Annotated in this window: 108 protein-coding genes and 2 pseudogenes (2 of these 110 running past the window's edge); 63 read left to right on the top strand and 47 right to left on the bottom strand. The window is 64.5% G+C overall.

Features of this window, described 5'->3' with window-relative positions; translation table 11 throughout:
• From FJ956_RS10235 to FJ956_RS10205, 7 genes are all read left to right on the top strand, one after another.
• Positions 1-456, top strand: the final stretch of a protein-coding gene (locus tag FJ956_RS10235) for a CaiB/BaiF CoA-transferase family protein (RefSeq protein ID WP_140684749.1). Its footprint begins 705 nt before the window's first position; the window shows 456 of its 1,161 coding nt (coding positions 706-1,161); its start codon lies beyond the left edge, outside the window; it ends in the stop codon at positions 454-456.
• A 20-nt stretch (positions 457-476) separates the two neighbouring features.
• Complete coding sequence (locus tag FJ956_RS10230; RefSeq protein ID WP_181170408.1) at positions 477-1,604, top strand: extracellular solute-binding protein; 1,128 nt, start codon at positions 477-479, stop codon at positions 1,602-1,604.
• A 26-nt stretch (positions 1,605-1,630) separates the two neighbouring features.
• Positions 1,631-2,815 carry a substrate-binding domain-containing protein gene (locus FJ956_RS10225; protein ID WP_140684751.1) on the top strand — a complete coding sequence of 395 codons (1,185 nt, stop codon included), beginning with the start codon at positions 1,631-1,633 and terminating at the stop codon, positions 2,813-2,815.
• Between the two features lie 79 nt (positions 2,816-2,894).
• Entirely contained in the window at positions 2,895-3,632 is a 738-nt protein-coding gene (locus FJ956_RS10220) for an ATP-binding cassette domain-containing protein (protein WP_140684752.1), read from the top strand.
• The gene (locus FJ956_RS10215) at positions 3,625-4,362 is read left to right on the top strand and encodes an ATP-binding cassette domain-containing protein (protein WP_140684753.1); all 738 of its coding nucleotides are present in this window, start codon (positions 3,625-3,627) and stop codon (positions 4,360-4,362) included. Before FJ956_RS10220 ends, FJ956_RS10215 begins: the two co-directional genes overlap by 8 nt.
• Complete coding sequence (locus FJ956_RS10210) at positions 4,359-5,300, top strand: ABC transporter permease (RefSeq protein WP_140684754.1); 942 nt, start codon at positions 4,359-4,361, stop codon at positions 5,298-5,300. Before FJ956_RS10215 ends, FJ956_RS10210 begins: the two co-directional genes overlap by 4 nt.
• Positions 5,301-5,304: 4 nt before the next feature.
• Positions 5,305-6,270: an ABC transporter permease gene (locus tag FJ956_RS10205; RefSeq protein WP_140684755.1), complete on the top strand. Its 966-nt coding sequence runs from the start codon at positions 5,305-5,307 to the stop codon at positions 6,268-6,270.
• 3 nt (positions 6,271-6,273) lie between these two features.
• On the opposite strand, the gene FJ956_RS10200 is transcribed toward FJ956_RS10205, so the two are convergent.
• Positions 6,274-7,110, bottom strand: coding sequence for an amidohydrolase (locus FJ956_RS10200; RefSeq protein WP_140684756.1), 837 nt, complete (start codon positions 7,108-7,110; stop codon positions 6,274-6,276).
• A 169-nt stretch (positions 7,111-7,279) separates the two neighbouring features.
• Positions 7,280-8,068 carry an IclR family transcriptional regulator gene (locus tag FJ956_RS10195; protein ID WP_140684757.1) on the bottom strand — a complete coding sequence of 263 codons (789 nt, stop codon included), beginning with the start codon at positions 8,066-8,068 and terminating at the stop codon, positions 7,280-7,282.
• Between the two features lie 165 nt (positions 8,069-8,233).
• Here FJ956_RS10195 and FJ956_RS10190 point away from each other — a divergent pair, with 165 nt between their 5' ends.
• The 11 genes from FJ956_RS10190 (at position 8,234) to FJ956_RS10140 (ending at position 18,316) form a co-directional block, all read left to right on the top strand.
• The gene (locus FJ956_RS10190; protein ID WP_140684758.1) at positions 8,234-9,550 is read left to right on the top strand and encodes a sugar ABC transporter substrate-binding protein; all 1,317 of its coding nucleotides are present in this window, start codon (positions 8,234-8,236) and stop codon (positions 9,548-9,550) included.
• 120 nt (positions 9,551-9,670) lie between these two features.
• On the top strand, positions 9,671-10,567 hold the full coding sequence (locus tag FJ956_RS10185; protein ID WP_140684759.1) for a sugar ABC transporter permease: 897 nt from the start codon (positions 9,671-9,673) through the stop codon (positions 10,565-10,567).
• Positions 10,568-10,569: 2 nt separating this feature from the next.
• Positions 10,570-11,436: a carbohydrate ABC transporter permease gene (locus tag FJ956_RS10180; protein WP_140684760.1), complete on the top strand. Its 867-nt coding sequence runs from the start codon at positions 10,570-10,572 to the stop codon at positions 11,434-11,436.
• A 4-nt stretch (positions 11,437-11,440) separates the two neighbouring features.
• Positions 11,441-12,538: a sn-glycerol-3-phosphate ABC transporter ATP-binding protein UgpC gene (gene ugpC, locus FJ956_RS10175; protein WP_140684761.1), complete on the top strand. Its 1,098-nt coding sequence runs from the start codon at positions 11,441-11,443 to the stop codon at positions 12,536-12,538.
• Position 12,539: 1 nt separating this feature from the next.
• Positions 12,540-13,652, top strand: coding sequence for a mandelate racemase/muconate lactonizing enzyme family protein (locus FJ956_RS10170; protein ID WP_140781961.1), 1,113 nt, complete (start codon positions 12,540-12,542; stop codon positions 13,650-13,652).
• Between the two features lie 10 nt (positions 13,653-13,662).
• Positions 13,663-13,992 carry an L-rhamnose mutarotase gene (locus tag FJ956_RS10165; RefSeq protein WP_140680826.1) on the top strand — a complete coding sequence of 110 codons (330 nt, stop codon included), beginning with the start codon at positions 13,663-13,665 and terminating at the stop codon, positions 13,990-13,992.
• Complete coding sequence (locus tag FJ956_RS10160; RefSeq protein WP_140680709.1) at positions 13,985-15,058, top strand: Gfo/Idh/MocA family oxidoreductase; 1,074 nt, start codon at positions 13,985-13,987, stop codon at positions 15,056-15,058. Before FJ956_RS10165 ends, FJ956_RS10160 begins: the two co-directional genes overlap by 8 nt.
• An 8-nt stretch (positions 15,059-15,066) precedes the next feature.
• Positions 15,067-15,513, top strand: a complete 447-nt coding sequence (locus FJ956_RS10155; RefSeq protein ID WP_140680711.1) for a MaoC/PaaZ C-terminal domain-containing protein — start codon at positions 15,067-15,069, stop codon at positions 15,511-15,513.
• A gap of 19 nt (positions 15,514-15,532) precedes the next feature.
• Positions 15,533-16,264, top strand: a complete 732-nt coding sequence (locus FJ956_RS10150; protein WP_140680713.1) for an SDR family oxidoreductase — start codon at positions 15,533-15,535, stop codon at positions 16,262-16,264.
• Positions 16,265-16,312: 48 nt separating this feature from the next.
• Complete coding sequence (locus tag FJ956_RS10145) at positions 16,313-17,590, top strand: L-fuconate dehydratase (RefSeq protein ID WP_140680715.1); 1,278 nt, start codon at positions 16,313-16,315, stop codon at positions 17,588-17,590.
• 66 nt (positions 17,591-17,656) lie between these two features.
• On the top strand, positions 17,657-18,316 hold the full coding sequence (locus FJ956_RS10140; protein WP_140680717.1) for a DUF2161 family putative PD-(D/E)XK-type phosphodiesterase: 660 nt from the start codon (positions 17,657-17,659) through the stop codon (positions 18,314-18,316).
• Between the two features lie 28 nt (positions 18,317-18,344).
• Here FJ956_RS10140 and dgoD read toward each other — a convergent pair whose 3' ends face one another.
• Positions 18,345-19,493, bottom strand: a complete 1,149-nt coding sequence (gene dgoD, locus FJ956_RS10135; RefSeq protein WP_140680719.1) for a galactonate dehydratase — start codon at positions 19,491-19,493, stop codon at positions 18,345-18,347.
• Positions 19,494-19,507: 14 nt separating this feature from the next.
• Positions 19,508-20,197, bottom strand: coding sequence for a FadR/GntR family transcriptional regulator (locus tag FJ956_RS10130; protein ID WP_140680828.1), 690 nt, complete (start codon positions 20,195-20,197; stop codon positions 19,508-19,510).
• Between the two features lie 271 nt (positions 20,198-20,468).
• Between FJ956_RS10130 and FJ956_RS10125 the strand changes: the two genes are divergently transcribed.
• From FJ956_RS10125 to FJ956_RS10090, 8 genes are all read left to right on the top strand, one after another.
• A complete protein-coding gene (locus FJ956_RS10125) occupies positions 20,469-21,461 on the top strand; it encodes an arabinose ABC transporter substrate-binding protein (RefSeq protein ID WP_140680721.1) in 993 nt (330 codons plus the stop codon).
• A gap of 83 nt (positions 21,462-21,544) precedes the next feature.
• Entirely contained in the window at positions 21,545-23,056 is a 1,512-nt protein-coding gene (gene araG / locus FJ956_RS10120) for an L-arabinose ABC transporter ATP-binding protein AraG (RefSeq protein ID WP_140680723.1), read from the top strand.
• 12 nt (positions 23,057-23,068) lie between these two features.
• Positions 23,069-24,019 (top strand): L-arabinose ABC transporter permease AraH, encoded by a 951-nt coding sequence (araH, locus tag FJ956_RS10115; RefSeq protein ID WP_140680725.1) that lies wholly within the window; start codon positions 23,069-23,071, stop codon positions 24,017-24,019.
• Positions 24,016-24,780 carry an SDR family oxidoreductase gene (locus tag FJ956_RS10110; protein ID WP_140680830.1) on the top strand — a complete coding sequence of 255 codons (765 nt, stop codon included), beginning with the start codon at positions 24,016-24,018 and terminating at the stop codon, positions 24,778-24,780. Before araH ends, FJ956_RS10110 begins: the two co-directional genes overlap by 4 nt.
• 25 nt (positions 24,781-24,805) lie before the next feature.
• Positions 24,806-26,113, top strand: coding sequence for an ABC transporter substrate-binding protein (locus FJ956_RS10105; RefSeq protein ID WP_140680727.1), 1,308 nt, complete (start codon positions 24,806-24,808; stop codon positions 26,111-26,113).
• Between the two features lie 71 nt (positions 26,114-26,184).
• Positions 26,185-27,042 carry a sugar ABC transporter permease gene (locus FJ956_RS10100; protein WP_181170283.1) on the top strand — a complete coding sequence of 286 codons (858 nt, stop codon included), beginning with the start codon at positions 26,185-26,187 and terminating at the stop codon, positions 27,040-27,042.
• Complete coding sequence (locus FJ956_RS10095; protein WP_140680731.1) at positions 27,042-27,896, top strand: carbohydrate ABC transporter permease; 855 nt, start codon at positions 27,042-27,044, stop codon at positions 27,894-27,896. Before FJ956_RS10100 ends, FJ956_RS10095 begins: the two co-directional genes overlap by 1 nt.
• A gap of 2 nt (positions 27,897-27,898) precedes the next feature.
• Positions 27,899-28,798, top strand: a complete 900-nt coding sequence (locus FJ956_RS10090; protein WP_140680733.1) for an aldose 1-epimerase — start codon at positions 27,899-27,901, stop codon at positions 28,796-28,798.
• A gap of 34 nt (positions 28,799-28,832) precedes the next feature.
• Here the strand turns inward: FJ956_RS10090 and FJ956_RS10085 are convergent, their stop codons facing one another.
• Positions 28,833-29,780 (bottom strand): GlxA family transcriptional regulator, encoded by a 948-nt coding sequence (locus FJ956_RS10085; protein ID WP_140680735.1) that lies wholly within the window; start codon positions 29,778-29,780, stop codon positions 28,833-28,835.
• 101 nt (positions 29,781-29,881) lie between these two features.
• Between FJ956_RS10085 and FJ956_RS10080 the strand changes: the two genes are divergently transcribed.
• The 10 genes from FJ956_RS10080 to FJ956_RS10030 all read left to right on the top strand — a co-directional run bounded on the left by FJ956_RS10080 (position 29,882) and on the right by FJ956_RS10030 (position 39,918).
• Complete coding sequence (locus tag FJ956_RS10080; protein WP_140680737.1) at positions 29,882-30,589, top strand: DJ-1/PfpI family protein; 708 nt, start codon at positions 29,882-29,884, stop codon at positions 30,587-30,589.
• A 121-nt stretch (positions 30,590-30,710) separates the two neighbouring features.
• Positions 30,711-31,442 (top strand): FadR/GntR family transcriptional regulator, encoded by a 732-nt coding sequence (locus FJ956_RS10075; protein WP_181170284.1) that lies wholly within the window; start codon positions 30,711-30,713, stop codon positions 31,440-31,442.
• Positions 31,439-32,641 (top strand): PLP-dependent transferase, encoded by a 1,203-nt coding sequence (locus FJ956_RS10070; RefSeq protein WP_140680739.1) that lies wholly within the window; start codon positions 31,439-31,441, stop codon positions 32,639-32,641. Before FJ956_RS10075 ends, FJ956_RS10070 begins: the two co-directional genes overlap by 4 nt.
• A 26-nt stretch (positions 32,642-32,667) precedes the next feature.
• The gene (locus FJ956_RS10065) at positions 32,668-33,945 is read left to right on the top strand and encodes a sugar ABC transporter substrate-binding protein (protein WP_140680741.1); all 1,278 of its coding nucleotides are present in this window, start codon (positions 32,668-32,670) and stop codon (positions 33,943-33,945) included.
• A gap of 180 nt (positions 33,946-34,125) precedes the next feature.
• Positions 34,126-35,049, top strand: coding sequence for a sugar ABC transporter permease (locus tag FJ956_RS10060; RefSeq protein WP_140680743.1), 924 nt, complete (start codon positions 34,126-34,128; stop codon positions 35,047-35,049).
• Positions 35,049-35,897 (top strand): carbohydrate ABC transporter permease, encoded by an 849-nt coding sequence (locus FJ956_RS10055; protein WP_140680745.1) that lies wholly within the window; start codon positions 35,049-35,051, stop codon positions 35,895-35,897. Before FJ956_RS10060 ends, FJ956_RS10055 begins: the two co-directional genes overlap by 1 nt.
• 3 nt (positions 35,898-35,900) lie before the next feature.
• Entirely contained in the window at positions 35,901-36,968 is a 1,068-nt protein-coding gene (ugpC, locus tag FJ956_RS10050) for a sn-glycerol-3-phosphate ABC transporter ATP-binding protein UgpC (RefSeq protein ID WP_140680747.1), read from the top strand.
• 213 nt (positions 36,969-37,181) lie between these two features.
• Positions 37,182-37,667 (top strand): hypothetical protein, encoded by a 486-nt coding sequence (locus FJ956_RS10040; protein ID WP_140680749.1) that lies wholly within the window; start codon positions 37,182-37,184, stop codon positions 37,665-37,667.
• Between the two features lie 220 nt (positions 37,668-37,887).
• Positions 37,888-39,327 (top strand): aldehyde dehydrogenase family protein, encoded by a 1,440-nt coding sequence (locus tag FJ956_RS10035; protein ID WP_140680751.1) that lies wholly within the window; start codon positions 37,888-37,890, stop codon positions 39,325-39,327.
• Positions 39,328-39,336: 9 nt separating this feature from the next.
• Entirely contained in the window at positions 39,337-39,918 is a 582-nt protein-coding gene (locus FJ956_RS10030; RefSeq protein ID WP_140680753.1) for a DUF1349 domain-containing protein, read from the top strand.
• A 168-nt stretch (positions 39,919-40,086) separates the two neighbouring features.
• On the opposite strand, the pseudogene FJ956_RS10025 reads toward FJ956_RS10030, so the two are convergent.
• From FJ956_RS10025 to FJ956_RS10005, 5 genes and pseudogenes are all read right to left on the bottom strand, one after another.
• Positions 40,087-40,229, bottom strand: a pseudogene (locus FJ956_RS10025) (helix-turn-helix transcriptional regulator); the annotation flags it as partial.
• Between the two features lie 88 nt (positions 40,230-40,317).
• Positions 40,318-41,601, bottom strand: coding sequence for an O-antigen ligase (locus FJ956_RS10020; RefSeq protein ID WP_140680755.1), 1,284 nt, complete (start codon positions 41,599-41,601; stop codon positions 40,318-40,320).
• 24 nt (positions 41,602-41,625) lie between these two features.
• On the bottom strand, positions 41,626-42,717 hold the full coding sequence (locus FJ956_RS10015; protein ID WP_140680757.1) for an acyltransferase: 1,092 nt from the start codon (positions 42,715-42,717) through the stop codon (positions 41,626-41,628).
• Positions 42,718-42,926: 209 nt separating this feature from the next.
• Entirely contained in the window at positions 42,927-44,165 is a 1,239-nt protein-coding gene (locus tag FJ956_RS10010; RefSeq protein ID WP_140680834.1) for a polysaccharide biosynthesis/export family protein, read from the bottom strand.
• Positions 44,166-44,294: 129 nt separating this feature from the next.
• Complete coding sequence (locus FJ956_RS10005) at positions 44,295-44,972, bottom strand: sugar transferase (RefSeq protein WP_140680759.1); 678 nt, start codon at positions 44,970-44,972, stop codon at positions 44,295-44,297.
• 607 nt (positions 44,973-45,579) lie between these two features.
• On the opposite strand from FJ956_RS10005, the gene FJ956_RS10000 reads away from it, so the two are divergent.
• A complete protein-coding gene (locus FJ956_RS10000; protein ID WP_140680761.1) occupies positions 45,580-45,852 on the top strand; it encodes an exopolysaccharide production repressor exox in 273 nt (90 codons plus the stop codon).
• Here FJ956_RS10000 and FJ956_RS09995 read toward each other — a convergent pair.
• The 6 genes from FJ956_RS09995 to FJ956_RS09970 all read right to left on the bottom strand — a co-directional run bounded on the left by FJ956_RS09995 (position 45,826) and on the right by FJ956_RS09970 (position 51,628).
• On the bottom strand, positions 45,826-47,721 hold the full coding sequence (locus tag FJ956_RS09995; protein WP_140680762.1) for an ABC transporter ATP-binding protein: 1,896 nt from the start codon (positions 47,719-47,721) through the stop codon (positions 45,826-45,828). The two genes, FJ956_RS10000 and FJ956_RS09995, sit on opposite strands and share 27 nt — an antisense overlap.
• Positions 47,722-47,729: 8 nt before the next feature.
• Positions 47,730-48,710 (bottom strand): serine kinase, encoded by a 981-nt coding sequence (locus FJ956_RS09990; protein WP_246672151.1) that lies wholly within the window; start codon positions 48,708-48,710, stop codon positions 47,730-47,732.
• A complete protein-coding gene (locus FJ956_RS09985) occupies positions 48,707-50,617 on the bottom strand; it encodes a lasso peptide isopeptide bond-forming cyclase (protein ID WP_140680764.1) in 1,911 nt (636 codons plus the stop codon). The genes FJ956_RS09990 and FJ956_RS09985 overlap by 4 nt, the downstream gene beginning before the upstream one ends.
• Before the next feature lie 3 nt (positions 50,618-50,620).
• Positions 50,621-51,037: a lasso peptide biosynthesis B2 protein gene (locus tag FJ956_RS09980; protein ID WP_246672152.1), complete on the bottom strand. Its 417-nt coding sequence runs from the start codon at positions 51,035-51,037 to the stop codon at positions 50,621-50,623.
• Complete coding sequence (locus FJ956_RS09975) at positions 51,021-51,320, bottom strand: PqqD family protein (protein ID WP_140680766.1); 300 nt, start codon at positions 51,318-51,320, stop codon at positions 51,021-51,023. The genes FJ956_RS09980 and FJ956_RS09975 overlap by 17 nt, the downstream gene beginning before the upstream one ends.
• A 155-nt stretch (positions 51,321-51,475) precedes the next feature.
• Entirely contained in the window at positions 51,476-51,628 is a 153-nt protein-coding gene (locus FJ956_RS09970) for a lasso RiPP family leader peptide-containing protein (RefSeq protein WP_095769314.1), read from the bottom strand.
• A gap of 500 nt (positions 51,629-52,128) precedes the next feature.
• Between FJ956_RS09970 and FJ956_RS09965 the strand changes: the two genes are divergently transcribed.
• The 9 genes from FJ956_RS09965 (at position 52,129) to FJ956_RS09925 (ending at position 61,810) form a co-directional block, all read left to right on the top strand.
• Positions 52,129-53,349: a nucleotidyltransferase family protein gene (locus FJ956_RS09965; protein WP_140680768.1), complete on the top strand. Its 1,221-nt coding sequence runs from the start codon at positions 52,129-52,131 to the stop codon at positions 53,347-53,349.
• 4 nt (positions 53,350-53,353) lie between these two features.
• Positions 53,354-54,394, top strand: a complete 1,041-nt coding sequence (locus FJ956_RS09960) for a glycosyltransferase family 2 protein (RefSeq protein ID WP_246672153.1) — start codon at positions 53,354-53,356, stop codon at positions 54,392-54,394.
• A 124-nt stretch (positions 54,395-54,518) separates the two neighbouring features.
• A complete protein-coding gene (locus FJ956_RS09955) occupies positions 54,519-54,896 on the top strand; it encodes a hypothetical protein (protein ID WP_140680770.1) in 378 nt (125 codons plus the stop codon).
• Positions 54,897-55,026: 130 nt separating this feature from the next.
• Positions 55,027-55,911, top strand: a complete 885-nt coding sequence (locus FJ956_RS09950) for a glycoside hydrolase family 16 protein (RefSeq protein WP_140680772.1) — start codon at positions 55,027-55,029, stop codon at positions 55,909-55,911.
• Positions 55,912-56,046: 135 nt separating this feature from the next.
• Positions 56,047-57,378 carry a UDP-glucose/GDP-mannose dehydrogenase family protein gene (locus FJ956_RS09945; RefSeq protein ID WP_140680774.1) on the top strand — a complete coding sequence of 444 codons (1,332 nt, stop codon included), beginning with the start codon at positions 56,047-56,049 and terminating at the stop codon, positions 57,376-57,378.
• 90 nt (positions 57,379-57,468) lie between these two features.
• The gene (locus tag FJ956_RS09940; RefSeq protein ID WP_140680776.1) at positions 57,469-58,917 is read left to right on the top strand and encodes a GMC family oxidoreductase; all 1,449 of its coding nucleotides are present in this window, start codon (positions 57,469-57,471) and stop codon (positions 58,915-58,917) included.
• An 11-nt stretch (positions 58,918-58,928) separates the two neighbouring features.
• Positions 58,929-59,372, top strand: a complete 444-nt coding sequence (locus tag FJ956_RS09935) for a hypothetical protein (protein ID WP_140680778.1) — start codon at positions 58,929-58,931, stop codon at positions 59,370-59,372.
• A gap of 93 nt (positions 59,373-59,465) precedes the next feature.
• Complete coding sequence (locus tag FJ956_RS09930; RefSeq protein WP_181170285.1) at positions 59,466-60,686, top strand: glycosyltransferase family A protein; 1,221 nt, start codon at positions 59,466-59,468, stop codon at positions 60,684-60,686.
• Between the two features lie 44 nt (positions 60,687-60,730).
• Positions 60,731-61,810: a glycosyltransferase gene (locus FJ956_RS09925; RefSeq protein ID WP_140680842.1), complete on the top strand. Its 1,080-nt coding sequence runs from the start codon at positions 60,731-60,733 to the stop codon at positions 61,808-61,810.
• A gap of 5 nt (positions 61,811-61,815) precedes the next feature.
• Here the strand turns inward: FJ956_RS09925 and FJ956_RS09920 are convergent, their stop codons facing one another.
• Positions 61,816-62,838, bottom strand: a complete 1,023-nt coding sequence (locus FJ956_RS09920) for a phosphoribosyltransferase (protein ID WP_140680782.1) — start codon at positions 62,836-62,838, stop codon at positions 61,816-61,818.
• A 46-nt stretch (positions 62,839-62,884) separates the two neighbouring features.
• On the bottom strand, positions 62,885-64,381 hold the full coding sequence (locus FJ956_RS09915; RefSeq protein ID WP_140680784.1) for a lipopolysaccharide biosynthesis protein: 1,497 nt from the start codon (positions 64,379-64,381) through the stop codon (positions 62,885-62,887).
• Positions 64,382-64,577: 196 nt separating this feature from the next.
• On the opposite strand from FJ956_RS09915, the gene FJ956_RS09910 reads away from it, so the two are divergent.
• The 6 genes and pseudogenes from FJ956_RS09910 (at position 64,578) to FJ956_RS09885 (ending at position 72,154) form a co-directional block, all read left to right on the top strand.
• The gene (locus FJ956_RS09910; protein WP_140680786.1) at positions 64,578-65,753 is read left to right on the top strand and encodes a glycosyltransferase family 4 protein; all 1,176 of its coding nucleotides are present in this window, start codon (positions 64,578-64,580) and stop codon (positions 65,751-65,753) included.
• Positions 65,754-65,776: 23 nt separating this feature from the next.
• Positions 65,777-66,766 carry a glycosyltransferase family 2 protein gene (locus tag FJ956_RS09905; protein WP_140680844.1) on the top strand — a complete coding sequence of 330 codons (990 nt, stop codon included), beginning with the start codon at positions 65,777-65,779 and terminating at the stop codon, positions 66,764-66,766.
• Positions 66,766-67,704, top strand: a complete 939-nt coding sequence (locus tag FJ956_RS09900) for a glycosyltransferase (RefSeq protein ID WP_140680788.1) — start codon at positions 66,766-66,768, stop codon at positions 67,702-67,704. Before FJ956_RS09905 ends, FJ956_RS09900 begins: the two co-directional genes overlap by 1 nt.
• Positions 67,694-68,666, top strand: a pseudogene (locus FJ956_RS09895) (glycosyltransferase family 2 protein). Before FJ956_RS09900 ends, FJ956_RS09895 begins: the two are co-directional and overlap by 11 nt.
• Positions 68,667-68,708: 42 nt before the next feature.
• Positions 68,709-69,605: a UTP--glucose-1-phosphate uridylyltransferase GalU gene (gene galU, locus FJ956_RS09890; protein WP_140680792.1), complete on the top strand. Its 897-nt coding sequence runs from the start codon at positions 68,709-68,711 to the stop codon at positions 69,603-69,605.
• 167 nt (positions 69,606-69,772) lie between these two features.
• On the top strand, positions 69,773-72,154 hold the full coding sequence (locus tag FJ956_RS09885; protein ID WP_140680794.1) for a polysaccharide biosynthesis tyrosine autokinase: 2,382 nt from the start codon (positions 69,773-69,775) through the stop codon (positions 72,152-72,154).
• 61 nt (positions 72,155-72,215) lie between these two features.
• Here the strand turns inward: FJ956_RS09885 and FJ956_RS09880 are convergent, their stop codons facing one another.
• The 3 genes from FJ956_RS09880 to FJ956_RS09870 form a co-directional block, all read right to left on the bottom strand.
• Positions 72,216-72,929: a metallophosphoesterase gene (locus tag FJ956_RS09880; protein ID WP_246672155.1), complete on the bottom strand. Its 714-nt coding sequence runs from the start codon at positions 72,927-72,929 to the stop codon at positions 72,216-72,218.
• Positions 72,930-73,076: 147 nt separating this feature from the next.
• A complete protein-coding gene (locus FJ956_RS09875) occupies positions 73,077-74,156 on the bottom strand; it encodes an acyltransferase (RefSeq protein ID WP_140680798.1) in 1,080 nt (359 codons plus the stop codon).
• A gap of 106 nt (positions 74,157-74,262) precedes the next feature.
• Positions 74,263-76,170, bottom strand: a complete 1,908-nt coding sequence (locus FJ956_RS09870; RefSeq protein WP_140680800.1) for a propionyl-CoA synthetase — start codon at positions 76,168-76,170, stop codon at positions 74,263-74,265.
• A gap of 455 nt (positions 76,171-76,625) precedes the next feature.
• Here FJ956_RS09870 and FJ956_RS09865 point away from each other — a divergent pair, with 455 nt between their 5' ends.
• The 3 genes from FJ956_RS09865 to FJ956_RS09855 are packed head-to-tail and all read left to right on the top strand — an operon-like array spanning position 76,626 to position 78,321.
• Positions 76,626-76,913 carry a PqqD family protein gene (locus tag FJ956_RS09865; RefSeq protein WP_140680802.1) on the top strand — a complete coding sequence of 96 codons (288 nt, stop codon included), beginning with the start codon at positions 76,626-76,628 and terminating at the stop codon, positions 76,911-76,913.
• A complete protein-coding gene (locus FJ956_RS09860) occupies positions 76,913-77,344 on the top strand; it encodes a lasso peptide biosynthesis B2 protein (protein WP_140680804.1) in 432 nt (143 codons plus the stop codon). The genes FJ956_RS09865 and FJ956_RS09860 overlap by 1 nt, the downstream gene beginning before the upstream one ends.
• The gene (locus FJ956_RS09855; RefSeq protein WP_140680806.1) at positions 77,341-78,321 is read left to right on the top strand and encodes a serine kinase; all 981 of its coding nucleotides are present in this window, start codon (positions 77,341-77,343) and stop codon (positions 78,319-78,321) included. The genes FJ956_RS09860 and FJ956_RS09855 overlap by 4 nt, the downstream gene beginning before the upstream one ends.
• A 14-nt stretch (positions 78,322-78,335) precedes the next feature.
• Here the strand turns inward: FJ956_RS09855 and FJ956_RS09850 are convergent, their stop codons facing one another.
• From FJ956_RS09850 to FJ956_RS09780, 15 genes are all read right to left on the bottom strand, one after another.
• Positions 78,336-79,361, bottom strand: a complete 1,026-nt coding sequence (locus FJ956_RS09850; RefSeq protein ID WP_140680808.1) for a nucleotidyltransferase family protein — start codon at positions 79,359-79,361, stop codon at positions 78,336-78,338.
• Between the two features lie 267 nt (positions 79,362-79,628).
• Complete coding sequence (gene dhaK / locus FJ956_RS09845; RefSeq protein ID WP_140680810.1) at positions 79,629-80,615, bottom strand: dihydroxyacetone kinase subunit DhaK; 987 nt, start codon at positions 80,613-80,615, stop codon at positions 79,629-79,631.
• Positions 80,616-80,694: 79 nt separating this feature from the next.
• Complete coding sequence (locus FJ956_RS09840) at positions 80,695-81,126, bottom strand: hypothetical protein (protein ID WP_140680812.1); 432 nt, start codon at positions 81,124-81,126, stop codon at positions 80,695-80,697.
• A gap of 7 nt (positions 81,127-81,133) precedes the next feature.
• Positions 81,134-82,708: a phosphoenolpyruvate--protein phosphotransferase gene (ptsP, locus tag FJ956_RS09835; RefSeq protein ID WP_140680814.1), complete on the bottom strand. Its 1,575-nt coding sequence runs from the start codon at positions 82,706-82,708 to the stop codon at positions 81,134-81,136.
• Between the two features lie 41 nt (positions 82,709-82,749).
• Positions 82,750-83,052, bottom strand: coding sequence for an HPr family phosphocarrier protein (locus tag FJ956_RS09830; protein ID WP_040988690.1), 303 nt, complete (start codon positions 83,050-83,052; stop codon positions 82,750-82,752).
• 20 nt (positions 83,053-83,072) lie between these two features.
• Positions 83,073-83,462 carry a dihydroxyacetone kinase phosphoryl donor subunit DhaM gene (gene dhaM / locus FJ956_RS09825; protein WP_140644831.1) on the bottom strand — a complete coding sequence of 130 codons (390 nt, stop codon included), beginning with the start codon at positions 83,460-83,462 and terminating at the stop codon, positions 83,073-83,075.
• Entirely contained in the window at positions 83,462-84,061 is a 600-nt protein-coding gene (gene dhaL / locus FJ956_RS09820) for a dihydroxyacetone kinase subunit DhaL (protein ID WP_140680846.1), read from the bottom strand. The genes dhaM and dhaL overlap by 1 nt, the downstream gene beginning before the upstream one ends.
• Before the next feature lie 10 nt (positions 84,062-84,071).
• On the bottom strand, positions 84,072-85,712 hold the full coding sequence (locus FJ956_RS09815) for a dihydroxyacetone kinase subunit DhaK (RefSeq protein ID WP_140680816.1): 1,641 nt from the start codon (positions 85,710-85,712) through the stop codon (positions 84,072-84,074).
• Positions 85,713-85,774: 62 nt separating this feature from the next.
• The gene (locus tag FJ956_RS09810) at positions 85,775-86,788 is read right to left on the bottom strand and encodes an ABC transporter ATP-binding protein (RefSeq protein WP_140680818.1); all 1,014 of its coding nucleotides are present in this window, start codon (positions 86,786-86,788) and stop codon (positions 85,775-85,777) included.
• On the bottom strand, positions 86,781-87,887 hold the full coding sequence (locus FJ956_RS09805) for an ABC transporter ATP-binding protein (RefSeq protein WP_140680820.1): 1,107 nt from the start codon (positions 87,885-87,887) through the stop codon (positions 86,781-86,783). Before FJ956_RS09805 ends, FJ956_RS09810 begins: the two co-directional genes overlap by 8 nt.
• A 2-nt stretch (positions 87,888-87,889) precedes the next feature.
• On the bottom strand, positions 87,890-88,096 hold the full coding sequence (locus tag FJ956_RS09800; RefSeq protein WP_140680822.1) for a hypothetical protein: 207 nt from the start codon (positions 88,094-88,096) through the stop codon (positions 87,890-87,892).
• A complete protein-coding gene (locus FJ956_RS09795; RefSeq protein ID WP_041001244.1) occupies positions 88,093-89,043 on the bottom strand; it encodes a carbohydrate ABC transporter permease in 951 nt (316 codons plus the stop codon). Before FJ956_RS09795 ends, FJ956_RS09800 begins: the two co-directional genes overlap by 4 nt.
• The gene (locus FJ956_RS09790; RefSeq protein ID WP_041008375.1) at positions 89,040-89,987 is read right to left on the bottom strand and encodes a sugar ABC transporter permease; all 948 of its coding nucleotides are present in this window, start codon (positions 89,985-89,987) and stop codon (positions 89,040-89,042) included. The genes FJ956_RS09795 and FJ956_RS09790 overlap by 4 nt, the downstream gene beginning before the upstream one ends.
• Before the next feature lie 124 nt (positions 89,988-90,111).
• On the bottom strand, positions 90,112-91,443 hold the full coding sequence (locus tag FJ956_RS09785) for an ABC transporter substrate-binding protein (RefSeq protein WP_140781959.1): 1,332 nt from the start codon (positions 91,441-91,443) through the stop codon (positions 90,112-90,114).
• Positions 91,444-91,676: 233 nt separating this feature from the next.
• Positions 91,677-92,375 carry a PIG-L deacetylase family protein gene (locus FJ956_RS09780; RefSeq protein WP_140682939.1) on the bottom strand — a complete coding sequence of 233 codons (699 nt, stop codon included), beginning with the start codon at positions 92,373-92,375 and terminating at the stop codon, positions 91,677-91,679.
• 27 nt (positions 92,376-92,402) lie between these two features.
• Between FJ956_RS09780 and FJ956_RS09775 the strand changes: the two genes are divergently transcribed.
• The 5 genes from FJ956_RS09775 to nhaA all read left to right on the top strand — a co-directional run bounded on the left by FJ956_RS09775 (position 92,403) and on the right by nhaA (position 99,771).
• A complete protein-coding gene (locus FJ956_RS09775) occupies positions 92,403-93,293 on the top strand; it encodes a DMT family transporter (protein ID WP_140682937.1) in 891 nt (296 codons plus the stop codon).
• A 56-nt stretch (positions 93,294-93,349) separates the two neighbouring features.
• Positions 93,350-95,812: an ATP-dependent helicase HrpB gene (gene hrpB / locus FJ956_RS09770; RefSeq protein WP_140682936.1), complete on the top strand. Its 2,463-nt coding sequence runs from the start codon at positions 93,350-93,352 to the stop codon at positions 95,810-95,812.
• Between the two features lie 370 nt (positions 95,813-96,182).
• Positions 96,183-97,508 carry an ActS/PrrB/RegB family redox-sensitive histidine kinase gene (locus FJ956_RS09765; protein WP_140682934.1) on the top strand — a complete coding sequence of 442 codons (1,326 nt, stop codon included), beginning with the start codon at positions 96,183-96,185 and terminating at the stop codon, positions 97,506-97,508.
• 208 nt (positions 97,509-97,716) lie between these two features.
• Positions 97,717-98,280 carry an ActR/PrrA/RegA family redox response regulator transcription factor gene (locus tag FJ956_RS09760; protein WP_140682932.1) on the top strand — a complete coding sequence of 188 codons (564 nt, stop codon included), beginning with the start codon at positions 97,717-97,719 and terminating at the stop codon, positions 98,278-98,280.
• A 300-nt stretch (positions 98,281-98,580) separates the two neighbouring features.
• Positions 98,581-99,771: a Na+/H+ antiporter NhaA gene (gene nhaA, locus FJ956_RS09755; RefSeq protein WP_140682930.1), complete on the top strand. Its 1,191-nt coding sequence runs from the start codon at positions 98,581-98,583 to the stop codon at positions 99,769-99,771.
• Here nhaA and FJ956_RS09750 read toward each other — a convergent pair.
• From FJ956_RS09750 to FJ956_RS09740, 3 genes are all read right to left on the bottom strand, one after another.
• Positions 99,768-100,811, bottom strand: a complete 1,044-nt coding sequence (locus tag FJ956_RS09750) for an RNA polymerase subunit sigma-70 (RefSeq protein WP_140682928.1) — start codon at positions 100,809-100,811, stop codon at positions 99,768-99,770. The two genes, nhaA and FJ956_RS09750, sit on opposite strands and share 4 nt — an antisense overlap.
• Positions 100,812-100,853: 42 nt before the next feature.
• Positions 100,854-101,600 carry an SDR family NAD(P)-dependent oxidoreductase gene (locus FJ956_RS09745; protein ID WP_140682927.1) on the bottom strand — a complete coding sequence of 249 codons (747 nt, stop codon included), beginning with the start codon at positions 101,598-101,600 and terminating at the stop codon, positions 100,854-100,856.
• Between the two features lie 135 nt (positions 101,601-101,735).
• A complete protein-coding gene (locus tag FJ956_RS09740) occupies positions 101,736-102,236 on the bottom strand; it encodes an MmcB family DNA repair protein (protein WP_164772367.1) in 501 nt (166 codons plus the stop codon).
• 10 nt (positions 102,237-102,246) lie between these two features.
• On the opposite strand from FJ956_RS09740, the gene FJ956_RS09735 reads away from it, so the two are divergent.
• Complete coding sequence (locus FJ956_RS09735) at positions 102,247-102,582, top strand: hypothetical protein (protein ID WP_140682925.1); 336 nt, start codon at positions 102,247-102,249, stop codon at positions 102,580-102,582.
• Between the two features lie 46 nt (positions 102,583-102,628).
• Here FJ956_RS09735 and FJ956_RS09730 read toward each other — a convergent pair whose 3' ends face one another.
• Complete coding sequence (locus FJ956_RS09730) at positions 102,629-102,850, bottom strand: hypothetical protein (protein WP_140682923.1); 222 nt, start codon at positions 102,848-102,850, stop codon at positions 102,629-102,631.
• 154 nt (positions 102,851-103,004) lie between these two features.
• Here FJ956_RS09730 and FJ956_RS09725 point away from each other — a divergent pair, with 154 nt between their 5' ends.
• A complete protein-coding gene (locus tag FJ956_RS09725; RefSeq protein WP_181170353.1) occupies positions 103,005-103,475 on the top strand; it encodes a nucleoside deaminase in 471 nt (156 codons plus the stop codon).
• Positions 103,476-103,488: 13 nt separating this feature from the next.
• Here the strand turns inward: FJ956_RS09725 and cueR are convergent, their stop codons facing one another.
• Positions 103,489-103,878, bottom strand: coding sequence for a Cu(I)-responsive transcriptional regulator (gene cueR, locus FJ956_RS09720; RefSeq protein ID WP_140682921.1), 390 nt, complete (start codon positions 103,876-103,878; stop codon positions 103,489-103,491).
• A gap of 227 nt (positions 103,879-104,105) precedes the next feature.
• On the opposite strand from cueR, the gene FJ956_RS09715 reads away from it, so the two are divergent.
• Positions 104,106-104,723 carry a L,D-transpeptidase gene (locus FJ956_RS09715; RefSeq protein ID WP_140682918.1) on the top strand — a complete coding sequence of 206 codons (618 nt, stop codon included), beginning with the start codon at positions 104,106-104,108 and terminating at the stop codon, positions 104,721-104,723.
• Positions 104,724-104,995: 272 nt separating this feature from the next.
• On the opposite strand, the gene FJ956_RS09710 is transcribed toward FJ956_RS09715, so the two are convergent.
• The 6 genes from FJ956_RS09710 to FJ956_RS09685 form a co-directional block, all read right to left on the bottom strand.
• Entirely contained in the window at positions 104,996-105,565 is a 570-nt protein-coding gene (locus FJ956_RS09710; protein WP_140546707.1) for a NifU family protein, read from the bottom strand.
• 147 nt (positions 105,566-105,712) lie between these two features.
• The gene (locus FJ956_RS09705) at positions 105,713-108,034 is read right to left on the bottom strand and encodes an amylo-alpha-1,6-glucosidase (protein WP_181170352.1); all 2,322 of its coding nucleotides are present in this window, start codon (positions 108,032-108,034) and stop codon (positions 105,713-105,715) included.
• A gap of 151 nt (positions 108,035-108,185) precedes the next feature.
• The gene (locus FJ956_RS09700; protein ID WP_140647347.1) at positions 108,186-108,677 is read right to left on the bottom strand and encodes a universal stress protein; all 492 of its coding nucleotides are present in this window, start codon (positions 108,675-108,677) and stop codon (positions 108,186-108,188) included.
• A 99-nt stretch (positions 108,678-108,776) separates the two neighbouring features.
• Positions 108,777-109,844 carry a tryptophan--tRNA ligase gene (gene trpS, locus FJ956_RS09695; protein WP_140682912.1) on the bottom strand — a complete coding sequence of 356 codons (1,068 nt, stop codon included), beginning with the start codon at positions 109,842-109,844 and terminating at the stop codon, positions 108,777-108,779.
• Between the two features lie 187 nt (positions 109,845-110,031).
• The gene (gene murJ / locus FJ956_RS09690; RefSeq protein WP_140682910.1) at positions 110,032-111,636 is read right to left on the bottom strand and encodes a murein biosynthesis integral membrane protein MurJ; all 1,605 of its coding nucleotides are present in this window, start codon (positions 111,634-111,636) and stop codon (positions 110,032-110,034) included.
• Between the two features lie 307 nt (positions 111,637-111,943).
• On the bottom strand, positions 111,944-112,030 hold the 3' portion of the coding sequence (locus FJ956_RS09685; RefSeq protein ID WP_140682907.1) for a [protein-PII] uridylyltransferase. Its footprint extends 2,715 nt past the window's final position; 87 of the gene's 2,802 nt are visible here — the last part of the coding sequence; the start codon falls outside the window, past its right edge — the gene reads right to left on this strand; the stop codon is at positions 111,944-111,946.

Raw genomic sequence — 112,030 nt, 5'->3', positions numbered from 1 at the left:
AGCGCCCACGCCTATCTGTCGGCGCCCTACGGCGTCTATCCGGCCAAGGACGGCTATCTGGCGATTGCGATGACGCCGATCCCGAAGATTGCCGACCTGCTCGAACTGCCCGAGCTCGACCCGTTCCGCGACAAACCGGCGACCTGGTTCACCGCCCGCGACGAGATCAAGGCGATCGTCGCCAGGCGCATCGGGCAAAAGACCATCGACGAATGGCTGGCCATCCTCGAGCCCGCCGATGTCTGGTGCGCCAAGGTGCTGACCTGGCCGGAACTGATGGAAAGCGACGGCTTCAAGACGCTCGACATGCTGCAGACCGTGACACGCGAGGACAATGTCTCGGTCCTCACCACCCGCACGCCGCTGCGTGTCGACGGCGCCCGTGCCAGAGTGGATCGAGCCGCCCCTCGTATCGGCGAGCACAGCGAGAAAATCCGCGCGGAGTTCGGCCTGTGAGCGGTGTTTCTTTGAAAGGCATGACCTGGAGCCATCCGCGCGGCTACGACCCGATGGTGGCGTGCTCGGCGCTCTGGAAGGAAAAGACCGGCGTCTCGATCGAATGGGAAAAACGCTCGCTGCAGGATTTCGAGTCCTTCCCGGTGGAAGAGCTCGCCCGCGCCTATGATCTGATCGTCATCGACCACCCGCATGTCGGCCAGATCACCGCCGAGAAATGCCTGGCACCGCTCGATGTGCTTGGACGCGAGGCGGACCGTGAAGCGCTCGCACGGGCAAGCGTCGGCCGATCCTATCCGAGCTACACCTGGCAGGGCCGGCAATGGGCATTCCCGATCGATGCCGCGAGCCAGGTTCAGGCCTGGCGGCCGGATCTGATCGAAGTCGCGCCGGCGATCTGGACCGAGGTGCTGGCGCTTGCCGAGCAGGGCCGGGTGCTCTTGCCGCTCCGGCCGCCGCATTCGCTGATGTGCTTCTACACATTGGCCGCCGATCTTGGCTTGCCCTGCGTGGTCGACGGCTCGGCCGACCTTGTCGACGACGAGACCGGCGAAACCGCCTTTGAGATTCTGCGCGAGATCGCGGCGCTCGTCGATCCCGCATGCCTGACCATGGACCCGATAGCGGTGTTTGAAAGGATGGCGGAAGCCAATTCCCGCATCGCCTGCGCGCCACTGATCTACGGTTATGTTCCCTATGGGGTGGCGGGTTTCCGACCGCGCCGTCTTGCCTTCGCCGACATGCCGGTCGCCGGCGGCAACGGCCCGATCGGCTCGGCGCTTGGCGGAACCGGTATCGCCGTCTCGGCCTTTTCCGCCGCGCGCGAGGCGGCGATCGACTTCGCCTACTGGATCGCCAGCGGCGACGTGCAGCGCGGGCCTTACGCAGCCGCCGGCGGCCAGCCCGGCCATGCCGCGGCTTGGGAGGACGATGCCGTCAACGCCGCGACCGGCGACTTCTATCGCGACACGAGGGCGACGCTCGAAGGCGCCTGGGTCCGCCCGCGCCACGACGGCTACATGGCGTTCCAACAGCGGGCTTCGGACCGCATCAATGAAGGCCTTGCCGGCAGGCAGGACGCCGGCCATGTCGTCGCCGACATCAATCGCCTGTTCAGGGAAAGTTTCGTGCCGGCCGCCGCCGGCTAGTTTCTGGTGCACCAAGGGAGGAAAAAATGACCAGCCTGATACGCGGCCTGCTCGCCGCAACCGCCATAGTCTCGATTCCGTTCGCCGCCCATGCCGCCGACGTGAAGTCGGTGATCGACGGCCTGCCTGTCGATCTCAAGGCGCAGTACGACGGCGCGCCGCAGAAAGTGCTGCCCTCGGCCTGGGATAATTTCACGCCGCCGGCCAAGCCGTGGAAGTGGTGCCACTCGGAAAGCTACCAGGGCAACCCGTGGCGCGTGTCGGTCACCAAGGAGCTGAAGCGGCTGGTCGAGGGCCTGATCGCCGACGGCACGGTGTCGAGCTTCGAAGTGTCGGATTCGAACAACGACCCGAGCCAGCAGATCAACCAGATCCGCGCCTTCATCGACAAGAAATGCTCGATCATCACCTCGATCCCGGGCTCGGCGACAGCGCTCGACGATGCGGTTGACGCCGCAGCCAAAGCGGGCATCCCCTTCATCACCGCGGCGGGCTCCATCACCAGCCCCAATGCCATCAATGTCGATTCCAACTATGCCCGCTGGGGCTATGACATGATGACTGCGATCGGCAAGTCAAAGCCCGACGCCAGCGTGCTGGTCGTCGAAGGCATCGCCGGCCATCCGATCGTGGTCCAGGAAAAGCAGGGCGCCGACAAGGCGCTTGGCGAGAACAAGGGTCTCAAGGTCGCGCGCAGCGTCAACGGCAACTGGACGGCCAACGTCACCAAGACCGTGGTGTTGCAGGCTATCGCCACCAATCCCGCGCCGATCGACGCGGTCTGGACGACCGGCAGCGAAAGCCGCGTCGTCGCCGAAGCCTTCGCCGAAGCCGGCCGGCCCGCGCCGCTGATCACCGGCTCGATCACCGGCGACGCGCTCGGTTACTGGAAGGCCAATCCCGACAAGTACCGCTTCGAGGGCCATGCCGTGCTGCCGGGCTGGACGGCGCAGACGCTGTTTCGCGTCGGCGAGCGCATGCTCGACGGCCAGAAGCCGAAGCTCAACACGCTGCTGATCCCGATCCCGCCGGTGCACGCCGCCGAGCTCGACAAATGGTACAAGGACTGCATGACGCCGGATGCCGTTTCGGTCTTCCCGGTGCCGCCGACCGACCCGATGCCGGAGGACGTGCTCGACGCCTATTTCGCCAATCCCGCGCCGACCAAGGGCTGGGATTATTCCAAGGTGCCGGACGCCTGCGCCAAGTGATGTCAAGCGAAACCGGCCCTCGCTGAGGCGTGTCTCAACACACCTTAAAGGGCCGGCTTCTTGGTTTTTGGAAAGACACATGCTCGAAGTCCAAGGCGTTTCCAAACGCTATGGCGAAACCGTCGCGCTGGCCGAGGCGTCGATCGCCTTCCGTCCCGGCACGATCCATACGATCCTGGGCGAGAACGGCTCGGGCAAGAGCACGCTGGTGAAGCTGTTGTCCGGCATCGTCCAGCCGGATGGCGGCGCGATCCTGCTCGACGGCAAGGCGTTTTCCGGCACGCAGCCGGCCGCCTTCCAGGCCGCCGGTTTCGCCACCGTCTTCCAGGAGGTGCTGGTCGCGCCCGATCGTTCGGTGACCGACAACATCCTGCTCGGCCTTGACGGCCTTTGGCGACGCGGCGTGCCGCGTGGCGAGCGACGCGCCAGGGCGCAGGCCGCACTCGGCCGCTTCGCGGTGACGCCGATCGATCTCGACCGGCCATGCGGCGAGCTGCCGCTTGCCGCGCGACAGCTTGTCGTGCTTGCCCGCGCCGTCATTCGCAACCCGCGTGTCCTGATCCTCGACGAGGTGACGGCGGCGCTCGATTTCGCCGACCGCGAGTCGGTCTTCGCGCTGATGCGCGCGATGGCCGCGGCGGGCACGCTGATCCTGTTCATCACCCACCGCATGGACGAGGTGATGGCTTTGTCCGACCGCATATCGATCCTGCGCGCCGGCCGCGTGGTGAAGACCGGGGAGCGCGGCGCCTCGAGCCCGGCCGAGCTTCTGGCCGCGATGGCGCCGCAGACTGCCGCGGAGCTGGCGCATGGCTGACGCAAAGGCTCTTCGTGTGCGCGACCTTGTCATCGCTCCCGGTGTCGATCCGATCAGCCTGACGATCGCGCCAGGCGAGATCGTCGGTCTTGCCGGGCTCGACGGCCATGGCCAGGAACGCTTCCTGCGTGCGCTGGCCGGGCTCGAGCGGCCGGTCGCCGGCGAGATCGCCGTCGACGGCAAGGCAGGGTCGATCGCCAGCTTCCGCAAGGCCGTCGCCGGCGGCATCGCCTACCTGCCGCGCGACCGCCGTTCGACCGGCATTTTCCCGACGCAGTCGGTGCTCGACAATTTCGCCATCTCCACCGTGTCGAACGACCGCCGCTTCGGCTTCTTGAGCTTCGCGGCACGCCATCGTCGCTATGAAGCCTACAGGCAGAAACTCGGCATCGTCGCGCCGCGTCCGGATGCGGCCATAACGACGCTGTCCGGCGGCAACCAGCAGAAGGTGCTGCTCGCCCGGGCGCTGGCGCTGGAGCCCAGCTTCCTTCTGCTCAACGATCCGACGCGCGGCGTCGACGTGGCGACCCGTCATGTGCTTTACGACGTCTTCCGTGGCCTCGCCACCGAGGGCATGGCCCTGATGATCCTGTCCAGCGAGATCGAGGAGATATTGCTTCTTTGCCACCGCGTGCTGGTGTTCCGCGAGCAGCGCGTGTCGGCCGAGTTCTCGGGCGCGGAGATGACCACCGATACCGTGATCGCCGCCATGTTCGGACGCGCGGCATGAACCCGGTCCTTCGCAAGCTGCGTGGCGTCGGCTTCGCCGCTGTGATGCTCGTCGTCCTGCTCATGCTCAACGTCGCGCTCAATCCGGCGCGCTTTCAGCCGTCGTCCTGGGGCACGCTGCTCGGGCTGGCCGCACCGCTGATCGGCGCGGCCGTCGCCTCGGCGCCCGTCATCCTGGCGGGACGCGGCGGCATCGACATCTCCGTCGGTCCGCTAATGGGCTTCGTCAATGCTTTGGTCATCCAGGTACTGTTCCTCAATCTCGGCGTCTCGTCGCCGTGGATCATTGTTCCGGCAGCCCTGCTGGTTGGCGCGGCGGTCGGCGCAGCGAACGGTGTGCTCGCCACGATCCTGCGCATTCAACCGATCGTGGCGACGCTCGGCACCTATCTCATCCTCACCGGCGTCACGCTCACCATCCTGCCGGCGCCCATCGGTCCGGCGCCGGACTGGCTGAAGGCGATGGCCGGGCCGCTCTCGGTCGTGCCGCTGGCGCTGATCGGCCTGTGCTGGCTGCTCATCCGCCGCACGCCCTATCATGACCTGCTGATGGCCGTCGGCAGCGATGACCGCGCCGCCTATACCGCCGGCGTGCCGGTGACCCGGGTACGGCTCATCGCCTATGTCCTGACCGGGATCTTCGCCGCTTCCGCCGGACTGATGCTCACCTCGCTGATCGGCTCGGCCGACCCCAATATCGGCCCGACCTACACGCTGATTGCGATCGCCGCCGTGGCGCTCGGCGGCGTCAGCCTCGCCGGCGGGCGCGGCGGGCTAGGTGGCGCCGCGATCGGCGCCATCGACATTTTCCTGCTGCAGAGCCTGCTCACCACCTTCAACGTCTCGACCTATGTGCTGCAGATTGCCTATGGCCTGATCCTCGTTATCGCCGTGGTGCTGACGGCGGTGCAGGAACGGCTGTCGAGGCGGAAAGGCTGACCGGATGACAAGCAACTGGTTGCAGTCCACCAACGCCCGCATCGCCGGCGCGTTCCTGATGGCGCTGCTGTTGCAGATCGTCGGCACGCTGCTCATCCCCGGCTACTCGGCGCCCTTCGCGATCCGCGCGCTGCTGGTCATCGCCTCGCTGCTGGCGGTCGCTTCGATCGGCCAGACGCTGGTGGTCATCCTCGGCGGTATCGATCTTTCCATTCCCTTCGTCATCGGCTTCGCCAATGTCGTGGCGGCGCAGCTTTACGGCCAGGGCTGGAACTTCACGCTTGTCTGCGTACTTGTCGGGATACTTGCCATCGCGATCGGCGCGCTGAACGGGCTGATCTCGCGCGGGCTCAACATCCATCCGCTCATCGTCACGCTCGGCATCGGCATGATCGTCCAGGGCGCCGTGCTGCTGTGGACCGGCGGTTTTCCATCCGGCTCGGCGCCGCAGGCCGTGTCCAGCTTCGTCTCGATCGGCGGCTCGGTCGGCCCCTTGCCCGTGCCCTTGCTGGTGCCTTGCCTCGTCGTTCTGACGGCGCTGATCGTGCTGGTGCTTGCCCGCACGCCCTACGGGCGCCGGCTCTACGCGGTCGGCAGCAACCCGGAGGCAGCGCCGTTGGCGCTGATCGATCCGCTGCGCATGTGGGTCGTCACCTATGCGGCCAGCGCCTTCTTCGCGGCGGTCGCCGGCGTGTTGCTGCTCGGCTTCACCGGCTCGGCCTATGGCGATGTCGGCCAGCCCTATCTCTTCCAGACGATCGCCGCCGTCGTGGTCGGCGGCGCAGCACTTGTCGGCGGTCGCGGCAGCTATCTCGGCACCATCGCCGGCGTCCTGGTGTTGACCGAAATAAACACGCTGCTGATCGGTCTCGGCTTCCGGCCGTCGACGGTGCAGGCCGCGCTCGGCCTAGTCATCCTGCTTCTGGTCTCGCTCTACGGCCGCGAGCGCCACGTTCGCACGACGATCTGATTTCTATAGCCGCCACAACCGGCGCGCATTGCCCGAAAACAGGCGCGACCGCTCCGACTCGCTCGTGCCGGCCAGCAGTGCATGCGTGGCTGCAACCCAGGTTGTCAGTCCGCCGCCCAGCGTGCAGACCGGCCAGTCGCTGCCCCAGATCACCCGATCCCAGCCGAAGCAGCGGATCGTGTGCTCGACATAGGGCCGGAGCGTCTCGACGGTCCAGGTCGCCGGGTCGGCATAGGCGACGACACCGGAGATCTTGGCTGTGACGTTCGGATGCTTGGCGATTGCTTCCATATGCTCGCGCCACGGATGCTCGGCATTGCCCTTGATATCGGGCACGCCGCAATGGTCGAGAACGAACTGGACGTCGGGCGCGAGGTCGGCAAGCGCCATCGCCTTCGGGATCTGATGCGGCAGCACCACAAGATCGAAGGTCAAGCCGGTTCCGGCCAGCCGCTTGATGTTCTGGCGAAACAGCGCGCCTTCGGAGAGATCGTCCGGAACGACGTGCAGCACGCGGCGGAAACCCTTGACGAACGGCTCGGCCTTGACCGTTTCCAGATAGGCTTCGAAACCGGCCTCCTCGGGCCTACAGGAGGCGATCGCTCCGCGAAGCAGGCTGCCCGCCTGGCCGGCGATCGACTTCACATGCGCCGTCTCGGCGGCGATGTCAGCCGGGTCGACATCGACCTCCATATGCAACACGGCTTCGATGCCGCAGCGCCGCGCGTCGGCGGCATATTCGGCATAGGAGAAATCGCGGTTCAACGCCGGCACGCCGGCCAGCCACGGATAGCGAAGCGCGCCCTGGTCGATGAGGTGCAGATGCGTGTCGATGATCATGGCGGCGTATCCTCCGTGGCCCGGAGAATGATCCCGAAAAGTTGCAGACTTTTCGGATAAGACCATGCTCCAAAAAACAAAGCGTTAGAGCGGGATGACCGGCTGCCTTTGAGTTTCATCCCGCCCTAAGACACTATCTCGCCGAAAAATCCATTATTCAAATAAGAAATTAGGACGATTGCGGCACATCGGATCCGGCGAGCTGCGAGAGCCTGCCGGCGGCGCCTTGCAGATGCCGGATCGTCAGCGTGATGTCCGGCGCCATGGGTGCGTTGACTAGCGTGATATAGGGAATGGTCAGCGCCGCGATGGCCCTGCCGTCCGGCCCCAGAACCGGCGTCGAAAGATTGTAGACGCCGGCGGTCTGCAGCGACGCCATCATCTCGTAGCCGCGGTCGCGCACCTGGTCGAGGCGGGCGAAGAATTCCGGCGTCAGGTTGAGATGCTCGGTGCTCTGCAGATGCTCGGCGATCATCATCTTGCGCTCCTCAGGCGAGCGGAAGGCAAGCAGCACATGGCCGGAACCGGTGTCGAACAGGCTGATATGCGAGCCGACGCGGATCGAAATGCCCCAATAGCGCGGCGCTTCCTGCTGCGCGATGACCACGGCCGCGCCGCGGTCGAACACCACCAATTGATTGGCCTGCCATGATGTTTCGGCCAGTTCCCGCATGATCGGCGTCGCATAGGACACCAGCCGCCGCACCGGGGCATGCAACTGCGCCAGCCCGAACAGCTTGAGCGTCAGCGAATAGCGGTCGCCGTCGATCTTGGTGACATAGCCGCGCCGCACCAGCCGGTCGAGCATCCGGTAGAACTCGTTCGGGCTGCGGTCGAGCCGCTTGGCGATCTCCGCCTGCGTCAGCCCTCCGTCCACGCTCGACAACAGCTCGAGAATATCCAGCCCCTTGTCGAGCGCCGGCGCGCGGTAGCGGTCCCCGTCTTCTTCCTCTGCCACCTACCCCTCCAGTGAATTTAGATCTGCATATATGCATGAACTTCATTCGGCGGGAAGCATAATCGGCTTGACCCGGGAATGAAAATGCTATTTGCATATGAATGAAGCTTGAACGATCGGCTGCGCATCCGGCGGGCCTTCGCCGCAGGCTGTTGGGAGGAGAACATGACGAGACTGGTTCTAGGCATTTCCGCCGGCCTGGCCGGCCTGCTGCTGAGCGGCACGGCGTTTTCGGCCGATCTGCCCGGCAAATTTCCGGGCGTGACGATCGACGCCAAGCTGATCGGCGGCCAGCAATATGAGAAGCTCTACGAGCGCATTCCCGAGTGGGAGAAGCTGACCGGCGCCAAGGTCAACATCCTGTCGAAGAAGAACCACTTCGATCTCGACAAGGAGATCAAGTCGGATATCGCCTCCAACTCGATCACCTGGTGCGTCGGCTCCAACCACACCTCGTTCGCGCCGCAATATCCTGGCATCTACACCGATCTCGCCAAGCTGTTGCCGAAGGAAGAGATCGATGCCTTCGTCCCGGCCAACGTTGCCGCCGGCACGCTGGACGGCAAGCTGGTGATGCTGCCGCGCGCCCAGTTCGACGTCTCGGCGCTCTACTACCAGAAGAGCCTTTACCAGGACGAAGCCAAGAAGAAGGCCTACAAGGACAAGTATGGCGAGGAGCTGGCACCGCCGGACACCTTCGACGAGATGGCGCAGCAGGCGGAATTCTTCGCCAGCCCGCCCGATTTCTACGGCACGCAATATGCCGGCAAGGAAGAGGCGATCAACGGCCGTTTCTACGAGATGGTGATCGCCGACGGCGGCGAATATCTCGACAAGGACGGCAAGCCCGCCTTCAACTCCGAGGCCGGCGTCAAGGCGCTCGACTGGTTCGTCAACCTCTACAAGGCCAAGGCCGTGCCGGCCGGCACCACCAACTACCTGTGGGACGATCTCGGCCAGGGCTTCGCTTCGGGCACGGTGGCGATCAACCTCGATTGGCCGGGCTGGGCAGGCTTCTTCAACGACCCGAAGTCGTCCAAGATCGCCGGCAATGTCGGCGTCAAGGTCCAGCCCAAGGGTTCGTCCGGCAAGCGTTCCGGCTGGTCCGGCGCTCATGGCTTCTCGGTGACCGAGAACTGCGCCAACAAGGAAGCCGCCGCTTCGCTGGTCTGGTGGCTGACCAACGAGGACAGCCAGAAGCTGGAAGCCGCGGCCGGCCCGCTGCCCACCCGCACCAAGGTGTGGGAATGGGACCTCGAGCAGGCGAAGTCCGATCCATACAAGACCGAAGTGCTGCAGGCCTTCCAGGAAGCCGCCAAGAACGCCTTCCCGGTACCGCAGACGCCGGAATGGATCGAGATATCCAACGCCGTCTATCCTGAGCTGCAGGCCGCCATCCTCGGCGACAAGACGTCGAAGCAGGCGCTCGATGAGGCTGCCGCCAAGGCAACGCAGATACTCCAGGACGCCGGCAAGCTCTAAGCTTCCGCGCCTTCGCAACCGCCTCCCCTGTCAACCGGGGAGGCGGCCGCGTGGGCCGGTGCAAATCCCAACCTCGGCCTGGCCGGGGCTGGATCATCTCACTTCGCTCGCAGGGTACCGATGAAGGGCTTCAAGCCATCCGCGCCGATACTGCTTCTGCTGCCGGCCTTCGTCGTGTTGGCGGCGGTGGTGCTCGTGCCGCTGCTTTTGTCGCTCTATTCCAGCTTCACGCCGTTTCGCCTGACCCGGCCCGAGACCTTCTTCGTGCTGATCGGCTTCAGGAACTACGTCTCGATCCTGAGCAATCTGGACTTCTGGTACGCCTTCGGCAGGACGGTGCTTCTGCTCACCGTCGCGCTCAACCTCGAAATGCTGCTTGGCCTCGGCCTGGCGATGCTGGTCGAGAAGGCGACGCGCGGCCAGCGCATCCTGCGTACGCTGATGATGTTTCCGATGATGTTCTCGCCGATCCTGGTCGGCTTCCAGTTCAAATTCATGTTCAACGACAATATCGGCCTGGTGAACAACGCGCTGCAGTCGTTGGGCATCACGCAGGACGCCATACCGTGGCTGATCGAAAGCCATCTCGCCTTCATCGCCATCTCGATCGCCGAGATATGGTCGTCGACCTCGATCTTCGCCATCCTGATCCTTGCTGGGCTACTCGCCATGCCCAAGGAGCCGATCGAGGCGGCGCGCGTTGATGGCTGCACGCCCTGGCAAACCTTCCGCTATGTGACCTGGCCGTTCGTCATGCCCTTTGCCTACATCGCCATGACGATCCGCTCGCTCGACGTGGCGCGCGCCTATGACATCGTCAAGATCATGACCGACGGCGGCCCGGCCGGCCGCACCGAGCTGCTGTGGACGCTGATCGGGCGCACCGCCTACAGTGATGCGCGCATGGGCCTCGCCAACGCCATGGCCTATTTCTCGATCCTGCTGTCGATCGCCTTCACCGTCTATTTCTACAACAAGCTCGCCGCGGCGCGCGCGCAGATCGGCGCGGAGTGGTGACGATGGACGAGAACGCCTCCGCCCGCCTGATGCGCCGCGCGCTGACCGTCGCGCACCGCGTCGGCCTGTTCCTCGCCATGCTCCTGATCTGCATGCCGGGCATCTGGATCGTGCTGTCGTCGCTGAGGCCAACGGTCGAGATCATGGCCAAGCCGCCGGTCTGGATCCCGCAGCAGCTCTCCTTCGACGCCTATGTCGCGATGTTTAGCGGCATCGGCAAGGGCGGCATCCCGGTGCTCGACTATTTCCGCAACTCGCTGATCATCTCGGTCACCTCGACGGTGATCGCGGTGGCCATCGGCATGGCCGGCGGCTATGCCTTCGCGCGCTACCGCTTCCGCGGCAAGTCCGGCATGTTCCTCGGCCTGATGCTGACGCGCACCGTGCCCGGCATAGCCATGTCGCTGCCGCTGTTCTTCGTCTATGCGCGGCTCGGCATCATCGACACGCATTTCGGCATGATCCTCGCCTATGTGGCGTTGAACATCCCTTTCACCATCTGGCTGATCGACGGCTTCTTCCGCCAGGTGCCGAAGGACCTCGCCGAGGCCGCGCAGATCGACGGCTGCACACGCTGGCAGGCCTTCTGGCAGGTCGAATTCCCGCTGGCCCGGCCCGGCATCGCGTCGGCCGGCATCTTTGCCTTTCTCACCTGCTGGAACGAGTTCGCTCTGGCCTCACAGCTCACCCGTTCCGTCAATTCCAAGACGCTGCCCGTCGGGCTGCTCGACTACACGGCCGAGTTCACCATCGACTGGCGCGGCATGTGCGCGCTGGCCGTGGTGATGATCATCCCGGCGCTGACCCTTACCTACATCGTCCAGAAACACCTCGTCGGCGGCCTCACCTCCGGCGCGGTGAAAGGTTGACTTCATGGCGACGGTTTCGTTGAAAAAGCTCACCAAGCGCTACGGCAACATGGAGATCGTGCACGGCATCGATCTCGACATCGCCGACCGCGAATTCATCGCGCTGGTTGGTCCATCCGGCTGTGGCAAGTCGACGACCTTGCGCATGATCGCCGGCCTCGAGGACATCAGCGGCGGCACGATCGACATCGGCGGCCGCGTGGTCAACGACCTGCCGCCGCGCTCGCGCAACATCTCCATGGTGTTCCAGTCCTATGCGCTCTACCCGCATATGACGGTGCGCGAGAATCTCGGCTTCTCCTTGAAGATCGCGGGTGCGGCCAAGGACGACATGGACCGGCGCGTTGCCGAAGCCTCCGCCATTCTCGGCCTCGACGAACTGCTCGAGCGCCGTCCCTCGCAGCTCTCCGGCGGCCAGCGCCAGCGCGTCGCCATGGGCCGTGCCATCGTGCGAGATCCCGATGTCTTCCTGTTCGACGAGCCGCTCTCCAACCTCGATGCCAAGCTGCGCACGCAGATGCGCACCGAGATCAAGAAGCTGCACGCCAAGGTCAAGTCGACGGTCATCTACGTCACCCACGACCAGGTCGAGGCGATGACGCTCGCCGACCGCATCGTCATCATGCGCTCCGGCTATATCGAGCAGGTCGGCACACCGGACGAGGTGTTCAGCCGGCCCGCGACCCACTTCGTCGCCGGCTTCATCGGCTCGCCGCCGATGAACCTGCACGAGGCGACGGTGAGCGACGGCAAGCTTGTTTTCAGCGGCGGCGACAGCCTACCTCTGCCCGGCCAGTTCAAGTCGAACACGGCGGCCGGCGACAAGGTCGTGTTCGGTATCCGTCCCGACGATTTCTATCCGACCGGCCACGGCCTGAGCTCCGGCGGCGAAACCGAAGTCCACCGCGTCGAGCTGCCGGTCAGCATCACCGAACCGCTCGGCAACGAAACGCTGGTCTTCGCCGAGTTCAACGGCGCCGACTGGGTGTCGCGCATGCTCAATCCCAAGCCGCTGAAAGCCGGCGACCGGATCGGCATGAGCTTCGATCTGAGCCGCGCGCATCTGTTCTCCGCCGAAACCGGCAAGTCGCTGAGGAACTGACATGGCGAAAATCGAGAAAATCGAACTGCGCATGGTCGACCTCGTGCCGAAGGTGAGGCGCACGGACGCGATCCAGAGTTTCGTCAGCCAGGAGACGCCGATCGTCACCATCACCGATTCCGATGGCGCGTCTGGCACCGGCTACAGTTATACGATCGGCACCGGTGGCTCCTCGGTGATGCGGCTTCTCGCCGACCATCTCGCACCGCGCCTGATCGGCCGCGACGCCGACCAGATCGAAGCGATCTGGCACGATCTCGAATTCGCCACCCACGCCACCACCATTGGCGCCATCACCGCGATCGCGCTGGCTGCGATCGACACGGCGCTTTGGGATCTGCGGGCGAGAAAACAGAACCTGCCGCTCTGGAAGCTTGCCGGCGGCGCCAAGGACCGCTGCCCGCTCTACACCACCGAAGGCGGCTGGCTCCATATCGAGACGCAGGCATTGGTGGACGATGCGCTGGCTGCGAAGGCACAAGGCTTCACCGGCTCGAAGGTCAAGATCGGCAAGCCGCACGGCTCCGAGGACGTCGCGCGGCTCTCGGCGGTGCGCAAGGCGGTCGGCGACGGCTACGAGATCATGACCGACTGCAATCAGGGCTTTTCCGTCGACGAGGCGATCCGCCGCGCCGAACGGCTGCGCGAGCTCGACCTCGCCTGGATCGAGGAGCCGCTGCCGGCCGACGACATCGACGGCCATGTGCGGCTGTCGAATTCGACGCCGACGCCGATCGCTGTCGGCGAGTCGCTCTATTCCATCAGGCACTTTCGCGAGTATATGCAGAAAGGCGGCTGCAACATCATCCAGGTCGATGTCGGTCGCATTGGCGGCATCACGCCCTGGCTGAAAGTGGCCCATGCGGCGGAGGCCTTCGATATGCCGGTCTGCCCGCATTTCCTGATGGAGTTGCATGTCAGTCTGGTCTGCGCCATCCAGAACGGCAAATATGTCGAGTATATTCCGCAGCTCGATGAGTTAACGGGCGCCAAGATGCGCATCGAGGATGGCCATGCGCTGGCGCCCAATGAGCCCGGCATCGGTATCGACTGGGACTGGGACGCCGTGAAGGCAAGAAGCATCGCCGAATTCACCACGGCGATCATGAAATAGGAGGCGGATGATGCAGCGCATGGGAATGGTGCTGGGCTTAAAACCCGAGAAGGTCGAGGAATATGTCCGCCTGCACGCTGCTGTCTGGCCTGACGTTCTCGCCATGATCTCGGCCTGCAACATCAAGAACTATTCGATCTACCTGAAGCGGCCGGAGAACTTGCTTTTCTCCTATTTCGAATATCACGGCATCGACTACGCCGCCGATATGGCCAAGATGGCTGCCGACCCGAAGACGCAGGAATGGTGGTCGGTCTGCATGCCTTGCCAGGAGCCGCTGCCGACCCGCAAGGAAGGCGAGTGGTGGGCGTCGATGGACGAGGTCTTCCATCATGACTGATGCCTTCGATCCGGCATCGCTGGCGCAGTCCTGGCCGAAACCCTCGAAGCCGCGTCCGATCGTCACCTTCGGTGCCGGCTCGATCGTCGGCGACGCGCATTTTCCCGCCTACCGCAAGGGCGGCTTCCCGATTTCCGGCCTCTACGATCCGGACCAGGCCAAGGCGCGGAAGCTCGCCGAGACATGGGGCGTCACGGCGTTCCGTTCGGTCGAGGAAGCGGCCGCCGTGAAGGACGCGATCTTCGACCTCGCGACGCCGCCGGGCCGGCACGCCGAGGTGCTCAAGGCCCTGCCGGACGGCGCGGTGGCGCTGATCCAGAAGCCGATGGGCAACTATCTCGGCGAGGCGACCGAGATCCTCGAAATCTGCCGCGCCAAGCACCTGAAGGCCGCGGTCAATTTCCAGCTCCGTTTCGCGCCAATGATGCTGGCGCTGAAGGACGCCATCGCCAAGGGCTGGCTGGGCGAGGTCGTTGATTTCGACGCGCTTCTGGCGCTCGATACGCCCTGGCAGCTGTGGGAATTCCTGCTGAAGGCGCCGCGCGTCGAGATCGCCATGCATTCGATCCATTATCTCGACCTGATCCGCCAGCTTCTCGGCAATCCGCTGGGCGTGCATGCCAAGACGCTTGGCCATCCCAACCACAAGGTCGCGCAGACCCGCACCAGCGCCATACTCGACTATGGCGACACCGTGCGTTGCGGGCTGTCGATCAATCACGACCACAAATTCGGCCGCCGCTACCAGGCCTGCGAATTCCGCATCTGCGGCACGGAAGGCGCGGCTTACGTCAAGCTCGGCCTCAATCTCGACTACCCGCGCGGCGAGCCCGATATTCTGGAAATCCATCCCAAGGGCGGGTCGGACTGGGTCAGCGTGCCGCTCGCCGGCGAATGGTTCCCCGATGCCTTTGTCGGCCGCATGGCCAATGTCCAGCGTTTTGCTTCCGGCGAGGACGCCGAGCTTGTCAGCTCCGTCGAGGACGCCTGGCACACCATGGCGCTGGTCGAGGCCGCCTATAAATCGAGTGCCGCGCCGGCGACGCCGCTTGCCGAAAAGCCGTAAGGCCGGACATGGAACAGACCATCTATTTCGAGGACTACGAGATCGGCTCCTCGCGCCTCACCAGCGGCCGAACCATCACCGAGACCGATTTCGTTGTCCATGCCGGTCACACCGGCGATTTCTTCCCGCATCACATGGACGCCGAGTTCATGAAGACGACGCCCTTCGGCCAGCGCATCGCGCATGGCACGCTGGTCTTCTCGGTCGGCGTCGGCCTGACGGCGAGCGTCATCAACCCCGTCGCCTTCTCCTACGGCTACGACCGGCTGCGCTTCATCAAGCCGGTTTTCATCGGCGACACCATCCGCACGCGCACCACCATCGCCGCCAAGGAGGACGACCCGAAACGGCCAAACGCGGGACGCGTCATCGAGCGTGTCGAGGTCTTGAACCAGCGCGACGAGGTCGTGCTGGCGGCGGATCACATCTACATCGTCGAGCGACGGCCGGGCTGAAAGACGGAGACAAAAGAACATGGCTGATATCACAGGCAAGGTCGTGGTCGTCACGGCGGCCGCGCAAGGCATAGGACGGGCAAGCGCTCAGGCTTTCGCCAAGGCCGGCGCCATCGTCCACGCCACCGACATCAACGAGGCGGCCCTGGCCGAGCTTAGCAAGACGCCCGGCATTGCGGCGCGAAAACTCGATGTGCTGAACGACGAGGCGGTGAAGGCCGTTTTCGCCGAGATCGGCCGCGTCGACGTGCTGTTCAACTGCGCCGGCTTCGTCCATGCCGGCTCGATCCTCGAGATGAAGGACGAGGATCTCGACTTCGCCCTCAATCTCAACGTGCGGGCCATGATCCGCACCATCCGCGCCGTGCTGCCCGGCATGCTGGAGCGCGGCGATGGCTCGATCATCAACATGGCGTCGGTGGCGGGCGCGCCCAAGGGTGTGCCGAACCGCTTCGCCTACGGCGTGACCAAGGCGGCGGTCATCGGTCTGACCAAGTCGATCGCCGCCGATTATGTCGCGAGAGGAATCCGCTGCAACGCCATCTGCCCGGGCACCGTCGAGAGCCCTTCGCTCCAGGGTCGCATGCAGGCGCAAGGCGACTATGAGGCGGCCCGCGCCGCCTTCATCGCCCGCCAGCCGATGGGCAGGATCGGCACGCCGGAAGAGATCGCCGACCTCGCCGTCTATCTCGCCGGCGCGACATATACGACCGGGCAGGCCTATAACATCGACGGCGGCTGGTCGATCTGAGGCCGTTCCGGCAGGCAGGGTGGGCGGCAAATCAGTCACGAGGCAGCAATGACGAAAATCACGGACCTCAGAACCTTCGACCTGCGCTTTCCGACCTCGCAGAGCCTCGACGGCTCCGATGCGATGAACCCCGACCCGGACTATTCGGCCGCCTACGTCATTCTCGACACCGATGTCCCGTCGCTGAAAGGCCATGGTCTCACCTTCACCATCGGCCGCGGCAATGAGATCTGCTGCGCGGCGATTGAGGCGCTGCGCCACCGCGTCGTCGGGCTCGACCTCGACTGGGTCAAGCAGGACCCCGGCCGTTTCTGGCATCACGTGACCGGCGACAGCCAGTTGCGCTGGATCGGGCCGGACAAGGGCGCCATGCATCTCGCCGTCGGCGCGGTGGTCAATGCGGTCTGGGACATGTGGGCCAAGGAAGCCGGCAAGCCGGTCTGGCGCCTGGTCGCCGAGATGAGCCCGGAAGAGATCGTGCGCATCGTCGACTTCCGCTACCTCACCGACGCGATCACCCCGGCCGAAGCGCTGGAGATTTTGAAGAAGGCCGAGGCCGGCAAGGCGGGGCGCATTGCCGCGCTCGAGCGCGAGGGCTATGCCTGCTACACCACCTCGGCCGGCTGGCTCGGCTATCCCGACGACAAGCTCAGGCGTCTTTGCCAGGAAGCGGTCGACGATGGGTTCAATCACATCAAGCTCAAGGTCGGCCGCGACCGCGCCGACGACATCCGCCGTCTCAGGATCGCCCGCGAGGTCATCGGCCCTGACCGCTATCTGATGATCGACGCCAACCAGGTCTGGGAGGTCGACCAGGCGATCGACTGGCTCAAGGACCTTGCCTTCGCCAAGCCCTTCTTCATCGAGGAGCCGACCAGTCCGGACGACGTCGCCGGCCACGCGAAAATCCGCAAGGCGGTGGCGCCGATCAAGGTCGCGACCGGCGAGATGTGCCAGAACCGCATCATGTTCAAGCAGTTCATCGCCGGCGGTGCGATCGACGTCGTGCAGATCGATTCCTGCCGCATGGGCGGGTTGAACGAGGTTCTGGCGGTGCTTCTGATCGCGGCCAAATTCGGCCTGCCGGTCTGGCCGCATGCCGGTGGCGTGGGCTTATGCGAATATGTCCAGCATCTGTCGATGATCGACTATGTCGCCGTGTCAGGCAGCAAGGACGGACGGGTGATCGAATATGTCGACCATCTGCACGAGCACTTTCTGGAACCCTGTGTGATCCGCGACGCCGCCTATATGCCGCCAGGCGCACCCGGCTTCTCTATCGAGATGAAAGCTCGGTCGATCGAGAATTACCTGCATCGCGCCTGAAGAATCGGCGCTGCAAGCTGTCATACGCCCGCGACCGGACAGCCGCGAATCGGCTATGCCTGTCGCATGCAGGAAACGTCCCTCTACGAGCCGGTGAAGCGGTTCCTCGAGAGCATGGATTTCGCCGTCAAGGGCGAGATCGGCGGCTGCGACGTGGTCGGCGTCCGCGCCGGCGAGCCGCCGGTTGTCGTCATTTGCGAATTGAAGCTGCAATTCAACCTCGAGCTCGTCTTGCAAGCCGTCGACCGCGCGGCGGCCTGCGACGAGGTCTGGCTGGCTGCTTTGATGTCGGCGCGCGGCAAGGGCCGCGAGCACGACCGCCGCTTCCGCGCGCTGTGCCGCCGTCTCGGCTTCGGTCTGTTGGGCGTCGGCAAGAAGGGCGAGGTGGAGCTGCTGCTCAGCCCGGCCGCCTTGCCGCCGCGCCGCGACCCGCGCCGGCGCTCACGGCTGGTCGAGGAGCACCATCGCCGCAAGGGCGATCCGTCCATCGGCGGCAGCACGCGCAGGAAACCGATCATGACCGCTTATCGCCAGGAGGCGCTCGCCTGCGCCGCCGCCATGGCCGACGGTCCGAAGCGGCCGCGCGATCTCAAAACCCTCTCGCCGCGCGCGGCGAGCATCCTTTTGCACAATTACTATGGCTGGTTCGCCAGGGCAGAGCGCGGCGTCTACGCGCTGACCGAAGCCGGCTTCGCCGCCATTGGGCCTTTGCCGGCGACGTTGTAGGTAATTGCGCGCGAAATCATTTGCCGGCTTACCACTCGGCGAACGAACCGTCCTTGTGACGCCAGACCGGGTTGCGCCAGCGGTGACCTTCCTTGGCGCGCTCCTTCACATAATCCTCGTCAATCTCGACGCCCAGGCCGGGTCCGTCCGGGATGGCGACATAGCCATCCTCATAGCGAAAGACGTCCTTGTTGGCGGCGTAGTCGAGAAGGTCGTTGCCGGCATTGTAGTGGATGCCCAGGCTCTGCTCCTGGATGAAGCAATTGTAGCTCACGGCGTCGAGCTGCAGGCACGCGGCAAGCGCGATCGGTCCGAGCGGACAGTGCGGCGCCACCGCCACGTCATAGGCCTCAGCCATTGCCGCGATCTTGCGGCATTCGGTGATGCCTCCGGCATGCGACAGGTCCGGCTGGATGATGTCGACGACCGCCTCCTCGAACACCGATTTGAAATCCCAGCGGCTGTAGAGCCGTTCGCCGAGCGCGATCGGCGTCGAGCCGAGCGCGGCGATCTCCTTCAGCGCCTCGCGGTTTTCGCTCAGCACCGGCTCCTCGATGAACATCAGCCGGTATGGCTCCAGCTCCTTGACCAGGATGCGCGCCATCGGCCGGTGCACGCGGCCATGGAAATCGACGGCGATGCCGATATTGGGGCCGACCGCCGCGCGCACCGTGGCAACCCGCTCGACCACGGCATCGATCCTGTCATGGCTGTCGACGATCTGCAGTTCCTCGGTGCCGTTCATCTTGAGCGCCTGGAAGCCGCGTGCCACGACATCCCTGGCGCTGGCCGCCACTTCCGCCGGCCGGTCGCCGCCGATCCACGAATAGACCTTGATTGTCTCGCGCAGCTTGCCGCCGAGCAGTTCATGCACCGGCACGCCGAGCGCCTTGCCCTTGATGTCCCACAGCGCCTGGTCGATGCCGGCGATGGCGCTCATCAGGATCGGCCCGCCGCGATAGAAGCCGCCGCGATACATCACCGTCCAGTGATCCTCGATCAAACGCGGGTCCTTGCCGATGAGGTAGTCGGCCAGTTCCTTGACCGCCGCTTCGACCGTCAGCGCCTTGCCTTCGACGACGGGCTCGCCCCAGCCGCTGATGCCGGCATCGGTCTCGATCTTGAGGAAGAGCCAGCGCGGCGGAACGACATAGGTGGTCAGAGCGGTGATCTTCATGCGGTCTGCCGGTCTCAGTTGTTTTTCAGTTTCTTGGCGCTGACGAGGTCGCGTGCGGCGAGATCGAGTATCTTGTCGGCCGCGTTTCGCGCGGCGACGGCGTCGCGCATGCGCAGCGCCTCGACGACGTCGCCATGCGCCGCCGCCGCTTCCCTGCGCCGGACCGGCGAGATCGTCGCCGTGGCTTCCAGCGAAAACAGCAGCGCCGTATCGATCAGCTTGCCGATCTGGCGGAAGATCGGGTTGTGGCTCGCGCCGTAGACGATCTGGTGGAAGACGATGTCGGAGCGCGAGAACTGCGTCAGGTCCTCGCCGGCGCCGGCCATGCCTTGCCAGGCCGCCTCGAGGTCGGCGATCTCCTGCAGCGTCGCGCGTGTTGCCGCGAGTTCCGCGACCAGCGGCTCGATGGCGCGGCGGGTTTCCAGGATCGCGTCGAACAGCTTGTCGTCCAGCGCATGCGGCGCATGCCAGGCCAGCACCTGCGGATCGATGATGTTCCAGTTGTCCTGATCGCAGACGACGGTGCCGACGCGCGGCCGGGACAGCACCAGGCCCTTGGCTGCCAGCACTTTCAGCGCTTCGCGGATGACGGTGCGGCTGACGCCGTATTCGATGCCGAGATCGTTCTCGGTCGGCAGCGACGATCCGGCCGGATAACGGCCGGAAAAAATGTCGGAGGCGATCGCCTTGGTCACATCGGGCATGACGCGCGGACGGCGCGTTGTCTCGCGCTCTTCCTTGTCCTCGTCAGCTTTCTTCGGTGTTTCGGTCACCTCAGCCCCTCCTCCAAGGCAGCGAACCCTTCGGTTTGCGCGCAATTGGTCCGGCCTTAGCGGATACGAGTGATTTGCGCCAGCGACTACTTATCGGACTACCTATCTCATTTATCATACCAGATCAATTGACGGGTATGATAAAATTGACTACACACAACCAATCCGGGCTGAGCGCCCGGCCGTTTGCTGGGAGGTAATCATGCGACTTTTGAAAACCGCGCTCGTCGCGGGTGCTCTCGCCGTCTTGTCGGTCACCACGATCGCGTCGGCCTACGCTCAGGACACCAAGATCGGCTTCATCGTCAAACAGCCGGAGGAGCCCTGGTTCCAGGACGAATGGAAATTCGCCGACCAGGCCGCCAAGGAAAAGGGCTTCACGCTCGTCAAGATCGGCGCCGAGGACGGCGAGAAGCTGATGTCGGCGATCGACAATCTGGGTGCCCAGGGCGCGCAAGGGTTCGTCGTCTGCACGCCGGATGTGAAGCTCGGCCCCGGCATCGTCGCCAAGGCGGCCGCCAACAATCTCAAGCTGATGACCGTCGACGACCGCCTTGTCGGCGCCGACGGCAAGCCGCTGGAAGACGTGCCGCATATGGGCATCTCCGCCACCAAGATCGGCGAGGCCGTTGGTCAGGCCATTATCGACGAGATGAAGGCGCGCGGCTGGAAGATGGACGAGGTCGGCGCGATCCGCGTTTCTTATGACCAGCTGCCGACCGCGGTCGACCGCGTCGAGGGTGCGATCTCGGTGCTGAAGGCCGCCGGATTCAAGGCCGAGAACATCTTCGACGCCCCGCAGGCCAAGACCGACACGGAAGCCGCGCTCAATGCCGCCACCGTTGTGCTCAACGCCCATGCCGACATCAAGAAGTGGATTGCCTTCGGCCTCAATGACGAGGCGGTGCTGGGCGCCGTACGCGCTTCCGAAAGTGTCGGCATTCCGGCCGACGGCATGATCGGCGTCGGCATCGGCGGCGCGGAATCGGCGATCAACGAGTTCAAGAAGCCCGCCGCCACCGGCTTCGTCGGCACGGTGATCATCTCGCCGAAGCGCCACGGCTACGAGACCGCGCTCAACATGTATGACTGGATCGCCAACAACAAGGAACCGGCGAAGCTGACGCTGACCGCCGGTGCGCTGGCCAAGCGCGACGACTACCAGAAGGTGCGCAAGGACCTCGGCATCGAATAGCCTTCCCTGTACAAACAGGCGGCGGCCCGCGTCGCCGCCTGTTTGGTTCGACCCGGCAAGGGCAGCGCAGAGGGATCTAGGCCGTGTCCTTTCTCGAATTCTCCAACATCAGCAAGACCTATCCGGGCGTCAGGGCTCTGTCCGGCGTGTCGTTCGGCGTCGAAAAGGGCGCCGTGCATGGGCTGATGGGCGAGAACGGCGCCGGCAAATCAACGCTCATCAAGATCCTGTCCGGCGACCAGCATGCCGATGCCGGGGAGATAAGCATCGACGGCAAGGTCCAGGCCTATGCCTCCACCAGGGACGCTTTCGACAATGGCGTCATCGTCATCCATCAGGAATTGCAGCTCGTTCCCGAGCTGACCGTCGCGGAGAATCTCAGCCTGGGCCGTTTTCCGGCCAGCGCCGGCGTCATCGCCCGCCGCCGCATGCTCGACGATGTCGGCGACAAGCTGAAATCGGCCGGCATCGACATCGACATGCGCCGCAAGATCAAGACGCTCTCGATCGGCGAGCGCCAGATGGTCGAGATCGCCAAGGCTGTCATGCTCGATGCTCGCGTGATTGCGCTCGACGAGCCGACCTCGTCGCTGTCCTCGCGCGAAAGCGAGGTCCTATTTAAGCTGATCGACCGGCTGCGCGGCGAAGGCAAGGTCATCATCTATGTCTCGCACCGCCTCGACGAAGTGTTCCGGCTCTGCGACAGCCTGACGGTGCTGCGCGACGGCAAGCTTGCCGCGCATCATACCTCGCTGAAGGATGTCACGCGCGACAAGGTCGTGGCCGAAATGGTCGGCCGCGAGATTTCCGACATCTGGGGTTTTCGCCCACGAAAAGCCGGGGATGTCCGGCTGAAGGTCGACGGCCTGAGCGGCGCCAGGCTGCGCGCGCCGGCAAGCTTCGAGGCGCGCGCCGGCGAGATCGTCGGCTTCTTCGGCTTGATCGGCGCCGGCCGCTCGGAGCTGATGCGGCTGGTCTTCGGCGCCGACCCGCGCTCGGGCGGCACGATCGCGGTCGACGGCAAGGCGGTTGCCGCCGCCAGCCCGCATGACGCGATCCGGGCCGGCGTCGTGCTCTGCTCGGAAGATCGCAAGCATGACGGCATCATCCAGGGCCGCTCGATCGAAGAGAACATCAACATCTCGTCCAGGCGCCATCACACGCGCTTCGGCGTGCTCAGCCGCGTCAGCGAGATCGCGACCGCGGAAACCTTTATCAAGAAGCTCAAGGTGCGCACGCCCTCGCGCAGGCAGGACATCATCAACCTGTCCGGCGGCAACCAGCAGAAGGTCATCCTTGGCCGCTGGCTGTCCGAGCAGGGCATCCGCGTTTTGATCGTCGACGAGCCGACGCGCGGCATCGATGTCGGCGCCAAGTCGGAGATCTACGAGCTGCTCTACCAGCTCGCCGAGGACGGCATGGCGATCGTCGTCGTCTCCTCCGAGCTGCCGGAAGTGATGGGCATCTGCGACCGCATCCTGGTGATGTGCGGCGGACGCATCAGCGCCGAGTTCGCGCGCGACCAGTTCGCCGAAAGAGCGATCCTGGCCGCGGCCCTTCCAGACAAGAAAACCCCCGACGCGATCGCATCCTGAGGACACCCCGCCATGACCGACCGGTTGAAGAAGATACTGCTCGGCGAACAGGGCCTCGTCGTCATCTTCATCGTCGCCTTCGCGCTGGTGTCGCTGCTCGTGCCGAACTTCCTCACCGACCGCAACATGCTCGGCCTGCTGCAGTCCGTGGTCACTGTGGGCATCGTCGCTTGCACCATGATGTTCTGTCTCGCCGCGCGCGACTTCGACCTGTCGGTCGGCTCCATCGTCGCCTTTGCCGGCATGGTCGCGGTGATGGCGTCGAACACTACCGGCTCGATCCTGCTCGGCCTTGTCGCGGCGATTGCCTGCGGCGCCGTCGTCGGCTGGGTCAACGGCGTCGTCATCGCCAAATTCCGCATCAACGCCCTGATCACCACCTTGGCCACCATGCAGATCGTGCGCGGCATGGCGCTGATTTCGTCGGACGGCCGCGCCGTCGGCATCAACAGCCCGGATTTCTACCAGCTCGCTCTGTCGAAGCTGCTCGGCATCCCGACGCCGATCTGGGTGCTCGCGGTGCTCTTCGCTATTTTCGGCTTCGTGCTCAACAGCACCGTCTTCGGCAAGAACACGCTGGCCATTGGCGGCAATCCGGAGGCCTCGCGCCTTGCCGGCGTCAATGTCGACCGGACGCGCATCTGGATCTTCACGCTGCAGGGCGTGGTCTGCGGCATCGCCGGCATCCTGCTTGCCTCGCGCATCACCTCGGGCCAGCCCAACGCCGCGGTCGGGCTCGAATTGTCGGTGATCTCGGCTTGCGTGCTCGGCGGCGTGTCGCTTGCCGGTGGCCGCGCGACGATGTCGGGCGTCATCGTCGGCGTGCTGATCATGGGCATCGCCGAGAACGCGATGAACCTGCTGAACATCCCGGCCTTCTACCAATACATCGTCAGGGGCGTTATCCTGCTGCTGGCGGTCCTGCTCGACAATCTGCGTTCCTCCGCCCTGGGGAGGCGCTGATGGGACGTCTTTCCGGTAAACGCATCTTCCTGACAGGCGCGGCGCAGGGTATCGGCTACGCGATCGCCGAGGCGTGCCTGCGCGAGAAGGCCGAACTGTTCCTGGTCGACCGCGACGCGAACCTGCTAGCTGACAGCGCCGCCCATCTGGGTGCGGTCGCGCATGCGGCGGCTGACATCGCCGACGCCAAGGCAATCGACGCCGCGATAGCAGCAGCGGCGAAGGCCATCGGCCCGATCAACGCCGTCATCAACAATGCCGGCATGAACGTCTTTTCGACGCCGCTCGACGCCACCGAGGATGATTGGACGCGCAATCTCGACGTCAACGTGAAGGGCGCCTGGCACTGCGCCAAAGCGGCGCTGCCCGGCATGATCGGGCAAGGCGGCGGCGTGATCCTCAACATCGCCTCGACGCACGCCTTCACCATCATCCCGCACACCTTCCCCTATCCCGTCGCCAAGCACGCGCTGCTTGGCCTGACCAGGTCGCTGGCCATCGAATATGCCGGCAACAATGTGCGTGTGAATGCGCTGGCGCCGGGCTACGTCGCCACGCAGAAGGTCACCGACTACTGGAACAGTTTCGACGATCCGGAGGCCGCGCGCGCCAAGACGCTGGCGCTGCATCCGGGCGGGCGGATCGCCACGCCGGAAGAGATCGCCATGGCGGCGGTCTTTCTCGTCTCCGACGAATGTCCCTTCATCAACGCCGCCTGCCTCGTCGCGGATGGCGGTTTAAGCGTGCTTCACCACCCCTGACAACAAGCCATAATCGGAGGATAAAATGGCAAATGATGTCTTCGCAAAATCCCTGCTGACGCGTCGCCAGGCGCTTGCGCTCGGCGCAAGTGCAGCACTAGCGGGCGCACTGCCGCGCGGCGCCCTCGCCGCCGACGAGAAGGTCACGCTCTGGCACGGCTGGACCGGCGCCGACAACACGACCGCGCTCAACGGCGTCATCGATACCTTCAACAAGGGAGGTAAGGGCGTCACCGTCGAGCCGACCGGTTACGACTGGGACACGCTGTTCTCCAAATGGGTGGTCTCCTCGGCGGGCGGACGCGCACCGGACCTAGTGCTCTTCCACATCACCGAGCTGCCGGAATTCGCCACCCGCAAGGTCATCCGCCCGATCGACGATGTCGTCGCCTCGTCCGGCCTCGACCTGTCGCAAGTGCCGGATGCCGGCCGCACCGGCGTGACCTTCGACGGCAAGGTCTATGCCGCGCCGCTCGACGTCCATCCGCTCGGCTTCTACTACAATGTCGACATGGTGCAGGAGGCGGGCCTCGATCCGGCCAAGCCGCCGAAGACGGGCGAGGAGTTCCTCGAATGGGCAAAGAAGCTCACGGTCAAGGACGCCAGCGGAAAGGTCACCCGCTATGGCTTCGAGCTGCCGAACACCTGGGCGACGGCGCGCTGGATCTGGTTCAGCCTGATGTACCAGAATGGCGGCACCTTCCTTGACGACAAGGGCCTGGCCGCGGTCGACAGCGAGGCCTCGCAGAAGGCGCTGCAATACCTCGTCGACCTGATCAACGTGCATGGCGTGACCAATCCTGAGGTCGGCGGCAACAAGGGCGAGGACGCCTTCGCCTCGAAGCAGGTCGCCATGAAGTTCATCGGCCCCTGGGAGGTCAATCTGCGCATGGCGCAGAAGATGAATTTCATGACCGCGCAGCTCCCCGTTTTCGGCGCCAAGCCGGCGGTTTGGGCCAACTCGCATTGCATGGCGGTGTCGAAGCAGCCGAACGAGGACAAGCTCGCCGCCGACGGCACCTTCATGAAATGGTTCTTCGACAATTTCGCCGCGCCCGCCACCACTGTCGGCATCATCCCGCAGAGCAAGGCGGTGCGCGAGAACGCGGCCTTCACAGGCACCGAGCAGTACAAATACTTCAAGTCCTTCGTCGACGATCTGCCCAACATCGTCTACGAGCCGCTGATCCCGCAGTATCTCTCGGTCTTCTCCTTCGACAAGCCGACCCCGCTGGTCACCAATCTGCAGGCAGCGCTCAGCGGCTCGAAGCCGGTGCCCGATGCCTTGAAGGCAATGAAGGAAGGTCTCGACGCGCAGCTGAAGAAGGGCTGATGACATCTGTTGCATCACAACCGGCGGGCCGTTCCAAGGCCCGCCGCGCATCTGCGCAGGAGGGAGGGGCGGTGCGCAGCGGCATGACGCTTGCCGCTTATCTCTTCCTGTCGCCCTATCTGGCGCTGTTCATCGCCTTCATGCTGTTGCCGACGTTGGCCGCCGTCGGCATCAGCTTCATGCGCTGGGATATCCTCGGCACGCCTGAATTCATCGGGCTCGACAATTACCGGCAGATCTTCGCCGATCCGCTGTTCCTGACCGCGATCAAGAACACCTTCTATTTCGTCTTCCTGACCGCGATCCCGATGGTCGTTCTCGGACTGGCTTTAGCCATGCTGCTCGACCAGAAGCTCAAGGGCACCGCCTTCGTGCGCACGGTGGTGTTTCTGCCTTATGTGGTCATGGTCTCGACCGTCGGTATCCTGTGGGGCTGGCTGTTCGACAAGGGCACGGGCCTCGTCAATTACTACCTGACCGCGATCGGCATCGAACCCATCGCCTGGCTCAAGGACCCGCACTGGTCGATGCCGGCCTTGGCCATCACCACCGTCTGGTGGACCGTCAACACCAACATGATCATCTTCCTGGCAGCGCTGCAGGACATTTCCGAGGAACTGCACGACGCCGCCACGCTCGACGGCGCCGGCCCCTGGCAGCGCTTCGTCTACATCACGCTGCCCTTGCTGCGGCCGGCCATGGCGCTGGTCACCGCGCTCACCATCATCAATGGCTGGCGCGTCTTCGGCCAGGCCTATGTGATGACGCAAGGCGGGCCGGAGGCGAGCACCTTCGTCATCGTGCAGTACATCTACCTTACCGCCTTTCAGAATTTCGAGATGGGGCCGGCCGCCGCCGCGGGCGTGGTGCTGCTCTTGATCACGCTGGTGTTCTCGCTTGCCCAGATGAAGCTGATGAAGGCGATCTGATGCAGGACCAGCGATCCAATCGCGCCGGGAAATCACTCAGCGGACGGGCGCTCGCTTATACGCTGATGGTTGTCGTGACGGCGCTGTGGGGCGCGCCGATCCTGTGGATGCTGGTCACCTCGATCAAGCCCGAAAGCGAGATCTATGCTTACCCGCCAGCCTGGATCCCGGACGCGCCGACGCTCGAAGCCTACGGTGCGCTGTTCCAGCGCTTCCCGATGCTGACCTGGTTCCGCAACTCGGCGGTGGTCGGAATTTTGACGACCGTGCTGACCCTGGCTGTGGATGCGCTCGCCGCCTATCCGCTGGCGCGCATGCAGTTCCCCGGCCGCCGCGTCATCATGGGCGTGATCTTCGCGACCTTCCTGCTGCCCTATGAACTCCTCTTCGTGCCGCTGTTTCTCGGCCTGAACAGCTATGGCCTGGTCGACAGCATCTTCAGCCTGACCGTGCCGGCATCGGCCAACGCCTTCGGCGTCTTCCTGCTCACCCAGTTCTTCCAGGCCGTGCCAAGAGAACTCGAAGATGCCGCCATCATGGATGGCTGCGGCCGTTTCGGCTTCTTCTGGCGCATCCTCCTTCCGCTCACCAAGCCGGGACTTGCCACCGTCGCGATCTTCACCTTCGTCGCAAGCTGGAACAACTTCTTCTGGCCGCTGATCGCCACCAACTCAGACGAGACCCGCACGCTTCCCGTCGGGTTGGCAACGCTGGTGGGCGGCGCCGGCATGTCGATGAAGCAGAGCGTGCTGATGGCGTCTGCCGTCGTGGCGACGCTGCCGACGGCGATCTTCTTCCTCGCCTTGCAGCGGCACTTCGTGCGCGGCATCGCCGCAACCGGCATCAAGGGCTGACGATGGCCGACATCGAGATCGCCAGCGAGAGCCTTCGCTGCGTGCTCTCGACGCAAGGCGGGACTATCTGGCGGCTCGAGGCCGATCTCGGCGACGGCTGGCAACCGCTGCTGCGCCCGCCGCCTGAAGGTCCGGATCGAGATCCGCTAAAGGCCGGTTGTTTTCCCCTCGTGCCTTTCGGCAACAGGGTGGAAGGCAATCGCTTTCTGTTCGATCGGACCGAGTATCACCTGAAGCCCAACACGCCTTGGGACAAGCACTACCTGCACGGCGATGGCTGGCTTGGCGACTGGACCATTGATGATCGCGGCGACGCCGAGGCATCGCTGTCCTTCGAATTTGAGGGCGAGCTTTACCGCTATCGCGCCACGCAACGCTTCCAATGCGAAGGGCCGAGTTTTAGGGCGATCCTTGGCGTGACGAATCTTGGCGAGCGGCCGATGCCGTTCGGGCTCGGCTGGCATCCCTATTTTCCGCTGACGCCGGCAACCACGCTCGCGGCGCCGGCGACGGCCTGTTGGACCGAAAAAGCGGGCTGGCTCCCGGACACTCGCACCCCGGTGCCCGAGGCGCTTGATTTCAAGCACCCGAGAATGCTGCCGCGTCGGTGGGTCAACAACGGTTTTGAAGGTTGGGACGGTGCGGCCTCCGTCGTCTGGCCTGAACAGCATATGCGGCTCGAGATCGAAACCGCCCCGGCGCTTTCGCGCTATTTCCTTTTCGTCTCCGACAGAGAATTCGATCCGGACTACCGCGAGGATTTCTTCTGCTTCGAGCCGATGAGCCACTCGGCCAACGGTCACAACCTGCCGGATTTCGGTGGCCTGACGGTGCTCGCACCCGGGCAGGGCATGGCCGTCTCGATGACATTGTCGTGCGGCGTCACGAAAGATCCGCGGTAACGGAGATCACGAAACGCACGTCCGATTATCGCGATCAGAAACGCTCGCGGTAGTCGCGCGGGTTGGTGCCGAGGACGCGTAGAAAGCCGCGCCGCATCGTTTCCTCGGAGCCGAAGCCGCAGCGCCGCGCCGTCTGGCTGACCGTCTGCCCCCGCTCCAGCATCCGCCGCGCCGCCTCGATCCGGATCTCCTCGATGGCGCGGGCGGGCGTCCGCCCGGTCGCTTCCTGATAATGCCGAGAGAAACTGCGCCGGCTCATATTGGCGTGCTCGGCCAACTGCTCCAGCGACAGGTCGCCGTTCAGATTGTCCAGGATCCAGCCATGCAGCCGGTCGAAGCGCCCGTCGCCTTCCTGCAGCTTGAGGGTCTGGCTGAACTGAGCCTGGCCGCCGGGGCGTTTCAGGAAAACGACCAGCTCGCGTGCCACCGCCAGCGCCATGCGACGGCCAAGGTCGGCCTCGACGAAGGAAAGCGCAAGGTCGATGCCAGCCGTCACGCCTGCGGAGGTCCAGACATTGCCGTCGCGAACGAAGATCGGGTCGGGTTCGAGCCGAACCGCCGGAAAGCGCCGGGCGAACTCCGCGCAGCGGCCCCAATGGGTAACCGCGCGACGGCCGTCGAGCAGGCCTGCCTGAGCCAGCAGCATGGCGCCGCTGCAGACGGAAGCTGTTCGCACGGCATCGCGCGAGCGGCCGATGATCCACTGCACCAACTCAAGGTCTTCGCAGGCCGCGTTGACGCCCCACCCGCCTGGCACGATCAGCGTGTCGATCTCGAGCCCGTGCGCGGGGAGCGCCGCGGCCTCCAGCACGAGACCGGACGATGTCCTGATCCTCGGCGACGTGGCGACGACGACGACGTCATAGGCGGCCGCTTCGCCGGCCTGCGTCCTGAAGTCGTTGGCGCTGGCGAAAACCTGAAGCGGCCCGCTGACATCGAGGAGCTGTATGTCGGGATAGCCGAGGATTTCGATGCGGCGCATGGGTTTGGCCTGAAACGAGGGATGAATGGCGATCGTGCCAAAGCATGATGCCTTAGATTGCCCCAAGTCAACTTGCCTCGAGTCAACTCACGGAGATTTCCATGTCCCTTCGTTTCGGCATTCTCGTATTCCCCAACGTCCAGCAGCTCGACCTCACCGGGCCTTATGAGGTCATGGCAACGGTCAAGGGCGCGGAGGTGGAATTGATCTGGAAGGATCGCAATCCGGTGACGTCGTCGACGCGGCTTTCCCTCACCCCGACAGCGACCTTCGACGATTGCCCGCCCCTCGACGTGCTGTGCATTCCAGGCGGTGGCGGCGTCAACGCGCTGCTGGAAGACCAGGCGGTTCTCGATTTCGTCCGGGAGCGGGCCGCGCAGGCGCGCTACATCACCTCGGTATGCAGCGGCGCCCTGGTGCTCGGCGCGGCCGGGCTGCTCAAGGGCAAGCGGGCCACGACGCACTGGTATGCGCATGATTTCCTTGAAGAGTTCGGCGCGATCCCTGTCGATGCGCGGATCGTCGAGGACGGCAAGCTGATCACCGCCGGCGGTGTCACCTCGGGCATCGATTTCGGACTGACACTGGTCGCAAGGCTGCTCGGACAGGTCGAAGCGGAGATCGTGCAGCTCTCGCTCGAATATGCGCCGGCGCCTCCCTTTCGCTCCGGCACGCCCGCCGAAGCTTCGCCTTCTGTCCTGGCGGAAGCAAAGGAGCGGCTTTCGGGTTCGAGGCGCGTTCGCGAGGAAATGTTCGCTCGCTGGCGCGAAGAGCGCTCGGCGGCCACGCCGGCGCGTATCCGCGCCTGAAAACGCCGGGCTGGATGGCGCATATCCGCGCTGTTCAGCCCAGCCTATTTCGACTGTTGACTCATCTTTCCACCTGTGCAGAAATTGGTTGGACCATTGAACCACTTTAGGCTCAGCCGGCGTGACCGATTTCCTGCCTCCCATCCAGACCATGGCTCGCGACGACGCGGTTCTGAAGGCGTTGGTGGGCTTCGTGCGGCAGGAGGCTCTTGGCCCGGGCGAAAAACTGCCGACAGAGCGCATCCTGGCTGAACGCCTCAAGGTCAGCCGCAACACGGTGCGCGAGGCGCTGACACGATGGGAGGGTCTCGGCCTTGTCGAACGGCGGCAGGGCTCGGGCACCTATCTCAAGGCCGCCGTCTCGCCCGACATGCTGCACATGCCGCTGACATTGGCCGGCGGCAATGATTTCGCCGGCCTGATGCGCACGCTGGAGATCCGCCGGGCGCTGGAGGCCGAGGCGGCGGCGCTTTGCGCCATCCGCGCCGGCAAGGCCGAGATCGCCGAGATCGAGCGCAAGCTCGGCATCATGGAAGATGCTTTCCGCACCCGCGCCGGCATGTCCTCGGAAGAGGATTGGGAATTCCACCAGGCTGTCTACCGCGCCTCGGGCAATCCGCTGTTCGAGCAGATCATCAGTGCCATGCACGAGCTGTTCCACCGCTTCTGGGAGCATCCGCTCGGCGTGCGCGACTTCGGCCATGCCAGCTTCCCCTATCACCGCACCATCTTCGACCGCATCGCCGCGCATGATCCCGAGGGCGCCCGCGCCGAGGCGCTGAAGCTCATCGCCACCGTCGAGGACGATCTGAAACGCGGTGCCGCCAACCTCAAACTTTCGGACCGCAGATGAACGAGCAGCCCAACACCTTCGATACGGCCTCGATGGCCAGCGACTATCTCGGCGAGGCGGCGACGCTTCTGGCGCATGACGAGCCGTTCCCCGGCGGCGCGGTGGTGCCGCCGATCTACCAGACGTCGCTGTTCACCTTCGCCAGTTACGCCGACATGGCCGACACCTTTGCCGGCCGGAGAAAGCAGCCGATCTACTCGCGCGGCGACAATCCGACGGTGATGGAGTTCGAGGCCCGTGTCGCCGCCTTGGAAGGCGCCGAGGCCGCGCGCGGCTTTTCCAGCGGCATGGCGGCGATCAGCGCCACGCTGCTCGCCTTTGTCGGCGCCGGCGAGCGCATCGTTGCCGTGCGCAACTGCTATGGCGACGCCTACCGGCTGTTCGAGCGGCTGTTCCCGCGCCTCAACATCAAGGTCGACTATGTCGACGGCGCCGACCCCGACGCGGTTGCCGCGGCACTTCCCGGCGCCAAGCTGCTCTATCTCGAAAGCCCGACCTCGATGCTGTTCGAGCTGCAGGACCTGGAGCATCTGACGCGGCTGGCGAAGGAGCTGGGCATCGTCACCACCATTGACAATTCCTGGGCGACGCCTGTCTTCCAGAAGCCGATTTCGCATGGCGTCGACCTGGTGCTGCATTCGGCCTCGAAATATCTGAGCGGCCACAGCGACACCGTCGCCGGCGTGGTGGCCGGCTCCGCCGCCCATATCAAGCACATCAACGAACAGACCTATTCGCAGCTTGGCGGCAAGCTGTCGCCCTTCGAAGGCTGGCTGCTGCTGCGCGGGCTGCGCACGCTGCCGCTGCGCTTGCCGCATCACATGAAGAGCGGACTTACGATTGCCGAGCGGCTGAAGGCGCACGGCAAGGTCGAGCGAGTCAACCATCCTGCCTATTCGAACCACCCCGGCAAGAAGACGCTTGCCGGCTATGCCGGGCTGTTCTCCTTCGAGGTCACCGAGGATGTCGATATCCCTGCTTTCGTCGATGCGCTGAAGCTCTTCCGCATCGGCGTCAGCTGGGGCGGCCATGAAAGCCTGGTCGTGCCGGCCAAGGCCTCGCTCGAGCAGACGCCGGGCATCAATTCGATGGCGCGCTTCGGCGTCAGCCCCCGAACCATCCGCTTCAATGTCGGATTGGAAAATGTCGAGGACCTCTGGGCCGACATCGCCCAGGCTTTCGACAGGTCAAAAAAATAACTGGTCAAAAAATGGGAGTCCTGAACATGAAAAGACTGACCTTCATGCTTGCCGCCGTCGCCGGCCTGGCGATTTCCGCCAGCGGCGCGCTGGCCGACACCACCATCAAGCTGGTCGAGGTCATCACCAGCCCGCCGCGCACCGAATTCCTGAAGAAGCAGATCGCCGAATTCGAGACCGCCAATCCGGGCATCAAGGTCGAGGTGGTCTCGCTGCCCTGGGGCCAGGCCTTCGAGAAGTTCCTCACCATGGTGCAGGCCGGCGATACGCCCGACGTCGTCGAGATGCCGGAACGCTGGATGGGCCTCTATGCCAACAATGCCCAGCTCGAGGATCTCGGCCCTTACATGGCCAAGTGGGACGACGCCAAGACGCTCGGCGACCGCGCCAAGCAGTTCGGCTCGACCGTCAACAACACGCAGTTCATGATCCCCTACGGCTACTATGTGAACGCGCTGTTCTGGAACAAGAAGCTGTTCAAGGAAGCCGGTCTCGACGGCCCGCCGGCGACGCTCGATGAGTTCGTCGCCGATTCCAAGAAGATATCGGCCATCCCCGGCAAATATGGCTACTGCCTGCGCGGTGGTCCCGGCGCCTTCAACGGCATGCACATGTTCATGAACATCGCCGACGGCAAGGGCGGCTACTTCACCGACGACGGTGTCTCGACCATCAACGATGAAGGCTCGGTCAAGGGCCTGCAGATGCTGGCCGACATGTACAAGAACGGCCTGGCGCCGAAGGACGCGGTGAGCTGGGGCTTCAACGAAACGGTGACCGGATTCTATTCCGGCACTTGCGCCATGCTCAACCAGGACCCGGACGCGCTGCTCGGCATCGCCGACAAGATGAGCGCCGACGACTTCGCGGTTGCGCCGTTGCCGGTCGGGCCGAGCGGCAAATCCTATCCGACGCTTGGCTATGCCGGCTGGGCGATGTTCGCCAACTCCCAGCACAAGGACGAAGCCTGGAAGCTGATGGCGACGCTTTTGTCGCCCAAGGACAATCTGGAATGGGCCAAGGAAGTCGGCGTCGTGCCGATCCACAACGGTGCCGACCAGGACGCGCATTTCAAGACCGAGCAGTTCAAGGGCTGGTTCACTGAGCTCAGCGACAGCTCGAAGTACGAAATGGTGACGCCGCCGACACATCTGGAAAATCTCGGCAACTTCGTCGACCAGGTGGCGATCAAGAATTTTCAGGAAGTGCTGCTCGGCCAGAAGCCGGCCAAGGATGTGGCCGACGAATGGGCCAAGTTCCTGACCAAGGAACAGCAGGACTGGCTGGCGAAAAACAAGAAGTAGCCTCCTTCTCCCCGTTCACGGGGAGAAGATGCCGGCAGGCAGATGAGGGGCAGCGCGAACCAACGAAAGTGTGGCGCCGCCCCTCATCCGTCACTTCGTGACACCTCCTCCCCGTGAACGGGGAGAAGGAGGCCGTCGCCGTAGCTGGCTCATCCCATCCAACAGAACGAAGCTATCCGTATGACCTACGCCGTCTCCGAAATCCGATCCGCCGCCCCGCCGCGCAGGAAGCGGCTGAGCAAGGCCGCGATCGAGCCCTGGCTTTATCTTTCGCCGGCTATCGTCCTGCTGGTCCTGGTGCTGCTGGTGCCGCTGATCATCGGCATCTCCTACTCGTTCCGCAAGTTCTCGGCCTTCAAGTCGCAATATGTCGGCCTTGCCCAATACCAGGCGATGCTCTCCGACCAGGTGCTCGGTCAGGCGCTGATCAACACGCTGTGGTGGACGGTCGCCAGCCTGTTCTTCCAGTTCTTTCTGGGGTTGGGTCTCGCATTGCTGCTCGACAAGCCGTTCTACGGCCGCAAGGTCGTGCAGGCCGTTGTCTTCCTGCCCTGGGCCGTGCCGTCCTTCCTCTCCGGCCTCACCTGGGCCTGGCTGTTCAACCCGATCATCGGGCCGTTGCCGCATTGGCTGTTCGCGCTTGGCCTCAAGGCCGAGCCGACCAATGTGCTATCGGATCCGGCCACCGCCATGTGGGGGCCGATCGTCGCCAACATCTGGTTCGGCATCCCGTTCTTCGCCATAACGCTGCTTGCCGCGCTGAAGTCGATCCCCTCCGAATTGCATGAGGCGGCCGCCATCGACGGCGCCTCGCCATGGCAGCGCTTCACCAAGGTGACGCTGCCTTTCCTGGCGCCGACCATCGTCATCACGGTCATGCTGCGCACCATCTGGATCGCCACCTTCGCCGACCTGATCTTCGTCATGACCGAGGGTGGACCGGCCGGCTCGACCAGCACGGTGCCGGTCTACATCTATGTCAGCGCCTTCAAGTCGCTCGACAAGGGCTATGCATCGGCGGTTGCCGTGCTGCTTCTGGTGCTGCTCATTGTCTACGCCATCGGGCTGATCGCCATCCGCCGCACGCTGGTGAGGCACGTCTGATGATCGCCGGTCGCTCCACCTCCTCGCGCATCGTCGGCGGCATCGGGCTCTACGCTGCGGTCGCGGCTTACGTGATCTTCGCGCTGTTCCCGATCTTCTGGACGCTGAAGATCTCGGTGACGCCGGAGCGCCTGCTCTATTCGGAAGGCATCACCTTTTGGCCGTCGCAGACGACCTTCCAGAACTTCGTCACCGTGCTCGAAGCCTCCGACTTCCCGCGCTATTTCCTCAACAGCGTCATCGTCTCGGTGTCGACGGCCGCCTTTGTCACCGTCATCGCCACGCTCGCCGGCTACGCCATGTCGCGCTTCACCTTCCGAGGCAAGGCGACTTTGGCGATCCTGCTATTGCTGACCCAGACCTTCCCGCTGGTCATGGTCATCCCGCCGATCTACCGGATCATGGGCGATCTCGGCCTGACCAACAGCCTGATCGGACTGATCATCATCTACACCGCCTTCAACACCGCCTTCGCCACTTTCCTCATGCAGTCCTTCTTCGACGGCATCCCGAGGGATCTTGAGGAGGCCGCGATGATCGACGGCTGTACGCGCGCCCAGGCGATGCGCCGGGTGATCGTGCCGCTCACTTTGCCCGGCATGGGCGCCACGCTGGGCTTCGTCTTCACCGCCGCCTGGAGCGAATTGCTGTTCGCGCTGATGCTGATCTCCAGCGACGAGCAGAAGACTTTTGCCGTCGGCCTGCTCACCTTCATCGGCAAGTTCGCCGTCGACTGGGGGCAGATGATGGCGGCCTCCATCCTGGCGCTGATCCCGGTCTGCATCTTCTTTGCCTTCCTGCAACGCTATCTCGTCACCGGTCTCACCGCCGGCGCGGTCAAAGGATAAAAGATGGCTTCCGTCACGCTGCAAAACGTCGAGAAGGATTATGGCGCGCTGCGCATCCTGCATGGCGTCGACCTCGAGATCGCCGATGGCGAGTTCGTCGTGCTGGTCGGCCCGTCCGGCTGCGGCAAGTCCACGCTGCTGCGCATGATCGCAGGCCTCGAAGAGGTCACCGGCGGTGAGATCCATATCGGCGAGCGGCTGGTCAACGACGTCGCGCCCAAGGACCGCGACATCGCCATGGTGTTCCAGTCCTACGCGCTCTATCCCCATATGGACGTCTCCTCCAACATGGGCTTCAGCCTGCTGCTGAAGAAGGCCGAGAAGACGACGATCGACGGCAGGGTCGGTGCCGCCGCCAAGCGGCTCGGCCTCGACGTCTATCTCGGCCGCCTGCCGCGCCAGCTCTCCGGCGGCCAGCGTCAGCGCGTCGCCATGGGCCGCGCCATCGTGCGCGATCCGAAAGTTTTTCTGTTCGATGAGCCGCTCTCCAACCTCGACGCCAAATTGCGTGTCCATATGCGTGCCGAGATCAAGGCGCTGCACCAGCAGCTCAAGACCACCTCGGTCTACGTCACCCACGACCAGGTCGAGGCGATGACCATGGCCGACCGCATCGTCGTCATGCATGACGGCTATGTTCAGCAGGTCGGCCGTCCGCTCGAGCTTTACGACCGGCCCGCCAACACTTTCGTCGCCGGCTTCATTGGCTCCCCCGGCATGAATTTCCTGCCGGCTAAGGTCGCCAGGGGCGGCAAGGTCGATGCCGTGCTCGCCGACGGCCAGAAGCTCAGATTGCCGGACGGTCTGCCACTGCAGGACGGCGATGCGCTGACCATCGGTCTGCGGCCCGAGCACATCAGGCTGGCCGATGACGGCGCGCTGAAGGCCGAGGTCGAGGTGGTCGAGCCGCTCGGCCTGTCGACGCAGTTTTATGTCCGGCTGGCCAACCAGCAGGTCTGCGTCTTCGTCATGGGTCGCAGCGACGTCAGGCCCGGCGACACCATCCGTCTAGCCGCCGATCCGGCTGCGCTGCATCTGTTCGATCCCAAGAGTGGCGTTCGGATCGGCTAGCTGGCCAGCAGCGGCGCGTCATCGAGGACTCTGCCAGCAACTCACCGGCGGCAGATGTGGGTCTTCAATTCGGCGGCGATCGTCTCGCTGGTCATGGCAACCAACCTCATCGCTCAAGGCGTCGGCGCCTTCGAGAATATCGACAGGTGAATTGAGGCTTTTGATGGTTCGGCTCTGCTAAACTCCTGCTGATTCGTCTCGACAGGAAAAGGCATGAGCAAGGCCCTCGGCACATTCGCACTGGTCACGGTTTTGAGCGCCTTGCTGATGGCGCTGTCATTGGCCGTGGCGAGACACGGCTATCCCTATGGCGCCTACGGCGTGAAGCGTCTCGACGGCATCGCCGATGCCGGTTCGTTCCTGGCGATCGCCGCCGTCTACTTCTTCGGCGCCATGCTGATGATGATCCTTCCCATTCGTGCCGCCGGCGTCGTGCTGACCCATGCAGCCGATGCGGTCTTCTGGGCGACGATCGTATTGTTCGCGACCATTGTCGGCTCGCTGGTTGCCAGATGGGCCTTCGGCCAGCATGAGGTGCTTTGGGCGCTTTTCAACTGGCGTTTCCTGTTCGTCGCGGCGATCGTGGCGGCGCATCTCACCATGAACGAGCTCCGCCGCAACATCCTGCTCAGAAGCCTGTTCTTCGTCGCCTTCGGCGCGGTCACGCTCGCATGCCTGTTCTGGTCGTTCTCGACCTGACGCGAGCCGGCCTCAGAGCAATTCCAGGAAAAGTGTGAAGCGGTTTTCCGTCCGGAATTGCGTCAAACAAGGGGATAGAGCGGTTCGCCGTTTCCCTGAAACGGTGAACGCTCTAGGTTTAAGATCGCCGGTAGACCTCCTCCCGGACAATGACTATATCATTTGTCTGACAATTGACCCGGCCGATGGCTGCCGCGACCAAAACCCAAGGAAAAACAAGATGACCGTGATGCGTAAGAACCTGATCGACGGCGAGTGGCTTGGCGAGGCCGGCTCGCGCAATATCAACCCGTCGAACACCAACGACGTCGTTGGCGAATATGCTTCGGCCGGGCCTGAACAAGCCAAGCAGGCCATCGCCGCCGCCAAGGCGGCCTTTCCGGCCTGGTCGCGCTCAGGGCCGCTGGCCCGCCATGCGGTGCTGAAGAAAACCTCCGACGAGATCATGGCGCGCAAGGACGAGATCGGCCGGTCGCTCGCCCGCGAGGAAGGCAAGACGCTGGCCGAGGGTGTCGGCGAGACGATCCGGGCGGCGCAGCTCTTCGACTTCTTCGCCGGCGAGACGCTGCGTCTGTCGGGCGAGATGGTGCCGAGCGTCAGGCCCGGTGTCGGCGTCGAGATGACGCGCGAAGGCGTCGGCGTCGTCGGCATCATCACGCCGTGGAATTTCCCCATCGCCATCCCCGCCTGGAAGATCGCGCCGGCGCTGGCCTACGGCAACACCATCGTCTTCAAGCCGGCCGAGCTGGTGCCTGAAAGCGCCTGGACCATCGTCGACATCCTGCATCGCGCCGGTCTGCCCAAGGGCGTGCTCAACCTTGTCATGGGCAAGGGCTCGGTGGTCGGACAGGCGATGCTCGATAGCCCCGACGTCAACGCCATCTCCTTCACCGGCTCCGTCGGCACGGGCAAGCGCGTCGCCGCCGCAAGCGTCGAGCACATGCGCAAGTTCCAGCTCGAAATGGGCGGCAAGAATCCGCTCGTCGTGCTCGATGACGCCGATCTGGCGGTAGCCGTCGATTGCGCCGTCAATGGCGCCTATTTCTCGACCGGACAGCGCTGCACGGCCTCCTCGCGTCTGATCGTCACCGAGGCCGTCCACGACCGCTTCGTCGACGCGATCAAGGAGCGGCTGGACAAGCTCGTCATCGGCGACGCGCTCGATGCCAAGACCCAGATCGGCCCGGTCGTCGACCAGACCCAGCTCAAGCAGGACGAGGATTATATCGCCATCGGCCGCCAGGAAGGCGCCGAGCTTGCCTTCGGCGGCGGCCGGCTGGAGCGCGAGACGCCCGGCTTCTATCTGCAACCGGCGCTGTTTGTTGGCTCCACCAATGCGATGCGCATCTCGCGCGAGGAGATTTTTGGTCCGGTCGCCAACGTCATCCGCGTCAAGGATTATGACGAAGCCCTGGCTGTCGCCAACGACACGCCGTTCGGCCTCACCTCCGGCATCTGCACGACGAGCCTGAAGCACGCGACGCATTTCAAACGCAATTCCGAAGCCGGCATGGTGATGGTCAACCTGCCGACGGCGGGCGTCGACTTCCACGTGCCGTTCGGCGGCCGCAAGGGTTCGAGCTACGGCCCGCGCGAGCAGGGCCGCTACGCCATGGAGTTCTACACCACGGTGAAGACCGCCTATACATTCGCCGGCTAAGAGGGATCGATGGCGTCAGCCCTGGACGACATGACATGGCTCAACCCGCCGCCGCACCACACGGTCGGCGACGGCACGTTCACCGTTCGGACGGGCAAGGAGACCGACTTCTGGCGCGAGACCTTCTACGGCTTCTGGCGCGACAACGGCCATTTCCTCTACCGTTCGGTCGAGGGTGATTTCAGCGCCGAGGTCACCGTTCAAGGTGACTACAAGGTGCTCTACGATCAGGCGGGGCTGATGCTGCGCCTCAGCGAAACGCACTGGATCAAGGCCGGCATCGAATACACCGACGGGCTGGCCTATTTCTCCGTCGTCGTCACCAACGACACCTCCGATTGGTCGCTGGTCGCCATCGCCGCCGGCAAGGACGGCGTTCGGATCCGGCTGACCCGTCACGCCGAGGCGATCCGCATCCAATATCTGGATGCCTCGGATGGCCACTGGAAGCCGGTGCGGCTGGCTTACTTCCCGATCTCGAAATCGGTCGATGTCGGCATGATGTGCTGCTCGCCGCAGCGCGAAGGTTTTGAGGCGACTTTTTCCGGCTTCACGATCGGGCCGCCGATTTCGCGGGACCTGCATGGGTGAGTCCGGAACCGCGTGGTTCTTTCTCGATTGCACCGAGGCGCGAAAAGTCGTTGCCGGGTGTCTTCATGTCTATAGCAACTCCAGGAAAAGTGTGAGCGGTTTTCCGCCCGGAATTGCGTCAAAGCAAAGAGATAGAGCGGTTCGCCGTTTCCGCGAAACGGTGAAAAGCTCTAGCGCATGCAGGGCTTCGAACGCCGGCAGCCGCTCGGTCAGATCTCGCCGTGCTTGAACGATACCGTCGAGCGGTCCGGGAAGATGGCCAGGCACCAGTCGCCGCCATCGGCGAACATGATGCCGAGCTCGTCGCAGATCGCCGGCCTGTCGATTGCCTTCCTGAAGATCCTTGCCGGCAGGCTCATCCAGGCAGCCGTCGCGCGTTCGGCCGTTGCTTCCCACTGATCAGACAGGCGCCGGCATGCGGCCACTGGCATGCCTCTCGTCCTCAGCGGGAATGGCCACTCTGCGGCGCCGGAAAGCCGGCAACGGGGTCAGGCTGAACAGGCCATAATAGACGATGAACGACGCCATGAAGTAGGGGCCGAGCATCTCGACCTCGAAGAAGGAGCGGATCAGCATCAACCCGATCGCGCCGGCAAGCACCACCGAATCGGCGCTCCAGTCGCCGAACACCACTTTCGATACGTGGCCGTAGAAAGAACGCAGGATGACCAGCGCCAGCAAGGTGACGCCGATGAAGCCGATCTCGACCAGCGTCTCGACATAGGTGTTGTGGAAGTGGAAGCCGGAGCGCGTCGAGATGTAGAATTCCGCCCACAGCCGTTCCGGATCGGCAAATCCCTGCACCCAATAGGCGGCATAGCCATAGCCGAGCAGCGGATGCTGCTGCGCCGCCTCCCAGCCCTGTTCCCACAGATAGGTGCGGCCGGTGAGCGTCGAATCCTTGCCGAAGATGCCGAGCACGACATCCAGCAGGCCGAGGTTGAGCGCCGCGACCACCCCTGTCACCAGCGCGCCGGCGCCGACGATGAACAGCACCCGGCGATAGCGCAGCGACAGCACCTTGGTCATGCTGAGCAGCGCCACGATGCCGATCACCGCCGGCAGCGAGGCCACCGACGTTGCCGAATGGGCGATGGCCAGCATGTAGACCGACAACAGCATGATCGGCGCGGTCCAGACGAAGCCCAGCCAGTTGCGCCGGTAGAAGGCCAGGAACGCCAGGCAGAAGAAGATGCCGAGCGAAGAGAAGAAGCCGATCTGGTTCTTCGAGCCGAAGGCGCCGACGAAATTGACCGTGCCGTCGAGCGTGTCGAGCGCGTAACCGCCGACTCCGAGTGAATAGAGCAGAACGAAGAAGATGCCGATCAGCGAGCCGACCACCAGCGTGCGCACGTTGATGGTGCGCGCCGCGACATAGGCGCAGACGATGTGCGAGGAATATTGCACCGCCGCGCGCGCGCTGATGCCTGCCGCCTGAGACCAGAAAACCGAGAAGCAGACATAGGCCGCAAGCAGTAAGGGCAGCCAGGCGCCGGAGAGTTTCCAGGTGAAACGCCGGTAATCGACGAACAGCAGCGGCAGCCAGACGGCATAATAGGCGAGGATCAGGATCTGGCCGAAATTGGGCGAGTAGGCGAAGGCGATCATGGAAACCGCGACCGCGAAAGTGCCGTAGGTCTCGTTGCGGTCGGGATCGATCAGAATGGATTTGGGAATCTTCATACCGGATTTTGTCCGTTGAGCTTCTTAAGCCACGGCCCGGGCGCGCTGCATCTGCCGCTGCAGGAAGCGCCGCACCGGCTCGTCATAGACGCGCGTGGCGATGTCGGCGATGACGACGACCGAGGCCGCCATCACGATGCCGAACCAGGGATGATGCGCGAACGGATCGATCGAGAAGGCCTTGCCGGCCCCGGCGATGATCATCAGCATCGGCGTGTGGATGATGTAGATCGGGTAGGAAATCCGCCCGAGCCAGCCATAGAAGCCCGACAGAAGCGGCGCGGTCGGCGCCACCGCGCCGGTCATCACCATGAGCGGGAAGACGATGACGATGGCGGCGAGGTCGTAGGCGACGCGTGCGCCGCCGACCGGAGCGATGGCGAAGACGGCAAGCGTGAGCAGGATCGCGCCCTCGACCCACAAGCCGCGCCGCAGGAAGCCGAGGCTGCCCTGCCAGCGCGCCATCGATCGGCAGAGCAGCACGCCCAGGAAGAACGAGAAGGCTACGCGCGGCAGGCCGCTGAGGATGGTCTTGCCGGTCATGCCGAAATCGAGCGTGCCGGCGAAGATCGAGGCGACGACGAGCAGCACGAGGCTGGCGCCGACGATCCCCGTCAGCATCCGCCGCGACAGGAGCGCGAAGACCGCGACATAGGCGATGTTGACGATGAGCTCGAAGAACAGCGACCAGGAAGCGGGATTGAGCGGAAAGATCGTGTGATAGGCGTCGCTGACCAGCGGGATGAAGAGCATGCCGGTCGTCAGCTGCATGCCGATCTCGGACAGCGGCATGTATTCGGCCGGCATAAGGCTGTTCTTGACCAGCAGATAGAAGAAGCCGAGCAGCGTGCCGGCGAGATAGAGCGGATAGAGCCGGATCAGGCGGATGGCCATGAAGGAGCCGAAGCCCATGCCGTTCTCGATCTTGCGGTCATAGGCATGCGCGATGACGAAGCCGCTGAGCAGGAAGAACAGATCGACCGCGAGATAGCTCGACGGCAGCACCCTGCCGTCGGCCAGGAACGGCGAGAAGTGGTAGAGCATGACGCTGATCGCCGCCACGCCGCGGATGGCGTCGAGATTGAGATACACGTGATGCTGGGCTGCGGGCTGCATGTTATGCCTTCAAGCGGTCCAAAACAGATCGCCCGCCCGCGTCCAGAGCATGATGCCGAAAAGTGTGAAGCGGGTTCTCGGATGACATCATGCTCTATCTCTTTGATTTAGACCCGGATGATTTCGTCCGGATCTGGGCGAACGAGCCTGGCTTGTTCCTCCCGCCTCCTTTCCCGGCTTTGCCTTGGGCAAGCCTCGGTCCGGCGGCGCTACTGGCTGGCCGTCGGCGCCAGCTTCACCTTGATCACGTCGCCCGGCAGGACAGGCGTGTCTTCCTTGGCCTCGACCTCGCTCGTCTTGCCGTCGGCGACCCGCACCAGCGAATAAAGCAGGGTCGGTTCCTGCTCGCTGGTGAGGGAGGCCGCCGTCGCGGGGTCCGACGCCTGCGCGATCAGGCCCTTCTGCATGCCGGCCTTCAACGTCGCCTCGTTCAGGTCGGCCTCGGCCTGCTGACGGTTGGCGGTGAGGGTGGAATTCAGCGAGTTCCTGGCGTCGATGGCGTCCTGCTCGGCCTTGCTGATCGACTGCTTGGCGGTGAGGATGGCCGTCTCGTAGTCCAGGATCTTGCCCTGCAGGTCGGTGACCGACTGCTGCGAGGAAAGCAGGCGCGCATTGGCGACCAGGCCTTTCTGCGCCAGCGGACCGATGCTTTCGGCCTGCTTCTCGGCCAGATCGACCTGCTTCTGCTGGTTTTCGATCTTCTTTTGCAGCGATTCGATTTCCGACTGCAGAACACCCTTCAGGTCGTCGAGCGCATCGAGCTTCAGCTTCAGCGATTTCTGGTCGGAGACCAGGATCGCCGTTTCGTCGGCGACGATGGTCGCCAGTTTCGGATCACCCCCCTCGATTTCCTTGGGCACCTCGAAAGTCGTCTTGCCGGCGAGGTCGGCATCGATCCTGGCGCGCTTGACGAGCAGGCGGATGCGCTGGTCGTCATAGATGTCGAAGCTGCCCTTGGCGGTGACCAGATCCTTACCGATCTGGGGACCATAATCGGCGTTGCGCCTTATGCCGCCGGCAATGCTGATTGCCTTGAGCACCGTCAGATCGGGCACGAAGGGAAACTGGCCGGGGTTCTGGACTTCGCCGGAAATGTAGAACGGCCGGAACTGCGCCATCTCCACCGAGGCTTCCGGCTTGTCGGGCAGCGCCAGCTTACGCTGCAGCGCCAGGCCGATCGCCGAAGCGACCTCCGCCGTGGTCTTGCCGGCGGCCTGCATGTCGCCGACGAACGGCACCGAGAGCGTCCCGCCCGGGCCGACCGAATATTCGCCATTGAGGGCCGACCAGTCGCGGAACGTGCCGTCGACCGTCTGCCATTCGGCGACGCGGATGTTGAGCTTGTCCTGTGGGCCAAGCTGATAATCGCCTGCGGCAGCCAGCTGCGGCATGGCGAGCGACGCCGCAACAAGCAACGCGCCCGCGAGGCGGGCGGTCGTCTTGGGCATGAGATTGCAGGCGTAAGACAGTCCGAAGAGGTCTTTTGTCAAATACGTTTCCGATTCGCTTTGGCCCCATCCGCCCGATGAGATCACTGCCGGATGCCTGCCCCGAATCTGGCGGAGCAGGCCCGTCGGTCAATAGCTGCCGCGTGACATCCACACGGCGGGAACGGTCTTGAAGATGATGCGGATATCCTCGGACAAAGACCAGTTCTCGACATAATGGCGATCGAAGGCGACGCGCGTGTCGTAGGATACGTCGTTGCGACCGCTCACCTGCCACAGCCCGGTCAGGCCCGGACGCGACTTCAGGTAATAGACCGCGGCGCTGCCATAGATCTCCAATTCGTCGCGCACGACCGGGCGCGGGCCGACAAGGCTCATGTCGCCCTGCAGGATATTGAGGATCTGCGGCAATTCATCGAGGCTGAGCTTGCGAAGCACCTGCCCGACGCGGGTGACGCGCGGATCGTTCTTCAGCTTGCGCGTCGCGATCCATTCGGCGTCGGCCTCCGGATTTGCCGCCAGATAGGCGGCGAGCACGCGCTCGCCATCCGGCACCATGGTGCGGAATTTGAGACAGGAGAAAATCCTGCCGCCGCGGCCGATGCGCTTGTGGCCATAGAAGATCGGACCATTGTCCGAAAGCTTGACCAGCAGCGCGACCATTAGGAAAAGCGGGCTGAGCAGGATCAGCCCGGCCAGGGAACCGACGATATCGAAACTGCGTTTGAGCAGACCGCCGATGGGGGGTGGAAAATCAACGCCGACCTGCGCAAAACCCGCATTAGCCGACTTGGCGACGTCCCTCATGCAGAAGCTCCATACGTTGAACGGATGGTTTACGGCAAGATATCAAAAAAATGCTGCAGCGCAACACACAATTTCCCATCGGGCTGAAATGTTCACGTCATGAATTGACCAAATAATAAACCTGCCCTGCCCAAATTTTCACCTTTGTGGCACGTTTATGACAAGGTGAGAGCAAACCAGGAAAATGTAGTCTGCCTTTTGGGCCATTTTTGGACAGTGCATTCTTTGCTGCAGAAGAAACGCGGTTGCGCGCCGTCGGAAGCACTCGCCATGGTAAGTTATTCAGATAAAATACTAATCAAAGTGGCGAATTTTACTGAAGCGGCAGACGGCTAATTGAATAGCTGCCGGAGCCAGAGTGTGCGACGCAGCATGGCAGAGTCGATCTCGTAAAATCGTTGGAAACCATACCTGCACGGCCTTGCTCCGGCGAACCCGCCTTAATAGAGTCGCAAATTGTTCCTGTCATAGTCTGCATGGGTAAGGAAGGCCGGAAGCAACCGGTCGGATAGGGCAGCCAGAAAAAGCTCTTTGGCGCAACGGGGAGTTACGCGGGTGGGTAAGTCGCAGCTTCTGCATGCTCGTCTCGGTTGAGAGGCCGGCGAACATGTCTCTGCCAAAATTCATCGTCGGGATGATCTTCGCGCTCGCGATCGTCATCGGCTGGTCTTATTTCGATGGCGCGTCGCCGGGCGCCATCCTCCTTCGCGCCGTCGTCTGTGCCGTCATCATCCAGGCCGGCTATTTCCTCCTGGTCTTTGCCATGATCGGCGGAACCACGCCGACATCGGCCGACAAGGCCCGCGAGGCCGACCGCGGCACGATCCTGAACAAGGTCGCCGACGGTGAAAAGCTAAGCGCCAGACGCAGCCTCCACTGAACGTTCGACCGGCGCCGGGACCAGTCCCGTCTCGACCGATGACGCACCCTCGCGCTCGGCCTGCTCGCCGGACAGCATCCTGGCAAGGCGGCTGCCGGCCTTTGCCTTCAGCCGCCGATATTGTCCGACCTCGACGATGCGTCCGTTCTCGATGGCCACCACCCAGTCGGCGAAGGCGATCATCGACGGCCGGTGCGCGATGGTCAAAATCGTCATTTGGCCACGCAGCGCCTCGATCGATTGGGCGATCAGCGACTGATTCTGCCAGTCGAGCGCGCTCGTCGCCTCGTCGAGGATGAGCAGCGAGGGCTTGCGCAGCAGCGCCCGCGCCAAGGCGATGCGCTGCCGCTCGCCGCCGGAAAGCCGGACGCCGCGGTCGCCCACCACCGTCTCCAGCCGCAATGCCAGACGCTCCGCGAATTCGGCCGCATGGGCGTTGCGTAAGGCCGCCCATAGTTCTTCGTCGCTGGCCGCAGGCGCGGCAAGGCGCAGATTGGCGGCGATCGTGTCATGCAGCAGGAACACGTCCTGCGGCACATAGGCGACCCGATCGCGCCAGGCCCTGCGATTTTGCGCCGTGATCTCGACGCCGTCGGCCAGGATGCGTCCCGCGGTCGGTTCGAGCAAGCCGAGCAGCATGTCGGCGATCGTGCTCTTGCCGGAACCGGAAGGGCCGATCAGCGCCGTCACCTTGCCGGCCGGCAGGCCGAAGGTGATATCGTCGACCACCGGCTTGCCGTCGCCTTCGCCATAGGCGAACGCCACATCGCGGATGTTGAGGCCGGTCTCGAGCGACAGTTTTGCCCCTTGTTCGGCCATGCTTTCTTCCGGCTCGCGCTCGGCATCGAAGCGGGCCTGGAGGCTTTTCATCGAAGCGTAGGCCGGCAGGTTGATCAGCACCTGCTGGGTCTGGAGCTGCATGTCCATGAAGCGCGGCGCGACCCGCATGAAGACCAGGAGCAGCACGACGATCTCGGCCAGCGACAGGTGGAAACGGACCAGCGCGACATAGATGAAGAGGCTGAGTCCAATCACGCTCGTAACCTGGAACAGGGCGGTGCCGAGCGAGCTGTTGCGGACGAAGGCGATGTTGTCGGTCTTCATCTTGTCCAGCGTCGCGCCGAGCTCGGCAAAGTAGCTTGCCTCGACATTCAGGCTCTTGGCGACCTTGATGCCGCCGAGGAACTCGGAGACCGTGCGGTACTGATCCTGGCGATTGCCGGTCAGGGTGCGGCCATAGGCGCTGGCGCGCGCCCTGAACGGCTGCAGCGCAATCAGCAGCACCAGGCCGATGAAAATGGCGAAGGACGTCATCACCGGCGAGATGAACATCGAGACGACGAGATAGCCGGCCAGGAGCAGTGTGGCCTGGGTCAGCATCAGCAGCGAGAAGGCCGCCACCTGCACCCGGTCGACATCGCCGTTCAGCGCATGGTCGAGATCGGAGCCGCGGATGCGGGTGAAAACGCCCCAGCGCGCCCTGCCGATGCTCTCGAAGAGGTTCATGCGCACGCGGTTGACGAAGTCGTAGAGCAGCCGCGCCATGTAGACCGACTTGAAGCGGTTGAATGTCGCTTGCAGCGCCACCAGCGCGACGAGCAGGCAGAGCACGGTCGCGAGCGACAGCGTTCCGCCGGGCACTAGCCGATGCAAGGCCTCCGGCACCCGCACCGCGTAGTCCTGGTCGGGCTTGCCGATCAGGCGCAGAAGCGGCACGAGCAGCAGGATCGAGATGCCTTCGGTGAGACTGCCCAGGATCAGGAAGACAAGCGCCGTCGCCGTGCGCCGTCCGCCGATATGCGCCATCATGGCGCCGAAACCGGCGATGTCCCGGAAAAGCGACAGGCGAAACTTCGAGGACCAGCCCATGCCCTGGCTTACCTTGTCCCGGACGCCAGGTCGGCTTCGATCGCGGCGACCGCTTCATCGATCCGGGCGAGTCCGGCCGGCACTTCGAGGCGGCTGACGCCGATCCGGCCGGCGACCTGCGCGCATTGGCTAAGATGCGCGGCGGCAAGATCGCCGGGCAGCGCCTGCCGGCCGAACCGCGTGACATAGGAGAATTTGATGATCGCCGGCAACGCGGCGGCGCCGGTCAATGGCGAGATCGCCGCCCGCCCGCCGCGCTCGAGCACATAGATGCGCGATACCGGCACCGCCTCGGCGGCAAATCCGTCATGCAGCCGATGCTGCGCCTTGTCGATCTGCGGATGCACCTGCGGACGCACCTCCGCCTGCTCGAGGCGAATGGCGCCGGCCGCGTCCGCCGCGAGCTTGAGCTGCGGAAATCCGGGCAGGATCATCGGCCGGTAAGGATCGGACAGATCCAGCGCCACGACGTCGTCGGTGAGCAGGCGGTGGCCGGCGCGGATCATCGCGCCCGCCGTCGTCGATTTGCCGGCGCCCTTGTCGCCCATGAAGATCACGCTCCTGCCGCCGACGGCAATGGCGCTGGCATGCAGGACGAGCAGCCCGCGCCGATGCAGGGCAAGCGCCATCACCGGCCCGAGCAGCGGAAAGGCGAGCAGCGGATCGTCGATCCCCGGCGCCGGATCGACATCGATCCGGCTGGCGTCGCTGATCATGAAGGTGCCGACCGCCTGCCAGGAAAGATATTGGCGCGTCGCCTCGAACCGGAACGCCGCGACGCCCCGCGATGCGCCGTCGGGAAAGTCGACCGGCCTGATAGCGATCTCGAGGTCGGGTGTCGCCGGCGCCGTCGGCTCCAGTTCCGGCAAGGCCACGTCCGAGCTGACGATCAACCCGTAGGCCTTGTAGAAATGGCGGACGCGTCCGCCCGGCGCCGTCGTCTCGGTGGCTGGCTCGGGCCGCGCAAGGGAAGCGCTCAGGAGATTCATGCGGGGCTTCCTTGGACTTGCCGTAGCCACAGCGACAGCGAAACCGAGCGCCAGACATGCTGGACGTCGGGCAGCGTCGCCTGCTCGGGCTGACGCAGCATGCGCTCATAGACCGCGTTCACTTCGGGGAGGTTGACATAGGGCGCGATCCGCTCGCTATCCGATATCAAAAGCTTGTCCAGAAGCTCGCGGTGCTTGCCGAGCATGCCCTTGACCAGGTTGGCGGTGAAATCGATCTTGTCGCGCCGCCATTGCACCGCCGGCGGCAGGACACCTTGCATCGCGCGTCGCAGCACATGGCGGCCAAAACCGTTCTTGAGCTTTTCCTCGCCGGGCAGCGCCAGGCAGAATTCGACGAGCGGCTTGTCCCAGAACGGATACCGCGGCTCGACGCCGAAATTGGCGGCGGCCTTGTCGAGCACTTCGAAGGCGTGCGGCACCAGCCCGGTGGACAGGAGCCAGCGATGCGTCAGCGCTTCGCTGGCGCTCACGGCGGCGGGCATGTACCCGCTGCGATGAAAGCGCTCGGCAAGATCGGTGCGCCTGGCAAGGTCCGGATTGACCAAGCCCGCCCAGGCGCGCGGTGCCGATGCCGGCCTCTGCCGCACCTTGCCGACAAGGCGTCGGGCCATCGATCGCATCCGGGCGATCCGCCAGGCCGGTCCGTAGATGGTCAGGAACTTGAAATAGAGGGAGAGCATGCCCTCGCCATAGGTGTTCGCGGCGCTGTGCAGTTCGCGCCACAACTCGAGCCACCGGCCGGCATTGGCGAGTTCGTGAAGGTATCCATGGCCCTGCGAGACGACCTCGTCGCCGCCATGTCCATCGAGAAGCACTTTGACGCCCTTTGCGCCCGCCGTCCGGTAAAGGCCGCGCGTCAAGGACAGGCCGGGCGCCAGGAACGTGCCTTCCTGCTCCTCCAGTATGCGCTCGAACTCGGCGAAGGGCGCGTAATTGCTCACCGCAATCAACGTGGCGTCGAGCGGATTGTCGTCGAGAACCGCATCGATGAACGGCTTCTCGTCCATCGACGAGCCCTTGTCGAAAACCAGCGAGAAGGTCTTGAGCTTCGGGCCGCGCTTCGCCGCCGCCCTGAGGCCCGCGAGACAAGCGATGGAGGAGGAGTCGAGCCCGCCGCTCAGCATGGCGCCGACGGCCGGCGTGCCGCGCATCCGGTTCTCCACCGATTGCGCGAAGAGATGCCTGAATTCCTCGGCCGCGTCCGAGCGCGGCGGCCGTTGCGACGGCTCGATCTGCCAGTAGCGCCGCAGCACCACCTGGCGGCCTGCGACCGTCATGCTGTGCCGTGCCGGCAGGCGGAAGATCTCGGCGTAGGGCGTGGCCTGCGGATCGTCCGGCAGGCCGGCAAGGAAGCCGGAAATCTGGTGCTCGCTGAGGCGCCTGCCGATGCCGTCCAGCGCAAGGATCGGCCCGATCTCCGAGGCGAACGCGAAGCGCCTGCCGGTCGAATGGTAGTAGAAAGGTTTGACGCCGAAATGGTCGCGCGCGCAAAACAGCGCCTGGCGCTCGCCGTCCCATATGGCGAAGGCGAAATCGCCCTGCAGATAGGTCGGGCAGGCCTCGCCCCATTTGAGATAGGCGCGCATGATGAGCACCGCGTCGGCGATCGACCGGTCGCGCATGCCGAGCCGGGCCAGAAGCTCGTCGCGATTGTCCAGCCGGCAGTCGGCGGTGATGGCGAGCTTGCCGCCAGCCATCGTCAGCGGGCCGGGACCATCCTCGCCGGTCGTGTCGAGCCAGGCGTGGCCGAGCGCCACGCTGCCCTCCGTCCACCACGAGTTGCCGTCGCGGGCGCGGTGGCGCATGCGCGAAAGCATCTGCTGGATATCGCCGGCCCCGGCGGGCCGGCCATTGTCGCTGAGCGCGATTCCAGCGACGCCGCTCATCGCTCACGACCCATGGTCGACCAGATGGGCAAATCCTTCGATCGAGCCGCCAAGCACGATGTGGTTGCCGCTCATCAGCCAGGCATGCGCCTTGAGCTCGCTGCCTGTTCCTTTCTCGATGCCGATGCTGATCTTCGAGGCGCTGCCCTGGCGGGCGAGCAGATATTGTCCGGCCAGCGCCTGGGTGAGGCAACTGGCGCCCGGCACGAGCCGCGCCGCGGCGGCGACGCCCCACGCGACACGCCGCAGGTCGGCGATGCTGGCGTCGCGTCCGGCGTCCAGCCGCGTCACCAGACTGCGGACACGGTTGTAGGAAGACAACGTCAACGCGAGCCGTACCGCGCTCACCACTGTCAGGCAGCGCGCCAGAAACAGCATTTCCTGGCCGCTCAGCGAGCGGAGCCTAGACCAGTTCCTCACTGTGGAGCCTCGCAAGCCCTGCTTCGCTCAGCCCCTTGAGCAAGCCCTCGACATCGGCCTTGCAGCGTTCGGCATCGACATTGTAGCGCGCAAGCACGGCGCTGCGGATATCGAGGATCGATCGCGGCTCCTGGATCTGCTCCCAGATGAAGGCGCCGACGCCGTTCAGGCTGTAATAGACATTGGATTTCAGGTGGAGCAGCGCCAGTCCGGCGCCGAATTCACAAGCCACCGCCTCGTTGGTCGCGACGACGCGGTCATGGTCCGAAGGGTTCCAGTGCATCCTAAAACCTCGTTGCTGGCCCGTCGCGCCCTATGCTCCCACCGGGGATCGGTTGCCTGCGATCCTCGGCAGGAAGCCGGGGGACAAAAGCCCCCCGGCTCACCTGTTGGAGAGCATCCGGAGCCCCAACTCAGACACCCGGATACCTGTAAGCCTTACGAGAAAGTCAGCTCGCCGACCGGCGTGTGCGCGGGAAAGCTCGCGTCGAGCGCCGTCGTGCCTGCACCGCCCTGCGTGATAGTTTCAATCGAACCGTGAACTGTCAGGCTGGGGGTTTCATACTCATGCTTTTCAACATTCTGTTCCATTGTACTCTCCAATTAAGGACTGGAAGCGGCTGCAGAATGCCGCCAACATATCGCTATGCTGCAGCGCAATTGCTGCATGGCAACATCCATGAGTCAAGCCTGATTTACCAAGCATTAATCAATTCTTGGTTGCGCTCGCATCCATTGGTAATCAAGGCGTAGGCAGCGTCATCCTAAACCTCACCCATCCAGGAATTCAACCGTAGGTCCTTGCCGTTTAGATAAGCATTTGATTTATCTACGATAATTTTTGAGGCGAAAAAGACATCTCGCAATTGCGAAGAAATTGCCGCGAAAAATCGTCATTTTTCGGCCTGGCGGAACGTCCCCGGAGTTGTCTTCAAAAGTGATTGAACGTGTAGCGATTTTAAACGCTGGGGTTGCGGTCAGGAGGCGACCTCAGCCGCTTTTGGCATGATCGCGTCAATTTTTCCGATGCTTTCCTTCGCAGTTGCGGTATAAACCGCCCGGGCGGCATTTTGCGGAGAACGACATCGGGCATGGCGGTGCATGATGGCTCCTATGACAGGCTGCGCGCCGCCGGCTGCGCCGATGAGGTCGCCTATGTTCAGGCATGCCTGAGGCTGTTTTTCGCGCCGGGCGTCAATGCCATCGACACCCAAGCCGATACGCCTGCTCCGGCGATCCCGGCGGCCCCAACGATCTCGGCAGCCAATGTTGCCGACATCGCCAGGTTGAACAAGGTCGCCGTCTTCCTGCTCAAGGCGCTCGCGCGCACGCCCACAGGTGCTGCGCCGGCGGAGTTGTCTGCCTGGCTCGACGGCTACCGCCGGCGCACCATGTCGATGAATGCCGCCTGCATCGGCGATTCGATGGCCATCGATCGCGTGCTGCGCGAGAGCCAGGTCGATTTCGTCTTCCTCAAGGGGCCGCTCCAGCAGCATCTGCTCTATGGCGACCACTTCATGAAGCCATCCGGCGACGTTGACATACTGGTCGCGCCGACCGGTTTCGCCAAGGCCCGCGATGCGTTGCGCACGATGGGCTATGAGGTTGCCGGCAAGTCGCGCTCGGTCTGGTGGGTGCGCTTCCTCGGTGAGCAGCACATGGTGCGCGAAGACGGCACGAGGGCATCGACGGTCGACCTCCACCACCGGCTCCAGCAGCCCGGGTCGCCCAGCCCGCGCGACATCGACGGCTTCCTGCGCCGCAAGCGCGAAGTCGAGGTGGCCGGCGCCGCCATGCCGATCATCTCGGCGGCCGACACCTTGCTTTTATCCGCGATCAGCGTCGCCAAGGCCTTTTTCAACCGCGAGCCCTGCGCCGGCTATGTCTGCGACGTCAGGGCCAGCGCCAGCCGTCTGAGCGAAGCCGAGCAGCGGATGGTTCTCGACCACGCCGCCGAGCAGGGCCTGGCGGACACGCTGCTCTTGGGGTTGCGTGCCGCCGACGTGCTGCTCGGCGCCGCCGGCACGCTGCTTTCGGATCGCGCCGCCCGCATTCTGGCACGCATCGACAACGCCGATCTCTTCCACATGGTGGTCGCGCCCTGGCTGGCGTCGCTGCGCTGGCCGCAGCGCCGCCATGTGCTGTGGGAGCTCTGCGGCCGCGAGCCGGTCCGTTACCTGGCTGAAGCCGGCTGGGCTGCCTCCGCCGACCTCAGCCGGCGCATCTTCGAGCGCCCGGCCACGATTGAGCCGGCGCGGAGCGAAATGATCAAAATCGTGGGCGGGGCGGCCACTCATGCAAGCGAAAGGTGAGCCCATGCCCGTGACGACGCCTGTGACGAGCCCGATGGCGGCCTTGGGGGTCTGCGTCATCATCGCCGCCCGCAATGCGGCGCGCACGATCCCCGCCGCCATCGCTTCGGCGCTGCGCGAGACGGAAGTCGCGGAAGTCGTCGTGGTCGACGACGCTTCCACCGACGACACCCGCGACGTGGCTTTGGCCGCCGACGACGGCAGCGGCCGGCTTGCCGTCGTCCGCTTCGACGTCAATCGCGGTCCTTCCGCCGCGCGCAACGCCGCTATCCAGGCTTCCAAATCGCCTTTCATCAGCATTCTCGACGCCGACGATTTCTTCCTCGAAGGCCGCTTCCGCCGGCTTTTCGCCAGCGCCGACTGGGATTTCGCGGCCGACAACATCATGCTGATCCGCGACGATGCCGCGACCGACTTTGCCAAGGTCGCCGCGCCGCCTTTCGCGGCCGATCCGGAATTTCTCGATTTCGAGCGCTTCATCGACGGCAACATCTCGCGCCGCCGCGTCCTGCGCGGCGAGCTCGGTTTCCTGAAGCCGGTAATCAGCCGGGCTTTTCTCGAACGGCATGGGCTGGCTTACGATGAAAGCTTGCGTCTTGGCGAAGACTACGAGCTCTATGCGCGCGCCGTCGCCCGCGGGGCGCGCTTCAAGGTCATCAAGTCCTGCGGCTATGGCGCGATCGTCCGCGCCGATTCGCTGAGCGGTCGCCATCGAACGCAGGATCTGAAGCGTCTTGCCGATGCCGACCTAGCGCTGCTAGCGCTCGACAACCTTCCGGAGCGCTCGAAGGCCGCGTTGCGGCGCCACGAGCGCCATGTCCGCGACAAATACCGGTTGCGCAATTTCCTCGACGTGAAAGCCGAGCGTGGGCTGGCGTCGGCCGCGGCTTACGCCTTCGCCAGCCAGTCGAATCTGATCCCGATCGTGCGCGGCGTCGCCACCGACAAACTCGACGCGCTGTTCCGCCGCACCGGGATTGCTGCAAAGCAACAAATACCGCCGACGCGCTTCCTGATGGCGGCGACGAGCGCCGCAAACGAATGATCCCGCATCACGCCGCAAGCCGTCATCCCTCAAAAAATCCGCATTCGCAAAACTATGATGTTGCCTAGTCGCCGCGGTAGTGGCAGTCTATGCTGCAATGCAGCAATTTCGAAAGGCCGATAGGATGGCTTCGATTTTTGGCTTCAGATCCCGGGATCCGGCTCGCGACCGGCAGACCGATCTCCAGCGTCTCGACCGGCTGGCGAAGCTGTTCGACCAGATCGCTGCCGAGATCGAGGCGGAGAAGACCGGGCTGGAGAATCGCTACAGGTCGACGGCCGCCAACGCGGCCTTTCTGGTCGAGGCGATGGAGAATGGTTCGGTGTCGACCAGCAAGGACTCGGATGTCAGCGCGATGACGAATTCGATCCTGAACTGCGAGCGGCGCATTGCGGAGCTCGTTCGCCAGAAAGGCCTGGTGAAGGAACTGCGTCATTCGCTCGATGCGATCGTCGAGGATGGTGCCGATCAGTCTGCACCGCAGTCCGCGGCAAGAGGCTGACGGCGCCTTCAGGTGTCGTCATCGGTACGAGACATTAGAGGAGTTCAAGAGGGCAGAGGATCGGAAGCGGCTCGCTCGCGCGCGCCAAGGAAGACTTTGGGTTGGGCGGACAACACAAGGTGAGTTTGTTATGAACGCAGATTCCAGCAACACCTCCACCATGGCGGTGTGCGATAAGTCGCATACGCCCGGGAATGGACTAAACAGCCTGCGGCTCGGCGTGGTCGGCGCCCTGCTCGCGATCGCAGCGACCCTTGCGGCAAGCCCGCATCCGGCGCACGCGCAAGGGGCGCAACAGGAGCTGCAAAGCGCGCCGTCCTTCGTCGACAATTTCTCCAATTTCGACCGGTCCCGCTGGTTCGTCTCGGACGGCTGGACCAACGGCGCCCATCAGAATTGCACCTGGTCGAAGGATCTCGTGCGGCTTTCCGACGGCGTGCTGTCGCTGGGCTTCGAAAAGCGCAAGCTGAAGGACCGCGATTTCGCCTGCGCCGAGATCCAGACCAAGCAGCGCTACGGCTACGGTGTCTATGAGGCGCGCATGAAGACCGGCACCGGCTCAGGCCTCAACGCCGCCTTCTTCTCCTATATCGGTCCGCAGGACAAACAGCCCTGGGACGAGATCGACTTCGAGGTCCTCACCAAGGATCCGTCGAAGGTGCAGGTCAACAGCTACATCCAGGGCAAGCCGAAGAACGGCAAGCTTGTCGACGTCGAAGGCGGCGCCGACAAGGGCTTCAACGACTATGGCTTCGTATGGGAGAAGGACCGGCTGCGCTGGTATGTCAACGGCAAGCTCGTCCATGAGGTGACCAGCCCCGACGAGTTGCCGACGCACTCGCAGAAAATCTTTTTCAGCCTCTGGGGCAGCGACAAGCTGGCCAACTGGATGGGCGCCTTCGTCGATCCCGGCAGCAAGGTGACCATGGAGGTCAAGCGCGTCGCCTTCACCGCTTTGGGCCAGCCATGTCAGTTCCCGGAATCGCTGGCATGCAGCATAAGTAACAGCAACTAGGCATGATCCCGAAGAGTGGGAACCGGTTTTCGGATTAAGATCATGCCGAACCCAACCAGGCCGTTGGGCCTGAGGGACATCTGAACCGGCCGGACCACCTTTTGTGGCCCGGCCTTTGACAGGAATAGAACCAAAATGAATTTGACGGTGTTTGGGATTGGCTATGTCGGTCTCGTCCAGGCCGCTGTGCTTGCCGAGGTCGGCCACGAGGTGGTGTGCGTCGATATCGACGAGAAGAAGGTGGAGCGGCTCAACCAGGGCTTGATCCCGATTTTCGAACCGGGCCTGGAAGCCCTCGTCAAGGAAAACCACGCGGCCGGCCGCATCCGCTTCACCACCGATGCGGCAGCGGCGGTCAGGCATGGCCAGATCCAGATGATCGCGGTCGGCACGCCGCCGGGCGAGGATGGCTCGGCCGATCTGAAATATGTGCTGGCGGTCGCCGAGACCATCGGTCGCGAGATGGACAGCGCCAAGATCGTCGTCGGCAAGTCGACCGTGCCGGTCGGCACCTGCGAAAAGGTGAAGGCCAGGATCGCCGAAACGTTGAAGAAGCGCGGCCGCGAGGATCTCGCCTTCGACGTCGCCTCGAACCCCGAATTCCTCAAGGAAGGCTCGGCGGTCGCTGACTGCATGAAGCCGGACCGCATCATCGTCGGCACCTCCAGCGAGGACACCGAGATGGTGATGCGCGAGCTCTACACGCCGTTCAACCGCAACCACGAGAAGATGATCGTGATGGATGTGCGCAGCGCCGAATTCACCAAATACGCCGCCAACTGCATGCTGGCGACCAAGATCAGCTTCATGAACGAGATGGCCAATCTCGCCGAGCAGCTGGGCGCCGACATCGAGGAGGTGCGCAAGGGCATCGGCTCGGATCCGCGCATCGGCTACCACTTCATCTATCCCGGCCTGGGCTATGGCGGTTCCTGCTTCCCGAAGGACGTGCGCGCGCTGATCAAGACCGCCGAGGGCGTCAAGTTCGACGCCAAGCTGCTGCGCGCCGTCGAGGAGCGCAACAATGCGCAAAAGTCGGTCCTGTTCGACAAGGTCAACCACTATTTCAAGGGCGCGCTCAGGGGCAAGACCTTCGCCGTCTGGGGGCTGGCCTTCAAGCCCAACACCGACGACATGCGCGAGGCGCCGTCGCGCACGCTGATGGAAGCGCTGTGGGCGGCCGGCGCCAAGGTTCAGGCGTACGATCCCGAGGCGATGCAGGAGTGCCAGGCGATCTACGGCCTGCGCGACGATCTGCTGCTGTGCGGCACCAAGGAAGCCGCGCTGCGCGGCGCCGACGCGCTGTTGATCTGCACCGAATGGAAGAGCTTCCGCGCGCCGTCCTTCGACGCGCTCAAGGATGCGCTGACGACGCCGGTCATCTTCGACGGCCGCAATCTCTACGATCCCAAGGTGATCGCGCGCTACGGTATCGAATATTTCTCGATCGGCAGGATGGCGGCATGACGATGGCCGCAGGCCTCGAGGACGACCGCCGCCGCGAACGACAACGGGGCCGACAATGATCATGCGCGTAGAGCGGGAGGGTTCGATTTGATGGTGCTCGACGTTCGGCCAGAACAAATCGCCAGCGAGCATTTCGATCTCGTCGTCATCGGATCCGGCTTCGGGTCGTCCTTCTTCCTGCACGAGTTCCTGAAGCGGCGCAAAGCCCGCGTCCTGGTGCTGGAATGGGGCCGCCACAACACGCATGAGTGGCAGCTCAGCCAGAACGCCAACACCGACATCGACGACGAAACCACCTACAAGACCGACAATGCCGACAAGCCGTGGAACTACACGATCGGTCTTGGCGGCGGCACCAATTGCTGGTTCGCGCAGACGCCGCGTTTCCATCCCAACGACTTCAGGCTGAAGAGCACCTACGGCGTCGGCAACGACTGGCCGATCAGCTATGACGATCTCGAGCCATTTTACGGCGACGCCGAGGAGATCATGTCGATCTCCGGCGATCCCGACATGGCGCGGATGTTGCCGCGCTCGCGGCCGTTCCCGCAGCCGCCGCATCGCATGTCGACGCCCGACCGCATGATGAAGGCGGCGCAGCCGGATCAGCATTTCGTCATGCCGACCGCCCGGGCGCGCGTGGCGACCTCGCAGCGCGCCTCATGCTGCGCCAATCTCAGATGCTGGCTGTGTCCGGCGGACGCCAAGTTCACCGTCAACAACGGACTGATGCATGTGTTCCAGCATCCGGACGTCTCGGTCTGTCTCGGCGCCGAGGTGCGCCGGTTCGACCATGCCGGCGGTGCGGTCCGCTCCGTCACCTTCGTCCAGAGGGGCAAGGAATATTCGGTCGGCGGCGATCTCTTCATCCTCGGCGCCAATGCCATACAGAGCCCCGCGATCATGCTGCGCTCCGGACTTGACGGCGAGTTCGTCGGCTTGGGCCTGCACGAATCCTATGGCTGGAATTACGAAGCCTATCTCGGCGGCGTCGACAATTTCGACGGCTCGACCATCACCACCGGCCTCAATTTCGGCCTCTATGACGGGCCGCACCGGGCCGAGCATGCGGCGGCGCTCGTCTATTTCGAGAACCGCTGGCAGCACGGCATGCGCGCCGAGAAGGGCAGGCTGCGGCAGGTGCTGCCGCTGGTCATCGTCACCGAGAACCTGCTCGATCCGGAAAACCGCGTCGTGCTCGACAAGGACGAGAACGCCTTCGTGACCTTCAGGGGCGCGTCGGACTACGCCACCAAGGGCATGGCGAAAGCGCTGGAAAGGTTGCCGGAACTGCTCAAGCCGCTGCCGATCGAGCAGATTTTCGATCGCGGAATAAGGCCGACCGAATCGCATGTGCAGGGCACGCTGCGCATGGGCACGGGCCCGGCCGATTCCGTGGTCGACCGCGACATGATCCACCACCAGCTCAGGAACCTCGTGATCGTCGGCACCAGCACCTATCCGAGCTGTTCCTGCGCCAATCCAAGCCTGACCGCGGCTGCCCTGTCCTTGCGGGCGGCGGCTAAGCTGGCGGCATGAGGGAGGGATCGATGAAGATCACGCGACGCACCGCACTGGCCATCGTCGCCGGCGGCATTGCCTCCACCGGCATCGCGGCCGCCGCCATCTCGTCCTTATCGGACGAGGATCTGGTTCGCGTCACGCTCGAGAAATATTTCGGGCCGCTCAACATGCGCATCGAGCACCTGCAGCAATTCGTGCTCGAATTCCAGAACCGCAACCCGTGGATATTCCCGAGCGCCAAGGTTGCGGACGTGGTGACGCTGGCCGAAACGGTGAAGCTCGGCAAGGCGCGCGAGCTGCTGCCCCAGGACAAGCGGAGCGACCTCCGCCATTTCGACCGCTGGGTCATCGCCGAGTTCCACATGCTGACCGATTATGCCTGGCGCAGCTCGCCCGACGATCCGATCCGCTTCACCGGCTGGCATCCATGCACCAATCCGTTCGCCAATCTGGAGCCGCAGAATGCGTAAGGCAGGCGGAACAGAAGCTCTTTGTTTTCACGCAATTCCGGACGGAAAACCGTCTCACACTTTTCCTGGAATTGCTCTAGCATGAGGTCATCAATGGTTGCACCGCGCAAACCGACGGTCACCGTCATCGTTCCCACCTTCAACCGCGAGAAGTTCCTGCCCGAAGCCATCGCCAGCCTGCTCCAGCAGACCGTGGTGCCGGATCAGATCCTGATCGTGGACGACGGCTCGACCGACAACACCGGCGCGGTGGCGGCCTCTTTCCCCGCGCCGGTGGAATATTACCGCAAGGAGAACGGTGGCAAATCGACGGCGCTGAACTTCGCCCTGAAGCACTGCACGGGAGATTTCGTCTGGATATTCGACGACGACGACGTCGCGCACCCGACGGCGCTCGAACGGTTTCTAGCCGCCTTCGAGCGGGAGCCAGCCGCCGATTTCGCTTTCGGCGAATATGCGCGTTTCCAGCGCTCGGCCCAGATCGAGGATCGGAACTACGAAATCGTCGCCTTCGGCCACGTCGGCCAGGACAATTTTTTCCCGTCGCATCTCGAATATTGCCACGTCCACCAGCCGGGTCTGCTGGTGCGCCGCAGATGCTACGACGAGGTTGGAGGCTTCAACGAGACCCTTGTCCGGTCGCAGGACTACGAGATGATGCTGAGGCTCGCGCGCCGGTTCAAGGCCGTCAGGGTCGACGGCCTGATGTTCTTCCAGCGCCAGCACGACATGGTCCGCGGCAGCACCAAGGTCGTGATTTCCTATACCGACCGGATCAAGGCCTGGGGCTCGTACGACCGGGTGATCATGGAAGAGGTCTACAAGTCGGTCGATCTGCATGAGTATCTCGACCGCTCGGAGCAGGCCTTGCCGAAGACGGCCGGTCTCGAGATGCAGGCGCTGCTGCAGCGTTCGAGCATCATGGCCAGGAAGGGTCTATGGCACCACGCGGCCGAAGACATCCGCCGCTATGCCCTGCTTGCCGAACGAGCCGGAAAGACCTCGCTCAGCGACAAGGAACGCGCCATCGTGCGGCGGACATTCGAAGCCTACGATACAGGCCTGGCATCCGCCCCCGCCGACGAATTCGTCTCGGCGGTGAAGGCATGGAAGTCGGGAGCGCTGAAGGCCGACATCGTCAGGGAATACATGCATTCGTTTCCCCACTACCTGGCGCAGGACTTGAAGGCGGGAAAGGTGATCCCGGCATCGAAGCTGTTGCGGGAGTACTCGACGCTGTCGCTCTCCGCCTCGGTCAGCCGCCTGTGTCAGGCAATGACTTCGAAGCTTCCATTGGCGCGCAGCGCAAGCTGATCAGCGCGCATGCTCATCCGCCGGGCCGGATTAGGAGTCGAATGATGAAAGTGCTTTTTGCAAGCGGCAACGGATACATTCCCGAGTTCACCGGCGGCGTGCAATCCAACACCCACCATCTGGTCGAGCAGCTGATCGAGCACGGCCACCAGGCATCGGTCCTCGCCTCGCTGTTCGGCGACGGCATGTTCGGCCTCAAGGCGCGCGCCAAGATGAAGCTGTTGCGGCAGCCGGCGGTTGTTGACAATTTCCCCGGCTATCCGGTGATGCGCGCCTGGTACCCCTGGGAGGCGGCCGGCTTCGCCGTCGGGAAAACCAGACCCGACGTCGCCGTCGTGCAGTGCCACAAGTCCGTCCTGCTCGGAAAGGCGCTTCTGGCGGAGGGAGTGCCGCTGGTCGTCTATCTCCACAATGTCGAGTTTCACGAACTCGCCGGCGATCCGCGCGAGCTCGGTTCGGCTATATACATCGCCAATTCCGAGTTCACGGCGCGCACCTACAAGGAAAAATTCGGCATCGAGTCCATCGTTCTTCCGCCGACCATCAACGAAGCGCTCTATTGCACGCACACGACCGGCGAATTCGTCACCATGATCAATCCCTATGAGGAGAAGGGTTTCGACCTTGCGGTCAAGATTGCGGCCGCCTGTCCGGAGATTCCGTTCCTGTTCGTGGAAAGCTGGAAGCTGGACGACGACCATCGCGCCCGCATCGAGAAGACCATCGCGCCGCTCTCGAACGTTACGCTCGAGAACCGCACCAACGACATGAAGACGGTCTATGGCCGCACCAGGATCCTGCTTGCCCCGAGCAAATGGGAAGAAGCCTGGGGCCGCGTCGCGTCCGAGGCGCATTGCAGCGGCATCCCCGTCGTCGGATCGAGGCGCGGCGGCCTGCCCGAAGCCATCGGGCCCGGCGGCGTGGTGCTCGACTATGACGCTCCGGTCGCCGACTGGGCCGCGGCGGTGCGGCGCCTGTGGAACGATCGCCAGGAATATGAACGGCTTTCAGCTGCGGCTATCGCCTTCTCCAAACGCCCGGAGCTCGACCCCGCGCGGCAATTGGTGGTGTTTCTCGATCTTCTCGACAAGGCGGCCCGGCAGGGCGTCCGCCGCGCCGCGTAGTGCCCTTATGCCGGGCGCTTCACCCGGTTCTTCAGCGCCTGGTAGCCGCGCTCGCCGAGCAGTGCCCGGGCGGTCGCCTTGACGGCCTGCTTGCGTCCGTCGAGTGAATTGATTTGTCTCAGCCGCGCCGGCAGGTTGCGCGCCGCCTGCTGCAGCGCCGGCAGCGACATCGGATCGGGCAAGCTCACCATGTTGGTTTCGACGCACAGCACCGGCTTGCCGGAGAGCCTCGCGATCCTCTGCGCCTGCTCGTGCTCGCTCTCGATGAACAGGATGGCGTCCGACTTGCGGTAGAATTCGGCCTTGAAGCTGCCATGCGCGCCGAGCCGCTGCCGCTCGGCCTTGTTGGGCAGGTCGAGCATGATGAGATGATCGTATTTGATGTCGCGGCTGGCGAGCCATGCCTCGGTCAGCTTGCGGTATTTCTCCAACCGGCTCGTCACCAGCCAGCCGATCTTACGGGTCGGCCCGAGCAGAGGCCGCGCCTCGGCCAGGAATTTCTCGTAGGCCGGGCCGTCGTCGTTTTCTTCCTCGGTCGGATCGAGGCAAAGCACGCCGTCGATGTCGACGCAGCACTGCTCGAGGAAGACATGGTGCATGAAATTCCACTGGAACATCCTGGGATGCGGCACGGCCTCGAAGACCATGTCGGTCTCCTCGTGCTGCAGCGACAGCCCGAACACGGCGGCGAAGATGAAATCGCCCTCGATGCCGCTGGCCGCGACCTTCTCGCGCGCATCGCGCATCGCGGTGCCGCCGATGATGCTGTCGTCGATCACTAGGATCTTGCGCATCTCGGAAGCCTGCCGGTCGAGGCCCGCCCAGCGTTTCGTGATGCCCGACGTGTAGATCCTGCCGGCCAGGAAACTGTCGAGATCGGTCATCGGGATGTTCGCGATCAGGCTGACCATGGTGCCGGCGAGGATGCCGCTCCTCGGCACGCCGACGACCAGGTCGATGTCGCGCGGCAGCCGGTGCAGGTTGCGCACGATCGCGTCGTTCATGTCTGAAATCGATCGGTAGTTCATGCGATCATCCCTGTCCTGAAGTCAGCATTTCGCGAGCAGGCCGGGCTCATTTGGCCCCGCTCGGGGCTGCGAGGACCCCTCGTGCCGGGATCAGCCGCAAGGCCTCGCGAAGCGCTTCGCGGCCGGCGCCGAAGGCAAGCGCGATAAGAATGGTGGCGAGATAGGAGAGCGCCGCGCCGGCGGCCAGCGCGACGATAGGCGGCGCCTGCAGCATCGGTTTGGCGAGCCAGACCAGGCCGAACGCCAGATGCGCGCCAAGCACGAAAGGCAATGCCGCGTGAAGCACATGGCTGGCCTTGAGCGGTCCGTGCCTGCCGACATAGAGCCACAGGAAGGGCGTGCGCATATACTCGCTGACCGCGTAAGCGACCGCGACGCCGAGCGCGCCGTAGGGAAGGCCGATGGCGAAGGCCAGCACCGAGGTCACCGCGGTGACGATGCCCCAGCGCATGAAGTCGCCCGAACGGCCCTGGCTTACGAACAGCCATCCCGCGGGGTTGTTGAGCGGCTGCAGCAATCCGGCAAAGCCCAGCGCCAGGAAGATCGGCGCGCTTCCCCGCCATTGCTCGCCGAGCACAAAGGGAATGAGCGTGTCCGACATGGCGGTGGCGAAGGCGACACCCGGTAGCGCGACCAGAAGGATCAGCGGCATGACGCGCAGATAGGCGCTGCGGTAGCGGTCCGGCTCGTCCTTCAATCGCGACAATGCCGGCACCATCACCTTCGCCAGCGGGTTGGTGATCTGGCTGAGCGGGAAGAGCAAGAGCTTGTAGGCGCGGTCATAGAGGCCGAGCTGCGCCTCGCCCCAGTATTTGCCGATCAGCACATTGTCGAGGTTGCGGGCGAAGAAATTGGCGAAATTGAAGCCGGTGATGCCGGCGCCGAAATTGATCAGCGCGCCGATACCGTCGACCTTGCGCGGCAGGCTGGGACGCCAGCGCGAAAAATACCAGTAGCACAAGGTCGGCAGCACCGCGCTCGCCAGTGTGCCGGCGAACAGCGCCCAATAGGAGCGATCGATGAAGGTCCAGGCGATCGAGACAACGACGCCGACGATGGCGCTGGCTATGTCGATGACGGCCAGCCGCGTGAACTCCATGCGGCGCGTCAACAGCGCCACATGCTGGGCTCCCAGGCCATAGGCTATGATCTGCAGGCCGAAGGCGGCGACGAGGCCTGTCACACGCGGCTCGCCATAGAAGGTGGCGACCAGCGGCGCCGAAGCCGCGAGCACGCAGGCGAGCAGCGCGCTCACCGCCACGTTGATCCAGAACAGGTAGTTGACCTCATCGTGGCGGATGCCGGTCTTCTGGATCGTCGCCTGGGTCAGGCCGAAATCCTGGAACAGCGCGATGAAGGCAAGCACCGGTGCGCACATCGCCACGACGCCGAAATCCTGCGGCGACAAAAGCCGTGACAGCACGATGACGGAAATGATCTGCGTCGCCACCCGCACGCCTTGCGCGATCGCGGTGACGACCGCGCCGCGCCCGACCGATTTGCGCAGAGAGCCCTCAGGCGGATCGAATGCACTGGTTTCCAAATTCAGGATCCCTGATCTTGCATCGGTCCGACATCGTCGCGACCGGCGCCCGCCGCCATGCATAAGCTACCGCAATACGTTTTTGCAGTGCAACAAAAAATGTGCGGGTGCTTGCCTATGCCGCACCAAAATTGTTGCGATGCAGCAAAAGCTGTACTAGCATCCCCGATGGGTGGGCCAACAGCGGTCGAGTTACATGCTGCATGTCTTGTACCTTGTGCATGACGTATCCGACCCGGCGGTGCGCCGGAGGGTTCAGATGCTCAAGGCAGGCGGCGCCAGGGTCACCTTGGCGGGCTTCCGCCGCACCACCAGTCCGGTCGCCGAAATCGAGGGTGTCGAGCCTGTCGACCTTGGCGCGACGCGGGACGGCCGATTCGCGCAGCGCATCGGCGCGGTCGCCAAGGCAGCCGTATCGATCGGCGCGAAATTGGGCGCCGTGTCCAGGCCCGATCTCATCATCGCGCGCAACCTCGAAATGCTGGCGTTGGCCCGCCGCGCCAATGGCTCGCTCGGAGCGAGCGTGCCGATCGTCTATGAATGCCTCGATATCCACCGTCTGGTGCTGCGCGACGATTTCGTCGGCAGGACGCTGCGGGGCGCCGAACGTCATCTCGCCCGCGACGTGAAGCTTCTGGTGACGAGCTCGCCGGCCTTCATCGCCAATTATTTCGAGCCGTTCGGGCAGATCGTCGCACCTGTCGAGCTGATCGAGAACAAATATTTCGAGGCGGCATCCGTTGTCGCCGCGCATTCTTTCGGGGACGACAGCCCGGCGACGCCGCCCTGGCGCATCGGCTGGTTCGGCGCGCTGCGCTGTCGTCGCTCGCTGGAGCTGCTGGCCGATTTCACCCGCCGCCAGGCGGGGCGTTTCGAGGTCGTGCTGAGAGGCCGCCCGGCGCTGTCCGAATTCCCGGACTTTCACGGTTTCGTCGAGGCCGAGCCCTGGCTTTCGTTCGAGGGACCTTACCGCAATCCGGAGGACATGGCGGCAATCTATGGGCAAGTGCATTTCTCCTGGGCGATCGATTTCTTCGAAGCCGGCCAGAATTCCGAATGGCTGCTTCCCAACCGCCTCTACGAGGGCTGCCGCTTCGGCGCCGTGCCGATCTCGATGGCGGACACCGAAACGGGAAGATTCCTGAAACGGCAGGACATTGGCGTTCTCCTGTCCGAGGCGACGCCCGAAGCCGTCGAGGCGATGCTCGGCCGGATGGATCAGGATCGATATCGCGGTCTGAAGTCGCGCGTGTTGGCGCGCAACCCCAGAACCTGGAGCTACGACCGCAGCGATTGCGCGGCCTTCGTCGACAAGCTGCGCGGCCTTGCCGCAATGCCTTCAAATTTTGCGACGACGGAGGCGGCGGCGTGATGGCAGGGGACTCACAAGAGCCGATGACGCAGGCCGCCACATCGATCCTGATCGTCATTCCATGCCTGAACGAGGCAGCCCATATCGGCGGCCTGCTCGACCAGTTGCGGCCCGCGGCGGCGCGGCTCGGCGGCCGCATCGTCGTCGCCGACGGCGGCAGCACCGACGGCACGCAAGCCATCGTCGAAAACATCGTGGCGAACGATGCCCGGGTCGTCCTGCTCGCCAATCCGAAGCGCCTCCAGAGCGCCGCCATCAATCTCGCGGTGGCGACCCTTGGCGAAGGCGCCGACTACCTCATCCGCATCGACGCGCATGGCGGCTATCCGGACGACTACTGCGAGCGGCTGGTCGAGGAAGCCCTTGCCACCGGCGCCGATTCGGTCGTCGTTTCGATGCTGACCGCCGGCACCGGCGCCGTGCAGAAGGCGGTCGCGGCGGCGCAGAATTCCAAGCTCGGCACCGGCGGCTCGAAGCACCGGCACATGTCCGAGGGCGAATGGGTCGACCACGGCCACCACGCGCTGATGCGCATCGCCGCTTTCAGGCATGTCGGCGGCTATGACGAGAGCTTCAGCCACAACGAGGACGCCGAGCTCGACTATCGGCTCCGCCAGGCCGGCTGCCGCATCTGGATGAGCGGCAGGACGCAGATGGTCTACTATCCGCGCTCGACGCTGAAGAGCCTCTATTTCCAGTATCTCGGCTATGGCCGCGGCCGCGCCAGGAACGTCCTGAAGCATCGCATGGTGCCGAAGGTTCGTCAGATGATCCCGTTGCTCGTGGCGCCCGTGGTGCTGCTCGCCCTGTTCTCCTTCGTCCACTGGATCGCGGCGGTGCCTTTCCTTTTGTGGATGACTGTATGCCTCAGTTACGGGCTGGTGACGGCGCTGCGCCAGCGCAACGCCAGCATCGCGCTGGCCGGGGTCTCGGCGATGGTCATGCATTTCGGCTGGTCGGTCGGCTTCTGGCAGCAGCTTTTGGCGTCGCGCTCGCAGCGCAAGGTGGCGTGATGGCCAGCCGCTCGATCGACATCTGCATCTGCACCTTCCGCCGGCCGGAGCTGGCCGACACGCTGCGCTCCGTCGCCGCGCTGGAGAAGCCCGAGGGCGTGGTGATAGGCATCGTCATTGCCGACAATGACGACGAGCCCAGCGCGCAGAAGCTGGTAAAGGCATTGGCCGGCGAGCTGAAGCTGCCGGTCCGCTACCGCCACGCGCCGGCGCGTAACATCTCGATCGCCCGCAACGCCTGCCTCGACGCCAGCGTGTCGGATTTCGTCGCCTTCATCGACGACGACGAGACGGCGTCGACCGGCTGGCTGGTCGAATTGATGGCGGCGGCCGACGCCACGGGCGCCGCGGCGGTGCTCGGACCGGTGCGGGCGCATTATCGCCAGGACGCGCCGGACTGGATGCAGAAGGGCGACTTCCATTCCACCTTGCCGGTCTGGGTGCGCGGCGAGATCCGCACCGGCTACACCTGCAACGTCCTGCTCAAAATGACCGATGCGAGCCTGCGTGGCCGGCGCTTCAGCCTGGCGCGCGGCCAGACCGGCGGCGAGGATACCGAGTTCTTCGATGCCATGGTCAAGGCCGGCGGCCGCATCGCCTTTGCACCCGAGGCTTTCGTCGACGAGGTCGTGCCGCGCGCCAGGGCCGCGTTCGACTGGCTGCGCCGCCGCCGCTTCCGCTTCGGCCAGACGCATGGCCATTTGATCGGGCGCGGCACCGGCGGCGTGCGCCGCGCGGGCCAGGTCGGGTTGGCTTCGGCCAAGGCCGCCTATTGCTTCGGCATGGCCATTTTGACCGCGATCAGCCCCGTTCGACGGAACCGCAGCGTGCTGCGCGGCATTATGCACGTTGGCGTCATCAGCGGTTTGGTCGGCGTCCGTGAAATCCGCCAGTACGGCCTCACTTCGCCAGAACAAGGGAACAAGCGTGCAGCCTGACGTCAGCTTCGTCATTGCCGCCTACAATGCGGAGGCCACTCTCGACCGCGCCATCGCCGGCGCGATCGCGCAACTTGGCGTGACCGTCGAGGTCATCGTCGTCGACGACCAGTCGCGCGACGGCACGCTGGATGTGGCACGCGCATATCCGCAAGATATCGTCAAGGTGGTGGCGTTGCCCGCCAATCGTGGCCCCGGCGGCGCCCGCAATGCCGGCCTCGACCTGGCGCGCGGCCGCTGGGTGGCTTTGCTCGATTCCGATGACGCGGTGCTTCCCGACCGCCTGGCCATGATGATCTCCCGCGCCGAAGCGGCGGGTGCGCAGATTGCGGTCGACAATGTGCAGGTCGTGCGCGAGGACGGCACGCCCGACGACACCATGTTCCCGGCCGGCTATCTCGAAGGCCTGCGCGAAATCTCGCTGGCCGACTACATTGCCGGCAATCAGGTCTTCGAATCGCGTTTCAATCTCGGCTATCTGAAACCGATCTTCCAGCGCCGCTTCCTCGACGACAACAGGCTGCGCTACGACGAGAAGCTGCGCATCGGCGAGGACTACATCCTCCTGGCGAGCGCGCTTGCCAGCGGCGGCCGCTGCGTGGTTGAGCCGACCGTCGGCTATGTCTACCACATCCGCACCGGCTCGATCTCGCGCGTGCTCGAATTGCATCACGTCGAGGCGATGGCGCGCGCCGATGCCGCCTTCGCGGCGGCATATCCCATGGACAGCGGCGCAAAGGCGGCCTTTGTCAGGCGTGGCCGCAGCCTGCGCAAGGCGTCGTCGTTCCTGTCCCTGGTTCAGCATATCAAGGCGCGTTCGCTGCTCAAGGCGATCGGTACGGCGCTCAGGAATCCGGCCGCGATCGGGCATATGAGCATGCCTATCGCGGTCCGGCTCAGAAGGGTTGCGGCACAGGTTCGCCGTCGGGGCGGGGAGACGAAGCATGCCGGCATTTTCATAGCCAGCGATAAGTAGGAATCTTTTCTGTCAGAAGGAATATCAGATGCAGAAAGTCAGGAAGGCAGTCATCCCGGTGGCGGGACTCGGAACACGGTTCCTGCCGGCGACCAAGTCTATGCCGAAGGAGATGCTGCCCGTCGTCGACAAGCCCGTCGTGCAATATGCGGTCGACGAGGCGTTCGAGGCCGGCATCGAGCACATCGTCTTCGTCACTGGCCGCAACAAGGCGGTCATCGAGGACTATTTCGACCTGCACCCTGAACTGATCGGCACGCTGGAGCAGACCGGCAAGAAGGCGCAGCTCCAGTCGCTGGAGAGCCTGCTGCCGGAGGCCGGCGCCACCTCCTTCATCCGCCAGCAGTCGCCGCAAGGTCTCGGCCACGCCGTCTGGTGCGCGCGCGACGTGATCGGCAATGAGCCCTTCGCGCTGCTGCTCCCCGACATGGTGTCTTTCGGCGCGCGCGGTTGCCTTGCCGAGACGGTCGATCTTTATCAGCGGACCGGCGGCAATGTGATCGCCGTCGAGCGCTGCGACCCGGCCGAAACCAGCAAATACGGCATTGTCGGCCGCGGCGACGAGATCGGCTCCGGCTTCAAGGTCACGGCGATGGTTGAAAAGCCCGCGCCCGCCAACGCGCCGTCCAATTTCTACATCAACGGCCGCTACGTGCTGCAGCCGGAGATCTTTGCGCTGCTCGGCAACCAGCAGCGCGGCGCCGGCAACGAGATCCAGCTCACCGACGCCATGGTGCGCCTGGCCCAGAGCCAGCCTTTCTACGCCCAGCCTTTCGATGGCCGCATGTTCGACTGCGGCTCCAAGGAAGGCTTCATCGAAGCCACCATCGCCTTCGCCCTGGCGCGCGACGACATGAAGGGCCCTGTCTTCGAGATGCTGCAGCAATTCGTCCGGTCGCATGAGCGCCGGGAAGTAGCCGCATAATGCCCATCTTTCGGGTGCATATGCGAACCCGCGATGGCGCGACAGCCACTCAAGCGCCCGGGCCTTCCGGCCCGGCGCATCCTGGCAACGACGTTGCGCGGTCTTTTCTGGTCACGACGCCGATCTACCAAGGCCGATAGCGCCTGCAACCTGGAATTGGACCGAATATGAACTATGCCAACTTCCCTCTCGACAAGAGGATGCCGTTGCCCAGTACCGATGCGGAAAAGGGTGAAGACTTCATCGACGTCGAGCGTCTGCTTGGCATGGCCGCCCGACAGGCCAAGGTCGTGGCGGCCTGCGCCATCATCGGCCTGTTCCTGGGCGTCATCTATCTGCAGACCACACCCAAGCAATATATGTCGGTGGCGAGCGTCCTGATCGACGAGGGCCTGAACAAGGTCGTCGACGACATCTCGGCGGCGTCGCAAACCATGCAGACCGACGCTTCCCTTCTCAGCCAGATCGAAATCCTGTCCTCGGCGCGCCTGGCCTCGGTGGTGGTCGACAAGCTGAAGCTCGACCAGAACCCGGCCTTCATGAACCCGCCGCAATCGGCCTTGGCCAAGGGCATCGGCTTCCTGCGCGGCGTGGTCGGCTATTTCCGCGGCAGCTCGGCCGACCAGATCCCTGGCATGGAGAATGTCGACGAGGCGACGCGTCAGGCCATGATCAAGACGGCGACGCACGACTATGCCGTGCTGAAGCTGCAGAGCGAGGTGCTGGCGCAGCGCAACGGCCGCAGCTACGTCATTTCCATCGGCTACCAGGCGCCCGATCCTGCCTTGGCCACGGCCATCACCAAGGCCTATGCCGACGCCTATCTGGCCGATCAGCTCAATGCCAGCTTCGACGCCACCGAACGCGCGGCCTTGTGGCTGCAGGGCAGGCTCACGGAATTGCGTGAAAGCTCGCAGCAGGCAGCGATGGCGGTCGAGAAATTCAGGGCCGAACATGGGCTCTCCGCCAACAGCGACGGCCAGTTGCTGAGCGACAAGCAGCTCGCCGATCTCAACGCCCAGCTCATCGTCGCGCAAGCCGATACCGCCAGGGCCAGCGCCCGCTATCAGCAATTCAAGGCGATCGTCGACAGCGGCTCCGAAAGCGCCTTCAACGATTCGGCCATCGGCGCCGACCAGCCGAGCAGCTCGGTCATCATCGCGCTCAAGACCCGCTATCTGGCCATCGCCAAGCGCCTGCAGGACGTCGAGACGAATTTCGGCAAGGATCACCCGCAGGCGATCGCGCTGGCCAAGGAAAAGGCCGATGTCTCGGCGCAGATCTTCGGGCAGCTCAAGCAGCTCACCGAAAGCTACCGCAATGACTTCGAAGTGGCGCAGGCGCGCGAAACGGCGCTACGCGACAAGATCTCCACCGCCGCCGGCAAGAGCTCGATCGACAACCAGTCGCAGGTGAAGCTGAAGGAGCTCGACCAGCAGGCGCAGGCGCTCACCACGCTCTACCAGACCTTCCTCAGCCGCTATGAGGAAGCCTCGCAGCAGCAGTCCTTCCCGGTCGGCAAGGTCCGCATCATTTCCGACGCGACGATGCCGCTCGCGGCTTCCAGCCCGCGCACCTTGCGCGTGCTGGCGCTGTCGCTGGTGCTCGGCCTGATGCTTGGCGCCGGCTTCGGCGGCCTCAACGAGTTCAACGAGCGTTTCTTCAGGACGGGCGAGGACATTCGCGACCGCGTCGGCCTGAAATTCCTCGGTTATCTGCCGACGATCGGCGGCGGCAAGGCCAAGGATACCAAAGCCGACGATCTGCCGGCCGACGGCAAGGTGGCCAGCCTCTCCGCGGCTGAGAGACGGGCGCGCATGCGTGTCAGCATCGACGCCCCGGCCTCGATGTTCGCCGAGACGCTGCGCAACGCCAAGATCGCCTTCGACGTGGTGATGGAAGATCGCGGCAGCCGGGTCATCGGCGTTATTTCGGTGCTGCCCGGAGAAGGCAAGTCGACGGTCGCCGCGAACCTTGCCGGCCTGCTCGCCGCCAACGGCGCCAAGACCCTGCTCATCGACGGCGACCTGCGCAATCCGGGCCTGAGCCGCAGCCTCGGCATGGAGGCCGAGCAGGGCCTGATGGAAGCGGTGGTCAACGGCCAGACCTGGCAGTCGGTCGGCAAGGTCGACCGCCAGACCAAGCTCGCGATCATCCCGGCCGTGCTGCGCGGCCAGTTCTCGCACACCAGCGAGCTTCTGGGCTCGGCCGGCATGCGGCGCTTCATCGACAACGCCAAGGAGACGTTCGAATACATCGTCGTCGACCTGCCGCCGCTCGGCCCCGTCGTCGACGCCAAGGCTTTCGCGCCGCTGGTCGACGGCTTCGTGCTGGTCACCGAATGGGGCCGCACGCCGCGCAACATGGTGCGCTCGATGCTGGAATCCGAGCCCTATATCGCCAACAAGGTGATCGGCGCAGTGCTCAACAAGGTCGATTTGAAGAAGCTGGCCAAATACGGCTCGCTCGGCGGCTCGGAAAGGTTCTTCGACCGCTATTCGAGCTACTATCTGGACAAGTCGGAATCGCGCGCCAAACAGGCTGCTTGAGGCGGTCTTCCGGTCGGAAAAACAAGGACATGGGCGGCTCAGCCTGAAATGGCGTGCCGCCCTAATCCTGTGAAGACAGCAGTCGGCCGTATTTGCCGACGATCCTGAGCGCGGTCAGCCGCCCGGTTTGGAAGGCGCCGGTGTCGATGTCGAGCCGGCGCCCATCAAGCGTCGGAGCCTCCACGATCGTGTGTCCGTGCACCACCCAGCGGTCGAGACGGTGCGCCGCCTGGAAGAACTCCTCGCGGATGTTGAGGAGGTCGCCCTCGTCCTGCGCCTCGAGCGCGATACCGGGCCGGATACCGGCATGCACGAAGACGAATTCGTCGGAGCAGACCATTATGGGCAGCGTGCGCAGGAAGTCGATATGGCCGGCGGGGATGGCCTCGCGGATGTGCGCGTCCGTCCGTTCGCTGGAACCGTAGAGGCTTATCAGCCGGTCCGGGTCGACGCCGTAGGAGAACAGGGTTTCGCGGCCGCCATAGCCGAGCCAGGTTTCACGCGAGAGATGACCGTCCAGAAAGAGGAGCAGCGCGACCTCGTGGTTTCCCACGAGGCTGATGCGCTGAAAGCCCTTCGGCGGGGGCGCCATCAGATGTTCGATCACGCGCCGCGAGTGCGGCCCGCGGTCGATATAGTCGCCCAGCATGATGATGATCTTGCGGCCGCTGAAACGTTGCGCGTCGAGCTGGATTTTTCCTTCCAGCGCGCGCAGCTCGTCGAGGCAGCCATGCACGTCGCCGATCGCGTAGACGACCGTGTCGCGCATGTCCATGACGAGGCGCTCGCGTGGCGCGGGTCGCGGGCGTCTCGATCGTTGGAAAAGATTCACGGATTGAGGCTCGGCTACTTGCATTGATCTGCGCCTCGATATCATGCCGAATGCAAACAATTCCACACCGGCGCGTAATCGGCAGTCGCGTCAGGCGGCCTTCAACCGGTAGCGGAAGAGCGTGTGATCGAGCAGCAGCCGGATGCGCGGCTCGGCCTCGGTCGCGATCAGCCAGCTCACCGCGATCATGGCCGCGCCGACGGCCGCGATCGCTGCAAGATAGGGCACGCCGGCACGCATCAAGGCGCCGAGCATCGCCGCGCCGACGACATCATGGATGAGATAGAGCGGATAGGTCATCAGCCCGATCCGCCGCCAGCCGCGCCAGGAAAGGTCGAGGCGCAGCGACCACGCCATCAGCGCCACCGCCGCAAGGAAGATTGCGATCGGCGTCGCGTAAGGCATCGCGGCTCCCACCTTGACGCTGTGCACGTCGACCGAGCTCGCGATCTGCAGCGCGCCCCCGAACAGGAACAGGGCCGCGAAGGCAAGTCGCGGCAGGGTTATCGCCTTGAAGCGCATCAGCCACAGAAGCACGCCGACGGCGAAGAACGCGCCGTGATGCACCAGGGTCAGCTGCAGCCAGCGCGTCTCGGCGAGATCGGTCCAGCCGAAGGCGAAATAGGCGCACCAGAACAATGTGCTGGCGAGGCCGATGACGATGGCCACTATCTCCATCAGGTCGAATCGGCCGAGCCGCAGCAGGAGCCAGACGATGGCGTAGAACGCAATCTCGATGCCGAGCGTCCAGTAGACGCTGTCCACCCAGGGTTCGAAAGGCACGAACAGCCCGGTGCGGACGAGGCGGATCACGGCGTCCGTGGGCCAGGAAAGGCCGACCGCGAGCAGGACGATCGCGGAGATCGGCGCGCAGATCCAGACCGCCGGCACCAGCCGCCGGAAGCGCGCCTCGAAGAATTTCAGCGGCGTGGAATTCTCGGCGCTGAAGGCGATGACGAAGCCGCTGATGACGAAGAACACCTGCACCCCGACCCAGCCTGAACCGGCGAAGGCCATTTCGGGATGCGGCGGGATGCCACCGGTGGCGCGTGCCGAAACGCCGTCGGGGAAGGCCCAGACCCAGAAGCCATAGTGATAGAACATCACCATGACGGCAGCCAGGAAACGCAGGATGTCGACACCGCCGAATGTCGTCTTGTGCTGAGCCATGCCGTGCCTTCGGTATGGCCCCCCACGCGAACTTTAGGCGTTATTGCTGCATTGCACAACAGACGATTGCGCTGCGGGAGAAACTCGCCGCTTCGCCGTCGGCCGGCTACACCCCGATGCCGCGGCTCTTCAGCGCCGCCGTGATCTCGTCGAGGATCACAGGGTCGTCGATGGTCGCCGGCATCGTCCATGCCTCCTTGTCGGCGATCTTCTGCATCGTGCCGCGCAGGATCTTGCCGGAGCGGGTCTTGGGCAGTCGCTTGATCGTCACCACGGTCTTGAAGGCCGCGACCGGGCCGATCCGCTCGCGCACCAGCCCGACCGCCTCGCTCTCGATCGCGCCGCTATCGCGCGACACGCCGGCATTGAGCACGACGAAGCCGAGAGGCACCTGGCCCTTCATGGCATCGGCAATGCCGATGACCGCGCATTCGGCGACATCGGGATGGGCCGCCAGCACCTCTTCCATGGCGCCCGTCGAGAGCCGGTGGCCGGCGACGTTGATGATGTCGTCGGTGCGGGCCATCACATAGAGGTAGCCGTCCTCGTCCATCATGCCGGCATCGGCCGTCTTGTAGTAGCCGGGGAACTCCTCGAGATAGGCCTGGCGGAAACGGGCGTCGGCGTTCCACAGCGTCGGCAGGCAGCCGGCGGGCAGCGGCAGCTTGACCACGACATTGCCGAGCGTGCCGCGCGCCACCTCGTGGCCGGCATCGTCGAGGATGCGAATGTCGTAGCCCGGCATTGGCACGCCGGGCGAGCCGTATTTCACCGGCAACAGCCCGAGCCCCGCCGGGTTGATCGTCATCGGCGAGCCGGTCTCGGTCTGCCACCAATGGTCGATCACCGGACGGTCGAGCTTTTGCTCGGCCCATTTGATGGTTTCGGGGTCGGCGCGCTCGCCGGCAAGAAACAGCGTGCGGAACTTCGACAAATCGTATTTCGGCACGAACTCGCCCTTGGGATCCTGCCCTTTGATGGCGCGGAAGGCGGTCGGCGCGGTGAACAGCGCCACCACGCCATGCTCAGCGATCACCCGCCAGTAGGTGCCGGCGTCCGGCGTGCCGATCGGCTTGCCCTCGAACAGCACGCTGGTGCAGCCATGCAGAAGCGGCGCGTAGACGATATAGGAATGACCGACCACCCAGCCGACGTCCGACGCTGCCCAGAACACTTCGCCCGGCTTCACGCCGAACTCGTTGTCCATCGTCCATTTCAGCGCGACCATGTGGCCGCCATTGTCGCGCACGATGCCTTTCGGCTGGCCGGTCGTGCCGGAGGTGTAGATGATGTAGAGCGGGTCGGTGGCTAAAACCGGCACGCAGTCGACATTGGCGCCAGCCGCCCGCTCGCGGGCAACCGCATCCGCATAGTCGAAGTCGTAATTGTCCTTCATCTCGCAGCGCAGCTGCTCGCGCTGCAGGATCAGGCAGGCGTCGGGCTTGTGCTTCGACATCTCGATCGCCTTGTCGAGCAGCGGCTTGTAGGCGACGACGCGGCCTGGCTCCAGGCCGCAGGAGGCGGTGATGATCAGCTTCGGCTTGGCGTCGTCGATGCGGGTGGCGAGCTCATGCGAGGCGAAGCCGCCGAACACCACCGAATGCACGGCGCCCAGCCTCGCGCAGGCGAGCATGGCGATAGCGGCTTCCGCCACCATCGGCATGTAGATGATGACGCGGTCGCCCTTGCCGATGCCGCGATGCCTCAGCACCGAGGCCAGCGCGACGACCTCGCGCTTCAATTCGGCATAGGTGAATGTCCGGATCGTGCCGGTGATCGCGCTGTCATGGATCAGCGCCAGCTGGTCGGCGCGGCCACCGGCGACATGGCGATCGAGGACGTTATGGCAGGTGTTGCAGGTGGCGCCGGTGAACCAGCGTCCATAGACGCCGGCTTCCGGATCGAAGACCTTTTCGGCTGGCATATACCAGTCGATCGCCTTCGCCGCCTCGGCCCAGAATCCCATGGGGTCGCTTTTCCAGCCCTCATAGACTTCGCGGTAGCGTGAGGCCATCGACTTCCTCCCAGGGACGTTTTGCCGTCTGGGAATAGCCTAAGTTGCTTCTGCCGGCCATGTCTTCCTGCATTTTGGTCGACACCGCCCGGCAAACGTCTCTGTTCGACGCCTCCCTTGGGGACGTCGCTGTCACTGCCCGCTATATCAGCCGGCTTAAAGCGGCAGCGCCGCCAGCATCAGCCCGACGCCGCCGGCGATCAGGATAGCCGCAGCAAGCGCCTTCCGATGGCGCTCGAACGCCGTCGGAGCCCGTTCCCAATTGTAGCGCATACAGATCACTCCCCAAAGCCCGGCGGACTCATAGCTTACCCAAGGGCAGGAAGGCAAGACCTCGCTAATATTCACCTGGTGGCGGGCAGGCCTGCCGAGCCTATCGTCCCCTTCGCCACCCCACAGCGATGGACAGCCTCGCTATGCCGCGCTAATTGCTCTTCAGCGAAGGGAGCGGGCGCATGGCGGAAATCGGCTCTGAGACGGTGCTGCGCATGGCGGACGATGCGTCCGTGCAACATGTCGGCGATGGCGCGGTCGTGCTTTTGGCGCGCAGCGGCCAGCTTTACACCTGCAACGACACGACCGAGGCTTTCCTCGGCAAGGTCGATGGCGCGCGCAACCTCGACCAGATCGTCGACCTGCTGTCGGACGAGTTCGACGTCGACAAGGCAACGCTCGACCAGGACATGGCCGAACTGGCCGCCGAGCTTGTGGCCGAAGGCATCCTCGCCGACCTGGGCGCGTGATGGCCGACGGCCCGGTCCTGCGCGTCTTGTTCCGGGTCCATTTGTGGCTCAGCGCCCGGCTGATGCCAGTGCAGGTCGGCCGGCGCGATTTCGAAAGCGTGTTGAAACTGGCGCCGCTGCAGTCGCCGGCGCCCTATCGTGACTTGCCCTGGACCTACATCGTCCATCGCGTCAAGCGAACGGTGCGGCGCCCCTGGTTGATGCGCGACCGCAGGTGCCTTCGGGAAGGTCTGCTCGGTTTTCGCTTTCTGCGCATGGCCGGCCTCGACCCGGAGCTGCGTTTCGGCGTCGACACCAGGTCGATGCACGAGCCTCGCCTGTCGGCGCATTGCTGGGTCTGCCTCGACGGCAAGCCGGTGGTCAGCGACAGCCAGCCCGGCATGGTGGAGATCTACCGCCACCCGGCCAGCATGAAGGCGCCAGCCGCTTGAGCGACCAGACCTTCCGCTATGATCTCAACGGCCAGGTCATAGGCATCACCGCCACGCGTGCCGATCTGTGGCCGAGCTTCGACCTGATGCTCGGCGCCCTGCGTGTGAACGAGCCTGTCCAGCCCGGCTTTCGCGTTGACATCGTCGAAACGCTTGAGTTGCCGGAAAACCCCGAAGGAAAGCTGGCTTTCGACGGCGAAGTGCCGCTGGACGGCCATTGCCGCATGATCGACGCCGGAAGCGTCTTCCATCTCGTCTTTCCGGGACAGCAGACGCTGTCGATCCGCGACGGCGAGGGCCGGGCCGAAATCCGTCTTCATCCCGACAGCAAGATCAAGTGGACTTTGCTGATGATGGTGCTGGATGCAGCACTCGATGCGGACGGCCAGCATATGCTGCACACCGCGGGCCTCACCTTGCCTGGAAAGGATGGCCTTGTTCTCATCCATGCGCCAAGCGGCACGGGCAAGTCGACGACATCGCTCGCGCTTGCGTCGCGGGGCTTCGGCCTCTGCTCGGACGACGTGATGATCCTCAATGCAAGCGGGCAGGGCATCACGGCCTGGGGCATGCCGCGCAAGGTGAAGGTCCACCGCAACACGGCGGCGATGCTGCCCTTCGTGGCGCTTTGCCTGGGCGAAAAGTGGGACGCCGAGGGCGAGCAATCCGTTTCGCTGGACCGCCTCGGCGAAATCATCCGTGTCGAGGATGTGCGCGCCAGGCCCGTCGCGGCGCTCCTGCACCTTGCACGCTCGGCGGACGCCGAGACCCGGCTGCTGCCGATGGCCAGGACCGACGCCATGGTGGCTTTGGCAACCGACAATGTAAGGACCGGCATGACCGGCCTGCTGTCGCTGCAGAAAAGGCGCATGGCGACGATCGCGGCCCTGGTGAAAGCGGTGCCGACCTTCACGCTGGAAGTCGGGGCAAGACCGGTCGAGGCGGCGGCGCTGATCCGCGCCGCGGTGGATATTTAGCGAGGCTCCCGAGCTCAGACTGGGTACGGTCGCGGTCGTGCCAGCCTCTGCACCCAGCGGAACGCGTCGCGGCTGAGGCGCGAGCGCAGCTTTTCGCGGGAATTGACCCGAAGCAGCATGTTGCCGGTGATGAGCCATTTCGCCAGCCGTATCGAGAGGTCCGGCTTGATGCGGTTGGCAAGCTCGATCGCGCGCGGCGCGCCGAACAGGCGTCCGGTGACGTTGAGGACCGTGGCCAGCTCAAGCTCGATGCCGGTCATGCGGGCGGCCTCGAGCAGCCGCTCTTCCTCCTTCGGCGATTTCAGCCCCCGCACGCCTTGCAGCACATCGACGCAGAGCTGCAGTCGGTGGAACTTGTGGCCGCCGGCGGCATGGACGATGGCGATGGTGAGCAGTGCGGCCGGCGTGTCGGTTTCGCCATTGTCGATCGCCTGCAACTCCCGAAACCCGAGCGACAGACGCCGGCGCATACCGGTGTCGTGCACCAGATCGCCATGCAACTCGATCAGCAGGCTGGAGTTCTCTTTCTCCAGCCATTTGAACTCCTGCAATTCGTGCGAGAGGGCCTCGTCGCTGCCGAGCTCGAAGCCGCATTCGGCGATCGTCCGGTTGGCCGCCTCGATGCTGGCGGGGTCGACGAGAATGTCGATGTCGGTGAAGGGACGGTCCGCAACCTGGCGATAGAGCTTGCGCGCGAACACCGGCCCCTTGACGATCCGGGCCGGCACGCCCTTTGCCGCCAGCGCCTTCATGATGCGGTCACCATGGTACTGCAACAACATCGACTGACCGGTCGCCATTGTCGCTTCGTCGCGCAACTCCGACAATTTCCGCTGCAAGGCTGTGTCCTGCGGCAGTTGAGCGTCGCCGATTTCCCGCAGTTTGCGCAGCATGATCGGCAGCACGCCGTGGAACTCGGCATTGGCGAGCAGCGCCAGCAGGGTTTTGGCCGCAACATCCCTGCCAACAGCAGCCGGTGCCTCGGGGTCGGCGAAGGTCAGCAGCAGTTTTTCATCGGCAGGCGCAAGAGATGGCAGCATCAGCCCGGACGGCGCTCGAACGATAGGAACAAGCCATGCTTACAGAAAAGCACGCCGGAAGCCAGTGCGCGGCGGCAGCGCCGCCCTGTGAGTATGACTTTCGGCGCGGATCGTCCATTCTCTGGGTTCGATCCGGAGAGTGTTGGAAATGACGAAGAAGAAGTATGAGGCACCTTTGCCGCGCAAGGCTGGAAAACTGTCCAGCGTGGTGGCCGTGGCGTCAAAGACGTTTTGAGGCGTTCGCGGCTTCAGCTCGGCTGAAGCCGCCTACATCCCCCAGCGCAACGCCGCCGTGTGCACCGGCGCGTCCCAAAGTGCTGACGTTTCGTCATCCAGCATGGTCAGCGTGATTGAGCATCCCGCCATGTCGAGCGAGGTCACATAGGACCCGACGAGCGAGCGGACCACCGTCACGCCCTTTTTCTCGAACATCCTGCGGGCGCTGTTGTACATCAGATAAAGTTCCATCGACGGCGTGCCGCCGAAGCCGTTGACGAACAGCAACGCCGGCCCCTTGGCCTGATCGCCGAGGTCGCCGGCAATCGCGGCGCAGACCTCCTCGGCGATCGCGTCGGCGCTCTTCAGCGCGTCGCGGCGCCGGCCGGGCTCGCCGTGGATGCCGACGCCGAATTCCATCTCGCCGTCGCCGATCTCGAAGGTCGGCCTGCCGGCGGCGGGCACCGTGCCGCTGGTCAACGCCACGCCCATCGAGCGCGTCGCGGCATTGACGCGCTCGCCTAGCGCCTTGAGATCGGGCAGGGCCATACCTTGCTCGGCGGCGGCGCCAACGATCTTTTCCACCACCAGCGTGCCGGCCACGCCGCGCCGCCCGGTCGTGTAGGACGAGTTCTCGACCGCGACGTCGTCATTGGTCACCACCTGCAGCACGCCGTCCGCCATCTCTGCGGCCATGTCGAAATTCATCACATCGCCTTCGTAGTTCTTGACGATGAACAGGCAGCCGGCGCCGGTATCGACGGCCTCAACGGCGGCGAGCATCTGGTCGGGCGTGGGCGAGGTGAAGACCTGGCCGGGGCAGGCGGCATCGAGCATGCCGTGGCCGACAAAGCCGCCATGCAGCGGCTCGTGGCCGGAGCCGCCGCCCGAGATCAGCGCGACCTTGCCCGGCTTCAACGCCCTGCGGCGGATGAATTTGTGCTCGTCGCCAAGCACAAGGATATCGGCATGGGCGGCGGCGAAGCCATCGAGGCTTTCGGTCAGGACCGTGTCCACCGAGTTGATGAATTTCTTCATGGCAGTCCTCCCGACGGTTCTTAGTTTACGCAATTCCGAACGGAAAACCGCCACACACTTTTCCTGGAATTGCTTTTGCTTAGCCGCTGCCCTTGCCGGCGATGCTGGTTATTTTCTGGATGAATTCGTTGATCGCCCGGTCGAGCGCGGCGTTCTGCCTGTCGTCGCCGAAATCCGGCACGATGAGCGAGACATGGCGTGTCCTGCGCGGCCCTGAGGCCGCGGGCGCTTTGCCGGGATGCGCCTGGTGATAGGCGGCCATGAACTGATCGCGCTCGGCCTGGCTGAAATGGCAGACGGAAAAGATGGACGGCAAATGCCTTGACGGGATCGGGATCGAATAGGCCGGGCTGGAGATCTGCGTGACGAAGCTGCGGTGCTTGCCGAGCGCATCGGCAAGGCGCTGGCGCATGCCCGACGGGCGCTGGTCGATGACCTGCGACAGGATCGTCTTATAGGCGCGGATTGCCTCTTCCGAGCCTGTTTCCGATATCTTCTCGGTCCGGACCATGCCGCGCCTACACCGGAACGTCCGCGATGGCCGCCTTGGCCATAGCGAGTTGCGCGGGAGCGACCGACAGGTCGCGCAGGCCCGCCTCGAGCAGCGCCGGGATGGCTGCCGGATCGCCACCCGCGTCGCCGCAAAGGCTGACCGGAATTCCCTTCTCCTGCCCGAAGGCCGCGACCGCAGCGATCAGCCGCAGCACCGCCGGGTGACGGATGGAGTTGAGATGCGCCACGGCTGCGTTGTCCCGCGCGGCCGCCATCACATATTGCGTCAGATCGTTGGAGCCGATCGAGAAGAAGGCGACATCGGCGAAGGCTTCCGGCGCCAGTGCCACCGACGGCACCTCGACCATGATGCCGAGCGGCGGAAGCCTGTGCGCCACGCCCTGCGCGGCAAGCGCGGCCTGTTCCCCGGCGAACAGCGCGGCGGCTTGGCTGTACTCGTCAGGCGTGGCGATCATCGGGAACATCACCTTCAGATTGCCGTGGATGGCGGCGCGCAGCAATGCCCGGATCTGCACGCGGAAGATATCGCGCCGCGCCAGCGACAGCCTTATGCCGCGCAGGCCGAGAAACGGGTTGGTCTCCTTGACGGTGAAACCCGGCACCGGCTTGTCGCCGCCGGCATCGACGGTGCGGATGGTCACCGGCTTGTCGCCGGCCCATTCCAGCACCTTGCGGTAGGCATGATATTGCGTCTCCTCGTCCGGAAGCGTCTTGCCGAACAGGAATTCCGTGCGCATCAGGCCGACGCCGTCGCAGGTCGAAATATCGATGCCGTCGACGTCGGACGGGTAGGCGATGTTGACCTGGACGCGCACGGTGGTGCCGGCCTTGGTCACCGCCGGCTCCGTCAGGAATGTCCGCGCCGCGCCCTGGCGGCCGGCGAACGAGGAGGCCGATTGCCGGAAGGTTTCGGTCTCGGCCGGCGACGGCGAGAAAACGATCCCGCCTCGCTCGGCATCGAGCAGCGCCGCGCCGGTGAGCGGTCCAGCCGGGATGTCGAGACCGACGACCATCGGCACGCCGCGCGAGCGCGCCAGCATGGCGACATGGCTGGCGGCGCTGCCACGCTTGAGCGCAATGCCGCCGCCTTTGCTCCAATCGGTTTCTAAAAAACGCGTCGGCGCGATGTCCTCGCCATAGAGGATTGCGCCCGGGGGCGGCGCAGGCGCGCTGTCCTCGCTCAGCGCCCGCAGCACCTGATCGCGAATGTCGCGCAGGTCCGCCGCGCGGGCGCGGAAATAGTCCTGGTCCGACGCTTCGTAGCCGGCGATCTCGCCGTCCAGCGCCGCGCGCCAGGCGGCGTCCGCCGCCTGCCCGGAACCGATCGCCGCGAAGGCCGGACCGCTCAGCGCGTCGTCCTCCAGCATGGCGATGTGGAATTCGAGGATGCCGGCGGCGTCGCCATCAGCGGTTTCGATCAGCGCCGCCAGTCGGCCGACGGCCCTGCCGATCGCCCCTTCCAGTGCCGCTTTTTCTTCCGCCGCGCCCGTCTTGGCTTCGTAGCCGGCCGGAGGCTGGTCTAGATCGAACAACGGGCCTTCTGCGTAACCGGGGGAGGCGGGGATGCCGTCAATCCGCATGGCTGGCGTTCCTTGCGGGCCTGCCGTCATGCAGATACGTTTCAAGCGGACCTGGCATGATCCGCGTCCTCGTCGAAGTCACGCTGCACCAGATCGACCAGCGCTTTCACCGCCTGGGCCGCGCCGTCACCCTTGGCGCGGATGTGCAGCATGGTCCCTTTCGGCGCCTTGGCCGCCATCACCTTGACGATGCTCTTGGCATCGAACCAGGGACCGTTTGCCGCCACCGCCACTTCCACCTCGGCCGCGAACGACTTGGCAAGTTTGGTGAACTTCACCGAAGGGCGCGCGTGCAGGCCCACGGCGTGGGTGATCAGGACCGTTGCTTCGGCGGATGCGGACATTCGGTCGGGTTCCCGTTCGTTCATGCCGGCGACAGTTCATGCGCCGTCGCCACCACTTCCTTGAGCGAGGCGCCGCCAGAGGATTCGGTCGCCGCCATCACCGCGCCTTCCACGATCGGTGCGTTGCAGACGACTATTCTGTGGGAGCGCGGCTCGCCGATCATCTCGACCGCCATTTCCGAGTTGGTCTCGGCGCCGCCGAGATCGACGAGTATGGCGACGCCCGCTTCCGACCAGGCCTTGTCGATCGCATCCATGATCGCCTCGACGCTGGTGCCGAGCCCGCCATGGCCGTTTCCGCCGCACCATGCAAGCGGCACTTCGTCGCCGACCATCTGGCGCACCATGTCGGCCGTGCCCTCGGCGACCAGGGGCGAATGCGACACGATGACGATACCGACATTGCTCATCAATGATCCTCTATCGCTTCCGCGACTGCGCGCACCAGCAACGCGGTCGAGCGCGCTCCGGCGTCCATATGCCCGATCGATCGCTCCGCCAGGAAGGAGGCGCGCCCGCGCAGGGCCTTCATCGGCACCGTGGCCTCCGCCGCCTTGTCGGCCGCATCGACGATTTCGGTGGCCGTCTTGCCTTGCGTCAGCGCCTCATACACCGGCTGCAGCACATCGAGCATGGTTTTTTGGCCAACTTGCGACTTACCGCGCGCGGCGACCGCCTCGATCGCCTTGCCCAGTGCCGCGGCCAGCCCGTTTCGATCGGGTGCTGCCGGCAGGTCCTTGCCGAGCGCCATGAACAGCGTGCCGAACAACGGACCGGAGGCGCCGCCCACGGTCATCACCAGCTTGGTGCCGACCGCCTTCAGCGCCTCGGGCAGCGGCTTGGCCGAAAAGGCATCCGCCTCGGCGCGCACCGCCTCGAAGCCGCGCTTCATGTTCAGTCCGTGGTCGCCGTCGCCGATCGCCTGATCGAGCGCGGTCAATTCCTCGGCATGCGCCGCGATCGTATCGGCCGCCGCCGTGATCAATCGGGAGAAGTCGGCTGCGGCCATCATTCGTCCTTCATGCCGGGGCGAACAGCGCCGCCACGGCAGCGAAAACTTCGGCGACCGCGAAGGCGCCTGGATCCGCTGTGTCGAGCTGCTTGCCGATATAGGCGGAACGGCCGGCCTTCGCCTTCCGCATGGCGGCGGTTGCCTCGGCGCCTTGCCGCGCCGCTTTTGCCGCCGCTTCCAGTCCGGTCGCGTCGAGGGCTTTCAGCGCCGGCTCCAGCGCATCGACCATGGTGCGGTCGCCGACCTTGGCGCCGCCATAGAAGGTCATCCGGTCGAGCCCTGAGAGCAAGGCCTTGCCGAGCGACGCGCCGGCGCCCAGCGACTGCGACGCGGCGGTGAAGAAGATCGACAACAGCACGCCGCTGGAACCGCCCATCGACGTGCCCAGCGTATCGCCGATCACAGCGGCGGTAGCGGCGCGATCGGCGAGCGGCAGCGCATCGATACGCTCGAGAATGCTGCGCGCCCCCGTCGCCACGGTCGAGCCGGTGTCGCCATCGCCTGCCTTGGCGTCGAGCGCGTTGAGCGGCTCTTCGAGCGAGATCAGCCTTTGGCAAACGGCGGTGATCAACCTCTTCGCGGCCGCATCGTGGCTGGCTGGCTTTGTGGCTATGCCGATGGCGGGCTTGGTCATCGCCATGACGACCGGCACGCGAACCGGCTTAGCCGGCAGCCAGGCATGCGGGCCGACGGGCGCCAGCAGCGCCGCCTCGCGTTCCGCGTCCAGCTTGAGCAGCGACAGCGAGAAGCCGTTCATATTGAGCGCCGTCATCAGATGCCCGGGGCCGATCGTCAGCGCCACGGCCTTGGCGAGCGGCGAGGCGAGCACCGCATTGGCGATCAAGGACATTTCGAGCGGCGGCACCGAACCGAGATTGTTGATCAGCAGGGCATAATGGCCGCCGGGGTCGAGCCGCGCCGCGAGCCGCTCGGCCATGACGGCGACCAGCTTGCCGGCGCTCTGCAGCGCGATGCGTTCGACGCCCGGTTCGCCATGGATGCCGAGGCCGAGCTCGCCATCATTCGCGCCGAAGCGGTCTTCATGCGGCTGCCCCGGGATTGAGCAGGAGGAAAGCGAGATGCCGAATGAGATGATATCAGTTGCCGCCGCCCGCGCCGCCGCGGCAACCGACGCCAAGTCGTGACCGGCTTCGGACAGATGACCGGCGATCTTGTGCACGAACAGCGTGCCGGCGACGCCGCGCGGCTGCGCGATATCCGGCAGCGCGATATCGTCGCCGACGATCACCATCTCGACCGCCAGACCCTCGGCGCGCGCCTTCTCGGCGGCGAGGCCGAAATTGAGCCGGTCGCCGGTGTAGTTCTTGACGACCAGCAGGCAGCCGGCGGGGCCGGTCGTGGCGCGGATCGCCGCCAGCACCGCCTCGACGCTCGGCGAAGCGAAGATCTCGCCGGAGACGGCCGCCGTCAGCATGCCGGAGCCCACGAAGCCGGCATGCGAAGGTTCATGCCCGGCGCCGCCGCCTGAAACGATCGCCACCTTCGTCTTGTCCCAGTCGGCGCGCAGCACGACCTTGATCTCGGGATAGCCGTCGAGGCGGGCGAGCGCGCCCGATCCCGCCGTGGCGAGGAAGCCGTCGAGTGCTTCGGTGACGATCGCGTCCTTGCGGTTGAAAAAGTGCTTCATGGATTTCGTCCAGTCCGTATCTGCGGTCGTCAATCGGTTTGCAAATTTTTCGCGCGAGGCGGCTACATCAGTCTTTGCCCGTCCGAGCCGAAATAAAGCGGCGCCATGTAGCGGATCGTCACCTTGTCTCCCTTTGCGAGCGGCGTGTCGGGATCGGTGAGCGTCACCAGCTTCTTCGCCCCCACGGTCACATGCAGGTGGTTCTGGTCGCCGAGATGCTCGACCCAATCGACCACGCCGTCGGCATGGCCGTTCATCGCCTTCTCGATCGCAAGATGCTCGGTGCGGGCGCCGATCGTCGTCGTTCCGGTCGGCGCCCCGCCGTCGGGCAGCAGTCCGGCCGGCAGGAGGTTGATCGCCGGCTGGCCGAGGCGCGCCGCGACGTGAAGGTTTGCCGGCTCAGAATAGATCGCTCGCGGCGTGCCGATCTGCACCAGCACGCCGTCGGCGAGGATGCCGATGCGGTCGGCCATGGTCATCGCCTCGATCTGGTCGTGCGTGACATAGAGCATGGTGGCGCCGAGCTCGGACTGGATGCGCTTCAGCTCGAGCCTGAGATCGGCGCGCAGCTTGGCGTCGAGCGAGGACAGCGGCTCGTCCATCAGGTAGATCGCGGGCTTGCGCACCAGGGCGCGGCCGATGGCGACGCGCTGCATCTCGCCGCCCGACAGTTTCGTCGAGCGGTTGTCGAGCTTGTGGTCGATGCGCACCATGCGCGCGACTTCCTCGACGCGGCGCCGCACCGCTTCTTCTGGAAACCGCCGCGCCGGCGAGCGCAGCGGGAAGGCGAGGTTGTCGAACACCGAAAGATGCGGATAGAGCGAATATTGCTGGAAGACGAAAGCGGTGTCGCGCTCGGCCGGCGACAGCGCGGTCGCGTCATGGCCGCCGATATGGATCGTGCCGCTGTCCGGCCGCTCCAGCCCGGCGACCAGCCTCAGCGTCGTCGTCTTGCCGGCGCCGGTCGGACCGAGCAGCACGACGAATTCGCCGTCGTTGATCGCGAGGTCGAGATCGTCGATCGCGACGGTGTCGCCGAAACTCTTGGTCACGCCCTGGATATGGACATCAGCCATGGCGCGCCTCCGCTGCCTGATCATGCATGGCGGTCCTGACCGCGCGACCCGAACCCTTCTCGAACAGCGACAGCCGCGCGCTGCTCAAGGCCAGCCCGACCTGTTCGCCGGGGCTGAGATGGATGCCGGCCGGCACCCGTGCCTTGATGATGCCGTCGGCTGTCTCGACGGCGACGATCTGCGTGGTGCCGAGATATTCGGTGCCGTAGATCGCGCCGCGCAGCCTCGAGCCGTCGTCGAAGCGGATGTGCTCGGGCCGGATGCCGACCGCCATGTCGGCGGGTGACACGTCCTCGCGGACTTCCGGCACCGCCACCTTGGCGCCCTGCACGACGATCTCCTTCGCGCCCCTGGCAAGCCCGCCGCCGAACTTTAGGAAATTCATCGGCGGCGAGCCGATGAAATCGGCGACGAACATGGTTGCCGGCCGGTCGTAGATCTCGCGCGGCGTGCCGAACTGCTCGATGACGCCGTGGTTCATCACCGCTATTTTGTCGGCCATGGACATGGCTTCCATCTGGTCGTGCGTGACATAGACGGTGGTGGCGTGGATGCGGTTGTGCAGCTCGCGCAGCTCATGCACCATCAGATCGCGGAACTCGGTATCGAGCGTGCCCAGCGGCTCATCCATGAGAAAACATTTCGGCCGCCGCACGATGGCGCGGCCGAGCGCGACGCGCTGGCGGTCACCGCCGGCGAGACCGGAGACCGACTTGTCCAGCAGATGGTCGATGCGCAAGAGCTTGGCGGTCTCCTCGACGCGACTGCGAATCTCGGCCGACGGCATGCCCTGCGCCAGCAACGGAAAGCCGATATTCCGGCGCACATTCATATGCGGGTAGAGAGCGAAGAGCTGGAAGACGAAGGCGATGTCGCGCTCGCGCGCCCGGCGCATGGTGACGTCCTCGCCGCCGAGCAGGATCTTGCCGCCGGTCGGCAGCTCGAGGCCGGCGATCATGCGAAGCGTCGTCGTCTTGCCGCAGCCGGACGGCCCGAGCATGACGAAGAACTCGCCGTCCTCGACGACGAAATTGGAATCCTGCACGGCGACGAATGCGCCGAAGGCTTTCCTCAGGTTCTGAACACGGATCTCGGCCATCGTTATTCCGGGAATTTCGAGACGATGATGAACATGACCGTGCCGGTGAGCATGGTGATGAAGGAATAGGTGTAGAGCGACAGCGCGAAGGGCTGGAACAGCATCAGGAAGCCGATCGCGATGATCGCCGTCGCGATGTTTTCCATCAGGCCGCGCCTTGCCCAGGCGGGCCAGCGCGATTTGCGTTTTGCATTCTGGATCGTGCTCATTTGCGCACCGCGCCGAAGGTGATGCCGCGCAGGAGTTGCTTGCGCAGCAGAATGGTGAAGACGAGGATCGGCACCAGGAAGATGGTCGTGCCGGCGGCCACTGCCGGCCAGTCCTGGCCGCCCTCGCCGATGATGGTCGGGATGAAGGGCGGCGCTGTCTGCGCCGTGCCGGAGGTCAAGAGCGCTGCGAATGCATATTCGTTCCAGGCAAAGATCAGGCAGAAGATCGCGGTCGCGGCGATGCCGGTGGTCGCCTGCGGCAGCACGGTGCGCCAGAAGGCTTGCAGCCGTGTATAGCCGTCGATCATCGCGGCCTCCTCATATTCGCGCGGGATCTCGTCGATGAAGCCCTTGAGCAGCCAGACCGCGAGCGAGACGTTGACCGCGGTGTAGAGCAGGATCATGCCGAGCGCGGTGTCGGAGAGGCCGAGCTCGCGATACATCAGGTAGATCGGGATCGCCACGGCGATCGGCGGCATGAAGCGCGTCGACAGGATGAAGAACAGAAGGTCGTCGGCTAAAGGCACCTTGAAGCGCGAGAAGCCATAGGCCGAGAGCGTGCCGAGGAACACCGCGCAGAAGGTCGAGCCGAAGGCGATGATCAGCGAATTGACGAAGCGCGGCAGGAAGTTCGACGGCCCGGCGATGACCATGTTGCGCTTGCGCACGGTCTCGTCGCAGAAGCCGGTCGCCGGTCCGAGCGAGTTGATGTATTCCGGCGTCTGCCGGGTGCGGGTCGTGAACAGGTTGCAATAGCCCTCGATGCTCGGCTGGAAGACGATCTTCGGCGGATAGGCGATCGAATCCGGCGGCGTCTTGAAGCTGGTGGCGAAGATCCACAACAGCGGCACGATCGAGATCAGCGCATAGGCTATGATGATCGTGCCGGCGATCAGCTTCGCGTTCGACGAGGGTGCTACGACGGAATGGGCGGTGGTCAGGCTCATCTCTGCTTCACCTTGTTGAGCGCCTTGACGTAGATGTTGGCGAGCCCGAACACGGCGACGAACAGGATGATGGCGAAGGCCGAGGAATAGCCGGTGCGCCAGCTTTCGAAGGCCTGCCGCTTCAGCGTGATCGAGGCGACTTCCGTGGTCGAGCCGGGTCCGCCGCCGGTGAGCAGGTTGACCATGTCGAACATCTTGAAGTTCTCGATGCCGCGGAACAGCACCGCCAGCATGATGAAGGGCAGCGCCATCGGCAGGGTGATCGACCAGAACTGGCGCCAGTTGGAGGCGCGGTCGACCTCGGCCGCTTCATAGATGTATTCGGGGATGGAGCGCAGTCCGGCGAGGCAGATCAGCATGACGTAGGGCGTCCACATCCAGGTGTCGACGATGATGATTGCCCATGGCGCCAATTCGACATTGGACAGCATCTGGACATTCGTCGGCGGAATGCCAGTGACGAAAGAGACGACATAGGAAAACAGCCCGATCTGCGGCTCGTAGAGGAAGCGCCAGAAATTGCCGACCACGGCCGGCGACAGCATCATCGGTACCAGGATGATCGTGGTCCAGAAGGCGTGGCCGCGGAATTTCCTGTCGATCAGCCAGGCCAGCGTGAAACCGATGACGGTCTGCAAGAGGATCGTCCAGAAAACGAAATGCGCCGTCGTCTGCATGGCGATCCAGATGTCCTGGTCGCCAAGGATGCGCTGGTAATTCGACAGCCCCAGATTCTTCACCACCTCGTTGGGGCGGTTGGCGCGATAATTGGTGAAGGAGAGGTAGATCGCCCAGAACAGCGGGAAGATGTTGATGGCCAACAGCAAAAGGATCGTCGGCGAGATGAACAGCCACGCGAGGCCCTTGTCGCTGATGCCCCGGATCTTCTTGGCCAACGGTTCCGGTGTCGCCCGGGCAACGTTGTCCGCAGTCCGATTGAGCATGGTAAGTCCTGCTTCGGTCACGGGTAAGTCTCGGCTATGGAATTTATCTGAACTGCGTCCCGTGCCAAGGGCGGCACGGGACGCGTCGATGTTGCTCGGGAGGAGCGGTTACATCTTGCCCGGACTACATCTTGCCATCGTCCTGGAACACCTGCGTCCAGTCCTTGACCAGCCCGTCGAGCGCGTCCTTGGGCGAGCCCTGGCCGGCCACGACATAGTCGTGGAAGCGCTTCTGCGAGGCCTGCAGCAGCGGTGCGTAGCTGGGTTCCGCCCAGAAGTCCTTCACGATGGCCATGGAGTCGAGGAAGGCCTGCGCATAGGGCTGGCTGGACGGGAACTTCGGGTCCTTGACGACGGAGTTCAGGCAGGAATAGCCGCCGAGCGACCACCACTTGGCCTGCACGTCCTTGTTGGCGAACCACTTGATGTATTTCAGCGCCGATTCCTGCTTGGCGGAATAGGAAACCACCGAAATACCCTGGCCGCCGAGCTGCGCGAACTGGTCGCCGTCGGGACCCTTCGGATTGACGAAATAGCCGATCTTGTCGCCGCCGACATTCTCGTCCTTCTGCAGGCCGGGCCAGGTGAAGGCGAAGTTCATGTGCATCGCCACCTGGCCGGATTTGAAGGCGTCGACGCCTTCGCCCATGTAGCTGTTGGAAGCGCCGGGCGGCGTGCAGCAGTCATAGAGCGCCTTGTAGAACTCCAGCCCCTTCACCGATTTCTCGGAGTTGACGAAGCCTTCCATCTCGTAGGGCTTCTTCGGGTTCTCATACTGGAAGCCGTAGCTGTAGAGCACGTCCATGGCGCCCATGGTGATGCCTTCCGAGCCGCGCTCGGTGTAGATCGAGGCGCCATAGACCGTCTTGCCGTCGATCTGCCGCTTCTGGAAGAATTCGGCAATCTGCTTCAGCTGGTCGAAGGTGGTCGGCGGGGCGAGGTCCCAGCCATATTTTTCCTTGAATTCCTTCTGCAGCTCGGGCTTGGAGAACCAGTCCTTGCGATAGGTCCAGCCGACGACGTCGCCCATGGCCGGCAGCGCCCAATAGTTCGGCGTGTTCTTCGGCCATTCGGAATAGCCGACCACCGTTGCCGGCACGAAATCGTCCATGCTGATCTTCTCCTTGTCGAAGAAGTCGTTCAGCTTGACGTAGTGGCCGTTCTCGGCGGCGCCGCCGATCCACTGGCTGTCGCCGATGATCAGGTCGCAGAGCTTGCCATGCGAGTTGAGCTCGTTGAGGAAGCGGTCGGCGTAGTTGGTCCACGGCACGAACTCGAACTTCATGCCGATGCCGGTTTCCTTGGTGAAGTCTTTCGACAGTTCCACGAGCGCGTTGGCCGGATCCCAGGCCGCCCAGCACAGCGTCAGGTCTTCCGCATGCGCGACGTTCGAGACGGCTGTCGACGCAAAGATCGCCGAGGCCAGTCCCAACGCCAGTTTCAAGGTCGATTTCATGCCTTACCTCCCATTTGCGAAACGCGTCCGGATGACGGTTTCAAGAGCCCCTCAACCCTCGCTCCTCCGAGGGCCCAAACATGGTGCGCGATGCGCCGCCGATGTTTAGTAATTTGTTTAGTGATGCCATTTTTACTAAACAACGCAAGCGAATTCGTTGCTGCGCCGCAGCATGGCGAAACGGGTGATTGAAATCGTTGGGAAATGATCGCCGGCGCTATGGTCCGCCGCGGTCAGCCGGCCCGGTCGGCGGGGCCAGGGCTTGCCGTCAGCGGCCGGATCGGCGGCGCCGGCGGCAGGAGCGCGCGTATGTCGGCGAAGGGGAAAGTCGGCTCGAAGCGGAAGGCCTCGGCCAGCGTGCCGGAGGCCCCGTTGCATTGTCCGGCGCGAAACTCGTTCTGGAGGCGCGCCCTGTGCACATAGTGCTCTGGACCTTGCGACTGGTGCGCGCGAATCGCTTTCGCCTTGATCTCCCAGTGATGCGAAATCTCGACATAATGCGTCGGCGAAAAACTGGTGCCGCCGAGCGTATCGGCATGCAGCACCGGGACGGCGAAGGACGCCGCTATGCGCACGCCATCGGACAGGGCGCGGTGGTCGCCGTGGTAGTCGTAGGGCGCGTGCGTGATCACCAGGTCAGGCCCGGTCTCGCGGATCAGCGTTTTCAGCGCGCCGATCAGCGCGGCATCGGCCACCAGCTCGCCGTCGGGAAAGTCGAGAAAGCGTGGCGCGGCACCAAGTAGTGCTGCCGCCGCCGTTGCCTCCTCGCGGCGGACTCGCGCAAGGACCGTGGCATCACTCTTGCCGCCCTTGGCCCCATCCGTGGCCACGGCAAAGGTCAGTTCTGCGCCTTGCGCCGCATAGGCGGCCAGCGTACCGAACATGAAGATCTCGATGTCGTCCGGATGTGCACCGAGCGCCAATATTTTCAAGCTACTCTCTCCCGGAAATGGAAAAACGTGCCGAACGGAATCCTGCTCGCCCTGATCGCCTATGCAAGCTATTCGGGCAGCGATGCCGTTATCAAGAGCCTGGGCGGGCAGTTCACCGTCTTCGAGATCGGCTTCTTCTCGACCCTGTTCGCCGGCTGCTTTCTGTTCTTCACCAAGCCCAATGATGAACGCTGGCGCGACTTCTGGCGCACCAAAAGGCCATGGGCGGTGCAGGCGCGCGCCTTGGCGGGTATCGCGTCGGGCGTGCTCAGCGTCTTTTCCTTCACGACCATTCCGCTGGCGGAAGTCTACGCGCTGATCTTCCTGGCGCCGTTGCTGGTCACCATCCTGTCGACCGTCATCCTGAAGGAAAAGGTCGGTCCGTGGCGGTGGCTGGCCGTCGTCGCGGGCTTCGTCGGCGTCATGCTGGTGGTGCGGCCGGGCTTTCGCGAATTGCATCTCGGCCATCTTGCCGCCTTCGCCAACGCCTTCCTCGCCGCCGCCAGCGTCATCCTGATGCGCTCGCTCGCCCAGCAGGAAAAGCGCACGACCATTCTCGGCGCGCTGGTCGGCTATGGCCTTGTCTTCAACGGCGTCGGCGCGGCCGCGACGTCGTTCTCGCTCCCCAATCTCGGGCAACTGGTCTGGCTGATGCTGGCCGGTGTCTTCACTGCCGGCGGACAACTGCTGCAGCTGCTTGCGGTCAAATATGCGCCCGCGAACCGCATCGCGCCGACGCATTACTCGCAGATCGTCTGGGCGGTCATCCTCGGCGCGCTGTTCTTCCAGGAATATCCCGACTGGCTGTCATTGGTCGGTCTGGCGGTGGTCGGCGCCTCGGGCCTGCTGACGATGGTGCGCGAAGAGGTGAGGCTCGGCACCGTGCGCTGGAACCCGTTTTCGCGCACCAGGCTTTGAGCTTGCACCGGTCTCACACGTTGCATGGCGACCGCGACCGCTGATATGCGGGCCAGATGACGACGAAACCCCTGCCGGAGCTTCCGGTCACAGCCGTGCTGCCGGCGCTCGGCGAAGCGCTCTCGCAGCGCAGCAGCGCCGTGCTGGTGGCGCCGCCTGGCGCCGGCAAGACGACGCTGGTGCCGCTGGCGCTGCTCGACGCGCCATGGCTGGGGACAGGCAAGATCGTCCTGCTCGAGCCGCGCCGGCTGGCCGCCCGCGCCGCTGCCCGCCGCATGGCCGAGCTGCTCGGCGAGGAACCCGGCGGCACGGTCGGCTATGCCATGCGCATGGAGAACCGCATATCGGCGCGGACGAAAATCCTGGTCGTCACCGAAGGCGTGCTCTCCCGCATGATCCTCGACGACCCGGAACTTCCGGGCGTCTCGGCGGTGATCTTCGACGAATTCCACGAACGCTCGCTCGACGGCGATTTCGGCCTGGCGCTGGCGCTCGACGTGCAGGGCGCGCTGAGGCCGGACCTGCGTCTGCTGGTCATGTCGGCGACGCTCGACGGCGCCCGCGTCTCGCGGCTTCTGGCGCAGGCGCCGGTGATCGAAAGCGAGGGCCGCGCCTTCCCGGTCGAGGTCCGCTACGACGAACGGCCGGCCGGCGTGGCGATCGAGGACGCCATGGCCAAGGCCGTACGCGCGGCCCTGGGTGGCGAGCAGGGCAGCGTGCTCGCCTTCCTGCCCGGACAGCGCGAGATCGAGCGCACCGTCGAGCGGCTTCAGGGCAATGTCGCCGCCGACACCGACATCGTTCCGCTCTATGGCCAGCTCGACAACCGGGCCCAGGACGCGGCGATCAGGCCGGCGCCGGCCGGCCGCCGCAAGGTGGTGCTGGCGACCTCGATCGCCGAGACCTCGATCACCATCGACGGCGTGCGCGTCGTCATCGATTCCGGCCTGTCGCGGCTGCCGCGCTACGAGCCGGCGAACGGCCTTACCAGGCTTGAGACGGTGCGCGTCAGCAAGGCGTCGGCCGACCAGCGCGCCGGCCGCGCCGGCCGCACTCAAGCCGGAGTGGCGGTTCGCCTGTGGCGGGCCGAGCAGACCGCGTCGCTTTCCGCCTTCACGCCGCCGGAAATCCTCGAGGCCGATCTGTCCGGCCTGCTGCTCGACTGCGCCGCCTTCGGTGTCGCCGATCCGTCGAGCCTTTCGTTCCTCGATCCGCCACCGGCCCCGGCGCTCAACGAGGCGAGAGCGCTGCTCAAGGCGCTTCATGCCATCGACGATGCCGGCCGGCTGACCGAGGCGGGCGCCGCCATGCGCAAGCTGGCGCTGCCGGTGCGGCTGGCGCATATGGTGGCCGAAGCGGCGAAGATGGGCCATGCACGGGAAGCGGCCATGCTCGCCGTGCTTTTGACCGAGCGTGGGCTGGGCGGCGACAGCGCCGACCTGGAGCGGCGGCTGATCCGCTTTCGCGGCGAGAAATCGCCGCGCGCCAACGCCGCCCGCCAGCTCGCCGCGCGTTTGGCCAGACAGGCGGGTGGCGGGCAGGGCGGCGAGGCTGTCTCCGCCGGCTCGCTCCTCATCCATGCCTGGCCGGATCGCGTGGCAAGAGCGCGCGGCGAGCGCGGTCGCTTTGTGCTCGCCAATGGTTCGGGCGCCATGGTCGATGCCGCCGATCCGCTCGCCAATGAAACCTGGCTTGTGGTCGCCGACCTGCAGGGCAAGGCGCAGAATGCCCGCATCACCGCCGCCGCGCCGGTCGGCGAAGCCGATATCCGCGCCACTCTTGGCGATCGCATCGAGACAAAGCGCGAGGCGAGTTTCGACCGTGAGCGCCGCGCCGTGCGCATGCGCGAGACCGCGCGGCTCGGCGCCATTGCTGTATCCGAGCGCATGCTGCCGGCGCCGTCCGGCGCCGATGCCGATCAGGCCATCCTCAATGCTTTACGGGAGCACGGCCTGTCGCTGCTCGATTGGGGCAAGGATGCCGAGACGTTGCGGCAGCGGCTCGGCTGGCTGCATCGCGGCCTCGGAGCGCCCTGGCCCGACGTCTCGGATGAAGCGCTGGTCGAGGGCCTCGACGATTGGCTCCTGCCCTTTCTCTCCGGCGACGCCTCTTTCGCGGCCATCAAGCCGACGACTTTGTCTTCGGCGCTCACGGCGCTGGTCCCGCACGACCTGCAGCGCAAGGTCGACGCGCTGGCGCCGACCCATTTCGACGCGCCGTCGGGCAGCCACGTGCCGATCCGCTATGACGGCGAATGGCCGGTGCTTGCGGTCCGTGTGCAGGAGCTCTTCGGTCTCGACCGTCATCCGGCGATCGCCAACGGCACCGTGCCGCTGACGCTAGAGCTTCTGTCGCCGGCGCACCGCCCGATCCAGACGACACGCGATCTTCCCGGTTTCTGGCGCGGCTCCTGGGCGGATGTGCGCGCCGACATGCGCGGCCGCTATCCGAAACATGTCTGGCCGGAAAATCCGCTCCAGGCGGCCGCCACCAGCCGCGCAAAGCCGCGCGGGACGTAGGCGTGCGGCGGGCTTGCCGAGCGAACCGCATGCCTTCGTGATTGGCGAGAACGCCCGTCATTTCGTCATCCACGGGCGGAGCAAGGAGCGAAGCGACGCGGCGCAGACCCGAGGATCCATTCCGTGACGTCGACGCGTTGCCACGGTTCAGAATTCTGCTCCGCTGCATTCTACGGCCAAGGTAACGGAATGGGCCCTCGGGTCTGCGCTCGGCTTCGCCCGTGGATGACGAAGTCGCGAGGGCCTCGGCCAATCCCGAATGTTCATGATGGCGAGCCGAGACGAACGATGAAACACCGGCTGCCAATCGCTCAAGTCGCCTTTACAGCGCTACTAGCGCTTACCCTCCCGCGGTTATAATCGTAAGTCGATGATCAACATCCTGCGAGCGCCCGATTCCCAGCAAAGCCAGCGGTTGCGGCTCAACACGCTGATCCGTCTGCGCTGGCTGGCCATCGTCGGCCAGAGCCTGACCGTGCTGGTCGTCGCCTATGGCCTGAAATTCCCGCTGCCGGTGTCGATGTGCTTCGCGCTGATCGCCTGCTCGGCCTGGATGAATCTGTGGCTCACCTTCCGCTATCCGGCGGCGCACCGCCTGACCCCGCTTTCGGCCTTCGCGATTCTCACCTTCGACGGCATCCAGCTCACCGGCCTGCTCTATATGACCGGCGGCCTGACCAATCCGTTTTGCGTGCTGCTTTCCGTGCCGGTCGTCATCTCGGCCGCTTCGCTGCCGCTGCGCATGACCGCGGTGCTGGGCGCGCTGGTCATGATAGCCGCCACGCTGCTGGTGTTCTTCCACCTGCCGCTGCCCTGGTATGAGGACGCGCCGCTGCCGATGCCGTTCATCTATGTCGCCGGCATGTGGATGGCGGTGTTCGCCTCGATCGCCTTCACCGCCATCTATGCTTTCCGTGTCGCGGCGGAGGCGCGCCTGCTCGCCAACGCGCTGGCCGCCACCGAGCTGGTGCTGCAGCGCGAGCAGCATCTGTCGGCGCTGGACGGGCTGGCGGCTGCAGCCGCGCACGAGCTCGGCACGCCTTTGGCCACCATCACCGTCGTCGCCAAGGAGATGGAAAAGGCGCTCGGCAAGGACCCGAAATACGGCGAGGACGTGAAGCTCCTGCGCTCGCAGAGCGAGCGCTGCCGCGAGATCCTGAAGCGGCTGACCAGCCTTTCCTCGGAAGGCGAGGCGCACCTGTCGCGCATGCCGCTCACCTCGCTGGTCGAGGAGGTGACGGCGCCGCATCGCGATTTCGGCATCTCGATCCGGCTGCGGCCCGGCGAGCGTATCGGCCTCGAGCCGGTCGGCCAGCGCAGCCCCGGCGTCATCTACGGGCTCGGCAACCTGGTCGAGAATGCCGTCGATTTTGCCCGCAAGTCGGTCACCGTCAGCTGGAGCTGGGACAATGAGAAGGTCATCTTCTCGATCACCGATGACGGGCCGGGCTTTCCGGCCGAGATCATCGACCGCATCGGCGAGCCCTATATGTCGACGCGCCAGGGCACCGAGGCCGGCGGCGGCCTGGGGCTAGGGCTGTTCATCGCCAAGACCTTGCTGGAACGGTCGGGCGCCACCATCGATTTCCGCAATTCGAGCGGGCTTGGCGAAGGCGCGGTGGTGCAGATCGCGTGGCCGCGCGGCGTCTTCCTCAACCAGGACCATGCCTCGGCCACCATGTTCGACAATGCCTAAACCCTGCAATTACTGCATGGCAGCTCTGTTGCCGGCTGTAAAAATTGGACATTGCCGTTGCGGGACTGTATCTGCGTAAAAGTAAGGCATGTCGCCCAAAACCGTGCAGCTTTTTGGGAAACGGCATGCCCGGAAACAAGGACTTAAGGCGCATTCGCTAGAATTCGTTTCGGGGCGAGGTGGTTCAAGTCAGCAGGATGCCGATAAGATGAGCGGAGACGAAACGACTGGTGCAATGGTCGAGGGCGAGGACACCTCGCTGCTCATCGTCGAGGACGACAAGCCTTTCCTCACCCGGCTTGCCCGGGCCATGGAGACCCGGGGCTTCGTGGTCGAGACGGCCGAGAGCGTGGAGGAGGCGGTCGCCAAGGCGCGCGCCCATCCGCCGGCCTATGCGGTGGTCGACATGCGGCTCGGCGACGGCAATGGCCTCGATGTCGTCGCGGCCATCCGCGAGAGACGCAACGACGCCCGCGCCATCATCCTGACCGGCTACGGCAACATCGCCACCGCCGTGACCGCTGTGAAGCTCGGCGCCATCGACTACCTCTCCAAGCCCGCCGATGCCGACGACGTCTTCGCCGCGCTTACCCGGACCTCAGGCCAGCGCGCCGCGCCGCCGGAAAACCCGATGTCGGCCGACCGCGTGCGCTGGGAGCACATCCAGCGCGTCTACGAAATGTGCGACCGCAACGTGTCCGAGACGGCGCGCCGGCTGAACATGCATCGGCGCACCCTGCAGCGGATCCTGGCCAAACGCGCGCCGCGCTGAATCAGCGTCGTCATCCACGGGCGAAGCGGACGCGAAGACCCGAGGATCCATTCCGTGACGTCGATGCGCCGCAGCGATTCAGAATTCTGCACCGCCGCGCTCTACGGCTTAGGTAACGGAATGAATCCTCGGGTCCGCGCCGCGTCGCTTCGCTCCTTGCTTCGCCCGTGGATGACGAGGCGCAGGGGTTTTAGCTGATTTTCCAAGCATGCGCTGTCCTGTAAGCCTTGCATCGCCACGGACGTTGCGCATCATTGGGTTACGGGTTCCAGGCTGAACAGGCGGGGTCAGGGAGAGCATATGCAAGACAACCAGCCGAAATCGATCCTGCGTGAATTCCTCGACGGCGAGGCCGCCGGCGGCATCATCCTGATGGTGGCCGCAGCCCTTGCGCTGATCGTCGCTAACTCGCCTTTGGCGGCAACCTATTTCGCCGTCCTGCACGCCTATCTCGGACCGCTCAGCGTCTCGCACTGGATCAATGACGGGCTGATGGCGGTGTTCTTCCTGCTGGTCGGGCTGGAGATCAAGCGAGAGGTGCTGGACGGGCAGCTTTCGACCTGGCCGCGCCGCGTGCTGCCCGGCATCGCCGCTGCCGGCGGCATGCTGGTGCCGGCGCTGGTCTATGTCTTGATCAACCGCGACAATGCGGCGGCGCTCTCCGGCTGGGCGATCCCCACCGCCACCGACATCGCCTTCGCGCTCGGCGTGCTGTCGCTGCTCGGCAGCCGCGTGCCGGCCTCGCTGAAAGTCTTCCTCACCGCCCTGGCCATCATCGACGATCTCGGCGCCGTCATCATCATCGCGCTGTTCTACACTGGCGGCCTGTCGCTCGCCTATCTGGCAGCCGCCTTCGTCGTCATCGCCTTGCTGGTCGTGCTCAACCGCATGCGGGCCATGAAGCTTTGGCCGTATCTCTTGCTTGGCGCGCTGCTGTGGGTGCTGGTGCTGAAGTCGGGCGTGCACGCCACGCTGGCCGGCGTTGCGCTGGCCCTCACCATCCCGCTGGAGCGTTCTCCGGGCATCAGCCACGATCTCGAGCACTCGCCGCTGCACCGGCTGGAGCATGGCCTGCACAGGCTGGTGCCCTTCCTCGTCATCCCGATCTTCGGCTTCGCCAATGCCGGAGTCTCGCTCGGCGGCCTGAGCTTCGCGGCCCTTGTCGAGCCGTTGACGCTCGGCGTCGCCGCCGGCCTGGTGCTCGGCAAGCTGGTCGGCGTCTTCGGCTCCTCGGCCCTGGCCATCCGGTTCGGCCTCGCCGACCTGCCGGCCAATGCCGGCTGGCTGCATATGCTGGGCATTTCGCTGCTTTGCGGCATCGGCTTCACCATGAGCCTGTTCATCGGCCTGCTTGCCTTCGCCGGCGACCCGGCGCTGCAGGACGCGGTGAAGGTCGGCATCCTTGCGGGCTCGCTGATCGCCGCGCTGCTGGGCGCCGCCGTGCTGCTCCTGGCGCCGGGGGCTGGCGGAGTGGAAGAAGATCTGAACTAACCGCGAGGCTCCGGCGGCAGGCCGAAGGCCGCGAACAGACTGGGGCCGAGCGGCGGGACATAGATGGTCAGCGCGGCGATCTTGCCGTCGGCGGCTTCGAGGACATGCAGCGAATGCGGCTGCCACATGGAATCCTGGCGGCCGAGCGCGTAGACGCCCACGGCCGGCTGGGCGTTGGCGCCGATGGCCACCGCGCGATAGCCGGCAAAATTGCCCCAGACGCTTCCCAGGAAAGCGCCGATTGCCGGGCGTCCGCGGTACCATTCCCGCCAGGGCGGCATGTGATAGATGGCGTCCTCGCGCAGCAGGTTGACGAGCCCGTCCAGATTGTCGGCCTGCCACGCCCGCATATAGCGTTCGAGCAGCAGGCCTTCGTCCGAGCTGGGCCGTGACCGCTGCGGCGGGCGCCCCTGTGGGTAGTGTCCGCCCAGCGTCGCGCGGGCCCGCTGCAAGGCGCTGTTGATCGAGGCGGTCGATCCGCCCAGCAATTGCGCGGTCTCGAGGGCGGACCATCCGAGCACGTCGCAAAGCAAGAGGGCCGCGCGCTGCCTCGGCGGCAACAGCTGGATCGCCGCGACGAAGGCGAGCCGGACGGCCTCGCGGGCCTCATAGCGCGCTTCCGGGCCGGGCCCGTCGTCGGCAATGTCGGGCAGTTCCGCGTCCGGATACGGATCCAGCCAGGCGAGCTCGGTGGCCGGGCCGCCGGTCGCCCTTTCTTCGGAGGGCGGCCGCTCGGGCTGCTCGAGAATGCGCCGCGCCGACGACCGTGCCTTGATCGCGTTGAGGCAGCTGTTGGTGGCGATTCTGTAGAGCCAGCCGCGCGCCGAGCCGCGTCCGTCGAATTGCGACCGCGCGCGCCAGGCCTTGAGGAACGTCTCCTGGACGAGATCGTCGGCCTCGTTGAGCGAGCCCATCATCCGATAGCAATGGAGCTTCAGCGCGCGGCGATGGGCGACGGTCAGGCGCTCGAAGGCCAGCCGGTCGAGGGCCGGCTGGCCTGGCCGGCCCAAAGGCTCGATAGGGCCGAAGGCGTCAGTCATGCGGAGTCCGGGGTGCTGAATTCGGCCGCCATCCTGCGCGCCTCATGCCGCCGCCGCAAGGCCGCTGCCGCTCACGGTGAAGGAGCTGCCTTGCGGCTTGCCCGTCGCGAGCTGCACCACCGCCCGTCCGACATCGGCCGGCGTCTGCATGTCGCTCATGCTGGCCAGGAAGTCGGCCGGACGGATGCCCATATAGGCGGCAACGCCGTCGATCCCGCGATCGCCGACCCCGGTGCCCGGCATGATGCGGGCCGGCGAAAGCGCCATGAAGCGCAGGCCGAGGCCGAGACGGTCCGATTCCTTCTGGCAATGGCCGGCCAGAAATATCTGCATGCGCTTGGCGCCGGCATAGCCGCCGGAATTCGGCGGGCCGCCGCTGATGGCGGCGCCGCTGGCGATCAGCAGCACACGAGCTCCGGGCTTGAGCCGGCCCTTGAGCGCTTCCCGGCAAAACAGGAACGATGCCTTGACGTCCATCTCCCAGTTTGCCGAGAAGACCTCCCAGCTTTGCTCCGGAATCGGCGCCGAAGGGGCGAGCGCGCCCGCGCAGACCACCAGCACGTCGGGTGCCAGCGCATCGAAAACCGCTTGCGGCGCCCCCTCCGCCGTCGCGTCCGTGCTAAGCGTCCTCAAGCCCGGGCGTTCCCAGGCAAGCTGCTTGAGGTCGGCGGCGCCACGGGCGACCGCGAGCACGGTCGCTCCCTCGCCAAGCGCTGCTTCCACGATCGAGCGGCCGACACCCCGACTGCCTCCGACGACGACGACATTCTGATTCTGCAACGATTTCATTTGTCACCTCTTTTCCAGGCCGCCGGCCATCCGGACGCGCCTGTAGGTGAAGACAAAGGGGATCAGCGGAAATCATCGGTCGGGACGAAAATTCTCGCTGGCCTTGCGCAGGGGCTGGCTTAAGTCCGGCCTTATCTACTCGCTCTCGCCATCCAGCGCCGGCACCGCGACGCCGGCGAGCTCCGCCGCCAGCAGCCGCGCGGCGCCCGCGCGGGCGATGCGCAACATCAGCGCCTTGCGCGTCGCAGCCGCCATGCGGTGTTCGGGCGCATCGCGCAGGATCTCCGCGCCATAGCCGTCGGAAAGGATGAAGCCGCATTCCTCGGGGAAGATGTCCTGTGGAACGCCGGGATGGGTGGCAAAGAAGAAACGGTCGGAATGCAGCCGATAGTCCGGCCATTTGCGGTCGACCCTGAAATCCTCGATCGAGGATTTGATCTCGATGATCCAGATATCGCCCTGCCTGGTCAGCGCCACGAGATCGGCGCGTCGGCCTGTGGCCAGGGAAAGCTCCGGCAGCACATGCGCACCCATTTCGGTGAGCAGCCGCTGCACGCCGCGCCGCACCAGCATGGCGCGCTCCGACTGGCGGCCGTCGATCAGCGGGTTGAGGGGAATCGGGGAAACGATGGGCATGGGAGGCACCATGCCAGATTTTGTTCACGGTTTGAACCCGGCGATTATATATTTGGCAAACCAAGCTATGCCACCTTACGCGAATTCAGGAGCAGCCATGGCCGACCAAAGTCAGCACTCACCAATCATTAAAGGTATCCTCATCGCTGAGGCATTTGTTGGCGGCGCATTCGTCGCCCTCTGGCTATGGACCGGGAAGGCGACTATCCCAAAGCATGGCGGTGGCCTGGCAACCTTGGATAGGGTTGAAGACCCATATCTCTATTGGTTTCTGCTGATTGCGATTTTAGGCGTGATCGTAGCCTTCCCGCTCCGGTATCTCTACAAGGGGCCGCCGACACGCTAGGGCGTCCACTGCGACTCAACCCAGCCACCGGACAAATGCCGCATCCTTACTGCGAATCCCCCGCTCGAAATTCATCCGCCAGAAGCCTGGCCAGATGGTCGCGGCTCAGACTCAATGTCTCTTTCAGGAACCACAGGAAGTTGCTCGGGCCGTCGGTCGGGAGGCCGTTTTCTTCGGCCTGGGTGATGACCGCGCGCTGGCGCTCGATCCGCTGTTCGATCTCGCGGATATGCTGCTCGACCCGTTCGATGTCCTCCTGGATGGCCATACCGGCAATCTCATTGTAGGGATCGTCAAAATAGCACCAAACCAGGAATGGGTGGAGCGCAAAGCCAAGTAGATGCTTGAGCCGTGGTTCAGAGAAGATTAGCCTTGCTGGTCATGCCTCATGGCAGCAATGTCGCCATGAAAGGAATTTTCCCGTGACCCGCGACCAGATGCTCGCCCACCTCCGGTCCGCCAACGCCGTCGCGCGCGAGGCGGCGGCGCATGGGCATCATCCGTTCGGCTGCGTGCTGGTCGGGCCGGACGACCGCGTTTTGATGCGGCAGGGCAATCTCGACACGGTGCGCCATGCCGAGACCGAGTTGGCCCGTCGCGCCGCGGCGGCCTATGAGCCGGAATTCCTGTGGCAATGCACGCTGGTCTCGACCTTCGAACCGTGCGCGATGTGCGCCGGCACCATGTACTGGGCGAATATCGGGCACCTGGTCTACGGGGTCGAGGAAACCAGCCTCCTGGCGCTCACCGGCGATCACTCGGAGAATCCGACGATGAACCTCGCCTCGCGCACCGTCTTCGCCTCCGGCCAGAAGAAGATCGAGGTCTTCGGCCCGTTCCCCGAAATCGCGGACGAGCTGCTCGCACCGCACCGCGATTTCTGGAAGCGCTGACAGGTCGCCGTTCTCAGGCCGCGCCCGCCATGTCATCCAGGATTGGGCAGTCCGGCCGCTCATCGCCGTGGCAGGCGTGGATCAGTGTCTGCAGCGTCGAGCGCATCGACTGCAACTCGCGCACCTTCTCCTCGATTGCTTTGACATGGGCGGCGGCGATCTCGCGCACGTCGTGACTGGCGCGGCCGCGGTCCTGATAGAGCGCCATCAGCTGCCTGCAATCGTCGATTGAGAAGCCGAGATTGCGCGCACGGCGCAGGAAGGCGAGCCGGTGGATGTCGTCGCCGGAGTAATCGCGATAGCCGTTCTCGGCCCGCGCCGGACGGATCAGGCCGATCTCCTCATAGTAGCGGATGGTCTTGGCCGGCAGGCCGGAACGCTCGGCGGCATCACCAACATTCATGGCGCTCTCCTTCAGTCCCTGGCGGCACTGTGAGCCGCCCCATTGATTTTGCTTCACAATCCTGTGAGGCCTGTTGCGGAAATACCGCAGTTGGGCACTTACCGGCACGTAAGGTCATGCATATAGGCAGTGCGCGCTTGGCAAGCAAAAGAAATGCCAGCATGAATGATGGCAAGAAAGCGGCCGACTCGTGCCGCTGTTATTGAGACGGGGCGTCGGACCTATTCATGCGCTTGAAGTCATTTGCAATCCTCGCCGCTCTTGCGTTGTCGACCGCGATCAGCGGGTGCAGCACCATCGGTGGGCAAATGTTCACCAACAACTATGGCGCGATGAGCGATGCCGGCTATCAGCTGCCGCGCATCCCGATTGAGAAGGTCCCCGCCAGGTACCACCGCCAGGAAGTGCGGTACGATTCGCCGGAGAAGCCGGGCACCATCATCGTCGATACGCAGAACAAGTTCCTCTATTTCATCGAGGGCGACGGCATGGCGATGCGCTACGGCATCGGCGTCGGCCGCGAGGGTTTTGAATGGCACGGCACCGCCCATATCGCGCTGAAGCGCGAATGGCCGACCTGGACGCCGCCCTCGCAGATGATCAAGCGCCAGCCCGAGCTCGCCAAATTCGCCGGCGGCATGGAGCCGGGCCTGAAGAACCCGCTCGGCGCGCGCGCCATGTATCTCTTCAACAAGGGCGGCGATATGGGCTACCGCCTGCATGGCAGCCCGGAATGGTTCTCGATCGGCAAGGCGATGTCGTCGGGCTGCATCCGGCTGATGAATCAGGACATTATCGACCTCTACGACCGCACGTCGGTCGGCGCCAAGGTCATCGTGATGTGATCACGAAGGCCGAGGCTAAAAGCTTTCGCAAGCGGACCGTCTAGGCAACAACAAGACGTCCAAGAACAGAAAACCGGGCTGTTGGGGCCCGGTTTTTTGTTTTTGCGGTTTGCTTGAGTATCGCGGCGCGGCGCCCTTTTGAGAGTTCGCCCTGCTGGATCCATATGGCTTGGTTTTCGAGAACCGGAGCGGAGCGTACATTTAAGTACGTGAGCACCGGAAGCGCAGAAAACCGAGCCAGATGGTCAGCAGGGTAGAACTATCAATGGGTGTCAGGCGACCTGCTCGACCTGCTGGACTTCCGGAACAAAGTGGCGAAGCAGGTTCTGGATGCCGTGCTTCAGCGTTGCCGTCGACGACGGGCAGCCGGCGCAGGCGCCCTTCATATGCAGGAAAACGGTGCCGTTCTCGAAGCCGCGGAAGGTGATGTCGCCGCCGTCCTGGGCAACGGCCGGGCGCACGCGCGTGTCGAGCAGTTCCTTGATGGTCAGCACCAGCTCTTCGTCGGCCTTGTCGTAGAACTCGCCGGTCTCACCCGCTTGGCTCGCCGGAGCGGTCGCGGCCATGACCGGCGCGCCGGACATGAAATGCTCCATGATGGCGCCGAGGATCGCCGGCTTCAGGTGCTGCCAGTCCGGACCGTCCTTGGTCACGGTGATGAAATCATAGCCAAAGAAGACGCCGGTGACGCCCGGGATCTCGAACAGGCGGCCGGCCAGCGGCGAGGCCTCCGCCGCGGCTTCGGCGTTGCGGAAATCGGCTGTGCCTTCGCGCAGCACTTCCTTGCCCGGCAGGAATTTCAGCGTCGCCGGGTTCGGCGTCGATTCGGTCTGGATGAACATGAGTATCTCCAGGCCCTTCCCGGGCCGATAGTTTGGAATAATTCTAAATAGGCTCTATCGGCTGGACATTCAAGCGAAACGCGTCGCCCGAACGGCTGGCTGGCGGAATGTTTTTGCCACGGCGAGGTATCCGAACCGTGGCAGCCCTCATCCTCCAACTTCGACGGTCAGTTGTCCACTCGTCTGCAATATATCGACCTCGGCGCCGGTATCCGTTCTCCTGAATTCGAGATCGGCGCTGCCCTTGCCGACGCGCAGTCCGCGAAGCTCGATATGGTTCACAAAACCGGGCAGTCGCGGCCGCACGATCCGCAGCTTGTTCGCGAAGGCGTCGGGTTCCAGGCCCAGGCAGACCGTCAGCAGAAAGGGCACGGCTCCGGCCGCCCAGGCCTGAGGGTGACAAGCCACAGGATAGTGTACCGGCACCTGGAAATCCGCGCGTGGAAAGCCTGCCATTGCTTCAGGCAGCCGGTGATGGCGAAAATGCATCGCCGCCTCGGCGACCGCCGTGAAGATCCGCAGCGCCGCGTCGTCCTCGCCATATTGCCTGCAGCCGGCGGCCACGAGCGCATTGTCATGTGGCCAGACCGTTCCGAGATGATAACCGACAGGATTGTAGCGCCGCTCCGAGGCGGCAAGCGTGCGCACGCCCCAGCCATTGAACATGTCGTCCCGCATCAGCCGCGCCACCGACCGGCGAGCCTTGTCGCGGTCCGCGATACCGCACCAAAGCGCGTGGCCGGGGTTCGATGAAACGACCGCGGCTTGCCGGCCTCTCGCTTCAAGCGCGAGCGCGAAGATGCTCTTCTCCTCACACCAGAAATCGTGATTGAAGCGTCTTCGAAGCCTGTCGGCCTCCTGGCGAAGCTGTTTGGCGCGACCGGGTTCGCCATCGCGCTCATAGAGATCGGCGATGGCCTGTTTGGCTGCAAAGACATAGCCCTGCGCCTCGACAAGCGCGATCGGCGGCTTGGCGAGGTCGCCATCGGCCCTGACGATTGCATCGCCGGAATCCTTCCATCCCTGGTTGATCAGGCCCTCGGCGGACATGCTCCGATACTTCAGATAGCCCTTGCCGTGATCGTCTCCGGCCTTGGCGATCCAGTCCAGTGCCTTTTCCACCGGTACCTGCAATTCGCGGAACAGGTCGAGATCGCCGGTCCAGGCGGCGTAGCGGCCGAGAAGCAGCAAGAAGAGCGGGGTGGCGTCCACCGTGCAGTAGAACCTGGCATGAGGGACATCGCCGGCGCGCGCGAGTTCGCCGACCCGCAGCTCGTGCAGGATCTTGCCTGGCTGTTCCTCCCGCCATCGATCCGTCCGGCTTCCCTGATAGTTGGCCAGGAGGCGCAAGGTCTGGGCGGCGATCTCAGGCTGAAAGGCGAGCATCTCCAATGCGACGATCAGGCTGTCGCGGCCGAACAGGGCAGCGAACCAGGGCACGCCGGCGGCAAAATATTCACGGCTCCCCAATTCCGAGCGCAGCATCGCCACGTCGCGCAGCGATCTGTCCATGATGCTGTTGAGCAGAAAGCTGTCGCTGTCGAGCTTCGTATGCCGCTCCAGCCATTCTTCAGAGTTTGTCTGGAGTTTGCCGGCAAGGCCTTCGAGCGTGGCCGCCGGGCGCTGGTTCAGTCGGTCTGCCTCGGCGTCCTCCGGCTGTTCATTCAACTCGATCGTGACCGCGATCGTTCGCGTGGCTCCCGCCGGCACGTCGATCTGGAATTCGGCCGTCGTCTTGTATGAAGCATCGGGCCGGGGCGAGAACGCAATCGTCGCCATCCTGCGGAGCCGGTCGGCGCCGTGATAGACGAAATGCAGCCTGCCGTCCCGCCAAGCGGGCCGCGCGACCCTGCCGAGATTTTGCTGCACCAGCCCACGCACATTGAAGATGTCCTCGAAGCCGGCGCCGAATTGCAAGGTCAGCGGAAAGTCATGCGCCTCGTGTCCCAGGTTCTGGACGGTCACGATTTCCCTCACGCAAGTCTGTTCGGCGTCCAGGATGCGCTCCCAGCGAATGCCGAGTTCGTCCTTGGGGATCAACCGGCCCCGCTTGGAATGAAGGTCCGGGTTGGTCAGTTCGAAAAGCGCCGCGTAACCCTTCTGCGCGGTCGAGGCCAAGACGACCGGTTCCAGACCGCCCAAGGTCATCTGATAACCCCCGACGAACCGGCAGTCGTGAAAATAGAGCCCGAAACCGTGCCCGTCCTTCACGGGTATCTGCGCGTTGGAGGCGATGACGTAATAGATATCGAGGTTCTTGACGGTAATCGCGCCGGCGATGCTGTCGACCATCGCCGGATGGCCCTTGGCCAGCACGCGCTGCTTGCGCTCCTGTTGCGCATGAGGCGCCTGCCGGGCTTTCTCCTGGGCTCGTGCAGGCGGCGAGCGCAGCCGCGCCGACGATCCGCCATCCTTGCTTTTCGCCCTCGATCTTCCGCGCCGGGCTGCGTGCTGCTTTGGTTTGTCCATAGGCTCGCCGTTGGAATGTCGCATATGACGATTCCAAATGGCGCGCTGCAAATGCCGGCCAAGGGTCGCGTTGTTCTTGGATCGGCTTGGATCTGGGCAGCACCGCGAATTTCAGACGGGAAACCGGCTCCGGCCGGATGGCCTCCGCAAGTCAAGCCAGGCTGTCGATCTCCTCGTCGGACAGATTCTGCGGCACCACTGTGACTGGAATGGGGAAGGCCGCTCCCCGGCCGGCAACCGCGCTGACCAGTGGTCCAGGGCCTTCCTTGCCGGCGCCGGCCGCCAGCACCAGGATGGCGATGTCCTGGTCTTCCTCGATCAGCTTGTGGATTTCTTCCGTGGGCTTGCCTTCGCGCACGACCAGCTCCGGTTCGATGCCGAGCTTCTGGCGCACCTTGTTCGCATAGCCGTCGAGCGCCGCGCGCGCCGTCGCATTCGCTTCCTCGCGCATGATCTTCTCGACCCCCAGCCAATGCTGAAAATCGTCCGGCACGATGACATAGAGCAGCACCAGCACGCCGCTGGTGCTTTGCGCCCGCTTCGAGGCATAGGCGACGGCGCGCTCGCATTCCGGCGTATCGTCGATGATCGTCAGGAATTTCCTGCGATGGCCGGCTTCGCGGCTGAGGCGTTTGGAGACCATGTCTATCTGCTCGGTATGGTTTCGGCCGCAATCTGCCACTGCGGCCGACCGGCGGCAAGCCGCCGGTCGGCGCGGCAATGGTCCGACGAGGTCGTTGGATCAGTCCCGCAACAGGCCGACAATGTCGCGCACCGTCTTCATCGTGCCCTCGGCGATGGCGCGGGCGCGGTCGCCGCCATCCTTGAGCACGGCGTCGACATAGGCGCGGTCGCCCTCGATGCGGCGCATCTCGGAAGCGATCGGCGCCAGCTTCTCCACGGCAAGGTCGGCCAGCGCTGGCTTGAACACGGAGAATTGCTGGCCGCCATATTCCTTCAGCACGTCTTCCTTCGAGATCTCGGCGAGGCCGGCATAGATGCCGACGAGGTTTTCGGCCTCGGGCCGGCTTTCCAACCCGTCGATCTCGCTCGGCAAGGCCTCCGGGTCGGTCTTGGCCTTGCGGATCTTCTTCGAGATGGTGTCGGCATCGTCGGTCAAATTGATGCGCGAGAGATCCGACGGATCCGACTTCGACATCTTCTTCGAGCCGTCGCGCAGGCTCATGATGCGCGCCGCCGGACCGCCGATCACCGGCTCGGTGATCGGGAAGTAACCGTTCACCGTCTCTTCGCCGACCTGCATTTCGACGCCGACGCCGAGCGCGGCGATCTTCTCGGAGAAGTCGTTGTTGAATTTCTGGGCGATGTCGCGGGTGAGCTCCAGATGCTGCTTCTGGTCCTCGCCCACCGGCACATGGGTGGCGCGATAGAGCAGGATGTCGGCAGCCATCAGGCTCGGATAGGCGAGCAGGCCGAGCGAGGCGTTCTCGCGGTCCTTGCCGGCCTTGTCCTTGAACTGCGTCATCCGGTACATCCAGCCGATGCGCGCCACGCAGTTGAAGATCCAGGCGAGCTCGGCGTGCTGCATGACCCGCGACTGGTTGAAGACGATGTGCTTCTTCGGGTCGATGCCGGAGGCCAGGAACGCCGCGGTGATCGAGCGCGTCTGGTCGCCGAGATCCTGGTGGACGAGCTGCGCCGTCAGCGAATGCAGGTCGACGACGCAATAGATGCAGTCGGACTGTTCCTGGAGGGCGACGAATTTCTTGATGGCGCCGAGATAATTGCCGAGATGCAGATTGCCGGTCGGCTGGACGCCCGAAAAGACGAGTGGCTTGAAGGCGGACATGAGTTCCTCATGGCTTGTGGAGGGCCGTCTAAGCATGATTCCAAAAAGTTGCAGACTTTTTGGAGTCAATCATGCGGCTGGAAACCGCGCGCGGCGAAAGTCTTTCGACGGCGGGCTTATGGACCAACGCTTCCGCTAGAGCAAGAGTTTGCTCGATCGCGAACACTGTGGAGAAGCGTCTGGCGGACTACTCGTCTTGACTGGGCCTGGATGTACCCGAATTCTTCGCCGTGCCGCGTTTGATATTCCTGCGGATCATGCCGAAATCGGCGCCGCCGGTGGCAAAGGCGGCGATGAAGTAGAGCGCAGCGCCCCCGGCGACCAGCCCAAGCACCGTCGTCGCCTTCACCACCAGCGGAGAGCCAGGCCCAATCTGCGTGACAAAGTGGCGCTCCGCGAAGTAAAGCGCCACGGCCATGATTACGGCGGAAAGCACCAGCCGGGGAATGCGTCTCAAGAGCGGTATGTCGCGGCCCCAATGGCCGCGCCTGATCAGCATGGCGAGCAGCATCAGCGCGTTGACCCAGCCGGCGACGGCCGAGGCCACCGCGATGCCAGGCGCACCCATCGACGGGAACAGGGTCAATGCAGTGGCGACATTCACGCCCACCGAGATGGCCGCGAAGATCATCGGCGTGCGCGTGTCCTCGCGCGCGAAATAGCCCGGCGTGAAGGCTTTGATCAGCACGAAGGCCGGCAGACCTAGGCCGAAGATCGCCAGGATCGAGGCGACGATTGGCGTCGAGTGGTTGGCGGCGAAGGCGCCGCGCTCGTAGACCAGCCGCACGATTGGCTCGGACATCACCCAGAGCGCCGCGGCGGCGGGCAGCGTCATGAACAAGGTGAACTCGACCGAGCGGTTCTGCAAATTGGCTGCCTCGACTAAATTGCCCGATTTCAGAGCCCGCGACAGTTCCGGCAACAGCACGATGGCGACGGCCACGCCGACGACGCCGAGCGGCAGCTGGTAGATGCGATCGGCATAGGCGAGCGACGACACCGCGCTGTTCTGCGCCGAGGCGATCGCCGTGCCGATCAGCTGGTTGATCTGGGTGATGCCGCCGGTGATCGCCGCCGGCAGCGCCAGGATCAGCAGCCGCTTGACGTTGGGCGTCATCTTCGGCCGGCGGAAGCCGATCGAGATGCCGGCATTGCGCACCGCTATCCAGACGATGGCAAGCTGCACGATGCCTGCCGCCAGCACGCCCCAGGACAAGCCGAAACCGACATCATGCGCGTCCAGCCCGTGATACCAGGCATAGGCCAGCACGCCGATCAGGATGATGTTGAGGAAGGCGGGCGCGATCGCCGCCGCGAAATAGCGGCGCAGCGAGTTCAGCATGCCGGCCATCATGGCGCCGAGCGACATGCAGATGAGATACGGGAACATGATCGTCGCCAGCCGGACGGTCGTCTCGAACTTGCCTGGAATGTCGGCAAAGCCCGGCGCCACCAGGTAGCGCACGATCAGCGGCATCGCCAGTTCCATCGCGATGGTCAGTGCCAAAAGCGCCGAAAACAGCACACCGAACACTTCCTCCGAGAAGCGCTTGGCGCCTTCGGTGCCATGCTGCTCGATCTCCTTGGCGAACAGCGGCACGAAGGCGGCGTTGAAGGCGCCTTCGGCGAACAGCCGGCGGAAGGTGTTGGGGAACTGGAAAGCAGCGTTGAACGCGTCGGCGACCGGTCCGGTGCCGAGTGCCGCCGCCATCAGCATCTCGCGGCCGAAGCCCAGCGCGCGGCTCATCAGCGTGCCGGAAGCGACGGTGGCGAATTTCTTGACTAGGCTCATGCTAGGGCGTGTCGTCAGTTAGGGTTTGGGCTAGACGGAAGCGATTTTGACCGAGGAGAAGGAGGGTGAGGACGCAAGCCTTTCGGCTTGCTACGATAGCCGACGCGCTCATCGGTCAAAAGCGCCCCGCCGCCAGAGGCGGTGAGGTGAAAAATGGCTGTCTGCAGCGTCGCTTCGCTTGCCAAGACGTAAGTCTTGGCTGCGCTCGCTCCTCCCATCCAGCCATTTTTGACCTCATCTAGCTCCAAACCATAACTGACGACACGCCCTAGGGACGACTGCCAGAAAAATTGCGTCAAATGGATGGTCACTCGGCCGCCGCCTTGGCCTTGCCGTTGCGTTCGGACGAATTGCCTTCAAGCGTATCGATCAGCCGCTTGTGGATGGTGGCGGT

Origin of the sequence: Mesorhizobium sp. B2-4-3, assembly GCF_006442815.1 — a bacterium.
Lineage (GTDB): Bacteria > Pseudomonadota > Alphaproteobacteria > Rhizobiales > Rhizobiaceae > Mesorhizobium.
The sequence above is the reverse complement of the archived record's forward strand: the minus strand, read 5'-3'. Positions and strand labels throughout refer to the sequence as shown.

Excerpts from the sequence above, each read along its gene's own strand:
- ugpC (WP_140684761.1), top strand. The coding sequence starts at position 11,441 with ATGGCGACGGTTTCGTTGAAAAAGCTCACCAAGCGCTACGGCAACATG.
- FJ956_RS09950 (WP_140680772.1), top strand. The coding sequence starts at position 55,027 with ATGAACGCAGATTCCAGCAACACCTCCACCATGGCGGTGTGCGATAAG.
- FJ956_RS10060 (WP_140680743.1), top strand. The coding sequence starts at position 34,126 with ATGACCTACGCCGTCTCCGAAATCCGATCCGCCGCCCCGCCGCGCAGG.
- FJ956_RS09885 (WP_140680794.1), top strand. The coding sequence starts at position 69,773 with ATGAACTATGCCAACTTCCCTCTCGACAAGAGGATGCCGTTGCCCAGT.
- FJ956_RS10130 (WP_140680828.1), bottom strand. The coding sequence starts at position 20,197 with ATGCCCGATGTGACCAAGGCGATCGCCTCCGACATTTTTTCCGGCCGT.
- FJ956_RS10000 (WP_140680761.1), top strand. The coding sequence starts at position 45,580 with ATGTCTCTGCCAAAATTCATCGTCGGGATGATCTTCGCGCTCGCGATC.
- galU (WP_140680792.1), top strand. The coding sequence starts at position 68,709 with ATGCAGAAAGTCAGGAAGGCAGTCATCCCGGTGGCGGGACTCGGAACA.
- FJ956_RS10180 (WP_140684760.1), top strand. The coding sequence starts at position 10,570 with ATGGACGAGAACGCCTCCGCCCGCCTGATGCGCCGCGCGCTGACCGTC.
- FJ956_RS10020 (WP_140680755.1), bottom strand. The coding sequence starts at position 41,601 with ATGAAGATTCCCAAATCCATTCTGATCGATCCCGACCGCAACGAGACC.
- murJ (WP_140682910.1), bottom strand. The coding sequence starts at position 111,636 with ATGAGCCTAGTCAAGAAATTCGCCACCGTCGCTTCCGGCACGCTGATG.
- FJ956_RS09795 (WP_041001244.1), bottom strand. The coding sequence starts at position 89,043 with ATGAGCCTGACCACCGCCCATTCCGTCGTAGCACCCTCGTCGAACGCG.
- FJ956_RS09880 (WP_246672155.1), bottom strand. The coding sequence starts at position 72,929 with ATGGACATGCGCGACACGGTCGTCTACGCGATCGGCGACGTGCATGGC.
- FJ956_RS10155 (WP_140680711.1), top strand. The coding sequence starts at position 15,067 with ATGGAACAGACCATCTATTTCGAGGACTACGAGATCGGCTCCTCGCGC.
- FJ956_RS10065 (WP_140680741.1), top strand. The coding sequence starts at position 32,668 with ATGAAAAGACTGACCTTCATGCTTGCCGCCGTCGCCGGCCTGGCGATT.
- FJ956_RS10010 (WP_140680834.1), bottom strand. The coding sequence starts at position 44,165 with ATGCCCAAGACGACCGCCCGCCTCGCGGGCGCGTTGCTTGTTGCGGCG.
- FJ956_RS09740 (WP_164772367.1), bottom strand. The coding sequence starts at position 102,236 with ATGCCCATCGTTTCCCCGATTCCCCTCAACCCGCTGATCGACGGCCGC.
- FJ956_RS09715 (WP_140682918.1), top strand. The coding sequence starts at position 104,106 with ATGCGCTTGAAGTCATTTGCAATCCTCGCCGCTCTTGCGTTGTCGACC.
- dhaK (WP_140680810.1), bottom strand. The coding sequence starts at position 80,615 with ATGAAGAAATTCATCAACTCGGTGGACACGGTCCTGACCGAAAGCCTC.
- FJ956_RS10225 (WP_140684751.1), top strand. The coding sequence starts at position 1,631 with ATGACCAGCCTGATACGCGGCCTGCTCGCCGCAACCGCCATAGTCTCG.
- FJ956_RS10095 (WP_140680731.1), top strand. The coding sequence starts at position 27,042 with ATGCAGGACCAGCGATCCAATCGCGCCGGGAAATCACTCAGCGGACGG.
- FJ956_RS09790 (WP_041008375.1), bottom strand. The coding sequence starts at position 89,987 with ATGCTCAATCGGACTGCGGACAACGTTGCCCGGGCGACACCGGAACCG.
- FJ956_RS10200 (WP_140684756.1), bottom strand. The coding sequence starts at position 7,110 with ATGATCATCGACACGCATCTGCACCTCATCGACCAGGGCGCGCTTCGC.
- FJ956_RS10085 (WP_140680735.1), bottom strand. The coding sequence starts at position 29,780 with ATGCGCCGCATCGAAATCCTCGGCTATCCCGACATACAGCTCCTCGAT.
- FJ956_RS10030 (WP_140680753.1), top strand. The coding sequence starts at position 39,337 with ATGGCGTCAGCCCTGGACGACATGACATGGCTCAACCCGCCGCCGCAC.
- FJ956_RS09870 (WP_140680800.1), bottom strand. The coding sequence starts at position 76,170 with ATGGCCTCACGCTACCGCGAAGTCTATGAGGGCTGGAAAAGCGACCCC.
- dhaM (WP_140644831.1), bottom strand. The coding sequence starts at position 83,462 with ATGAGCAATGTCGGTATCGTCATCGTGTCGCATTCGCCCCTGGTCGCC.
- ptsP (WP_140680814.1), bottom strand. The coding sequence starts at position 82,708 with ATGCGGATTGACGGCATCCCCGCCTCCCCCGGTTACGCAGAAGGCCCG.
- FJ956_RS10150 (WP_140680713.1), top strand. The coding sequence starts at position 15,533 with ATGGCTGATATCACAGGCAAGGTCGTGGTCGTCACGGCGGCCGCGCAA.
- FJ956_RS09800 (WP_140680822.1), bottom strand. The coding sequence starts at position 88,096 with ATGAGCACGATCCAGAATGCAAAACGCAAATCGCGCTGGCCCGCCTGG.
- FJ956_RS09805 (WP_140680820.1), bottom strand. The coding sequence starts at position 87,887 with ATGGCCGAGATCCGTGTTCAGAACCTGAGGAAAGCCTTCGGCGCATTC.
- FJ956_RS10005 (WP_140680759.1), bottom strand. The coding sequence starts at position 44,972 with ATGAGGGACGTCGCCAAGTCGGCTAATGCGGGTTTTGCGCAGGTCGGC.
- FJ956_RS10210 (WP_140684754.1), top strand. The coding sequence starts at position 4,359 with ATGAACCCGGTCCTTCGCAAGCTGCGTGGCGTCGGCTTCGCCGCTGTG.
- FJ956_RS09875 (WP_140680798.1), bottom strand. The coding sequence starts at position 74,156 with ATGGCTCAGCACAAGACGACATTCGGCGGTGTCGACATCCTGCGTTTC.
- FJ956_RS10160 (WP_140680709.1), top strand. The coding sequence starts at position 13,985 with ATGACTGATGCCTTCGATCCGGCATCGCTGGCGCAGTCCTGGCCGAAA.
- cueR (WP_140682921.1), bottom strand. The coding sequence starts at position 103,878 with ATGAATGTTGGTGATGCCGCCGAGCGTTCCGGCCTGCCGGCCAAGACC.
- FJ956_RS09705 (WP_181170352.1), bottom strand. The coding sequence starts at position 108,034 with ATGGACAAACCAAAGCAGCACGCAGCCCGGCGCGGAAGATCGAGGGCG.
- FJ956_RS09860 (WP_140680804.1), top strand. The coding sequence starts at position 76,913 with ATGGCCGACGGCCCGGTCCTGCGCGTCTTGTTCCGGGTCCATTTGTGG.
- FJ956_RS09945 (WP_140680774.1), top strand. The coding sequence starts at position 56,047 with ATGAATTTGACGGTGTTTGGGATTGGCTATGTCGGTCTCGTCCAGGCC.
- trpS (WP_140682912.1), bottom strand. The coding sequence starts at position 109,844 with ATGTCCGCCTTCAAGCCACTCGTCTTTTCGGGCGTCCAGCCGACCGGC.
- FJ956_RS10170 (WP_140781961.1), top strand. The coding sequence starts at position 12,540 with ATGGCGAAAATCGAGAAAATCGAACTGCGCATGGTCGACCTCGTGCCG.
- FJ956_RS09850 (WP_140680808.1), bottom strand. The coding sequence starts at position 79,361 with ATGCTGCCATCTCTTGCGCCTGCCGATGAAAAACTGCTGCTGACCTTC.
- FJ956_RS09765 (WP_140682934.1), top strand. The coding sequence starts at position 96,183 with ATGATCAACATCCTGCGAGCGCCCGATTCCCAGCAAAGCCAGCGGTTG.
- FJ956_RS09905 (WP_140680844.1), top strand. The coding sequence starts at position 65,777 with ATGACGCAGGCCGCCACATCGATCCTGATCGTCATTCCATGCCTGAAC.
- FJ956_RS09920 (WP_140680782.1), bottom strand. The coding sequence starts at position 62,838 with ATGAACTACCGATCGATTTCAGACATGAACGACGCGATCGTGCGCAAC.
- FJ956_RS09900 (WP_140680788.1), top strand. The coding sequence starts at position 66,766 with ATGGCCAGCCGCTCGATCGACATCTGCATCTGCACCTTCCGCCGGCCG.
- FJ956_RS10230 (WP_181170408.1), top strand. The coding sequence starts at position 477 with ATGACCTGGAGCCATCCGCGCGGCTACGACCCGATGGTGGCGTGCTCG.
- FJ956_RS09730 (WP_140682923.1), bottom strand. The coding sequence starts at position 102,850 with ATGGCCATCCAGGAGGACATCGAACGGGTCGAGCAGCATATCCGCGAG.
- FJ956_RS09985 (WP_140680764.1), bottom strand. The coding sequence starts at position 50,617 with ATGAGCGGCGTCGCTGGAATCGCGCTCAGCGACAATGGCCGGCCCGCC.
- FJ956_RS09830 (WP_040988690.1), bottom strand. The coding sequence starts at position 83,052 with ATGTCCGCATCCGCCGAAGCAACGGTCCTGATCACCCACGCCGTGGGC.
- FJ956_RS09810 (WP_140680818.1), bottom strand. The coding sequence starts at position 86,788 with ATGGCTGATGTCCATATCCAGGGCGTGACCAAGAGTTTCGGCGACACC.
- nhaA (WP_140682930.1), top strand. The coding sequence starts at position 98,581 with ATGCAAGACAACCAGCCGAAATCGATCCTGCGTGAATTCCTCGACGGC.
- FJ956_RS09935 (WP_140680778.1), top strand. The coding sequence starts at position 58,929 with ATGAAGATCACGCGACGCACCGCACTGGCCATCGTCGCCGGCGGCATT.
- FJ956_RS10190 (WP_140684758.1), top strand. The coding sequence starts at position 8,234 with ATGACGAGACTGGTTCTAGGCATTTCCGCCGGCCTGGCCGGCCTGCTG.
- FJ956_RS09975 (WP_140680766.1), bottom strand. The coding sequence starts at position 51,320 with ATGCACTGGAACCCTTCGGACCATGACCGCGTCGTCGCGACCAACGAG.
- FJ956_RS10185 (WP_140684759.1), top strand. The coding sequence starts at position 9,671 with ATGAAGGGCTTCAAGCCATCCGCGCCGATACTGCTTCTGCTGCCGGCC.
- FJ956_RS10125 (WP_140680721.1), top strand. The coding sequence starts at position 20,469 with ATGCGACTTTTGAAAACCGCGCTCGTCGCGGGTGCTCTCGCCGTCTTG.
- FJ956_RS09735 (WP_140682925.1), top strand. The coding sequence starts at position 102,247 with ATGCCAGATTTTGTTCACGGTTTGAACCCGGCGATTATATATTTGGCA.
- FJ956_RS09700 (WP_140647347.1), bottom strand. The coding sequence starts at position 108,677 with ATGGTCTCCAAACGCCTCAGCCGCGAAGCCGGCCATCGCAGGAAATTC.
- FJ956_RS10205 (WP_140684755.1), top strand. The coding sequence starts at position 5,305 with ATGACAAGCAACTGGTTGCAGTCCACCAACGCCCGCATCGCCGGCGCG.
- FJ956_RS09965 (WP_140680768.1), top strand. The coding sequence starts at position 52,129 with ATGGCGGTGCATGATGGCTCCTATGACAGGCTGCGCGCCGCCGGCTGC.
- FJ956_RS09995 (WP_140680762.1), bottom strand. The coding sequence starts at position 47,721 with ATGGGCTGGTCCTCGAAGTTTCGCCTGTCGCTTTTCCGGGACATCGCC.
- FJ956_RS10165 (WP_140680826.1), top strand. The coding sequence starts at position 13,663 with ATGCAGCGCATGGGAATGGTGCTGGGCTTAAAACCCGAGAAGGTCGAG.
- FJ956_RS09865 (WP_140680802.1), top strand. The coding sequence starts at position 76,626 with ATGGCGGAAATCGGCTCTGAGACGGTGCTGCGCATGGCGGACGATGCG.
- FJ956_RS10215 (WP_140684753.1), top strand. The coding sequence starts at position 3,625 with ATGGCTGACGCAAAGGCTCTTCGTGTGCGCGACCTTGTCATCGCTCCC.
- FJ956_RS09925 (WP_140680842.1), top strand. The coding sequence starts at position 60,731 with ATGAAAGTGCTTTTTGCAAGCGGCAACGGATACATTCCCGAGTTCACC.
- FJ956_RS09940 (WP_140680776.1), top strand. The coding sequence starts at position 57,469 with ATGGTGCTCGACGTTCGGCCAGAACAAATCGCCAGCGAGCATTTCGAT.
- dhaL (WP_140680846.1), bottom strand. The coding sequence starts at position 84,061 with ATGGCCGCAGCCGACTTCTCCCGATTGATCACGGCGGCGGCCGATACG.
- FJ956_RS10035 (WP_140680751.1), top strand. The coding sequence starts at position 37,888 with ATGACCGTGATGCGTAAGAACCTGATCGACGGCGAGTGGCTTGGCGAG.
- araH (WP_140680725.1), top strand. The coding sequence starts at position 23,069 with ATGACCGACCGGTTGAAGAAGATACTGCTCGGCGAACAGGGCCTCGTC.
- FJ956_RS09840 (WP_140680812.1), bottom strand. The coding sequence starts at position 81,126 with ATGGTCCGGACCGAGAAGATATCGGAAACAGGCTCGGAAGAGGCAATC.
- FJ956_RS09930 (WP_181170285.1), top strand. The coding sequence starts at position 59,466 with ATGGTTGCACCGCGCAAACCGACGGTCACCGTCATCGTTCCCACCTTC.
- FJ956_RS09785 (WP_140781959.1), bottom strand. The coding sequence starts at position 91,443 with ATGAAATCGACCTTGAAACTGGCGTTGGGACTGGCCTCGGCGATCTTT.
- FJ956_RS10015 (WP_140680757.1), bottom strand. The coding sequence starts at position 42,717 with ATGCAGCCCGCAGCCCAGCATCACGTGTATCTCAATCTCGACGCCATC.
- FJ956_RS09990 (WP_246672151.1), bottom strand. The coding sequence starts at position 48,710 with ATGAATCTCCTGAGCGCTTCCCTTGCGCGGCCCGAGCCAGCCACCGAG.
- FJ956_RS10040 (WP_140680749.1), top strand. The coding sequence starts at position 37,182 with ATGAGCAAGGCCCTCGGCACATTCGCACTGGTCACGGTTTTGAGCGCC.
- FJ956_RS09760 (WP_140682932.1), top strand. The coding sequence starts at position 97,717 with ATGAGCGGAGACGAAACGACTGGTGCAATGGTCGAGGGCGAGGACACC.
- FJ956_RS10080 (WP_140680737.1), top strand. The coding sequence starts at position 29,882 with ATGTCCCTTCGTTTCGGCATTCTCGTATTCCCCAACGTCCAGCAGCTC.
- FJ956_RS09710 (WP_140546707.1), bottom strand. The coding sequence starts at position 105,565 with ATGTTCATCCAGACCGAATCGACGCCGAACCCGGCGACGCTGAAATTC.
- FJ956_RS09910 (WP_140680786.1), top strand. The coding sequence starts at position 64,578 with ATGCTGCATGTCTTGTACCTTGTGCATGACGTATCCGACCCGGCGGTG.
- dgoD (WP_140680719.1), bottom strand. The coding sequence starts at position 19,493 with ATGAAGATCACCGCTCTGACCACCTATGTCGTTCCGCCGCGCTGGCTC.
- FJ956_RS10220 (WP_140684752.1), top strand. The coding sequence starts at position 2,895 with ATGCTCGAAGTCCAAGGCGTTTCCAAACGCTATGGCGAAACCGTCGCG.
- hrpB (WP_140682936.1), top strand. The coding sequence starts at position 93,350 with ATGACGACGAAACCCCTGCCGGAGCTTCCGGTCACAGCCGTGCTGCCG.
- FJ956_RS10070 (WP_140680739.1), top strand. The coding sequence starts at position 31,439 with ATGAACGAGCAGCCCAACACCTTCGATACGGCCTCGATGGCCAGCGAC.
- FJ956_RS10055 (WP_140680745.1), top strand. The coding sequence starts at position 35,049 with ATGATCGCCGGTCGCTCCACCTCCTCGCGCATCGTCGGCGGCATCGGG.
- FJ956_RS10105 (WP_140680727.1), top strand. The coding sequence starts at position 24,806 with ATGGCAAATGATGTCTTCGCAAAATCCCTGCTGACGCGTCGCCAGGCG.
- ugpC (WP_140680747.1), top strand. The coding sequence starts at position 35,901 with ATGGCTTCCGTCACGCTGCAAAACGTCGAGAAGGATTATGGCGCGCTG.
- FJ956_RS09970 (WP_095769314.1), bottom strand. The coding sequence starts at position 51,628 with ATGGAACAGAATGTTGAAAAGCATGAGTATGAAACCCCCAGCCTGACA.
- FJ956_RS09745 (WP_140682927.1), bottom strand. The coding sequence starts at position 101,600 with ATGAAATCGTTGCAGAATCAGAATGTCGTCGTCGTCGGAGGCAGTCGG.
- FJ956_RS10145 (WP_140680715.1), top strand. The coding sequence starts at position 16,313 with ATGACGAAAATCACGGACCTCAGAACCTTCGACCTGCGCTTTCCGACC.
- FJ956_RS09955 (WP_140680770.1), top strand. The coding sequence starts at position 54,519 with ATGGCTTCGATTTTTGGCTTCAGATCCCGGGATCCGGCTCGCGACCGG.
- FJ956_RS09960 (WP_246672153.1), top strand. The coding sequence starts at position 53,354 with ATGCCCGTGACGACGCCTGTGACGAGCCCGATGGCGGCCTTGGGGGTC.
- FJ956_RS09750 (WP_140682928.1), bottom strand. The coding sequence starts at position 100,811 with ATGACTGACGCCTTCGGCCCTATCGAGCCTTTGGGCCGGCCAGGCCAG.
- FJ956_RS09815 (WP_140680816.1), bottom strand. The coding sequence starts at position 85,712 with ATGAAGCACTTTTTCAACCGCAAGGACGCGATCGTCACCGAAGCACTC.
- FJ956_RS10140 (WP_140680717.1), top strand. The coding sequence starts at position 17,657 with ATGCAGGAAACGTCCCTCTACGAGCCGGTGAAGCGGTTCCTCGAGAGC.
- FJ956_RS10090 (WP_140680733.1), top strand. The coding sequence starts at position 27,899 with ATGGCCGACATCGAGATCGCCAGCGAGAGCCTTCGCTGCGTGCTCTCG.